General features: G+C 68.6%; 84 protein-coding genes (1 of these 84 running past the window's edge). 38 read left to right on the top strand and 46 right to left on the bottom strand.

Going from position 1 to position 92,425, the window contains the following annotated elements; all coding sequences use genetic code 11:
* From CBR61_RS16550 to CBR61_RS16530, 5 genes are all read right to left on the bottom strand, one after another.
* Positions 1–219: transposase (locus CBR61_RS16550; RefSeq protein WP_172836025.1), on the bottom strand; the 219-nt coding region annotated here is incomplete at its 3' end.
* Between the two features lie 183 nt (positions 220–402).
* Positions 403–1,824 carry an efflux transporter outer membrane subunit gene (locus tag CBR61_RS16545; protein ID WP_088915351.1) on the bottom strand — a complete coding sequence of 474 codons (1,422 nt, stop codon included), beginning with the start codon at positions 1,822–1,824 and terminating at the stop codon, positions 403–405.
* Positions 1,825–1,828: 4 nt separating this feature from the next.
* Positions 1,829–2,815, bottom strand: coding sequence for an efflux RND transporter periplasmic adaptor subunit (locus CBR61_RS16540; protein ID WP_088915350.1), 987 nt, complete (start codon positions 2,813–2,815; stop codon positions 1,829–1,831).
* 33 nt (positions 2,816–2,848) lie between these two features.
* Positions 2,849–3,580 (bottom strand): ABC transporter ATP-binding protein, encoded by a 732-nt coding sequence (locus CBR61_RS16535; RefSeq protein ID WP_088915698.1) that lies wholly within the window; start codon positions 3,578–3,580, stop codon positions 2,849–2,851.
* 14 nt (positions 3,581–3,594) lie between these two features.
* A complete protein-coding gene (locus tag CBR61_RS16530) occupies positions 3,595–4,731 on the bottom strand; it encodes an ABC transporter permease (RefSeq protein ID WP_088915349.1) in 1,137 nt (378 codons plus the stop codon).
* 94 nt (positions 4,732–4,825) lie between these two features.
* Here CBR61_RS16530 and CBR61_RS16525 point away from each other — a divergent pair, with 94 nt between their 5' ends.
* Positions 4,826–5,488 (top strand): TetR/AcrR family transcriptional regulator, encoded by a 663-nt coding sequence (locus tag CBR61_RS16525; RefSeq protein WP_088915348.1) that lies wholly within the window; start codon positions 4,826–4,828, stop codon positions 5,486–5,488.
* A 108-nt stretch (positions 5,489–5,596) separates the two neighbouring features.
* Positions 5,597–7,555 (top strand): ATP-dependent zinc metalloprotease FtsH, encoded by a 1,959-nt coding sequence (ftsH, locus tag CBR61_RS16520; protein WP_088915347.1) that lies wholly within the window; start codon positions 5,597–5,599, stop codon positions 7,553–7,555.
* 67 nt (positions 7,556–7,622) lie between these two features.
* Here ftsH and CBR61_RS16515 read toward each other — a convergent pair whose 3' ends face one another.
* From CBR61_RS16515 to CBR61_RS16500, 4 genes are all read right to left on the bottom strand, one after another.
* On the bottom strand, positions 7,623–8,672 hold the full coding sequence (locus CBR61_RS16515) for a DUF3667 domain-containing protein (protein WP_088915697.1): 1,050 nt from the start codon (positions 8,670–8,672) through the stop codon (positions 7,623–7,625).
* Between the two features lie 61 nt (positions 8,673–8,733).
* A complete protein-coding gene (locus tag CBR61_RS16510) occupies positions 8,734–9,465 on the bottom strand; it encodes a ParA family protein (RefSeq protein WP_088915346.1) in 732 nt (243 codons plus the stop codon).
* 184 nt (positions 9,466–9,649) lie between these two features.
* Positions 9,650–9,994 (bottom strand): DNA-directed RNA polymerase subunit omega, encoded by a 345-nt coding sequence (rpoZ, locus tag CBR61_RS16505; RefSeq protein WP_073976062.1) that lies wholly within the window; start codon positions 9,992–9,994, stop codon positions 9,650–9,652.
* A gap of 107 nt (positions 9,995–10,101) precedes the next feature.
* Entirely contained in the window at positions 10,102–10,800 is a 699-nt protein-coding gene (locus tag CBR61_RS16500) for a Crp/Fnr family transcriptional regulator (protein WP_088915345.1), read from the bottom strand.
* 112 nt (positions 10,801–10,912) lie between these two features.
* On the opposite strand from CBR61_RS16500, the gene CBR61_RS16495 reads away from it, so the two are divergent.
* Complete coding sequence (locus CBR61_RS16495) at positions 10,913–12,622, top strand: amidohydrolase (protein ID WP_199797445.1); 1,710 nt, start codon at positions 10,913–10,915, stop codon at positions 12,620–12,622.
* A gap of 19 nt (positions 12,623–12,641) precedes the next feature.
* On the opposite strand, the gene CBR61_RS16490 is transcribed toward CBR61_RS16495, so the two are convergent.
* The gene (locus tag CBR61_RS16490) at positions 12,642–13,304 is read right to left on the bottom strand and encodes a hypothetical protein (RefSeq protein ID WP_157696650.1); all 663 of its coding nucleotides are present in this window, start codon (positions 13,302–13,304) and stop codon (positions 12,642–12,644) included.
* Positions 13,305–13,540: 236 nt separating this feature from the next.
* Between CBR61_RS16490 and chrA the strand changes: the two genes are divergently transcribed.
* Positions 13,541–14,893, top strand: a complete 1,353-nt coding sequence (chrA, locus tag CBR61_RS16485; RefSeq protein ID WP_088915343.1) for a chromate efflux transporter — start codon at positions 13,541–13,543, stop codon at positions 14,891–14,893.
* A gap of 73 nt (positions 14,894–14,966) precedes the next feature.
* Positions 14,967–16,172, top strand: coding sequence for a phospholipase D-like domain-containing protein (locus CBR61_RS16480; RefSeq protein WP_088915342.1), 1,206 nt, complete (start codon positions 14,967–14,969; stop codon positions 16,170–16,172).
* A 15-nt stretch (positions 16,173–16,187) separates the two neighbouring features.
* On the opposite strand, the gene CBR61_RS16475 is transcribed toward CBR61_RS16480, so the two are convergent.
* Positions 16,188–16,889: an HPP family protein gene (locus CBR61_RS16475; RefSeq protein WP_088915341.1), complete on the bottom strand. Its 702-nt coding sequence runs from the start codon at positions 16,887–16,889 to the stop codon at positions 16,188–16,190.
* 16 nt (positions 16,890–16,905) lie between these two features.
* Entirely contained in the window at positions 16,906–18,426 is a 1,521-nt protein-coding gene (locus CBR61_RS16470; protein ID WP_172835990.1) for a replicative DNA helicase, read from the bottom strand.
* 137 nt (positions 18,427–18,563) lie between these two features.
* On the opposite strand from CBR61_RS16470, the gene CBR61_RS16465 reads away from it, so the two are divergent.
* From CBR61_RS16465 to CBR61_RS16455, 3 genes are all read left to right on the top strand, one after another.
* A complete protein-coding gene (locus CBR61_RS16465; RefSeq protein ID WP_233996778.1) occupies positions 18,564–19,097 on the top strand; it encodes a UPF0262 family protein in 534 nt (177 codons plus the stop codon).
* 17 nt (positions 19,098–19,114) lie between these two features.
* Positions 19,115–19,828, top strand: a complete 714-nt coding sequence (locus tag CBR61_RS16460) for a glycoside hydrolase family 25 protein (RefSeq protein ID WP_088915340.1) — start codon at positions 19,115–19,117, stop codon at positions 19,826–19,828.
* Positions 19,829–19,945: 117 nt separating this feature from the next.
* Positions 19,946–20,368: a cytidine deaminase gene (locus CBR61_RS16455; protein WP_088915339.1), complete on the top strand. Its 423-nt coding sequence runs from the start codon at positions 19,946–19,948 to the stop codon at positions 20,366–20,368.
* Between the two features lie 10 nt (positions 20,369–20,378).
* Here the strand turns inward: CBR61_RS16455 and CBR61_RS16450 are convergent, their stop codons facing one another.
* Both CBR61_RS16450 and CBR61_RS16445 read right to left on the bottom strand, forming a co-directional pair.
* Positions 20,379–21,518, bottom strand: a complete 1,140-nt coding sequence (locus CBR61_RS16450; RefSeq protein WP_088915338.1) for a M14 family metallopeptidase — start codon at positions 21,516–21,518, stop codon at positions 20,379–20,381.
* Positions 21,515–22,153: a hypothetical protein gene (locus CBR61_RS16445; RefSeq protein ID WP_088915337.1), complete on the bottom strand. Its 639-nt coding sequence runs from the start codon at positions 22,151–22,153 to the stop codon at positions 21,515–21,517. The genes CBR61_RS16450 and CBR61_RS16445 overlap by 4 nt, the downstream gene beginning before the upstream one ends.
* A gap of 119 nt (positions 22,154–22,272) precedes the next feature.
* Here CBR61_RS16445 and galE point away from each other — a divergent pair, with 119 nt between their 5' ends.
* From galE to CBR61_RS16430, 3 genes are all read left to right on the top strand, one after another.
* Positions 22,273–23,280 carry a UDP-glucose 4-epimerase GalE gene (galE, locus tag CBR61_RS16440; RefSeq protein ID WP_420705672.1) on the top strand — a complete coding sequence of 336 codons (1,008 nt, stop codon included), beginning with the start codon at positions 22,273–22,275 and terminating at the stop codon, positions 23,278–23,280.
* 106 nt (positions 23,281–23,386) lie between these two features.
* A complete protein-coding gene (ykgO, locus tag CBR61_RS16435; protein ID WP_017666014.1) occupies positions 23,387–23,512 on the top strand; it encodes a type B 50S ribosomal protein L36 in 126 nt (41 codons plus the stop codon).
* Between the two features lie 92 nt (positions 23,513–23,604).
* The gene (locus CBR61_RS16430; protein WP_088915336.1) at positions 23,605–24,207 is read left to right on the top strand and encodes an HAD-IA family hydrolase; all 603 of its coding nucleotides are present in this window, start codon (positions 23,605–23,607) and stop codon (positions 24,205–24,207) included.
* A 122-nt stretch (positions 24,208–24,329) separates the two neighbouring features.
* On the opposite strand, the gene CBR61_RS16425 is transcribed toward CBR61_RS16430, so the two are convergent.
* Positions 24,330–24,674, bottom strand: a complete 345-nt coding sequence (locus CBR61_RS16425) for a CC_3452 family protein (protein ID WP_088915335.1) — start codon at positions 24,672–24,674, stop codon at positions 24,330–24,332.
* Between the two features lie 208 nt (positions 24,675–24,882).
* On the opposite strand from CBR61_RS16425, the gene CBR61_RS16420 reads away from it, so the two are divergent.
* Both CBR61_RS16420 and recQ read left to right on the top strand, forming a co-directional pair.
* Positions 24,883–25,434: a winged helix-turn-helix transcriptional regulator gene (locus CBR61_RS16420; protein ID WP_088915334.1), complete on the top strand. Its 552-nt coding sequence runs from the start codon at positions 24,883–24,885 to the stop codon at positions 25,432–25,434.
* Between the two features lie 80 nt (positions 25,435–25,514).
* Positions 25,515–27,317, top strand: a complete 1,803-nt coding sequence (recQ, locus tag CBR61_RS16415; RefSeq protein WP_088915333.1) for a DNA helicase RecQ — start codon at positions 25,515–25,517, stop codon at positions 27,315–27,317.
* On the opposite strand, the gene CBR61_RS16410 is transcribed toward recQ, so the two are convergent.
* A complete protein-coding gene (locus tag CBR61_RS16410) occupies positions 27,283–28,149 on the bottom strand; it encodes a hypothetical protein (RefSeq protein WP_233996777.1) in 867 nt (288 codons plus the stop codon). The genes recQ and CBR61_RS16410 overlap by 35 nt on opposite strands.
* Before the next feature lie 703 nt (positions 28,150–28,852).
* Between CBR61_RS16410 and CBR61_RS16405 the strand changes: the two genes are divergently transcribed.
* From CBR61_RS16405 to yihA, 7 genes are all read left to right on the top strand, one after another.
* Positions 28,853–30,793 (top strand): putative bifunctional diguanylate cyclase/phosphodiesterase, encoded by a 1,941-nt coding sequence (locus CBR61_RS16405; protein ID WP_172835989.1) that lies wholly within the window; start codon positions 28,853–28,855, stop codon positions 30,791–30,793.
* A gap of 314 nt (positions 30,794–31,107) precedes the next feature.
* On the top strand, positions 31,108–32,139 hold the full coding sequence (locus tag CBR61_RS17070; protein WP_199797444.1) for a hypothetical protein: 1,032 nt from the start codon (positions 31,108–31,110) through the stop codon (positions 32,137–32,139).
* 72 nt (positions 32,140–32,211) lie between these two features.
* Positions 32,212–32,346 carry a 50S ribosomal protein L34 gene (rpmH, locus tag CBR61_RS16395; protein WP_026092078.1) on the top strand — a complete coding sequence of 45 codons (135 nt, stop codon included), beginning with the start codon at positions 32,212–32,214 and terminating at the stop codon, positions 32,344–32,346.
* Between the two features lie 161 nt (positions 32,347–32,507).
* On the top strand, positions 32,508–32,885 hold the full coding sequence (rnpA, locus tag CBR61_RS16390; protein ID WP_088915691.1) for a ribonuclease P protein component: 378 nt from the start codon (positions 32,508–32,510) through the stop codon (positions 32,883–32,885).
* The gene (gene yidD, locus CBR61_RS16385) at positions 32,882–33,091 is read left to right on the top strand and encodes a membrane protein insertion efficiency factor YidD (protein ID WP_088915331.1); all 210 of its coding nucleotides are present in this window, start codon (positions 32,882–32,884) and stop codon (positions 33,089–33,091) included. Before rnpA ends, yidD begins: the two co-directional genes overlap by 4 nt.
* Positions 33,092–33,154: 63 nt before the next feature.
* A complete protein-coding gene (gene yidC, locus CBR61_RS16380) occupies positions 33,155–34,909 on the top strand; it encodes a membrane protein insertase YidC (protein ID WP_088915330.1) in 1,755 nt (584 codons plus the stop codon).
* A 4-nt stretch (positions 34,910–34,913) separates the two neighbouring features.
* On the top strand, positions 34,914–35,594 hold the full coding sequence (gene yihA, locus CBR61_RS16375) for a ribosome biogenesis GTP-binding protein YihA/YsxC (RefSeq protein ID WP_088915329.1): 681 nt from the start codon (positions 34,914–34,916) through the stop codon (positions 35,592–35,594).
* On the opposite strand, the gene CBR61_RS16370 is transcribed toward yihA, so the two are convergent.
* The 5 genes from CBR61_RS16370 to CBR61_RS16350 all read right to left on the bottom strand — a co-directional run bounded on the left by CBR61_RS16370 (position 35,560) and on the right by CBR61_RS16350 (position 44,804).
* On the bottom strand, positions 35,560–38,157 hold the full coding sequence (locus CBR61_RS16370) for a hypothetical protein (protein WP_088915328.1): 2,598 nt from the start codon (positions 38,155–38,157) through the stop codon (positions 35,560–35,562). The genes yihA and CBR61_RS16370 overlap by 35 nt on opposite strands.
* A gap of 89 nt (positions 38,158–38,246) precedes the next feature.
* Positions 38,247–39,422 (bottom strand): M14 family metallopeptidase, encoded by a 1,176-nt coding sequence (locus CBR61_RS16365; protein WP_088915327.1) that lies wholly within the window; start codon positions 39,420–39,422, stop codon positions 38,247–38,249.
* Positions 39,423–39,436: 14 nt separating this feature from the next.
* On the bottom strand, positions 39,437–42,493 hold the full coding sequence (locus CBR61_RS16360) for a TonB-dependent receptor domain-containing protein (protein WP_088915326.1): 3,057 nt from the start codon (positions 42,491–42,493) through the stop codon (positions 39,437–39,439).
* 2 nt (positions 42,494–42,495) lie between these two features.
* The gene (locus CBR61_RS16355; protein WP_088915325.1) at positions 42,496–43,437 is read right to left on the bottom strand and encodes an alpha/beta hydrolase; all 942 of its coding nucleotides are present in this window, start codon (positions 43,435–43,437) and stop codon (positions 42,496–42,498) included.
* The gene (locus CBR61_RS16350; RefSeq protein WP_172836023.1) at positions 43,434–44,804 is read right to left on the bottom strand and encodes a dicarboxylate/amino acid:cation symporter; all 1,371 of its coding nucleotides are present in this window, start codon (positions 44,802–44,804) and stop codon (positions 43,434–43,436) included. Before CBR61_RS16350 ends, CBR61_RS16355 begins: the two co-directional genes overlap by 4 nt.
* A gap of 238 nt (positions 44,805–45,042) precedes the next feature.
* Here CBR61_RS16350 and CBR61_RS16345 point away from each other — a divergent pair, with 238 nt between their 5' ends.
* The 3 genes from CBR61_RS16345 to CBR61_RS16335 are packed head-to-tail and all read left to right on the top strand — an operon-like array spanning position 45,043 to position 48,969.
* Positions 45,043–46,716 carry a sensor histidine kinase gene (locus CBR61_RS16345; protein WP_172835988.1) on the top strand — a complete coding sequence of 558 codons (1,674 nt, stop codon included), beginning with the start codon at positions 45,043–45,045 and terminating at the stop codon, positions 46,714–46,716.
* Positions 46,713–48,041 carry a sigma-54-dependent transcriptional regulator gene (locus CBR61_RS16340; RefSeq protein ID WP_088915322.1) on the top strand — a complete coding sequence of 443 codons (1,329 nt, stop codon included), beginning with the start codon at positions 46,713–46,715 and terminating at the stop codon, positions 48,039–48,041. The genes CBR61_RS16345 and CBR61_RS16340 overlap by 4 nt, the downstream gene beginning before the upstream one ends.
* A gap of 16 nt (positions 48,042–48,057) precedes the next feature.
* A complete protein-coding gene (locus CBR61_RS16335) occupies positions 48,058–48,969 on the top strand; it encodes an alpha/beta hydrolase (protein ID WP_088915321.1) in 912 nt (303 codons plus the stop codon).
* Here the strand turns inward: CBR61_RS16335 and CBR61_RS16330 are convergent.
* The 6 genes from CBR61_RS16330 to CBR61_RS16305 form a co-directional block, all read right to left on the bottom strand.
* Positions 48,950–50,890 carry a CshA/CshB family fibrillar adhesin-related protein gene (locus CBR61_RS16330; protein WP_157696649.1) on the bottom strand — a complete coding sequence of 647 codons (1,941 nt, stop codon included), beginning with the start codon at positions 50,888–50,890 and terminating at the stop codon, positions 48,950–48,952. The genes CBR61_RS16335 and CBR61_RS16330 overlap by 20 nt on opposite strands.
* Complete coding sequence (locus CBR61_RS16325) at positions 50,887–56,025, bottom strand: hypothetical protein (RefSeq protein WP_233996776.1); 5,139 nt, start codon at positions 56,023–56,025, stop codon at positions 50,887–50,889. Before CBR61_RS16325 ends, CBR61_RS16330 begins: the two co-directional genes overlap by 4 nt.
* Positions 56,026–56,073: 48 nt before the next feature.
* The gene (locus CBR61_RS16320) at positions 56,074–57,126 is read right to left on the bottom strand and encodes a DUF11 domain-containing protein (RefSeq protein WP_088915319.1); all 1,053 of its coding nucleotides are present in this window, start codon (positions 57,124–57,126) and stop codon (positions 56,074–56,076) included.
* A 71-nt stretch (positions 57,127–57,197) separates the two neighbouring features.
* Entirely contained in the window at positions 57,198–57,686 is a 489-nt protein-coding gene (locus CBR61_RS16315; protein WP_088915689.1) for a hypothetical protein, read from the bottom strand.
* Between the two features lie 26 nt (positions 57,687–57,712).
* Positions 57,713–58,708, bottom strand: a complete 996-nt coding sequence (locus CBR61_RS16310) for a hypothetical protein (protein ID WP_088915318.1) — start codon at positions 58,706–58,708, stop codon at positions 57,713–57,715.
* A gap of 86 nt (positions 58,709–58,794) precedes the next feature.
* Positions 58,795–59,214 (bottom strand): VOC family protein, encoded by a 420-nt coding sequence (locus tag CBR61_RS16305; RefSeq protein WP_088915317.1) that lies wholly within the window; start codon positions 59,212–59,214, stop codon positions 58,795–58,797.
* A 110-nt stretch (positions 59,215–59,324) separates the two neighbouring features.
* Between CBR61_RS16305 and CBR61_RS16300 the strand changes: the two genes are divergently transcribed.
* Positions 59,325–59,987, top strand: a complete 663-nt coding sequence (locus CBR61_RS16300) for a glutathione S-transferase family protein (RefSeq protein ID WP_088915316.1) — start codon at positions 59,325–59,327, stop codon at positions 59,985–59,987.
* A gap of 7 nt (positions 59,988–59,994) precedes the next feature.
* Here CBR61_RS16300 and CBR61_RS16295 read toward each other — a convergent pair whose 3' ends face one another.
* Together CBR61_RS16295 and CBR61_RS16290 are read right to left on the bottom strand one after the other, a co-directional pair.
* On the bottom strand, positions 59,995–60,618 hold the full coding sequence (locus tag CBR61_RS16295) for a LysE family translocator (protein WP_088915315.1): 624 nt from the start codon (positions 60,616–60,618) through the stop codon (positions 59,995–59,997).
* Positions 60,615–61,082 carry a cupin domain-containing protein gene (locus CBR61_RS16290; RefSeq protein WP_088915314.1) on the bottom strand — a complete coding sequence of 156 codons (468 nt, stop codon included), beginning with the start codon at positions 61,080–61,082 and terminating at the stop codon, positions 60,615–60,617. Before CBR61_RS16290 ends, CBR61_RS16295 begins: the two co-directional genes overlap by 4 nt.
* A gap of 29 nt (positions 61,083–61,111) precedes the next feature.
* On the opposite strand from CBR61_RS16290, the gene dapE reads away from it, so the two are divergent.
* The 4 genes from dapE to CBR61_RS16270 are packed head-to-tail and all read left to right on the top strand — an operon-like array spanning position 61,112 to position 65,418.
* Entirely contained in the window at positions 61,112–62,266 is a 1,155-nt protein-coding gene (gene dapE / locus CBR61_RS16285; RefSeq protein ID WP_088915313.1) for a succinyl-diaminopimelate desuccinylase, read from the top strand.
* Positions 62,267–62,270: 4 nt separating this feature from the next.
* The gene (locus CBR61_RS16280) at positions 62,271–63,506 is read left to right on the top strand and encodes a dicarboxylate/amino acid:cation symporter (RefSeq protein ID WP_088915312.1); all 1,236 of its coding nucleotides are present in this window, start codon (positions 62,271–62,273) and stop codon (positions 63,504–63,506) included.
* Positions 63,507–63,556: 50 nt separating this feature from the next.
* On the top strand, positions 63,557–64,885 hold the full coding sequence (locus CBR61_RS16275; RefSeq protein WP_088915311.1) for a dicarboxylate/amino acid:cation symporter: 1,329 nt from the start codon (positions 63,557–63,559) through the stop codon (positions 64,883–64,885).
* A gap of 11 nt (positions 64,886–64,896) precedes the next feature.
* Complete coding sequence (locus tag CBR61_RS16270) at positions 64,897–65,418, top strand: DUF1643 domain-containing protein (protein WP_088915310.1); 522 nt, start codon at positions 64,897–64,899, stop codon at positions 65,416–65,418.
* Between the two features lie 13 nt (positions 65,419–65,431).
* Here CBR61_RS16270 and CBR61_RS16265 read toward each other — a convergent pair whose 3' ends face one another.
* The 4 genes from CBR61_RS16265 to dapB form a co-directional block, all read right to left on the bottom strand.
* Positions 65,432–65,854: a hypothetical protein gene (locus CBR61_RS16265; protein WP_088915309.1), complete on the bottom strand. Its 423-nt coding sequence runs from the start codon at positions 65,852–65,854 to the stop codon at positions 65,432–65,434.
* 56 nt (positions 65,855–65,910) lie between these two features.
* Entirely contained in the window at positions 65,911–66,585 is a 675-nt protein-coding gene (gene nth / locus CBR61_RS16260) for an endonuclease III (protein ID WP_088915688.1), read from the bottom strand.
* Positions 66,582–67,775 carry a M48 family metalloprotease gene (locus CBR61_RS16255; RefSeq protein ID WP_233996775.1) on the bottom strand — a complete coding sequence of 398 codons (1,194 nt, stop codon included), beginning with the start codon at positions 67,773–67,775 and terminating at the stop codon, positions 66,582–66,584. The genes nth and CBR61_RS16255 overlap by 4 nt, the downstream gene beginning before the upstream one ends.
* Before the next feature lie 69 nt (positions 67,776–67,844).
* A complete protein-coding gene (gene dapB / locus CBR61_RS16250; RefSeq protein WP_088915308.1) occupies positions 67,845–68,579 on the bottom strand; it encodes a 4-hydroxy-tetrahydrodipicolinate reductase in 735 nt (244 codons plus the stop codon).
* Between the two features lie 35 nt (positions 68,580–68,614).
* Between dapB and CBR61_RS16245 the strand changes: the two genes are divergently transcribed.
* The gene (locus CBR61_RS16245) at positions 68,615–69,325 is read left to right on the top strand and encodes an NAD-dependent deacylase (protein WP_088915307.1); all 711 of its coding nucleotides are present in this window, start codon (positions 68,615–68,617) and stop codon (positions 69,323–69,325) included.
* On the opposite strand, the gene CBR61_RS16240 is transcribed toward CBR61_RS16245, so the two are convergent.
* The 6 genes from CBR61_RS16240 to mutM all read right to left on the bottom strand — a co-directional run bounded on the left by CBR61_RS16240 (position 69,306) and on the right by mutM (position 74,202).
* On the bottom strand, positions 69,306–69,656 hold the full coding sequence (locus CBR61_RS16240; protein WP_157696648.1) for a hypothetical protein: 351 nt from the start codon (positions 69,654–69,656) through the stop codon (positions 69,306–69,308). The two genes, CBR61_RS16245 and CBR61_RS16240, sit on opposite strands and share 20 nt — an antisense overlap.
* Before the next feature lie 98 nt (positions 69,657–69,754).
* Complete coding sequence (locus CBR61_RS16235; protein WP_172835987.1) at positions 69,755–70,534, bottom strand: HesA/MoeB/ThiF family protein; 780 nt, start codon at positions 70,532–70,534, stop codon at positions 69,755–69,757.
* On the bottom strand, positions 70,531–70,950 hold the full coding sequence (locus CBR61_RS16230; protein ID WP_088915305.1) for a DUF983 domain-containing protein: 420 nt from the start codon (positions 70,948–70,950) through the stop codon (positions 70,531–70,533). Before CBR61_RS16230 ends, CBR61_RS16235 begins: the two co-directional genes overlap by 4 nt.
* 97 nt (positions 70,951–71,047) lie before the next feature.
* Positions 71,048–72,451 carry a chromosomal replication initiator protein DnaA gene (dnaA, locus tag CBR61_RS16225; protein ID WP_088915685.1) on the bottom strand — a complete coding sequence of 468 codons (1,404 nt, stop codon included), beginning with the start codon at positions 72,449–72,451 and terminating at the stop codon, positions 71,048–71,050.
* Between the two features lie 523 nt (positions 72,452–72,974).
* Positions 72,975–73,235 carry a 30S ribosomal protein S20 gene (gene rpsT, locus CBR61_RS16220; RefSeq protein ID WP_088915304.1) on the bottom strand — a complete coding sequence of 87 codons (261 nt, stop codon included), beginning with the start codon at positions 73,233–73,235 and terminating at the stop codon, positions 72,975–72,977.
* 151 nt (positions 73,236–73,386) lie between these two features.
* Positions 73,387–74,202, bottom strand: coding sequence for a bifunctional DNA-formamidopyrimidine glycosylase/DNA-(apurinic or apyrimidinic site) lyase (gene mutM / locus CBR61_RS16215; protein ID WP_088915303.1), 816 nt, complete (start codon positions 74,200–74,202; stop codon positions 73,387–73,389).
* 57 nt (positions 74,203–74,259) lie between these two features.
* Between mutM and CBR61_RS16210 the strand changes: the two genes are divergently transcribed.
* From CBR61_RS16210 to dut, 5 genes are all read left to right on the top strand, one after another.
* A complete protein-coding gene (locus tag CBR61_RS16210) occupies positions 74,260–75,015 on the top strand; it encodes a class I SAM-dependent methyltransferase (protein WP_088915302.1) in 756 nt (251 codons plus the stop codon).
* A gap of 4 nt (positions 75,016–75,019) precedes the next feature.
* Complete coding sequence (ubiB, locus tag CBR61_RS16205; protein ID WP_088915301.1) at positions 75,020–76,576, top strand: 2-polyprenylphenol 6-hydroxylase; 1,557 nt, start codon at positions 75,020–75,022, stop codon at positions 76,574–76,576.
* Positions 76,573–77,715 (top strand): hypothetical protein, encoded by a 1,143-nt coding sequence (locus CBR61_RS16200; protein ID WP_157696647.1) that lies wholly within the window; start codon positions 76,573–76,575, stop codon positions 77,713–77,715. The genes ubiB and CBR61_RS16200 overlap by 4 nt, the downstream gene beginning before the upstream one ends.
* A 72-nt stretch (positions 77,716–77,787) precedes the next feature.
* Positions 77,788–79,470 (top strand): bifunctional phosphopantothenoylcysteine decarboxylase/phosphopantothenate synthase, encoded by a 1,683-nt coding sequence (locus CBR61_RS16195; RefSeq protein ID WP_088915684.1) that lies wholly within the window; start codon positions 77,788–77,790, stop codon positions 79,468–79,470.
* Positions 79,467–79,919, top strand: coding sequence for a dUTP diphosphatase (dut, locus tag CBR61_RS16190; RefSeq protein ID WP_088915299.1), 453 nt, complete (start codon positions 79,467–79,469; stop codon positions 79,917–79,919). The genes CBR61_RS16195 and dut overlap by 4 nt, the downstream gene beginning before the upstream one ends.
* Before the next feature lie 119 nt (positions 79,920–80,038).
* Here the strand turns inward: dut and CBR61_RS16185 are convergent, their stop codons facing one another.
* The 4 genes from CBR61_RS16185 to secB all read right to left on the bottom strand — a co-directional run bounded on the left by CBR61_RS16185 (position 80,039) and on the right by secB (position 84,130).
* Complete coding sequence (locus CBR61_RS16185; protein ID WP_088915298.1) at positions 80,039–80,713, bottom strand: DUF4136 domain-containing protein; 675 nt, start codon at positions 80,711–80,713, stop codon at positions 80,039–80,041.
* 132 nt (positions 80,714–80,845) lie between these two features.
* Entirely contained in the window at positions 80,846–81,865 is a 1,020-nt protein-coding gene (gene trpS / locus CBR61_RS16180) for a tryptophan--tRNA ligase (protein WP_088915297.1), read from the bottom strand.
* A gap of 16 nt (positions 81,866–81,881) precedes the next feature.
* Positions 81,882–83,447, bottom strand: coding sequence for a murein biosynthesis integral membrane protein MurJ (murJ, locus tag CBR61_RS16175; RefSeq protein WP_088915296.1), 1,566 nt, complete (start codon positions 83,445–83,447; stop codon positions 81,882–81,884).
* Between the two features lie 137 nt (positions 83,448–83,584).
* The gene (gene secB / locus CBR61_RS16170) at positions 83,585–84,130 is read right to left on the bottom strand and encodes a protein-export chaperone SecB (protein ID WP_088915295.1); all 546 of its coding nucleotides are present in this window, start codon (positions 84,128–84,130) and stop codon (positions 83,585–83,587) included.
* 263 nt (positions 84,131–84,393) lie between these two features.
* Here secB and CBR61_RS16165 point away from each other — a divergent pair, with 263 nt between their 5' ends.
* The 3 genes from CBR61_RS16165 to CBR61_RS16155 are packed head-to-tail and all read left to right on the top strand — an operon-like array spanning position 84,394 to position 86,906.
* Entirely contained in the window at positions 84,394–85,044 is a 651-nt protein-coding gene (locus CBR61_RS16165) for a Tim44/TimA family putative adaptor protein (RefSeq protein ID WP_267890701.1), read from the top strand.
* 51 nt (positions 85,045–85,095) lie between these two features.
* The gene (locus CBR61_RS16160) at positions 85,096–86,283 is read left to right on the top strand and encodes a murein transglycosylase A (RefSeq protein WP_088915294.1); all 1,188 of its coding nucleotides are present in this window, start codon (positions 85,096–85,098) and stop codon (positions 86,281–86,283) included.
* Positions 86,280–86,906, top strand: coding sequence for a Smr/MutS family protein (locus tag CBR61_RS16155; RefSeq protein ID WP_088915293.1), 627 nt, complete (start codon positions 86,280–86,282; stop codon positions 86,904–86,906). Before CBR61_RS16160 ends, CBR61_RS16155 begins: the two co-directional genes overlap by 4 nt.
* A 23-nt stretch (positions 86,907–86,929) precedes the next feature.
* Here CBR61_RS16155 and CBR61_RS16150 read toward each other — a convergent pair whose 3' ends face one another.
* From CBR61_RS16150 to CBR61_RS16140, 3 genes are all read right to left on the bottom strand, one after another.
* Positions 86,930–89,524, bottom strand: a complete 2,595-nt coding sequence (locus CBR61_RS16150) for a hypothetical protein (RefSeq protein ID WP_088915292.1) — start codon at positions 89,522–89,524, stop codon at positions 86,930–86,932.
* A gap of 27 nt (positions 89,525–89,551) precedes the next feature.
* Entirely contained in the window at positions 89,552–90,373 is an 822-nt protein-coding gene (locus tag CBR61_RS16145) for a molecular chaperone (protein ID WP_088915291.1), read from the bottom strand.
* Between the two features lie 107 nt (positions 90,374–90,480).
* A complete protein-coding gene (locus CBR61_RS16140; RefSeq protein ID WP_088915290.1) occupies positions 90,481–90,972 on the bottom strand; it encodes a DUF4402 domain-containing protein in 492 nt (163 codons plus the stop codon).
* Between the two features lie 281 nt (positions 90,973–91,253).
* Between CBR61_RS16140 and CBR61_RS16135 the strand changes: the two genes are divergently transcribed.
* A protein-coding gene (locus CBR61_RS16135; protein ID WP_088915289.1) for a PAS domain S-box protein crosses the window boundary here: on the top strand, positions 91,254–92,425 show its beginning. It continues 1,303 nt past the right edge of the window; the window shows 1,172 of its 2,475 coding nt (coding positions 1–1,172); it begins with the start codon at positions 91,254–91,256; its stop codon lies beyond the right edge, outside the window.

The following is a 92,425-nucleotide window of genomic DNA, read 5'->3' as shown; positions in this document are numbered from 1 at the left end:
AATGCCCATGCAATAGCCGATGATCAGCATCCGGATCATCAGCTCGGGATCGACCGAGGGCCGACCGGTCGCACTATAGAAAGGCCGCAAATGTTCGCGAATGCCCGACAGGTCAACGAACCGGTCGATCGAGCGCAGCAGGTGATCCGCCGGCACATGCCGTTCCAGGTTGAAGCTGTAGAACAGCGCCTCCTGCGCCACCGTCCGCTCGCCCATCATCCCGACATCTCCGCTTGCCTGCAGAGACATAGAATCAATACTTTAGCGCCATTGCAAGGCCGAGTTTCTCAACACAATCGGCTCAAGACCTGTCGCAGAATACGTAAACTGGGAATGACCGCTAAGTCCCAGAACCAGACCCAGCGATAGCGAATCGCCGCTACGCAGGAAACGCGCCGCGTCTCAGGCGGCGGATACGACCTCCAGCACCTCACCACCCAGCGCCTGCCACAGCACGATCCGCGCCCGCGCCGCCCGGCCCAGCGCCGCCGCAGCGCGTTCGCCGCTGGCGTCGGCGGCGCGGCGTGCTTCGAGCACTTCGAGGAAGCTTGCGAGCCCTGCGCGGTAGCGGGTTTCGGCGAGGCTTGCGGCGCGTGCGAGCTGGTCGCGTTCGTCGACCGAAAGCCGCGCCTCGGCATCGGCGGCGGTGAGTGTGCCATAGGCCGCCTCGGCATCTCCCAGTGCGGTGAACACCGCTCCGCGATAGGCGGCGAAGGCGGCGCGCTTGTCGCCTGCGGCCGCGTCGATCCCGGCGCCCACCCGCCCGAAGTCGAGCAGCGGGCCTGCGATTCCGCCGGAGAGGGTGCCGACGATTGAGTCGTCGAAGAAGTCTTGCGGGCGGAACGACAGCAGCCCGATCACCCCTGACAGCGTGATGCGCGGGAAGCGCGCACGGGCGGCGGCGGCGAGGTCGGCGTCGGCGGCAGCGAGGTTCGCGGCGGCCGCGGCGACATCGGGCCGGTTGGCGAGTAGTTCGGAGGGCAGGGCGGCGGGTGCGGAAGCGAGGGCCAGCGCAGGGGCGGGGGCGGCCAGCGCGGCACGCACCGTGTCGGCATCCTGCGCGGTGAGCGTCACCAGTCGGCCGACCAGCCGTGCCCGCTCGCTCTCCAGCGCGGCGAGGCGCACAGCCGAGGAGCTGGCGGTCGCATCGGCGCGCACGCGGTCGAAGCCGGGGGCGATACCGGCGTCCTCGCGCGTCTTCGCAAGGGCGGCAAGCTGGCGCGCGGCGGCGGCATCGGCCTTGATCGCCACGGCGCGCGCGTCGAGCGTGCGCCAGTCGGTGATGCTCGCGGCGATCTCGGCGAGCAGGGCGAGGCGCACGCCCTGCGCCTGCGCGGAGGCGGCGTCGATCCGGGCGAGGGCAGCACGTTCCTCGGCCTTGAGCTGGCCGAACAGGTCGATGTCCCAGGTGGCGTTGATGTTCGCCCCGTAGGAGGTCTGCTCGCGCGGGATGAAGCCCTGCTGGCCGGCCTGGCCGAACTGCGCCGGGTTGATCCGGTTGCGGGTGACGCTTGTGTCGGCGGTGATGTTGGGCAGGCGTTCGGCCCCGGCGCGGCGCGCGCCGGCACGGGCGGTGTCGATCCGGGCGAGCGCCTCGGCAAGGCTCGGGCCCTCGGCGATGGCCGCCTGCGAGAGCGTCTGCCACGCCGGGTCGTCCTGCGGCAGTAGCGCGGCAAGCTCGGCCCCGGCCCCCGCTTCGGGGCGGAAGAAGAAGGCGGGCGGCAGCTCGGGGGTCGGGGTGGCGATCTCCGGCGCGGGCTGGAGCGCGCAGGCCGCAAGGGCCAGCGGCAGAAGCGCGGCGGCGAGGCGCGGGGCGCGGCGCATGGGCTCAGCCCTCCGACTTGGCGGCCGCGCCGGCCTTGGCGGGGATGAAGGCGTCGATCTGCTGGCCGACGCGGAAGGCGTCCGAGGGCGGCAGGGCATAGATCAGCTGGAGCACCCGCACATCGACGCGTTCGGCGGCGGAGTTGGTGAGCGAACGCTTGGGCACCACCTGCGGCTCGGCGCGCACGAAGGTGGCCTTGACGTGCATCTCGGCCGCGCCGCGCGGGGAGATGACGGCGGGCTGGCCGAGCGCCACGCGGGCGATCTCGTTCTCGTCGATGTCGACACGCACGTGGAGCGGGTTGGTCTCGCCCATCTGGATGAAGGGGGCGCTGTTGCCCCCGCCCTGGGTGGAGACGAACTCGCCCGAGCGGATGTTCACCGCGAGGATCTCGCCTGCGATCGGCGCGCGCACGGTGAGGCGCTCGATCTCGGTGCGCGCGGCGGCGGCGGCGGCCTCGGCGCTGGCGAGGCGCGCGCGGGCGAGGCCGAGGCGACTGGTCGCGGCGGCTTCCTCGCCTTCGGCGCGGATCACTTCCGAGCGGCTGACGGCGGCGGGATCGGCGAGGTTGCGGTAGAGATCGAGCTGCTGGCGCGCAGTCCTTTGCGCGGCGCCCGCCTCGGCGATCGAGGCGCGCGCCTCGCGGATCGCGGCTTCGGCCTGGTCGAGGCTCGCGCGGGCGGCGCGGGCATCGACGGTGAACAGCACCTCGCCCTTCGCGACCCGGTCGCCCGGGCGCACCCGCACCTCGGTGACGAGGCCCGAGAGGGCCGAGCCGATGTCGATCACCTCGCTCGCCGGCTCGACGATCCCCGCGCCTGCCACGCGCGGTTTCCCGGCGAGGTCGCCGACCGCCTTGGGCGGCTGTTCGGCCGGCTCGGCGGTCGAGCGGTCAGGCAGGCCGACGAGGATGATCCATGCGGCGACGGCGAGGCCGATCAGCGCGAGGGCCGGGAGGATCTGGCGGGCGAAGCTTAGGTTGCGGAACATTGCGGCCTCGGCAGGTTCGGGAGGGATGGGGTGTCAGTGGTCATCGGGCATCTCGGTCCCGTCATGGGTGATGCGCCCGTCTTCCAGCACGATGATGCGGTCGGCGAGATCGAAGATGCGGTTGTCGTGGGTGACGATGATGCAGGCACGGTCAGGCGAGACGGCGACCTCGCGCAGCAGGTCCATCACGCGCCGCCCCGATGAGGCGTCGAGCGCCGCGGTCGGCTCGTCACACACCACGAGGCGCGGCTCGTGCACCAGCGCGCGGGCGATGGCGACGCGCTGCTGCTGCCCGCCCGAAAGCTGGCGCGGAAGCTTGTCGGCCTGGTTGCCGATGTTGAGCTTCTCGAGCAGCACCTTGGCCCGCTCGCGCGCCTCGTCGATCGGGACCCCTTGCGCGATCAGCGGCACGGCGGCGTTGGCAGCGGCGTCGATCGAGGGGATGAGGTTGTATTGCTGGAAGATGAAGCCGATGTTCTTGAGGCGGAAATTGACCAGCTCGGTGTCGGTCAGCTTGTAGATGTCGGTGCCGAACACCTTCACCTCGCCCTCGGTCGGCCAGAGGATCCCGCACATGATCGAGATCAGCGTCGTCTTGCCCGACCCGCTCTCGCCCACGACATAGGTGAGCTCGCCCGGGCGGATGTCGGTGTCGATGCCGTGGAGCACGCGGATGGTGGTCTGCCCGGCCTCGAAGTCGCGGGTGATGCCGCGCGCGCAGATCGCCGCCTCGGCATCGCAGCCGGGAGTTCGGGCCGTGTCCATGATGCCTGCCTCGCTCACCGGAACACTGCCGCCGGTTCGGTCCTGAGCACGCTGCGGATCGCCACGAAGCCGGTGATGGCAAGGATCACCACCACCGCGACAAGGCTGATCAGCGGGATCTGCCAGGGAATGTAGAAACCCTTGAAGAAGGGGTTGGAGCCGAAGCCCTTGATGAAGGCGACCGTGCCGACCACGCCGAGCCCGTAGCCGATGGAGCCGACCATCCCGGCCTGCGCCGCGACCATCTGCATGATCTTGCTGTTGGTCACGCCGATCGCCTTCAGCGCGCCGAACTGCTTGATGTTGTCGCGCAGGAACAGGCTGAAGGTCAGGCCCACGATCGCCACCCCGACGACGAAGCCGAGGAACACGGTGATCCCGAAATTGATCGGGATGCCGGTGTTCTCGATGATGAAGTCGACCCCGGCGCGGGCCAGTTCGGCGCGGGTCTCGGCCTTGAGGCCGGTTTCCCGCTCGATCCGCGCCGCGACGCCTTCGGGGGTCTCGCCCGCGCGGATGCCGACCAGCACGAAGGACAGGCGGTTGCGGGTGCCGGGGACGAAATTGAGCGCGCTCGAATAGCGGGTGTAGAGCGTGACCTGGCTGGTGAAGGAGGGGATCGCGTCAGCGATGCCGCGGATGATCGCGCGCTGGTCGTTCAGCTCGAGCCGCTCGCCCAGCGGGCTCGCCCCGTTCGAGAACAGGCGGTCGACGCCGACATCGTCGATCACGACCGTATCGGGGGCGAAGAACACCGACTTGTCACCCACCGCCATACGCTTGGGCAGACCGATCAGCGTCGCATCATCGACCCCAATCACCGTAACGCCCTCGAGGTCGCCTTCGGCAGTGCGGACATTGGCAACCGCGCGCAGGTGCGGCACCGCCCATTCCACGCCCGGCACCGAACGCACCTTATCGAGCGCGGTCGAGGGCATGGCGTAGCTGACGTCGGTGGTGCGGCTGACCGGGTCCATCACCCAAACCTGCGCCTCGGGCGCGTTGTAGACCCCGCTCGCCCCGCGTTCGACGAGGTTCACGAAGATCGTCATCTGCTGGGTGATGAGCAGGGTCGAAAAACCGATGCCGAACAACAGCCCGTAGAACTTCTGGGCATCCCCGGTGAGCATCCTGATTGCGATCCAGAGCACGTGGGCGGAACCTTTGTCTTCAGTCGGGGTTGCGCGAGGGAGAGACTCGCTGCATTATTGAACGGTCGCGTTTAACTGAACGGAGCCGTTCATTTTGTCAATCGGGCATTCGGCCAGTCCTGAAAAAAAACCTGTCGTCCGAAAGGCCGGAAGGCCGCTCAATGCCGCCAAGCGCGCCGCGATCGTCAATGCAGCCGCGCACCACTTCTTTCATCACGGCTTCGCCGCTACCGCGATCGAGCAGGTCGCTGCCGATGCCGGGGTCTCCAAGGTCACGATCTACAACCAGTTCGGCGACAAGCGTGCCCTCTTCGCCGCGGCGGTCGAATGCGAATGCGAGAAGATGCGCGGGCACTTCTCCATCGAAGCCATGCCGCAGGGGACCATCGCCGAGCGCCTGACCGCGATCGGGGAAGCGATCTTCGCCTTCCTCTCGCGGCCCGAGATGATCCGTTTCGAACGCCGCATCGCGGCCGAGACGGAGGCCGAACCGGCGCTCGGCCTCGCCTTTCTGCAAGCCGGGCCTTGGCGCATGAAGGAAGGCTTCGCCGCCTGGCTCGCTCACGCCGCAGCAGAAGGCGAACTCGCCATCGCCGATCCGATGCTGGCGGCCGAACAATTCGTCGCGATGGTCAAGGGCATGGGCGACCTCGAGCGCCGGTTTGGTGCCGTCCCGACTCCTGCCGAACGCGACGGGCGCATTGCGGGCGCAGTCGAGGTGTTCCTCGCTGCGTATGGCACTGCGCCAGATCGATAATCTGCATCACCCTGTTCGAAAGATGCGAGCATTGGCGCCCGCGCGCATTATCTTGTCATTCACCGCTTGCGTCCTACATTGCGTAGCTGACGAAAGGAATCTGCCGCTATGAGCCAGCCCAATGATCCCCAGCCGCAAGGCGATGGCCCCAACCCCTGGGTCAAGCAGCTGATGATCTGGGGCGGGATCTTCCTTGCCCTGCTGCTGGTGGTTACGATGTTCAGCAATGCCGGCCAGACGGCCGGCACCGGCATCCGCTATTCCGACTTCCGCGCGGCGGTGGCCGAGGGCGAAGTGCAGGACGTGCAGATGGGCGAGGAGCTCATCACCGGCACGCTCAAGAACGGGGAGACCTTCAGCACCGTCCCCGTGCCGAACGATGTCGAGATCACCAAGCTGATGGAAGACAACGGCGTGCGCTTCACCGGCAAGCAGCGCGAAGGGCAGAACGTGTTCCTGTTCATCCTGCTCAATTCGCTGCCATTCATCCTGATCCTCGGGATCGCCTTCTTCGCCCTTCGGCAGATGCAGAAGGGCGGCGGCGGCGGCGCGATGGGCTTCGGCAAGTCCAAGGCCAAGATGCTGACCGAGCGTTCGGGCCGCGTGACGTTTGACGATGTCGCCGGCATCGACGAGGCGCGCGAGGAGCTGCAGGAGATCGTCGAGTTCCTGCGCGATCCGCAGCGTTTCTCCAAGCTCGGCGGCCAGATTCCCAAGGGCGCGCTGCTGGTCGGCTCGCCCGGCACCGGCAAGACCCTGCTCGCCCGCGCCATCGCGGGTGAGGCGGGCGTGCCGTTCTTCACCATTTCGGGCTCGGACTTCGTCGAGATGTTCGTGGGCGTCGGTGCGAGCCGCGTGCGCGACATGTTCGAACAGGCCAAGAAGAACGCGCCCTGCATCGTCTTCATCGACGAAATCGACGCGGTTGGACGGTCCCGCGGCCACGGCCTCGGCAATTCCAACGACGAGCGCGAGCAGACCCTCAACCAGCTGCTGGTCGAGATGGACGGCTTCGAGGCGAACGAGGGCATCATCATCATCGCCGCGACAAACCGTCCCGATGTGCTCGATCCGGCGCTGCTGCGTCCGGGCCGCTTCGACCGCCAAGTCGTGGTCCCGGTGCCCGACATCGACGGGCGCGAGAAGATCCTCGGCGTGCACATGAAGAAGGTGCCGCTCGCCCCCGACGTGAACCCCCGCGTGATCGCGCGCGGCACCCCGGGCTTCTCGGGTGCTGATCTTGCCAACCTCGTCAACGAAGCCGCGCTGCTAGCCGCGCGCCGCAACAAGCGGCTGGTGGCGATGCAGGAGTTCGAGGACGCCAAGGACAAGGTCATGATGGGCGCCGAGCGGCGCTCCATGGTGATGACCGACGACGAGAAGAAGATGACCGCCTATCACGAGGCCGGCCACGCGATCGTCTCGGTGCACGAGGCGGCCTCCGATCCGATCCACAAGGCGACGATCATCCCGCGCGGCCGGGCCCTTGGCATGGTGATGCGCCTGCCGGAGCGCGACTCCTATTCCTACCACCGCGACAAAATGCATGCGAACCTCTCGGTCGCGATGGGCGGGCGCGTGGCGGAGGAGATCATCTTCGGTCATGACAAGGTGTCCTCTGGCGCCTCGTCGGACATCCAGTATGCGACCAGCCTAGCGCGCAATATGGTGACCCAGTGGGGCATGTCCGAAAAGCTGGGCCCCCTGCAATACGAGGAGCAGTCCGAAGGCTATCTCGGGATGGGCGCGGCGCAGCGGACCTTCCGTTCGGGCTCGACCAACGAGCTCATCGACAACGAGATCAAGGGCCTCGTCGAAGGCGCCCACAAGCGGGCTACCGACATTCTCACCACCCATGAAGACCAGCTCCACCTGCTCGCCCAGGCGCTGCTCGAATACGAGACGCTGACCGGCGAGGAGATCAACACGCTGCTCGAGAACGGCCGGATCGACCGTCCCGACACGCCGCGCGGTCCTTCGGTGACGGCGCCGGTCCGCGGCTCGGCGATCCCCAAGGCGGGCAAGCGTTTTGGCGGCAAGAGCGACGAGGCGCCGCAGGGCGCCTGATCACCCCTCCAGCCTATCACCCAAAGGGGCGTCCGGAGCGATCCGGGCGCCCCTTTGCCTTTGCGGCTCAGAAGGCGCCCAGCACGCCGAGAATCAGCAGGAATAGCGCCAGCACGATCTGTGTGCAGAACAGCAGGACGAAGAAGCGCCACAGCGCCGAAAAGCGGGACAGGCCATAGGCATATCGCAGCTGCTTGTAGAGGTGCAGCGGCGCGGCGAACATGAACAGCATCGCGGCCCAGCTCCCTCCGTCGGGGATCGTGCTGAGGATCGACATGACGATGAACAGCAGCGACATGAAGCTCAGCGAATAGGTCACGAAGATCGCGTGATCATAGGCCTTGAACTGCCGCCGCCAGGCGAACATCAGCCACAGGAAGGGGATCGACAGCGGGATCAGCAGCCAGCTGAACTTGTAGCCGTTGGTCTGGAGCTTGTAGAGCATCAGCCCCGGGTTCTTCTTCCACTTCTCGATCAGCACCTTGTCGAGCCACGTGCTGCCGGTGTTGATGGTCATCCGGCCGCCCGTCGGCGTCTGGGCCATGCCCTTGTCGAGCACGAGGTTAAGACCCTTCAGTTCGTCGTCGATCTCGGCGCGGCGCGGGTTGCCGGCGGGGAGCGAGGTGCGCTCCTTCTCGAGCGCGGCGATCTGTTCGCGCAGCTCTTCGCGGAAGGGGTTGCCCTCGTCCGAGGTCAAGGCCTCGACCGGCAGATCGGTCGGTGCGGAGATGCCCACCATCTGGAACACCGCGAACATCGCGAAGACGGTGAAAAGGAACATCGCCATCGGGCTGACGAACTTCGCCCGCTCGCCCGCTATGTAGCGGCGGGTCAGCTCGCCCGGCTTGAAGGCGAGCAGCGGCAGGGTCTCCCACAGCTTGCCGTCGAGGTGCAGGACGCCGTGCATGATGTCGTGCCCGATCGCGGCGAGGCTGCGGTGGAGATGCGCCTTCTGCCCGCATTGGGGGCAGAAATGGCCGGAGAACACCGTCTTGCAGTTCGCGCAGGTGACGGGCCCTGCCGGGTGCGCCGCCGCCTCGCCGGCGCCCGGTTCCACGGCGCGCGACATCAGCCCGCCCTCGATCACCGTGCCGATACCCTCGCCAAGTCCGTTCATCGCGCGCACCCCTTCGGCCCCGATGCGGCGGATATAAGCGCAAATTCCGCCGGCGGAAAAGCTACTTGCTGGCGAGCTTGCGCTCGATCGCGGTCCACAGCTGGGCGATGGCGCGCGCCGCGGGCGAACGCGGGGCGAAGGCGCCGACCGGGCGGCGCTCGACCGCGCATTGCTCGACCGCGCTCGCCAGCGGGATCGCGGGCCACTTGGGGTTCGCCTCCCGTGCGGCCTTGTGGAGCGAGCGGCGCAGATCGAGCATCGAGAGCACGGGGAGGATCGGCGGGTGCCCCTTGCCTTGGCCCCGCACCTCCTCGACCACCACCTCGAAGGCGCGGGCCGAGAGCGGGGAGGGTGGCAGGGGGACGATCACGAGGTCGGCCGCGCGGATGATCTGGGCGGAGAGTTCGTTCAGCACCGGCGGGCAATCGAAGATGATCCGGTCATAGGTCTTCGCCAGCCCCTCGGTCAGCTTCGCTAGCCGCTTCTTCTTGCCCATTCGGTCGAGCTGGCGGTCGAGCGCGCGGATGCTCTCGTCCGCCGGGAGCAGGTGGAGGCCGGTGTAGTCGGTGTGCCGGATCAGCCGGGCAGGGGCGCTCCCATCGGCGAAGATGCTGTCGGCACTGCGTTTTTTCCTCGGATCGACCCCGAGCAGGAAGCCGGATCCGTTGGACGCGTCGAGATCCCACAGCAGGGTCTTGCGGCGCGAGACGCTCGCCGCGACCCACGCGAGATTGACCGCAAGTGTCGTCTTCCCGACCCCGCCCTTCACGCTGTAGACCGCGATCGAAGCCATGCGCCCCCGCCAACCCGGATGTGACCGTTTGATTACAGCAACAAGGGATAGCGCGCGGGCGCGCCGTGGCAAGACCCGCGCAGGATGGTCACGAAACGGTCAAAAGATGGGCGCGACAGGCCCACGACCTGCCAACGACCATGCAACGCCCTGCCGATGCAGAGGCGCCGCATCGCGGCAATGATCAGCCGTCGTAATCGCCGCCGAGCGACGAGGTGCGCGCGGGCGCCGAGGCGGTGATGCGCAGCGCTTCGGCCGACTGGCTGAGCGAGCCGATCTCGTCGGCCTCGTCCTCGTCGTCGGGGAGGATCTTCTGGAGGCCCGTCACCAGCGATTCGTGCAGGGCGGCAGGCGTGATGGTCTGCTCGGCGATCTCGCGCAGCGCCACGACCGGGTTCTTGTCGCGATCGCGATCGATGGTCAGCTCGCTCCCGCCCGAAATCTCGCGCGCACGCTGCGCGGCGAGCAGCACGAGGTCGAAGCGGTTGGGAACCTTGTCGACGCAATCTTCAACGGTAACGCGTGCCATGAGCGGGCCTTGTGCAAGAATCGCAAAAAGTCGGGGAGCGCGCCAGCTAGGGTGCGGGGGGCGCGAAGTCAAGGAAAAGGGCGGCAGGCGGGGGCGGCCGATTCCGCTCAGTCCTCGCCATAGGCGAAGGCGGCTAGGGCATCGCGGTCGGTCACGCGGATGCGGTTGTAGCCGCTCTCCAGCCAGCCCGCCGCGCGGAAATCGCGCAGCGCATTGTTGGCGAGATTGCGCGAGACATTGGCCATTTCGGCGAGTTGCGCCTGCGTCACCCGCACGCCCTGCGGGCCGACCCGCGCTTCCTCGGCTGGGGGAGTGGCGATGCGCAGGATGACAGCCGCCACCCGGCGCGCGGAAAAGGGGATCAGCAATTCGGTAGCGACTTGGCTGGCAACGTCGTGACCGAACATCGCCAGCGCGCCGATATGTTTCGGCGTATCGGGAAATCGTGCCGCCATCTGGTCTATCGCAGCGCCCGAAACCCTGACGAGGCGCGAGGACTCGGCGGCGCGGAACTCCATCGTGCGTCCGCCGCTCCGCAGCAGGGGGCCGACCCCGAACCAGGTGCCGGGGTGCATGATGTTGATGAGCCGCGGGGCGAGGTGCGGCGGCCCGATGGTGATCGCCATGGTGCCGCTGATCAGGCCGTAGAGACACCGGCCTTCGTCGCCGTCGCGATAGAGCATCTCGCCGCGCGGCACCTTGAAGTGTTTTGCGCGCGCCATCCATGCGCTGCGAAAGTCGGCCGGCAGGCGCGACAGCCAGCCCGCTTCGTGCAGCACCTGATCCGAAAAAGCCGTTTCTGCCATGTCCCCCGCCTCGGGCCTGATCTCACGACCTCGACTAGAAATTTGTCATGAATTGGGCAAACTCACCCTGAGCCTGCTGGTAACCCCGGTGCAGATCAACAGGGGGATGATCATGCGCACACGTTTTCTTGTTTCGGCAGGTCTGGCTGCGGGTCTGGCGGGCTGTTCGGCGCTCGGTGGGGGCGAGGACGGGGCCGATCTCATCATCCACGGCGGCCCGATCCTGACGATGGAGGGCGAGGCGCCCGCCTATGCCGAGGCGGTGGTGGTGGACGAGGGCAAGATCGTCTTCGTCGGCGGCAAGACCGAGGCGATGCAGATGAAGGCCGACGGGACCGAGGTGAAGGATCTCGGCGGCAAGTTGCTGATGCCCGGCTTCATCGACCCGCACAGCCACTTCATCGACTCGCTGGTGCTGGGCGACCGCATCAATGTCTCGGCCCCGCCTGCCGGCCCCGCCAAGGATGCCGAGGCGATCATCGCCGAACTCAAGAAGGGGGCCGCCGCCAAGGGCCTTAAGCCGGGCGAGCTGCTGCTCGGCTACGGCTATGACGAGAACCTGATGCCCGGCGGCAAGGTGCTCGACCGCGACATGCTCGATGCCGCCTTTCCCGATAATCCCGTCGGGATCGTCCACGTCTCGATGCACGGGGCGGTGATGAATTCCAGGGCGATGGAGAAGTTCGGCTATACCGACGGGATGCCCACGCCCGAAGGCGGGGTGATCCTGCGCAAGGCGGACGGGAAATCGCTTCAAGGTCTCGTGATGGAGACCGCCTATATCCCGATGATCACCAAGCTGCCGATCCCGACCGAGGTCGACGAGGTCGAGGCCGCGCGCAAGGGCCAGATGATCTATGCCGCCGCCGGCGTCACCACGGCGCAGGAAGGCGCGACCCACATCGCCCCGCTCGCCCAGCTCAAGCGGATCGCGGCGAAGGAGGGCTTCTTCATCGATGTCGTCGCCTATCCCTTCGTCACCGATCTCGAGGCGATCGTGAAGGACAATCCGCCCGAGACCTTCGGCAGCTACAACAACCGCTTCAAGATCGGCGGGTGCAAGATCACCGCCGACGGATCGCCCCAGGGGCGCACCGCGTGGTTCAAGACGCCCTATCGCCAGGGCGGCCCCGCGGGCGAGGCGGACTATACCGGCGGCCCCGGCATCCCGCCCGATCTGATGAAGAAGTGGGTGCAGTATTGTTACGACAATGATCTGCAGGTGATGGTCCACGCCAATGGCGATGCGGCGATCGACTTCATGCTCGAGCTGCACCGCGGGGCGGCGGGCGATGATCCGGCGAAGGACCGGCGCACAGTCTGCATCCACTGCCAGTTCATCCGCCCGGACCAGCTCGCCGAATTCGCCAAGCTCAACCTGATCCCGGCGCTGTTCACGGATCACACCTTCTTCTTCGGCGATACCCACGTCGCCAACCGCGGGATCGCGCAGGCGAGCTTCATCAGCCCGATGAAGGCCGCGATGGCGGCGGGGCTGAAGCCCACCAACCACACCGATGCCTTCGTGGTGCCGGTGAGCCAGACGCTGACGGTGTGGACCGCGGTGAACCGTCCGCGCCGCTCGGGCGGCACGCTGGGGGAAGACCAGCGCATCACGCCCTATCAGGCGCTCCAGGCGATCACGGTGAACGCGGCCTACCAGTACCGCGAGGAAGTCACGAAGGGCAGCCTCGCCCGCGGCAAGCTCGCCGACATGGTAATTCTCTCGGCCGATCCCAACGCGGTCGACCCCATGGCGATCAGGGATATCGAGGTGATCGAGACGATCAAGGAAGGCCGGACGATCTACCGGCGGCCCTGATCGGGCGCGGGGGCGGGACCTATTCCGTCCCCACCACCCTGACCTGTGCCGGATCGGTGACGCGCAGCCACATCTGGTAGCGGCCGTGGCCGTTGCGCTGTCCGGTGTCCCAGTCGATGTTCTCGATGAAGCGCAGCCCGACCTCGCCGTCGACGATCAGGGTCTTGCCGATGAAGCGCCGGGTCATTCGTCCGGTCGAGGGGGCGGCGGGTTTGCCCTGCGGGGCGGTGCCGGGCGGGTTCATCAGGCCATCGAGCGCCTCGGGCGTGATGGCAAGGACGAGCACGCCGTAGTCGCCGAAAAGACGCTCCGAGCCGAGGTAGAACAGCGTCTCGTCCTTCGGCAGGAAGCGGTTGCGCGGGCCGGCGCCGCTGCGCACCTCGAAGATGAAGCGCCCGCGCGCGGTCTCGCCCAAGCCGGCCCCGTAGGCTGCCGCCGCCGCTTCGGCGGGGGTGAGGCAGGGGGTCCCGCGGCATTCGGCCAGCTCCTCGCGCATGCGGAGCAACGGCCGCTCGATCACGGCGAGTTCCCTGAGGCGCCGCTGCAACGACCATCGGTGACCGGCATCGAAATAGGGCAGGACCGCTTCGGGAATGGCGGGCGCTGCGGGCGCCGGGGACGGGAGCGGCGTGGAAGCGGCGAGACAGAGCCAGAAAAGCGCGGCGGTCAGAGGCTTTTGCACGGCGGCGTCCTTGGGGGGCGGGGTCAGGTAAGTGGCTGCAACATATGCCGTTTGTCCCAGCGCGGCAAGCATCGGCGGCGCTGCCTTGCCCGCTCTTGCTCCGCACCCGCCCGCCCGCTAACACTGTGCTCACGGGGTCCAGCAACCTCCCGTCAAGGCCGAGAAAAGCTCAAGCGTTGCCTCGTCATCCCCTCGCCTTGCGGCTATCCGCAGGGCGGGCCAATTTCGAGGTAGGCATGGCTGAACCGGACCTATCGACTGCTGCATCGGGAGCGGATGCGACCGCTCCCGCCCCTTCGTTCCCCGAACTTGTCTCCGCCTTCACCCGCATCGGGTTCCTGAGCTTCGGCGGGCCTGCCGGGCAGATCGCGCTGATGCACCGCGAACTCGTCGAGGAGCGCGGCTGGATCGGCGAGGAGGATTTCCTCCACGCGCTCAATTTCTGCCACCTGCTCCCCGGCCCCGAGGCGCAGCAGCTGGCGACATGGATCGGCTGGCGGCTGCATGGCTGGCGCGGAGGGCTGGCAGCGGGGCTGCTGTTCGTGATCCCGGGGGGGCTGGTGATCCTTGCCCTCTCGGTGCTTTACGCGCTGGCCGCGAACCTCGGCTGGGTGGCGGCGCTGTTCCTCGGGGTGAAGGCGGCGGTGCTGGCGATCGTGGTGCAGGCGCTGCTCAGGATCGCGGGGCGGGCGCTCGACACCGGGGTGAAGCGCGCGCTGGCGGCGGGGGCCTTTGCGGGGCTGTTCCTGTTCGACCTGCCCTTCCCGGGGATCGTGCTGGGGGCGCTGGCGATCGGCATGACGGCAGGGGCGGGGCGGCCGAACTGGCTGGCGCTGAAGCCCGGCGGCCCCGCGCCGACCACGCTCCCCGCCCGCCCTTGGCGCAGCACCCTGCTCGCGGTGCTGGTGTGGGGCGCAATCTGGGCCGCGCCGATGGCGATGATCGCGCTCACGCTCGGGCAGGGGCACGTGCTGTGGCAAATCGGTGCCTTCTTCTCGCAGCTCGCCATCGTCACCTTCGGCGGCGCCTATGCCGTCCTCGCCTTCGTGGCGCAGGAGGCGGTGCAGGGCTTCGGCTGGCTGCGGCCGGGCGAGATGGCCGACGGGCTGGGCCTCGCCGAGACGACGCCCGGGCCGCTGATCCTCGTCACGCAGTTCGTCGGCTACCTCGCCGCCTTCCGCGCGCCCGAACCCTTCACGCCGCTGGTGGCGGGGCTGATCGGGGCCGGGCTGACGACCTGGGTGACCTTCGCGCCGTGCTTCCTGTGGATCTTCGCCTTCGCCCCGTGGATCGACCGGCTGGGGCAGGCGGTCTGGCTGAAGGGCGGGCTGGCGGCGGTAACGGCGGCGGTCGTCGGCGTGATCGCCAACCTCACCGCGTGGTTCGCGCTCCACGTGCTGTTCGCCCGCGTCGGGGAGGCGGAGATCGGGCCGATCAGGGTGAGCTGGCCCGACCCTGCCAGCCTCGATTGGCGCGCGGCACTGCTGGCGCTGCTCGCCGCGGCGCTTGCATTCGGGGCGAAGTGGCCGGTGCCGCGATTGCTCGCCGTCTGTGCCGCCGGGGGGCTGGCGTTTGGCCTCGCGGCCTAGCGCCCCCGCAGGCATCGCCCAGTTCGTCGCGCGGGCCTGTCGCCCCGCCCCGGTTTCGCGCTAGTCCGCCCCGATGGCCACCGCACCCGCCGAATCGTCCGCATCGCACTCGCCCGGGGGCGCGCCGGACTATTGCGACATGGACCCCTTCCGCGTCGCCGCGGCGGGGCACGACTTTACCTTCTACCCCCACGGGCAGGACCGGCTGCACGCCCTTGTCGAGCAGATCGACGGTGCGCAGGAAAGCCTCCGGATCTTCTACTACCTGTTCGACAGCGACGTGTCGGGCACGAAGGTGCGCGACGCGCTGGTCGCGGCGGCGCGGCGCGGGGTGGAGGTCGATCTCGTGGTCGACGCCTTCGGCAATGATGCGGGCGCGGATTTCTTCGCCCCGCTGACAGAGGCGGGCGGGCGCTTCGCGGTGTTCTCGCCCAAGTGGGGCACGCGCTACCTGGTCCGCAACCACCAGAAGTTCACCATCGCCGACGGTGTGCGCGTGATGACCGGCGGGGCCAATGTCTCCGACCACTACTTCGCCATCCCCGCCGAGAACGGCTGGTGCGACCTGTCGGTGCTGATCGAGGGGCCGGTGGTCGAACAGTTCACCCGCTGGTTCGCCCTGCTCAGAAGCTGGGTCGACAACGAGAAGCTCGGGCGCACGCGCCAGCTAAGGCGGTTGCGCGACATCGTCAGGCATTGGGACGGCGGCGACGGGCCGGTGCGGCTGCTGGTCGGCGGTCCGCTGGTGCGGCGCGGGCACTGGGCGTGGTGCCTGAGGCAGGACCTCGTGAAGGCGCACAGGCTCGACACGGTCTCGGCCTATTTCTCCCCGCCGCGCAGCTTCCGCCGCCTTTTCACCCGGATCGCGCGGCGCGGCAGCGCGCGGATGATCATGGCCGGCAAGTCCGACATTGCCGCCGCGATCGACATGGCGCGACTGCACTACGGCAAGCTGCTGCGCGCGGGCGTGAGGGTGTTCGAATTCGGGATCTGCAAGCTCCACATGAAGCTGCTGGTGGTGGACGATGCGAGCTATGTCGGCAGCGCCAATCTCGACAAGCGGTCCTTCCGCATCAATGTCGAGCTCATGGTGCGGATCGAGGATGCCGGGCTGGCGGCCGAGATGCGCAAGCTGATCGACCACATGGAGCAGTCGAGCGAGGCGATCACCCCCGCTTGGTACGTGCGGCACTCGACCTTTCTCAACCGGATGCGCTGGCGGCTGGCCTATTGGCTGAACCTTGCAGATTACCGCATCAGCCGGGCGGGGACGCGCTGAGGCCGCCGCGCTCTCTCACCGCACTTTGCCCCGCTCCGCCACCCGTTCGTTCACGGCGCGGAAGAAGGCGTCGAGATCGTCGATGTCGATATCGAGCACCTCATCCCAGTCCGCCAGCGTCGCGGCGATGTCCTCGCGGGTGTGGACCGGGCGTTCCTCGGCCGGCGGGGGCGGGGCTGCGGGGACGATGACGTGCGGCCAGCGGTGTCCGGTCGCGTTGTTGTAGACCCACCCTGCCGCCGCCAGCGTGAGCACGTTGGCGGCGATCGGGCCGAGATGGACAAGGTTCCAGCCCTCCGGCCCGGCGGCGCCGAGCGCGCATAGCAGGGCGCAGGCACCGCCGGGCGGATGGAGGCAGCGCGCAAGGCTCATCGCTGCGATGGCGAGGCCGACCGCAAGGCTCGCGGCGATCAGCGGGTCGCCGAGCAGCATTCCCAGTGTCAGCCCGATGGTTGCCGAAAGCAAGTTCCCGATGACAACCGAGCGCGGCTGCGCGAGCGGGCTTGCCGGAACCGCGAAGACCAGCACCGCCGACGCGCCGAGCGGGGCGACAAGCCAGGGAAGCCTCGACCCCTCGCTGCCGAGCAAGGCCGCCGTCGCCAGCCCCGCCACGGCAATCGCCAGCCCCGCACCCAGCGAGCCTCGGAGCCATCCCAGCGGGCCGAGCACACGCTGCGGGAGCAGCGAGGCGGCGTGCCTCCAACCTGTGCCGATCACGAAGTCCCCTGTGCCGCTATTCGTAGCCGTAGTCCGAATAGTCCTTGAAGTTGGGCGAGGTGAACTTGGTAATGTCGCTCTGGAAGTGGAGCGGCACGTTGCCGGTCGAGCCGTGGCGCTGTTTCGCCACGATCAGCGTCGCGCGGCCCACCAGCCCTTCGAACTTCTCCTCCCACTGGCGATACTTTTCCTGCACGTCCGGCGGCGAGGAGGCGTCGGGCGTGTCGGGCTTGACCAGCAGGTGGTAGTAATCGCCGCGGAAGATGAACCACACCATGTCCGCGTCCTGCTCGATCGAGCCGGATTCGCGCAGGTCGGAGAGCTGCGGGCGCTTGTCCTCGCGGCTTTCGACCGCGCGGCTGAGCTGCGACAGGGCGATCACCGGGACCTGCAATTCCTTCGCCAGCGTCTTGAGGCCCCGGCTGATCTCGGAAATCTCGTTCACGCGGTTGTCGTTCGCCCGGCCCGAGCCTTGGAGCAGCTGGAGATAGTCGACGATGATGAGGCCGATGTCGTGCCGCCGCTTCATCCGCCGCGCGCGGGTGCGCAGGGCGGCGATGGTGAGCGCGGGCGTATCGTCGATATAGAGCGGCAGTTCCGCAAGCCGCTGGCTGGCATAGGAGAGCTTCTGGAAATCCTCGCGGGTGAGTTTACCGCTGCGCAGCGCCTCGGAGGAGATCTCGGCCTGCTCGGCAAGGATGCGGGTCGCCAGCTGGTCGCTGCTCATTTCGAGGCTGAAGAAGGCGACCGGCGCGCCGTAGTTGAACTCGCCGCCCTCGCGCTGCCAGGTGAGGTGGGCCTCGGCGCAGTTGAAGGCGATGTTGGTGGCAAGCGAGGTCTTGCCCATCCCCGGGCGCCCGGCGAGGATCACGAGGTCGGAATTGTGGAGGCCGCTGGTCTTCTGGTCGATCGTCGCAAGGCCCGTGGTCTTGCCCGACAGGCCGCCGCCCGAATTCATCGCGGCTTCCGCCATCTTGATCGCGGTCATCGCGGCTTCGCGGAAGGTCGCCGCCTCGCGGCCCGTGCTCGCTCCCTCGGCGACCTTGAACAGGTCTGCCTCGGCCTGCGCGATGCGGTCCATCGGCGAGGTGTCCTCGGAAGTGTCGAGCGCGCCTTCGACCAGACCCCGGCCGACGCTCACCAGCTCGCGCAGCAGGGCGAGATCGTAGATCTGCTGGGCGAGTTCGCGCGGCACCAGCAGCCCTGCGCCGCTGGCGGTGAGCTGGGCGAGATAGCTCGTGCCGCCCAGCTCCTTCAGCGCCTCGTCCGCCTCGAAGAAGGGGCGCAGGGTCACGGGAGAGGCGGTGGCGTTGCGCTCGATCAGGGTCAGCACGCGGTCATAGATGCGCGCGTGGAGCGGCTCGAAGAAATGCTCGGGCCGGATCGGCACCTGCAGCTCCTCGAGCACGCGGTTGTCGATCAGCACCGCCCCGAGAAACGCGGCCTCGGCGTCGAGATTGGCGGGGAGCTTCTTCACCGGCAGGTCGCCGCCCTCGGCGGTCGGCTTGATGGGGGTGACTTTTTCGGGTGTGGCCATGTGGCGCCTGATGCGCGCCGCAGCCGCGCGGGGCAAGGCTCAAGGTCGGCGATATTTATTTCGCACGCTGTGGATAGTGGGGAGAGCGTGCTGAAGTGCTTGAAGTCGCCCCCTTCGATCTGCGAAGGCACGTCGTCATGGCCGACACGCCGCCCGATTCCCTGCCTCCCTCCCTCGCGCCCGGCGGTGCGGGGGCGCAGCGCATTGCCCAGGTGACGCTCGACGAGGCGACGATCCTGTGGCGCAACGCCGATGTCGAGCAGGAACGCCGCGTGGCGATCTACGACCTGATTGAGGAAAACACCTTCAAGCCGGTCCGCAGCGCCGAGCGCGGGGCGAGCGGGCCCTATCACCTGCACCTGTCGGTCACTGACGGGCGGCTCGCGATGGACATCAAGGACACCAGCGACCAGCTGATGGAAACTCTGATGATCGGCATGGCCCGTTTCCGCCGCCCGATCCGCGAATACTTCGCGATCTGTGACAGCTATTACCAGGCGATCCGTAAGGCGACCCCGGCCGAGATCGAGACGATCGACATGGCGCGCCGCGGCATCCACAACAACGCCGCCGAACTGCTGCTCGAGCGGCTTGAAGGCAAGGTCGAGACCGATTTCGCCACCGCAAGGCGGCTGTTCACGCTGATCTGCGTGCTGCACATCAAGGGTTGAAGGGGCGGACAAGGGGCATGGGCAAAAGGGGCAGGTCGCGCGCCAGGGGCGCGCCGCGCCGCTGGCTGTGGCGGCTCGTCGCGCTGGCGGTGCTGTTTGCGCTCGCCTTTGCCGCCTGGCTGTGGTGGGACATGCGCAGCTGGCGCCCGGACGAAGCCCTCTATCCCGAACAGGGCGCGCTCGTCACCCCAGGCGGGGCACCGGTGCGGTTCGAGACGCTCAAGGCGCTCGGCGCGCGCTTCGTCTATATCCCGTTGCCCAGCACAGCGGGCGCCGGCGGCTTCACCGATGCCTTTCGCAGCGCCCGCGCAGCCGGCCTGAAGGTTGGTGTGCTGCTCGGCTTCGACCCCTGCTTTCCCGCCGATGCCCAGAGCAATGTCTTCGCCCAGAGCGTGCCGCGCGATGCCGAGCTGCTGCCGCCCGCGATCGGGCTCGAGCGGCTGGCCGACGGCTGCGCCTCCAAGGTCAGCGATGCGGCGGTAGAGAGCGAACTCATCACTCTCATCAACCAGATCGAGATGCACACCGGCAGGCCTGTGATCCTCAAGCTCTCCCCCGCCTTCCAGGAGCGCCACCGCACCGCGACCACACTGGCGCGCGACCTGTGGCTGGCACGCGACCGCGCGCGGCCGGACTATGCGAGGCGGCCGTGGCTGCTATGGAGCGCCAACAGCGCGCGCGTGACCGAGGCGAGTGATGCGCCGGTTGAATGGGTGGTGGTGGAGAAGTAGCGGGCCAGGCTTGCTCTCCGTTCGCCCTGAGCTTGTCGAAGGGCCGTTTTTCCTCTTTTCTGAGGCCTCCAAAGAAGGTGCGGTGCTTCGACGAGCTCAGCACGAACGGAGTTTTCGATGCTGGATAACGACGCCGAAAAAGCCCTGATCGCCGCCGCCTTCGCTGCAGCCGAACAGGCCTATGCGCCCTATTCGGACTATCCCGTGGGTGCAGCGCTACTTTTCGCGGACGGGGCGGTGATCACCGGCTGCAACATCGAGAACGCAAGCTACGGCCTCTCGCTTTGCGCCGAGACGGTCGCGGTCGCCAAGGCGCTCGGCGAAGGTCGGCGCGGCGGGCTGGCGGCAGTGGCCGTGGTGGGCCTAAAGGCCGATGCCGAGCCGATCACCCCCTGCGGGCGCTGCCGGCAAGTGCTGAACGAGGTGGCCGCGCTCGGGGCGACCGATCCGCTGGTGCTGTGCGTCAGCAAGGACGACGTGCGGCGGGTGACGCTCTCCGCGCTGCTGCCGCACGCCTTCGGGCCGGGGCATCTGGCCTAGACAAAGGGGCCTAGGCGTCGCGCCCCTCGAGCCACTCCACCAGCGCAGCGAGGCATTCGCGCCCCAGCAGCTTGCAGCGTTCCGGGGACCAGCCCTGTTCGGGCTCGGGAAAGTCGGCCAGGTCCTTGTAGGGCATCTCCAGCGTCATCGCGACCGCGCCGAAGCGTTCGGCGAGCTGGTTCGTGCTCATGGAGAGGTTGGCCTTGCCCGGCGCGGCCTTGGGGTAGCCGAGCTTCGTCTGGAAATCGGGCGTGCGGCGGTCGAGGATGCGCTGGTAGCGATAGAAGCCCTCGCCCTGTTCATCCTTCCACGAGGGGATGCCCTCGAACCCGGCGAGGAACACCGCCGGGATCGCCTCGTCGGCATGGATGTCCATCGCGAAGTCGACGCCGGTCTGGTCCATGCGGTTGCGGATCGCGAGCACTTCCGGCGAGCGTTCGGGCGTGGGATCGGCCCATTCGCGGTTAAGATTGGTGCCAACCGTATTGGTTCGTAGATGCCCTCGCCGCGAACCATCGGGGTTGCAATTGGGCACGAGGTGCAACCGGCACTTCTTGCGCAGCGCACGCGCCACCGGGTCGGCAGGGTCGGTCAGGCACTCGAGCGCGCCCTCCATCCACCACTCCGCCTGCGTCTCGCCCGGATGCTGGCGGGCATAGAGCCACACCTGCGTGTCGCCCTCGCCCATTTCGAGGCAATCGACCGGCTGGCCGTCGAGCGTGGTGCCGAGCCGGACGTAATCGACCCCACCGGACGAGGCCGCCTCGGCGATCAGGTCGTGGTGACGCTCCATTGAATAGGGCGCGAAATAGGCGACCCAGAACACCCCGCCCGCAGGCAGGTACCGCACGGTCAGCGTGCCGCCTTCCTCGTTCTGGTCATAGGTCGATGCAGCGCGTGCCCAGTAGGCGCGGTTTTCCGAGACGCAGGCGTCGTAGTCGGGCCAGCCGCCCGGATAGGCGCTGGCGTTGAGGCCGGTAAGCTTGAGCACCACTTCCTCGCCCGCCGGTGCGCTGACGCGGAAGTGGAACCACTGGAAGAAGTCCGAGGCATTGTCGCGGCGGATCGCGAGGCGGGCGGTGGCGCCCTCGACGCCCAGCACGTCGATATTGCCGCTGTCGAACCCGGCGTCGATGAAAAGTGAGGTCATTTGGTTCCTTGAAGCTTCTTGGCGTCGATCGTCACTGTCTCGCCATTGCCACCCGGAAAGCCCCGGAACAACCCGGCGGCGAGCGTGCGGGCACTGGTTTCGACCTGCGAATAGGGCGACTTCACGCCGGTTTCCATCTGCGCGCGGCCTTCCCACAGGGTGGTGCCGGCGGCAGTGCCGATCCGCACCTCAAGCGTGGTGGTGGCCGCCGGCCCCTCGCGCCCGCCGCCGAGGTTGATCCCGACACCCATGCCGAGCCCCGAACCGAAGCTGCCGGCGGTGCCGCCGACCCCGACATTGACCGGACCGCGCCGGTCGACCGGGGCGGCGGCGATGGGCTGGCGGCTGGTGCGGATCGCCGCGACCTGCGCCGCCGGCGCACCTTCGGCGACGACGGTGTAGCCGAGCCGCGCGAGCTCGACGCCGATGGCGGCGGCAAAGGCGCGGCGGGCGGCCTCGTTGCTCACTTCCTCGGGAAAGGTCGGCGCGATCGTCCCCTGACCGAGCCCGGCGGGCGAGGGGGCGACGAAGCGGGTCACCTCGACCGGCCCGGTATAGGGTGTGGTGGCGCAGCCCGGCAGCGCCAGCGCGGCGGCGGCGACGGCAATCGGGGCGAAATGGCGGTATGGCAACATGGCGCAGGTTCCTTTCGTGGCGCTGCGACTATAGGACGCGCCTTGCCACGTGCACAGGCTGCTATGTGTGTGCGCGAGGTTGAGAAATATTAAGCGGATTGCGTGATAGGGGCGGCGCCATGATGTCTGACAGCAAACCATCCGTGCTCGTCACCGGCGGGGCGGGCTATATCGGCAGCCACGCGGTGCTGGCGCTGGTCGACGGGGGCTGGCCAGTGGCAGTGATCGACAACCTTTCGACCGGCTTCCGCTTCGCCATCCCCGAGGGCGTGCCGCTCTATGAGGGCGATATCGCCGACGCCGACCTGCTGGCGCGGATCTTCGCGGAACAGGGCACGGGCGCGATCATGCACTTCGCCGGCTCGATCGTGGTGCCCGAAAGCGTCGCCGATCCGCTCAAGTATTACCACAACAACACCGCCAAGAGCCGCGCGCTGATCGCGGCGGCCGTCGAGGCCGGAGTGCCCCACTTCATTTTTTCCTCGACCGCGGCGACTTACGGCATTCCCGATGTCGCCGCCGTGTCCGAGGACACGCCGCAGCGGCCGATCAATCCCTACGGCTGGTCCAAGCTGATGACCGAGCAGATGCTCGCCGATGTTGCTGCAGCCCATCCGCTCAACTTCGGCGTGCTGCGCTATTTCAACGTCGCAGGCGCGGACCCGCAGGCGAGGAGCGGCCAATCGACCGCGGGCGCGACGCATCTCATCAAGGTCGCGATCGAGGCGGCGCTGGGCAAGCGCGAATCGGTTAGCGTGTTGGGCACCGACTACGCGACGCCCGACGGCACCGGGGTGCGCGACTATATCCACGTCAGCGATCTCGCCGCCGCCCACGTGCTGACGCTGGAGGCGCTGATCGCCGAGCCATCGCGCTCGCTGACCATGAACTGCGGCTATGGCCGGGGCTTCTCGGTCAACGAGGTGCTCGACGCGGTCGACCGGGTGACGAATCGCAAGCTCGACCGCCGGATTGAGGGGCGGCGCGCGGGCGATCCCGATTCGCTGATTTCCGATCCCTCGCGGCTCAAGGCGACCCTCGGCTGGGAGCCCCGACACGTCGATCTCGACACGATCATCGCCCATGCGCTCGCCTGGGAGCGCAAATTGTCCGATTTGCGGGGCTGATCGCGCCAGACTCGCATTGACGCGTGCTCGCGGCGCGGCTAACGACACGCTTCGATTTCCGCGCGTCGGAGCATTTCCGGCGCGCTTCACTTTTGGAACAAGCGCCATGAAGATCGTCAACAGCCTCAAGTCGCTGAAGGGCCGTCACCGCGACAACCGCGTGATCCGTCGTCGCGGCCGGACCTACGTCATCAACAAGACCGATCGCCGCTTCAAGGCCCGCCAGGGCTGATTTGGCGCAGGCGCCCGGCATGGGCGGCTGATGGATACGGCGGCCCGCCTCCTCACCGGAGTGCGGGCCGCGAGCGTTTGGGGGCGGGCCTGGTGAGAAAAGCGGTTGTGTTCGACATTGGCCGGGTGCTGTTCCACTGGCAGCTCGGCGCGCTGTTCGAAAAGCTGATCGACCATCCGGAGGAGCTCGACTGGTTCCTTGCCAACGTGGTCACCGAGGAATGGCATTTCGAGCATGACGCCGGCCGCCCGCTCGCCGAGATGGTGCCCGAGCGGATTGCGCTCTACCCGCAATACGAGGCGCAGATCCGCGCCTATGCCACCCGCTTCAACGAGACCGTGCCGGGGCCGGTGGAGGGCTCGCACGAACTGGTCGCGCGGTTGGCGGCGGCGGGCGTGCCGCTCTACTGCCTGACGAATTTCGGCGACGAGTTCTGGCAGATGTTCCGCCCGACTCAGCCGGTGTTCGATCACTTCGCGGACATCATCGTCTCGGGGGTGGAGAAGGTCGCCAAGCCCGATGCGCGGATCTACGAGATCATGGAGGCCCGCAGCGGGCGGACGGGCGCCGCGCTGTTCTTCACCGACGACAACCCCGCCAATGTCGCCGCCGCCCGGGCGCGGGGGTGGGATGCGCATATCTTCACCGATGCGGCGAGCCTCGAGGCGCAGCTGGTCGCGGCAGGTCTGCTCTAGGGGCGGCATAAAAAATCCCCCGGCCGCGCGCTGTGGGGTCAGCGGGCGCCGGGGGCTGTGGAGCTCCGTCCGGTTGGAGAGGGGGAGGACCGGACGGAGAGGGACTTCGCGTCAGACTGCAATCAGCCGTTGCACTTCGCCAGTTCCTCGGCGGTGATGTCCTGGCCATCAACCTTGAAGGTGGCGATCTCGCCGAACTTGCGGTTCAGGCCGCGGCATACACGCAGCGGGCGGGCGGTGGTCTTGTTGGCGACGCAGGTCGCGTCCTTGCACGCCCAGGCGACGCCATCGGCGACCGCGCGCGTCTCGCTCGCCGGGGCGGCGAGGGTGGCGCTGTAATAAGGGGCGCCGGCGGCGTTCAGAGGCGCGCCGCTGGTGGCGACGCCGAAGCTCGCGCCGGTGTAGACCAGCGCCGAGAGCAGGATGGCGAGCTTGCCGGAGCGGGGGAGGGAGAAGGTGTTCGTCATCGGGGTATCCTTTGCCTTGTCGTTTGTCGGGGCACCGGCCCCATGGTCTCTGTCACCGCATTTTGCAACGCAACATTTCGATTCGAAACCAGTTGCTATTCGCTACCTATGGCATTAGGTTGTGAGTTGCAACTGAAAACTGAAATTTTTTTGTGTGGCCTGCAAAATCGGTTACACACAGCCCCGGAAGGGGAAGGGACACGAGATTATGGGTGAGCTGAGAGAACCGCTGCGCGAACTGATCGAATGCGGGCTGCCGCAGGCGCTAGAGGTGATGGGCGAGCGCTGGTCCTTCATGATCCTGCGCGCGAGCTTCAACGGTCTCAAGCACTTCGAGGAATTCCTGAGCGAACTCGGCATCGCCCGCAACATTCTCTCCAACCGCCTCGCCAAGCTGGTCGAACACGGTATCCTCAAGCGCGAGCCCTGCGCCGACGATCGCCGCAAGATCGAATACCGCCTGACCGAAAAGGGCTTCGATCTGCTCCCGGCGATGCTGGCGCTGCGCCAGTGGGGCCAGAAATACGGCAGCGACCAGGTGGTCGAGGATCCGGTGCTGGTCGACGAGCGCGACCGTCTGCCGATCGGCCCGGTTTCGATCCTCGCCCATGACGGGCGGATACTCGGGCACCAGGACCTGTGGCTGACCCGCCCCGCCGACCTCGGCAAGCGCGCCGACGGCACCATCGCCACCCGCGGGACCGACCTCGCCAAGGGCGATGTGGTAGATCTTGCGGCGAAGAAGGCATCCGTCCGCTAAGCTGCGGACTGTCGACAATCCGTCGATACCGCAGGCCCTGTGGGTGCCCTTGGGCCGCCGCATAGGCTAGGGCGGCGGCCATGAGTGCGGTCGTCCCTCCCGAATGTCACGACATCCTCCACCGTACCTTCGGCTATCCCGCCTTCCGCGGGCAGCAGGAGGCTGTGATTGCACGGGTGATGGCAGGCACGCACACGCTTGCCCTGATGCCGACGGGCGCGGGCAAGAGCCTGTGCTACCAGGTTCCCGCCCTCGCGCGGGCGGGCACGGCGGTAGTGATCTCGCCCCTGATCGCGCTGATGCACGACCAGATCCGCTCGGCCCGGGCGGCGGGCATCCGCGCCGCCTCGATGACCTCGGCGGATTCGGACAATGCGGCGACCGCCGAAGCCTTCCGCTCGGGCGAGCTCAACCTGCTCTATGTTGCCCCCGAACGTGCCTCGACGCCGGGGTTCCAGGCGATGCTCAAACGCGCGCCGATCGCCCTGTTCGCCATCGACGAGGCGCATTGCGTGTCCGAATGGGGCCACGACTTCCGCCCCGATTACCGGATGCTGCGCCCGGTGCTCGACCGCTTCCCGGACGTGCCCCGCCTCGCGCTCACCGCCACCGCCGACCGCACGACGCGGGCGGACATTCTCAAGCAGCTCGGCATCCCGGACGAGGGCCTGATCGTCGCCGGCTTCGACCGGCCTAACATTCGCTACGCCATCACGCCCCGCGACAACGGCCCGCGCCAGATCGCCGACCTGCTCCAGCGGCTCGAAGGGGCGGGGATCGTCTATGCCCCCTCGCGCAAGCAGGCCGAGGAACTCGCGGCCGCCATCACTCGCGCCGGTCGCGCGGCATCCTTCTATCACGCCGGGTTGGAGCCGGACCGGCGCGCAAGGGTGCAGGCCGAGTTCGTCGCCTCCGAGGACATGGTGATGGTCGCCACCATCGCCTTCGGCATGGGCATCGACAAGCCCGACGTGCGTTTCGTGATTCACGCCGGGCTCCCAAAGTCGATTGAGGCCTATTACCAGGAAACCGGCCGCGCCGGGCGCGACGGCGATCCGGCCGAGGCACACCTGTTCTGGGGCGTCTCCGATTTCGCCCGCGCGCGGCAATGGCTGGCCGAGGTCGAGCCCGAGCGCCTGCCTGCCGAACAGGCGCGCCTGGGCGCGCTCGCCGCGCTGGTCGAGGCGCCGACCTGCCGCCGCGCGATCCTGCTCAGGTACTTCGGCGAGCATCCGGGCGAGCATTGCGGCAATTGCGACAACTGCCTGGAAACGCCCAGAGTGATCGACGCGGGCGAGCTGGCGCGGAAGCTCCTTTCGGCGGTCTATCGCACCGGCCAGAGCTTCGGCATCGGCCATGTCGAGAAGGTGCTGACCGGACAGAGCGACGGGCGCATCGCCTCCCGCGGGCATAACCGGCTCTCGGTGTTCGGCATCGTCAGCCCTCAGGAGGCCCCGCTGCTTCGCCCGCTCGCCCGGGCGATGGTGGCGCGGGGTATCCTCAACGCGACCGAGCACGGCGGCCTCGCATTGGGGCTGGAGGCAAGGCCCGTGCTGAAAGGCGAGGCAGGCGTCACCATCACCGAACCCCCGCCCAGGCGCGAACGCCGCAGCCGCCGGGCACGCGCGGGCGCAGCGGGCGATGCGCCCAACCCCGTCGGCAACCCACTGTTCGAGGCCCTACGCGCCAAGCGCAAGGCGCTTGCATCCGAGCATGGCCTCCCGGCCTATGTCATCTTCCATGATTCGGTGCTGCGCGACATGGCACTGCAATGCCCCGAGACGCTGGCGGAGCTCGGTACCATTCCCGGCGTGGGGGCGAAGAAGCTTGAGACATGGGGGTCGGATTTCATTGCCGTGGTGCGGGAGCACCTGAAGGGCTAGGGCGTCCCCGCCGCACCGAATAGTCGATCCGGATCCGCACCCAGCTGCCAAATTGCTCGCGCCCGCCGATCCGTGCCGGACGCACTCGGAACTGCCACGCGGCCGCCATTACCGCCCGGCCGATCTGCGAGCCCTGCGGGCTCTCGCCGAGCAGCACGCAGTCCTCGACATAGTAGCCCGTGACCGTCTTGCAGGCGATCAGCGCAGCGCCGGGCCCGTTGGCAGTGGAGAGATAGCCCGCCAGCTCCGAATCGGTCGGCTCGCGATACCAGCGCGCGGCGTAGAGCGGCTCGCCGTTGGGCGCGGTGCCGACCCGCTCGCTGTCGCCCGCGGTGCGCGGGTTGCCGGTGTCGGCGGGGCCCGCAGCCGCACCGGGCCTGATCCGCGCGCCAATCTTGGGACGGGTTGGCTGTTCGGCCGGGGCCGAGGGCGAAGGCGCAGGCTGAGGCGGCGCGGGCGGCTGGGGTGATGCCGGTGGCCGATCCAGCGCCAGCGGGGAGGGACGCAGCGGCTGTGGGAGCGGCTCGGGGGGGGGCGCCTGTTCCTCCTGCGGGGTATCCGCCTCACTCGCATTTGCGGCTTCCGGCGTGGGCGCGGGCGGCGCGGCGAATTCGATCGCGGTCAGCGTGTCCTTGCCTTCGCCGTCGTCGACTCTTCCCATCTGCACACCAAGCGTCAGCAGCATGAGCAGTAGCAGCGCCTCAAGCGCGACCGCGATTGCAAGGCTCGCCAGCCGCCGTCGCCGCACCGCCTTGCGACAGGCGGCGACCAGAGAGGCAAGCTTGCACGGCTGGTCTGCCGCCGTTGACGAAGGATTTTCGAAACTCGCCACTGCGCCCTTGTCGGGCCGAGAGAGAACGGCCCTTAGCTGTCCTTAACGCGTCTTGAGCTGGCATGATAGCTGTATGCAATTGGTTGCGGTCGACTTCCTGCGCTGCCGGGAGCTCACAAATACTGCGCTGAACCTCAAGCATGTCGGTGTAGCTTCGGTCGCCCCGCCGGTCGCCACTGCTCACATTTTCGTGGTGCACGACTGACAAAAGCTCTGAGCAGGTATCTTTTGAGATCCTGTGCTCTCCTCGCTGCGAAGGTTAGGCGGTACTCGTTCACGAACTCTCCGCGGCCGTATGTCATTGGAAGATAACATTCTTCTTCGTGCCCGCCTTGCCAGGCCGGGCGTGAGCCTGCTCGTCGAACTTCAGCGCGCGGTCCCAGGGACCTTACGCCACGACAGAGGGAGCCGAAATGACCATGACCAAGCCGCAGCACCTGGTGTTCGGGCGGGGGCTCTGGCAATTCATCTGCCCGCCGTTCTGTCGGCGCTTGAAGAGACCGGAGTGCGAAGTGCGCATTGCGCATTGCGCTATAGCGGTGCCACTTTGCGCCTGAGCCAGGAATCCCCAAGGCGGGCCGGGGGTCACGTTCGCCCGGGCAAATGATTGTTTTTCATGAATCTAGGAACCCGCACTTGCTAGGCTACCCCGAGGATGTGGCTTAACAATTCCTCGACCGTATTCATGTATTGGGCTTGGGTCATGTGGGTCCACGGCCTCCTTTTCCCGGCACAGAGTTCATCCGAGCAGCTGGAGCAAATCCGCGAGATTTTCGATAATCTTCGCAAGCAAATACCTCTCCTTTACGCAGCGGCGATCGTAAATCTTATCGGCATGCACGTCGCTATTGGCGGTGCAGAACTGAAGCTAATTTCTCCCATAACCGTACTGTCCGCCGTGCTGCTCTGGCGAGCTTTCTTCTGGGCCTTCGTGCAGAAGCCGACCGAGGACTTGCTCAAGGCCCGGACCGAGTTGCTGCAGGTTGCCGCCTTCACCGTTCTGTTGTGTACGGGCTTCTCAATCTGGGCGCAGTTCCTGATAACCGCCTATCCTGAACTGGCGCTCAGCGTCGTCTTTTTCAGCCTGCTTGCAGCCTTGGGTGCCGCATACGGACTTAGTAGCTTCCCCCGGGCAGCCGTTGTACCGCTGACTTTGCTTGGGATGCCAGTCGCCGTTCGTCTTCTGTTTCTGGGAGATGGCTTGACGAAGGCGATGGGGTTCAGCCTTCTGCTTGTCATATTGCTATTTATGCGCCTGCTTCAGACCCATAGCAAGGCGCTCACAGACCTGATCAGCAGTCGCATGGCAGCCGCGCGAGAACACAATCGCGCGATCTCTGCCGAGGTCGCAGCCATCAAGCGTGCAGACGCAGACGATCTGACAGGTGTCGCCAATCGTGCGAAGCTGATCCGCGACATAGGGAGGGACATGATTCAGGGGCCCGCGACAGGCGGTGGCAGCGTTGTGGCAATCTGCGACCTAGATGGCTTCAAACGTGCCAACGACGTGTTTGGTCATGCCGCAGGTGACGCGCTCCTCATCGCATTCGGGCAACGCTTGGCGGAAGAATTCTCAGGTGCAGCAACGGTCGCCAGGATGGGGGGGGACGAGTTCGCGGTTTTCTGGCGAGATGGTCTCTCGACAGCAGAGCTTTTTGCAGCCGGAGACCGGATCTGCGAGCTTGCTGCACAACCAGTCGAATGGAATGGAAAAAAGCTGACTGTCGGGACGTCTTGCGGGATAACTGAAGCCGGGCCCTACGCGAATAGCGTGCAGGAATTTCTCCGGCAGGCCGACACGGCCCTCTACATGGCAAAGGCATCCGGCCGCGGCCGCTGGCAATTCTATGACGAAATTGCATTCTCGATTGACAAGCGCAGGGCCAAGCTTGAGCTCCTGCTCCTCAGCGAAGAAGCTTTCAGCGAGCTATACGTAGATTTCCAGCCCATCTACGAGGTCAGTTCTGGCAACCTTGTCTATCTTGAGGCGCTGGCGAGGTGGCACAGCATGCAGCTTGGATCGGTAAGTCCCGGGGAGTTCATCTCTCTGGCGGAGAACTTAGGGAAGATTGAGGCCATAAATGAAGCCATTCTCGAAAAGGCGCTGACAAACGCTTGCGGCTGGCCGCCCGGTGTGCGCCTATCGTTCAACCTGAGCGCAGCCCAGATAAGTCGTGGAGGCACCGCGGAGCGAATCCTCGCAACGCTTGCGAAACATCGGGTGTCCCCGAACCTTATGCTTTTCGAAGTTACCGAATCCGCGGTGCTGGCTGACATGCGCACAGCCAAGCAGGAGCTGGAAATCCTTCGCCACGCCGGTTGCCTCGTCGCTCTCGACGATTTCGGCGCGGGCCATGCTTCGGTTGCGTATCTGCGGCACCTTGTATTCGATGTTGTAAAGCTCGACGGCTCGCTCACCAAGGACATTGAGACCTGCACGAGGTCCCGCCAAGTCCTGCTCGGACTCGTCAATCTTTGTCACGCGGCCGGCGCGTTGTGCGTGGCCGAGCACATCGAAACCGCGGGGCAACTTGATTTGGTCAGGACCATGGGCTGTGACCTTGCCCAAGGTTTCCATCTCTCGCGGCCGATCGAGCCCGATCACATCGAGGGCCTTTGGCGACGACAGTCTTTGTCACGCTAGCACCCCTTGTCAGTTGGTCTTGGACCATGACTTGCCATCATTCCGGTGAGCGACGGCATGGGCTGCTGCAGCGAACGAGCAACTGGCGCGGGCGCGCGTTGAAAGCCGGTTGCAGTCCGCAGTAATCGCCTGCGCACACGACGACGTCATCCTTTTTCCCGCCGCGTTCACGCGGCTTGCAAGCAGGCGTATCGCGCCGAGCGGATGGCTGGTGCCTAACCGCGACTTTCCGTCTGCCTCCGCTCGTACGCTTAGGCATTTCTCAAACATAGATGTTGGCAAATTCGGAACGAGACCGGAGCGAGAACATTTGCATGTTCCGTCTCGTTGCCCTCTCGCTCGCTTCACTGGCGCTTTTGTTGCCTGGAACACCGGCACTCGCCGACCCCGGAGCACGCGTCATTGAGCGCGTGTCGTGGGTCGAGGAATGGGACGCGGGACGCGGTGAGTGGGTCAGAGTCGATGATGGCTCGGAAGCCGGCGACTCCGGCGACGCCGCCCCTGCTCAGACCTTACCCACCACGTCTGTCACCCGCATGGGCGACGTCACCGTCACACAGACCATTATCGAGCAGCCAATGCGCTTCATCGTCCGCTCTCGCGCTGACGCGCGCGGCGCCGGGATGGCTGCTTATGGCCCATTCCGTGTGCTCGATGCGCGCCGCGCGGCGCTGGTCGGTTCGACCGACGCCAATAGCCCGCATGCCTTTGCGGCGATGATGGCTGACCATCCGAGCCTCGAAGTGCTCGAATTCACCGATGCCCCGGGCACCAGCAACGACATTGCAAATCTCCGCGTCGGCCGCGCGATCCGCGCCGCGGGCCTTGCCACCCACGTGCCCGCGGGCGGATCGGCGCGCTCGGGCGCGGTCGAGCTTTTCCTCGCCGGCACGACGCGCAGCATCGATCCCGGCGCCCTCTTCGCGGTTCATGCCTGGCGCGACGCGTTGGGCCGCGAGCCTGCCGATTTCGCACCCGACGCGCCGGAGAACCGGCTCTATCTTGACTATTATACTGACATGGGCATGAGCATCGATCAGGCTCGCGCCTTCTACGCCATGACCAACTCGGTTCCGCACACTCGTGCCCTGTGGCTCGGGGGCGACGAGATGGCGCGTTGGATCGCCCCTGACCAGGAAATGCGCGATCGAACCCCAGCCTCTCGCGACTTAGTGGGTGCATTGCACGGCCCGCTGCGTCTTGCGCTCGGGCGCTCGGCTGCAGCGGTCGCGGAAGGGCTGCTGGCCCGGTTGCGCGCGCCGGTCCCGCTCATCGAGGCCGCTCCGCGACTGGCCTATGCTGATCTCGGCGCGGCTGTGCTTGACTCGGGCGCTGCTTTCCCATAACCGCCGCGCCTGTTCTTGGCACGCTGCAACGCGGCCCCGGTCTCTTGCGCCGGTCAGCTTTTCGAGGATGATATGAAGCGTACCTTCCAGCCCAGCAATCTCGTGCGCGCCCGTCGCCACGGTTTCTTCGCCCGCAAGGCCACCCCGGGCGGTCAGAAAGTGCTTCGCGCCCGCCGCGCTCGCGGCCGCAAGAAGCTCTGCGCCTAATCCTTTCCGTACCCGCCTGCGCGGGTGCGATTACCTCGCTCGTGCGGCCTGAAGGTCGTATTGCGGCGGGCGGGCGCCCAAGAACACTGGCGTCCTTGCGGGCTCCCTCTGGGGGCCCGTTGATTTTTGCCGCCCTCCCTCATTACTTTATGGGCGACCCCATGATCTCGGTCCTGACCAAGCGCGGCGATTTCCTTGCTGCCAACGCCGGCACCCGCAATGCGCGCGCCGGTTTCGTGCTGCTGACCCGCCCCAACGGGGGACAGGGCATCCGGTACGGCATCACGGTCACCAAGAAGATCGGCAACGCGGTCGTACGCAATCGCATGAAGCGGCGGTTTCGCGAATTGCTGCGCGCCGCGCTGCCGGTGAAGGGGCTCGCGAATCACGATCACGTGCTGATCGGCCGCGCCGGCGGGGTCGAGCGGGATTTCCACCGCATGGCAGATGAACTTGCTCAGGCGCTCGAACGCGCCCGCGAAGGCAAGGGCGATCCGGCGGGCGGTCGTCGGCCCAGACGCGGGGACCGGCGCAAATGAAGCAGGTTCTCATCCTTGTTGCGCGCGCGTGGCAACTCGGACCCTCGCGGATCCTGCCGCCCACCTGCCGCTATGCGCCCTCCTGCAGCGAATACGCGATCCAGGCGATCGGCAAGTATGGTGCGTTCAAGGGTGGATGGATGGCGTTCAAGCGGCTAATGCGCTGCCACCCTTGGGGCGGGCACGGTCACGATCCCGTGCCCTAGGGCTTTAAACGGGACCGTTCTATCCCCATAACACACCTGTCGTCGCATAACCGGGGCTCACACTTGGACAATCGCAATCTTCTGCTCGCCGTCGTGCTTTCGGGTCTGCTCATTCTCGGGTGGGACGTGGGCATGCGCTATTTCTATCCCGAGGCGGCGATCTCCTCGCAGGCGACGCCGACCGATGCCTCGACCGGCGAATCCGCTGCCGCCGCACCCGCGCCCGCTGCCGCTGGCAATCTCGGCGTCGAGGCGGCGGCCCGCAAGGTCGATCTGAAGACAGCGCTTTCCGGCGGAAACCGCGTCGCGATCGACACCCCGCGCATCGCCGGCTCGATCAACCTGATCGGCGCGCGGATCGACGACGTGGTGCTCAAGGACTACCGCGAGAGCGTGAAGCAGGATGCGGGCCCCGTGCGCCTCTTCGCGCCTGAAGGCACGCCGGGGCAGTATTTCGCCGAATTCGGCTTCGTCAGCGGCGGGCAGCGCCTGCCCTCCAGCGTCGTCTGGACCGCCGACGGCGACCGGTTGACCCCGACCACGCCCGTCACCCTGTCCCGCACCGATGCGAACGGCGTGATCTACCGCGTGCGCTTCGCGGTCGACGAGGACTACATGATCACCGCCACCCAATCCGTCAGCAATGGGGGCGCGGGCGCGGCGGTGGTGCAGCCCTTCGCGCTGATCAAGCGCACCAGCACCAATGCCACCCTTGACCAGTATGTCTCGCACTCCGGCCCCGTCGGCGTGTTCGGCGGCACCCTGTGGGACCCGCATTCCTACGAGGAACTTGCCGAACTGGGCGGCGAAAGCCCCGAAGGCGCGCCCGATTGGCTCGGCTTCACCGACCAGTACTGGCTCGGCGCGCTGGTACCTGGTGACGGCAAGGGCAACGTCAGGGTCGACGATGCCGGCTTCCGGGCGCTCGGCAACAACCTGTTCCGCACCGACCTGCTCTACGGTGCCGTCACCGTGCCCGCCGGCGGCAGCGTGACGCAGGAAACCCGGCTCTATGCCGGGGCCAAGGACAGCCAGATCCTCGACAAGTACGAGGACGCCGGCATCACTTATTTCGGCAAGGCGATCAGCTGGGGCTGGTTCGAGATCGTCGAGAAGCCGATCCTGTGGCTGCTGCGCACCCTCAATGGCCTCGTCGGCAATTTCGGGGTGGCGATCATCCTGCTCACCGTCATCATCCGCGGGCTGATGTTCCCGATCGCGCAGAAGCAGTTCGCTTCGATGGCGCAGATGAAGGCCGTGCAGCCGAAGATGAAGGAGATCCAGGAGCGCTTCAAGGACGACAAGCAGCGCCAGCAGCAGGAGATCATGAAGCTCTACAAGGACGAGAAGGTCAATCCGCTCGCCGGCTGCCTGCCGATGCTGATCCAGATCCCGATCTTCTTCGCGCTCTACAAGGTGCTGGTGCTGGCGATCGAGATGCGCCACGAGCCCTTCATCCTGTGGATCAGGGATCTCTCGGTCCCCGATCCGGCGCATATCCTGAACCTCTTCGGCCTCCTGCCTTTCGCGATCCCCGAGGCGAGCTTCCTCGCCATCGGCCCACTCGCGGTGCTGCTGGGGATCACGATGTGGCTGACCTTCAAGCTCAACCCTGCGGCGATGGACCCGGTGCAGCAGCAGATGTTCGCGATCATGCCGTGGATCCTGATGTTCGTGATGGCGCCCTTCGCGGCCGGGTTGCTGCTCTACTGGGTGACCTCGAACGTCCTCACGCTGGCGCAGCAAAGCTATCTCTACTCGAAGCACCCGCAACTGAAGGCGGCGAACGCGACGGCGGAGAAGGCGGCAAAGGGGTAGCCTGATGAGCGATCCCGACGATCAGGCGGAGCGTGAGGAAGCCGCTTCCAAGCTCTTTTCCGGGCCGGTCGATTTCCTGCGCTCCGCGCCGCAGCTCCAGTTCCTGCCCGATCCGGTGGTGCCGGAGATCGCCTTCTGCGGGCGCTCAAACGTCGGCAAGTCCTCGCTGCTCAACGCGCTGACGGGGCGGAAGGCCATCGCCCGCGCCTCGGTGACGCCGGGGCGAACGCAGGAGCTCAATTTCTTCGATGTCGGCAGGCCGGAGGAGGAAGGCGCCCTGCCGCTGTTCCGGCTGGTCGACATGCCCGGCTACGGCTTCGCCAAGGCGCCGGTGAAGGTGGTCGAGAAGTGGAAGGCGCTGGTGAACAGCTACCTGCGCGGGCGGCAGGTTCTGGCCCGCACGCTGGTGCTGGTCGACAGCCGCCATGGCCTCAAGGAGGTCGACCGGACGATGATGACGATGCTGGATCAGGCCGCGGTCGGATATCGGATCGTCCTCACCAAGACCGACAAGATCAAGGCGAGCGAGCTCGCCGCGGTCGCCGAGAAGACCGCCGCCGAAGCGAAGAAGCACGTCGCCGCGCACCCCCAGATCCACCTCACCAGCAGCGAGAAGGGCATGGGCATCGCGGCCCTGCGCGCCGCAGTCGTCACCGACGCGCTGGGCGAGGGGTGGATGGGGTAGCCGGACCGCCATAGCTGCGCACGGCGTCGAACCCCGGCACCACGAATCCCATCCGCGGCGTCGGGCTCTGAGCAAGCCGGTAGGGCTCAAGGTCGTGCGCGAGCTTCACCAGCGTGCCTCCCTCGACCCCGCGCCCGCCCGCGAAGGCCGCCCGGAACACTGCCACCAGCGCGAAGAAATCGCGTGTGTCTCGATCAATGCCGAGCGCACCGGCATTCCCGACGACCCCCATCCCGTCGAACGACATGCCGAACCCGAGCAGCGCCGCGCGCTCGTCCGATTCCACCGCCTGCCGGTAGAGATCGATGATGGTCCCCCCGATTGCGGTGTTTGCGATGACCGGATGCAGGAGCCAGCGGTTCACGCCCTCGAGCCGCGTCGGCACCGCGATCATCACCATCGGCCGGTCGTCCGCCGCGACGGCCAGCGCGGCGCGCACAACGGCAGGATCGATCGTGCGCTCCGGGATCAGGCGCCCGCCGCTCTCCCCCGCCCGAAGCCGGATGCCGGCCGGGGAAAGCTGCCACGCGAGGCTGCGCACCCGGTATTCTCCCTCGCCCGGTGCCCCGGAGACGCTGACGCCGCGGATCAGCGCCGTGTCGACCTCCGACACCGGCGCGTCCATGGCCGCGGCGACCTCTGCGGCGGTCAGTGCCAGCCCGAAAATCGACAGCCCCCGCGGCTTGACCCGCGGGGCGCGCCCGCGCGCTGCCTTGCCGAGCACGCTAGTCCGCGCCAGCTCAGGCGCGCGCGGCAGGCCCTTGCCGGCGGCCGCGATCCCAAGGGCGGTCGGCAGGGTCATCGCCGTGCCGGGCAGCACGTCGTCGAACTGCGCCACCAGCGGCACGCCTGCCTGCCAGTTCGGCTGGGCCAGCACCGCGTTCACCGCCTTCGCCTCGCGCGCGTCGGGCAGAGCGGCAATCACCGGGCGGCGCGCGAGGATCCGGCCGAGGAAGGCATTGCGCCGCCGGTCGCTCTCGTCGAGCAGCCCCGCCACCTCCACCGCATCGCCGCGCCGCAGCAGCTTTTCGAGCCCGCCGCCCTGAACCCGCCGCAGCGCCGTCGCCAGCGGCCGGCCCGCGGTGATATCGTTGAGGAAGCTGGTGAAGCGGATCTGGACGATCTGCTCAAAGCCCTTCTGCAAGCCCTTGCGCCCTGCGCGAACCCCCTCGGCCTCGAACACCGCCGCGCCGCCCGGCCCGGGGATCGTCGCGCCGATTGCGAGCGCGAACTGGTCGCCGAGCGCGATGGTGGCGAAGGTGCCGATCCGGGCGGGCCGGTTGAACGCCGCGAGGCTGGCCTTCAGCTTCTCGCGGAAGCCCGGCACGCTGCCCGCCGCCTTGCGCAGCGCCTGCTCCAGCCGCTGCACCGCCGCCGCCCGCAACGCGCCCGGTGCCGCCTCGTGCCGGCGCATCTCGTCCAGCACCGCGCGTCCCGGATCGCTTGCCGGCACGTCATCGAGGGCGAAAGCCCGGGTGCCGCCGGCGGGATCGGCGGCATAGCTGCGGACCACGGCATCGCGGGCGACCATCGAATCGAAGGCGTTGTCGAGCGCCCGGGTGTCGCTGTCCGGCAGCAGCGCCCGGTCGGTCAGCCGCGCCGATGCCCGCAGCCAGGCACCGTCATCGGCGAGGGCCTCGAGAAACTGCTCGGCTGCGAGGCGGTAATCGGGATCGTCCGGCGCGGCTGGCTGGGGCGCCGCCGCTGCAAGCCGGCCGAGTTGGGGGCCGCTCGCGGCAAGCTCGCGCGCGATGCGCAGGCCTGCCAGCGTGTCAATCGCCGGTTCGACAAGCCCGCTGCGCAGCGGCGGCGCCGCGGTCCCGAGCAAGAGGATGCAGGTCGTCGCGGTGGCGATCTTGCCGAGCCGCTTGGTGCTGTTCTTGCCGAGATCGACCAGGCCCTCGCTGAACAGCAGCCGCATCAGGCGGGCGCGGACCCCGTCGACGCCGAGCGGCAGGGTCTGCTTGCTCAGGTCGATGCGGCGCACGAGATCGCAATAGCGCAGCCGGTGCGCCTGCCGCCGCCGGTCGTTGTCCGGCCCATCGGCGACGGTGTTGGCGATGCGCGCGCGCAGTTCCCGCATCTCCTCGCTGTCGGGCAGCGGTTCGAGTTCGCCGCTGCGCGACTTCACGGCGAGCGCGCGAAGCTGGCGCAGGTAATCGACCGCAAGCGTCTCGCGGTAGCTGGCGAGGGTCAGCGCCCACAGGATCGCGAAGGCCCCCGCGATGCCCAGCCAGAACAGGATCTGTCCCAGCGTGCTGCTGGCGGCCTTGGCCCAGTCGCGCGTGACGAGCGCCGCGGTCTGGACATCGGAAAGCACCCCGAGCGTGGTTGCCGGCGCCAGCCATTGCAGCGCGAGGAACCCGGCCGCCGCCGCGCCGAAGCTCAGCGCCGCGATGCGCAGGAAATCCCCAGCGGTCTGCAAAGCCGCGATCGTGGCGGCCCGTGCGACCTTCTCGCGCGCGGACTGCGCCAGCCAGCGGGTCTCCACCTGCGGCAGCAGCCCGGCATTCACGATCATGTGCAGCACCGCGACCAACGCGAGCCCGCCCCAGAAGTTCATCGCGAATGCCCTGTATCCGGCCCCGTCCCCGTCAGCGACCTAGCAACATCCGCAAGCCTGTTCCGGTTCCCGCGCTGCGGGCGATGCGATCAGTCATCCAGCGCCCCCAGTGCCCCCACCATCGCCTCTGCTAGCGCCCGCGCGGCTGCGCGGGTGGCGGCGCGGTCGGTGTTGTCGCCGACCTCGTAGGTGTAGGCGGGAATGGCGTAGGCGGCGTGGAACCAGTTCTTGGCCGTGCCGCTGCCCGGGTTCGCGTTGCGCGGCTCAAGCGTGAAGGCATAGCCGGGAAAGGCCTGATCCTTCCCCCCGAGCCATGCGCGCAGGAACCGCATCTGGGCCGGGCTCGCCTCCTCGTCGCCCTGCACGTAGAACAGGTTGCGACCCGTCGAGTGGAAGTCGACCATCAGCACCGGACGCACGGCGGCGGGCAGGGCATCGAGCCACGTCTTCACGGCGCGGGTCTCGGGCTGGGTGAAGGGGCCCCAGTCGCGGTTGAGATCGACCGCGCCGCGGTTCGCGCGCCAGTGGCCGCGGGCGACGCCATCGGGGTTGAGCATCGGCACCACCAGCACCTGCACATCGCCCAAATCGCCCGCGCGCGCCGCGAGCGCATCGACGAAGGCCTCCATCGCGATGGCCCCGGTCACCTCGGGCGGGTGCTGCCGGCCGAGCAGGATGACGAGCCGCGGCGCATCCGCGCGGCCGAGGCGGATCGCCTCGATGGGCCGCCTGTCATGCGAAGTGCCGAGCGTGAACACCCGCGCCCCGCTCGCCTTGCTCCACTTGGCGAGGTTGTCCGAGGCATCTTCGGGTGTGACCACCTCCTGCGCGGCGACAAGCCCCTTGCCGGAGGGCAGGCGCAGCACGGCCTCGCTGCCGTCGGTGGCGGTCTCGACCGGCACCTCGGCCCACTCCCCCGCCGCCCCGCGCAGCTTTGGCGCATAGCGGTGTCGGCCCTCGAGATAGCGCAGCGTGACCGTCACCGGCGCATCGCCTGCTGCCTCGTAGCGGAAGGCATACCACGGGCTAGGGTTGATCGGGGGCGCGTGTTCGGGGCTCACCAGCAGGGTGAAGGCGCGCTCGCCCGTGATCGCACAGGCGAGTGGCGGGGCGCCGTCGAAATCGAAGGCGAGGGTGACCGAGGGCGTGCGGCATGCCGCCCCCGGCACCGGAAGCGCGATCCCCGCTGACGGGGGCGGCGCCGAAACGCACGCCCCCGCCAGCAGGGCGAGGCCGGCCCATGCGTGTCGGATGTCGATGCCCATGGGCCGGAGGCCTATCAGAAGTTCTTGCGGATTTCGAACCGGACCACCCGCCCGCGCGGCGAGTGCAGCTGGCTGAGGAAGCCATAGGTCTCGTCGGCCAGCGGCGGATCCTTGTCGAACAGGTTGTTCACCCCCACCCGCAGCCGGGTGCCATCGAGCGGACCATCGGTGTCGTCGATGGTGAAGGTGAAGGCGGTGTTGATCGTCAGCATGTCGTTGACGCGCCAGAAATTGGCGTTGGGATCGTCCGACACGATCGGTACGTCGCGGCTGACGCTGGTGTTCCACACCTCGCCGACATACTGGGCGAAGATTGATAGGTCGATCGGACCGCTGCCCCAGTTCATCGAGCCGCTGAAGCGCCACTTGGGCCGTCCGTCGAGCTCGAGCAGCTGGCCCAGCCCCTCGACCCGCACCTCGGGCGGCAGCGTGCCGGCGGCGACCGCGTCGAGCAGCGTCTGTCCGTCCGCGCCCGCCGACTGGACGAAGCCGTTGAGCCGCGCCGCGTTGAAGCGCAGGCGGAACTTGCCGAGGCCGAAATCGGGGACGTTGTAGGCAAGCCCGAAGTCCCAGCCCTTCGACACGCGGCTGTCGAGGTTGATGTAGGGGTCGAGCACCTGGATGATGTCGCCCGCAGCCGCAAGGCCCGTGCCGGCGTAGAGCGCGATCTGCTCCGCCGTCGGCGCCGAGCGGATCACGGCGGGGTTGCTGCTGCCGGTGAGGCGCAGCAGCAGGTCGAGCGCGATGGCGTTATCGTCGCCGAAGGTGCCGACCAGCCCGGTCTGCTTCACGCGCCAGTAATCCGCGGTCAGCGTCAGGCCGGGAATGAACTTCGGTTCGAGCACGACGCCGAGGTTGATGCTCTCGCTGTCCTCCGGCTCGAGCTGGTCGGTGCCCGACCGGAAGCTGATGACGCCTTCACCCGGACAAAGGCCGAGGTTGGCGAGCTGTCCCTTGAGGACCTGCGCCTGGCACCGCACGAAATCGTCGCGGGTGTTGGAGCGGGTGGTGCCTTCGTCGTTGACCTGCACGAGGTTGGGGGCGCGGAAGCCCTGCGACCATGCGCCGCGCAGCATCACGCCGGGCACCACGCTCCACGACGCGGCGGCGCGCGGGACGATGGCGGTCTGGTCGATGTCGCGGAAGTGCTCCATGCGTCCCGCGAGCTGGAGGTTGAGCGAGTTGATCAGGGGGATGTCCATGCCCTCGCTCACCAGCGGCACAAAGGTTTCGGCGAAGGCCGACCACACCTCGCGCGCGCCGCTGGTGTCGGGCGAGGCGCTGGTGCCGGCCACGTCGCTGCCGTCGCGCACGCCCGGGATGACGCTGTCGGTCCAGGTGATCGTGCCGTCGATGCGCGGGTCGCGGTTATCGAAGAAGGTCTCGCGCCGCCACTCGATCCCGGCCGCGATCCCGACATCGCCGCCGGGCAGGCTGAGCAGGCTGCTGTTGCTGACCTTGAAGTCGGCCAGCGCAAGGCTGGTGCCGCCCTTGCGGAAGACGCTGATGCGGAACGGATCGATGCTGCTTGCCGGGTTCGGCGTGCAATCGCCATTGGCCGGATCATCGATGCAGCCGCCGTTGAAGGGGTTGTAGGCGTCCGGCGTCGAGCGGTTGACGGCTTGCTGGAACAGGGTGAGCGAGACGCGGTTGCCTTCGAGGTCGGTCGACCGCGCTTCGGAGTAGACGAAGCCGGTGTCGAAGTCCCATGCTCCGAAATTGCCCTTGAGGCCGGCGACGAGGCGGTAGGAGTTCTTGTCGACGTCGACCGTGCGGTTGCCCGCATCGACGAATCGGTAACGCTCCATGATGAGGTCCGCGCCGGCAGCGGGGATGGTGGTGCCGGGGCGGCGGTTCGGGTTGGGCACGCCGCCGGGGAAGGTCACCGGGCCGAAGGGGTTCCAGTAGGCATTGCGCGAGATCCCCACCGGCACGGCGCTGAGGATCGCCGCGGGGGTGATGTTGCGGCTGCTTTCCGAGCGGTAGAAGGTGCCCTCGAAATAGCCTTCGATGTTGTTGCTGAACTCGTAGTTCAGCAGCAGGGCGGCGTTGTAGCGGGTCTTCTCGCTGATCAGCGTGGTGCCGAAGGCGCGGTTGTAGCGCACGTCCACAGCCGGGGTCTCGCCGTTGCGGGCGCACAAGCCGTTGCCGAGATCGAAGCGGCAGCCGGTCTGGGTGCTTGGCTGGATGTAGAAATCATCGTCGCGGATCGGCGTCTGGTTGTTGTTCGTGATCTGGAGGTCGAACTGGCCGAAGGGGCCGAAGGTGTTGCGGTTGTTGAACTGCGTGTCGCCCTCGAAATCGGTGCCGACCAGCAGCGGGCGCTTGTCGTCATCGGCGGAATAGGCCCGCGCCGAGGCGGGGGTCGCGTTCTCGTGGAAATAGCTGCCATAGACCGTCAGGTTGGCCCTGCCATCGGCGAAGTCGAAGCCGTAGCCGCCGTTGAGCTGCGTCGCATAGGCATTGGTGCCGTCCGACAGGCGGTACTCGCCCTCGATGAAGCCGCCCTTGCGGTTGCCGCGCAGCACGGTGTTGACCACGCCCGCGACGGCATCCGCGCCATAGATCGCCGAGGCGCCGTCGCGCAGCACTTCCAGCCGCCGGACGCTGCCGGGCGCGATCTCGTTGGTGTCGGGGCTGACCACCGGCACCAGCAGCTCGGTCTGGAAGCCGGGGTTGAGCACCATGCGACGCCCGTTGATCAGCAGCAGGGTGTTGCCCGTGCCGAGATCGCGCAGGTTGATCGAGGCCGCATCGCCCCGCGCGTTGTTCGAGGTGACGTCGTTCTGCTCGTTGAAGGCCACGCCGCCCGCCTGCGGGATGGCGCGGAACAGCTCGTCGCCCGATGTCGCCGCCACGTTCTGGATGTCGATCTCGTCGACCACGGTGACGGGCAGAACGTCGTTGATCTTGGCGCCCTGGATCTGGGTGCCGGTGACGATGATCTCGCGCGAGACATCCTCTTCGGGCGCAGGCGGGGGCGGCGCAGCCTCCTGTGCGTGCGCGGCGGTGGCGGCGATCAGGCTGCCGCTGCACATAAGGACGAGCCTGCTCATAAGCTTGGTGGACATGGTCATTCTCCCCGTTTTTCGATGATCTGAAGTGATTGCGCCCAGTGCGCGAACAGGCCGGGCCACTGGCTGATGACCTGTTCGGGCTTGCCCAGACCCCAGCCGTGGCCGCCGTCGCGGAAAAGGTGGAGCTCCGCGCTCGCCCCGGCGGCGACGAGGGTCTGGAACAGGAGGATGCCGTGCCCTGGCGGCGTGGTGGGGTCGTCGGCGGAAGCGAAGATGATCGTGGGCGGCGCGTCCTTGCCCGCCCAGGTATCCAGCGACCACAGCGCCTCGGCCTTCTCGGTGGCCTTCTCGCCCACGATCTCGCGCCGGGTGCGGGTGGTGCCGTAGGGCTTGCGCAGGGTGACGACCGGGAACAGCAGCACCGCAAAGTCGGGCCGGGCCGAGACCGCCTCGTAGGCATCCCTGCCCGCATAGAGCGCGCGGGCCGGCTGGTAGGCGGTGAAGCCGGCAAGGTGCCCGCCGGCCGAGAAGCCCATGATCCCGATCTTCGCCGGATCAATCCCGAACTCGCCCGCGCGGGTGCGGATGATCTTCATTGCCCGCTGCGCGTCCATGAACGGCGCGCTCGCTTCCCAGCCGTCGTTCGGCAGGCGGTAGATTAGCTCGAAGACCGTGAAGCCCTGCGCGGCCAGCCATTCGGCGGCAGGGGTGCTTTCCTTCTTGAGCTGGATGCGGAAATAGCCGCCCCCGCCCGCCACCAGCACGGCGGCGCCGTTGGGATTTGCCGGGCGATAGACCCGCATCCGGGGGACCGCGACGTTCGACACCGCGCCGAGGCCTGCGCCCTCGGTGCCTATCTTCTCCGGCCCCTCGACCTGGCCCGCGCCGGGCATGGAAGCGGGCCAGAGGCGGATTTCCTCGGGCGCGGCGGCGAGCGGCGGGGCCGGCGTCAGCAGCGCCAGCGCGGCGGCGAGCAGGGTGAGCAGGCGGCGGATCACGGCTGCTTCTCCAGCACCTTGGCGATTTCCTCGCTCACGGGACCGCTGCGTTCGTGGCGTTCGATGTCCTCCGGTTCGAGCGGCAGGGGTGCGCCCGCCATCGCCGCCGCCAGCCGGTCGGTGTCGAGCGCGCCTTCCCACCGCGCCACGACGATGGTCGCCACCGCGTTGCCGATGAAGTTGGTGAGCGCGCGGCATTCGGACATGAAGCGGTCGATCCCGAGGATCAGCGCCATCCCCGCGACCGGTACCCCAGGCACCACCGATAGGGTCGCGGCAAGGATCACGAAGCCCGATCCGGTCACGCCTGCCGCGCCCTTGGAACTGATCATGGCGACCAGGACGAGGGTGAGCTGCTCGGCCAGCGAGAGTTCCACCCCCACGGCCTGCGCGATGAACAGCGCGGCCAGCGTCATGTAGATGTTGGTGCCGTCGAGGTTGAAGGAGTAGCCGGTCGGCACCACCAGCCCCACCACCGCCTTGCGGCAGCCGGCCATCTCCATCTTCTCCATCAGGCTCGGCAGCGCGGCCTCGGAGGAGGAGGTGCCGAGCACCAGCAGCAGTTCCTCGCGCAGGTAGCGGATCAGCGCGAAGATAGAGAAGCCGTTCGCCCAGCCCACCAGCCCCAGCACCACCAGGACGAACAGGAGCGAGGTCAGGTAGAAGGTCGCCACCAGCGCCGCGAGGTTGGCGAGGCTGCCGATGCCGAACTCGCCGATGGTGAAGGCCATCGCCCCGAAGGCGCCGATCGGCGCGAGCTTCATCAGCATGTGGACGAGCTTGAACACCACCTCGCCGAAGGAGGCGAGCACGTCGGTGACGAGGTCGCTCGCGGGCCGGGTGGCGGCGATCGCGACCCCGGCGAGGATCGCGACAAGCAGCACCTGCAGGATCTGCCCGTCGGTGACCGCGCTGAACAGGGTGTCGGGGATGATGCCGAGCAGGAAGCCGGTGATGGTGGTCGCCTCGGCCTTGTCGGCATAGTCGGCGACGGCGGCGGTATCGAGGCTGGCGGGATCGATGCCCAGCCCCTCGCCGGGGCGCACCACGTTGGCGACGACAAGGCCGATCACCAGCGCAAGGGTCGAGAAGGTGAGGAAGTAGGCGAAGGCCTTGCCCGCGACCGAGCCCACCGCCTTCAGATCGCGCATCCCGGCGATTCCGGTCGCCACGGTGACGAAGATCACCGGCGCGATGATCATCTTCACGAGCTTGATGAAGGCATCGCCCAGAGGCTTGAGCGCCGCGCCGAACTCGGGCGCCAGATGCCCCACCAGCGCCCCCAGCGCGATCGCCGCCAGCACCTGCACATAAAGCAGGCGGTAGAACGGCCTGCGTACGGCAGGCGCGGCCGTGTCCGGCATCATCGATGCTTGCAAACCCATGCCTCGCAGCTTCCCCTAGGGAATTCCTCTTCCGCCATGCAGGATCGGGCGAAGCGGCGACGGCTGCAAGCTGCATGCAGCGAGAATGACGGTCCATGCAAATCAGCGTGTTAGATGGGGGCTGCGGAGATATTTTCCGGATTTCCGCACAAAATCCTTGCTGATTATGCGGAAATCCGCACAACCCTGTGCTGAGGCACAGGTCGGGAAAGGCGCGCGGGTGCAAGGAAGGCTGGGGCGCTGGTATCTGGCGAGCATCGCGGCTGCCGCGGTGCTGCTGCTGGCGGCGCTCGCCATGCTTGGCCTCGACCGGGCGATGCGGGTGCAGGCGCTTGCCGAGACGCGCGCGGCCGCCGACGGACAGGCGGCGATCCTTGCCGCGGGGCTGGAAAGCGAGCTCAACAAGTTCACCCTCGTCCCGCGCGTGTTGGCAGGCGATCCGGACGTGGCCGACCTGCTCGCCGGCAATGGCGCGCAGCGCGATCTCCTAAACCGGCGCCTCGCTGCGCTGGCGCGGCAGACGCGGGCAGCGGCGATCTACCTGATCGACGCGGAGGGCATAACGCTGGCGGCGAGCAACTGGGACCAGCCCGACAGCTTCATCGGCTCGAACTACCGCTTCCGCGACTATTTCACCGGGGCGCTGCGCGACGGCACGGAAACGGAATTCGCCCTCGGCACCGTCAGCCGCCGCCCGGGCCTTTATCTCGCCGAACGGGTCGGCCCGGCCGGAGCGCCCCTCGGTGTGGTCGCGGTCAAGGTCGAGTTCGACAGCCTCGAGGCGAAGTGGCGACAGGCCGAGGACGGGGTGTTCGTGACCGACGCGGGCGGTATCGTGCTGCTCGCCAGCAATCCCGACTGGCGGTTCCGCGTGGCGGCGGGGGACTCGGCGCCGCGCGATCCGGCACGCGACGCGATGCGCTATGGCGTCGCGCGGCCGCAACCGCTCGAACTGCCCGGCGCCGTTGCGGGCGGCCGAGAGGCGGTGCGGATGATCGAGAAGATCCAGCCGATCGCGCCCGCTGGCTGGGAACTGCACCTGCTCGCCGACCCTTCCGCGCGGCTTTCGGTCGCCGTTGCCAACGGGCGGCTCGCGGGGGTGAGCGCGCTCGGCCTGCTCGCGCTCGCGTGTGTCGGCGCGGTCTTGTGGCGGCGTCAGCGCCAGGCGCGCGCCGCGGCCGAGATCGAGGCCCAGACCGCCACCTTGCGCGAGCAGCTGCGCCAGGCCAACCGGCTGGCGACGCTCGGCCAGATCACGGCGGGGCTCGGCCACGAGATCCGCCAGCCGCTCGCCGCGATGCGGGTCTATGCCGAAACCGGCGAGCGCCTGCTCGCCGCCGGACGCACCGCCGAGGCCGAGGACAACTTCGCCCGGATCGCGGGGCTTGCCGGCAGGATCGGGGAGATAACCGAGGAACAGCTCCACTTCAGCCGCCGCTCGGCCGAGGAGCCGCGCGACATCCGCCTCGCCGAGGTCATCGACGGCTCGCTGCTGCTGCTGCGCGACCAGTTCCGCCAGCAGGGCATCGCCCTTGCGCTCCCGCCCGCCGAGGCGGCGGCGGTGACGGTGCGCGCCCGCCACGTCCAGCTCGAACAGGTGCTCGTCAACCTGCTCCAGAACGCGGTGCAGGCCTGCGGCGAAGGGGGCCGGATCGCGCTCGACATCGGGGCGGGCGAGGGCGGCATGGTGCGGCTCGGGGTCAGCGACAACGGGCCCGGGGTGCCGCCCGAACTGCACGACACGCTGTTCCAGCCCTTCGTGACCTCCAAGGCGCAAGGCATCGGCCTCGGCCTCGCGATCGCGCAGGACATCATGCGCCAGCTCGGCGGTGACCTGCTGCACGAGGACACACCCTCAGGTGCACGCTTCGTCATGGTGATGCCGGCAGCATGAGCAGCGCGCCCGCCTCCGCCGCTCCGCTGCTCCAGGTCGCGCTGGTAGAGGACGATCCGGCGCTGCGCGATGCGACCTTGCAGGCGCTCATGCTCGAGGGGGCCGAGGTCGCCGCCTTTCCCGATGCCCGCGCGGCGCTCGGCTGGCTGACGGCGGATTATCCGGGCGTGGTGGTGAGCGACGTGCGGATGCCGGGGATGGACGGCATCGCCTTCTTCGCCGCCCTGCGCGAGATCGACCCCGACCTGCCGGTGATCCTCGTCACCGGACATGGCGACATCGCCATGGCGGTCGAGGCGATGAAGAACGGGGCCGCGGATTTCCTCACCAAGCCCTATGCCTCGGCCGACCTGATCCGCGCGGTGCGCTCCGCCGCGATGCGCCGCGCGCTGGCGCTCGAGAACCGGCGGCTGCGCGAGGAAGCGGGACGGGGCGCCGATGGGGCTATCCCCGGCAGCTCGCCTGCCGCCGAACGGCTGCGCGCGGTGATCGAGGGCGTGGCCCGGTCCGAGATCGACGTGGTGCTGAGCGGCCCCCACGGCACCGGCAAGAGCCACGCCGCGCGTCTGATTCACGACCTCGGCCCGCGCCGGGGGCGGCCATTCGTCACTGTCGATGCCGGGGTCCTGGCGCATGAGGATGCCGAGCTGCTGCTGTTCGGGCGCGACCCCGCCGCAGGTGGCGCGGGCCTTTCGCGCACGGGCCTCGTCGAGCGCGCCGATGGCGGGACGCTGTTCCTCGACGGGATCGCCGCGGCAGGCAGCGCGCTGGCGGCGCGGCTGCTGGCGCTGGTCGAGACGCGGCAGGTCTTCCCGATCGGCGCCGCCCAGCCGCGGCGGCTCAATCTCAGGATCATCGTCGCCCGTTCCGACGAGGCGGCGGAGGCCCGCGATCCGCTGTGGCACCGGCTGGGGGCCGTGCAGATCGCCTTTCCTCCGCTCGGCGAGCGGCGCGAGGACGTGGCCGAGCTGTTCCGCCTGTTCACCGCCCGCCACGCGCGCGAACTCGGCCTTGCGGTGCCCGCGATCGGGGAGGCGCAATGGCGGCACGTGCTGGCCCATGACTGGCCGGGCAACCTCCACGAGCTGTCCGCCTATGCCCGCGCCTTCGTGCTGGGCCTGACCGAGGCGGGGGTCGCGTCCCCCTTGCCGGGCGAGCGGTCGCTGGCCGAGATCGTCGCCGATTTCGAGCGCACCGTGCTGGAGGATGCCCTGCGCCGCTGCCGCGGGGATGTCGCGCAATTGCAGGCGATGCTGCGCACGCCGCGCAAGACCATCTACGACAAGCTCGCCAAACACGACCTCAAGCCGTCACGCTTCCGCTAGAGGGAAGGACACAAGCATGCGCCGCGCCGCCCTCGTCGCCCTGATCCTCGCATTGGCGACGATCCTCGGCCTCGCCGCCCCCGGCCCCGCCGCCGCCGCTCCGCCCGAGCCGCGCGGGCGGTTCGTCTTCACCGGCTGGGAGGGGCCGCCGCTGCCCGTGTGGTACCAGCTTCCCGACAGCGCCGGGCCGGACATGCCGGTGGTGGTCGTGATGCACGGCGTCAATCGCGACGCGGACCGCTACCGCGACGAATGGGCCCCGCTCGCGCAGCGGTACGGCTTCATCCTCGTGGTACCCGAGTTCTCCCGCGCCGACTTTCCGGGATCGCTCGGCTACAACACCGGATACTTCGCCGCCGCCGACGGCACCCTGCGCCCGCGTACGCTGTGGTCCTTCGCAGCGATCGAGCCGCTGTTCGACGATGTGCGCGCCCGCTTCGCCACGCGGGCTCCCCGCTACACGCTCTATGGCCATTCGGCGGGAGCGCAGTTCGTCCACCGCTTCGTGCTGTTCATGCCGGAAGCGCGGATCGAGCAGGCGATTGCGGCCAATGGCGGGTGGTACACCATGCCCGATGCCGCGACGGGTTTTCCCTATGGCATTGGCGGAGCGCCAGTCCCGGCCGGGGTGCTGGCGGCGGCGCTCGGCAAGCCGCTCACCGTGCTGCTGGGGACCGCCGACATCGACACCGCCGATCCCGACCTGCGCACCACGCTCGAGGCCAGCCGGCAGGGCCCGCACCGCTTCGCGCGCGGGCAGAGCTTCTTCGCCGAGGGTCGCGCGGCGGCGGAGCGGGCGGGGCTGCCGTTCGGCTGGCGGATGGAGTTCGTCCCCGGCGTCGGCCATTCCAACGGCCGCATGGCCAGCGCCGCCGCGCGCCTGATTGCCGCGCGGGCGGGGACTGCGGCTATTGCAGCTGTGCCCTGAAGCGGATCGTGAAGCTGGGCTGCACGGTGCCGCTCGTTGCGGCCGCCATCCGGCCCCCGGGGATGATCCGGATGCCGCGTACGTTGGTATCGAAGGTGCCGACGGGATTGTAGGTATAAGGCGCGGCTCCGCCCTGCGCTGAGGAGAAGCGAACCATCGATCCCGCGTTGAAGGTCGATAGACCGCTTGCAGTGGGCCCGTTGGCGAAAGTCACCGGCGTTCCGGTCGCGAAGGCCATCTGCGGAGGCATGATGTCGAGCAGCACGATGGACGCATTGTCCGGGCGACCGGAGCCGACATTCCTCACGGTGATGGCATATTCGACGATCGCGCCCGGGATCAGCTTGGGGTTGCTGTTGCCATTGACGGGATCGGAGATCACCGTGCTGGTCTTTTCTATCACCAGCACCGCCACGGCACGGCGAGTGTTGGTGATGGTGCAAGTAATCGTGTCCCCGAGCTGCGGGATGATCGTTCCGCCCACGGCCGTCGGCAAGGCGGTGGCCGAGCCGGTGAAGCTGTTGGTGCAGGCCATCGTCGCGGTGTAGTTGCCGAGGTTGGCGGTGCCGGCCGCGATTTCGTCGAGAGTGTAGGCGGTGCCGCTCACCAGCTGGACGAGATCGGTGTCCCCGTTGTTTACCGTCGTGTTCGAGCCAGTGGTGGTGGTCTGCGCTACGATGGTTTCGCCTTCGCGCACACGGACGGTGAATTGGTCGCCGGTAAAGCGGCGCCCATCGATCCCCATCTGCTTTCTGAGCTGCACCCGTGGGTGCGCGCCGTTGGTGAACGTGCACACCAGCGCCTCGCCGAACTGGAGCTGGCCGAGACTGGCGCTGGTCGCCGCGAGGTTGTTGGGCAGGCCCGCGCGGGTCGGGCCAGCGATGTTCGAGCAGGTCAGGCTCGCGCTGTATTGCGCCAGCGAGCTGACGCTGCCGCTCGCCATGCTCTCGCGCACGGTGATCGGTACCCCGGCGGCCATCGTGACTGTCGGCGCGAGAAAAGGTCCGCTGCCGGTGCTGGTGGTGACCCCGCTGGAAAGCACCGCGTTGTTGGCGGTCGAGACGATCTCGAACCGGAACTGGTCGGCGGCATTGGCGCGCGGACCGGTGATGCGCTTTTCGAGTCTGATCGAGGCGAAGCGCACCGCGAACATCACCCCCTGAAGACCGCCCGCCTGGGTCTCGACCGTCACCGTGCTCGGGCTGTTGCTAGACAGGATATGCGCGCCGACCGTGCCCGGTGCACCGGTGATGGTGACATTGGAGGTGCCCACCCCACTGATAAGGGGAATCGTGCTGCCGCTGATCGGAGGCGCGATGTCGAGCACCTGCCAAGCGCCGCCATTGGTGCCGAGCCGGAGGGCCTCACCGTCGTTCGAGGATTCCCCGTCCGCCACGACAAAGGCGAAGACCGAGGCAGCCGCGCCGGTTGGAGGGGTGATGGAGATTCCCGAAATTGTGACCAATCGCGTTCCCGCGCTCGCGGTGTAGAGCACCGGGCGCCCGGGGATGCCGATGAACGAGGTGTTACCGACCGAGGATCCGCTCCACGAGGGCGCGGCGACGGTGTTGTAGGCGGTCCCGCTGCCACCCGTGACCCTGAGGTTGAAGCGCAGCACTGAACCGTCCGTGAGGGTGAAGGTCATGTTCTGGCCCGAGGCGGAGCGGGCGGTGCTGTCGTTGTACTGGGCAAGGTCGAGCCAGCAATAGGTCTGCCAGCTGGACGGCGCAGTGCCCTGCGAGGCGGCCGTGCCGCAACTCTGGGCATGGGCCGCGGGGCTCCACATCAGCCCGACAACAAGCAGGCACAGCGCCATCAGCTTGCGCAGCAGGGGCGGCAGACGGTTCATCCCTTCCGCATAGGAAAGCATGGTAAACAGGCGGTTAGCAAACCGCTCCCGCGGGCGGGCGGTGCGGTTCATCGCCCCAGCCCCAGGACATCGAGGCTCGATGCGTCGAACTTCATGCGCACCGCCGCGAACACGCCCTTGTCGGTGTTGCGTGCCGGGCCGAAATCGCCGTCGCGGAAGCCTTCTATATTGTAGCCGAGGGTGACGAGCATCCCCTGCGCGGGCACCACGCCGATGGTCGGGCCGTAGGCGAAGCTCGTCACCTCGTCGTCTAGGCTGCTACGCACCGTGGTGCTGGCGCCGATCTCGATGCGCTCGCCGATCCCGATCCGCGCATCGCCCCCGACCAGCACCGAGGTACCTTCGAAATCGCTCCCCTCGAAGCGGTCGAGATTGTGCCGCGCGCCGAGGAAAAGCGCGAAGTCGTGGCGGCACACCTCGGCGCCGTTGATATGCTCGCGCGGGCTGAAGTTGCCCGAGAGGCTGGCAATAAGACGGCGCGTGGCGGCATTGCCGTCGACCACCAGCGCGGTCCGGCCGGCACCGCCCGCGCCGCCGATCTCGCCCGCCACCGCGCCGGTGATCCGGTCGGAGCGGAATTCGATCCGCCCGAGCATGGCGAGCGGCGAGGCATCGGGGCGGTGGGCGAAGGCAATGCTGGCATCGAGGATTTCCGCGGCGGCGCCGTTGGCGGCGTCCGAACGCGTCCAGGTGATGCCCGAGCCGACGAGGCTGCCCTCGCCGAGCTGGCGGATCGCGCCCAGCAGCGCGCCCTTGCGGTCGGCGGTCTCGCCGTCGCGCACTTCGCCGCGCGCGGTGATGCTCCAGCGGTCCTTGCGCCACGCCGCGCCGAAGGTGAGCGCGGTGAAGTCCTCGAACAGCAGTCCGCCGGTGATCTGCCCGCCGCTCGCCGCCGGCTGGGCTGGGTTGACGAGGTCGCCCGCGTCCGGCGCGCCGCCCAAGGTGCGGTTGCCGTCGAGCGTGGCGTCGATCGTCAGTTCGGGGCTGATCTGGAGCGTCTGCGACAGGCCGAAGGCGGCGAAGCTGCGGGTGCCGTTCTCGCCGATGCTCTCCTCGCCCAGCGTGGTGGTGACCTGCCCACCCTGCCACGGCGCGACCTCGATGCCGCCGCGCAGCTGGCGGGCGTTGAGGTTCTTGCCGTCGGCGATCTCGTAGGTGCCCACCAGCCGCACGTCCTGCGTGATCGCATAGCGCAACCCCAGCCGGTGGCGCGCGGGCAGATCGAGGCTCTCGGCCTCATCGAGCGCGATCGCGGTCCCGGCCGAAAGCTCGAGCCGGTTGCCCATCAGGCGCTGGGTGGCGCCGGCTTCGAGCATGGTCGAGGTGGCGGTGCTGCCGTCGGTCAGGCGGTCGTCGAAGCGGGTGATGCCGAGCCGCAAGTCGGTGCTCTGGCGGGTGAACATCACCTGCCCCTGCGCCGCGCGGCGGCGGGCGGCGTCGGTCAGGCTGTCGTCCTGCCACAGGCTGCCGACGAGGCTGAGCTCCTCGCTCAGCAGCACGCGCCCGTCGACGCCGATCTTGCGGCGTCCGCGTTCGACGGCGTTCTGCTGGCCGATGCCGTATTCGGCGTCGACCTGGCGGGCATAGGCGATGAGGTCGAGCTTGCCGGTCTGGTGCTGGACTTCCGCGAGCCAGCCGGTGGCGAGATCGCCCTCGCGGCGGCTGAGCGCGATCTCGGCGCGCACCTCGGTGTTCTCGCCGACCCGGGCGAGCAGGTCGAGCGCGCCGATATCGGTGCGGCGGGCGACACCGCCCGGCCCTTCGAGCCCTGCGTCGGTGAGCGCGGTCGCGCCGATCCGGACGCTGCCGCCCTCGCTGGTCCAGTCGGCGCGCACCCCGGCGTTCATCTCCGCCTCGCCCGCACCGTCGGTCTCGAACTCTATGACGATGAACTGCGGGTTGAGGTTCTCGTCGCGGCTCAGCACAGGAGCGGCAAAGCGGATCGTCCCGGCGAGCAGGTCGATGTCGTAATCGGTGAAGCGGGTGAGGACGTGGCTCGACACGATCTGTTCGGGCCGGAAACGGTCGCGCACTTCCAGCGTTACGCGCTCGGAATTGGCGAGGATGCGGCGGCTGGCGAGGCTGAAGGGGCCGGAGATGCCCTGGCCCTGGATCTCCTGGCGCTGGAAGCGGCTGGCGATCTCGGCGGCAAAGCCCTGCGCCTTGACCGCGCCGAACCGCGCCTCGGCCTTCACGCCCGTCGCGGTGCGGTTGTAGTTGGCGAGGCGGGTCTGGTTGAAGGCGGTCTGGAAATCGCCGTAGAGCGCGTAGAAGGTCGCTGTCTCGATGCGCACGTAGAGCTTCTCGCGGCTGGCGGCATCGAACTGGCGGGCCGAGGCGTCGCCGAAGACGGTATAGTAGGCGGCCGGATCGATCGCGCCGAGCGCCGGGCTGTCCTCGCGCTGGCGGGCGCTGTCATAGGCGAGGGTGAGGAGATATTCCCCCAGCACCCGCCCCTTGGCATAGAGCGCAACCCGCGCGTCGTCGCCCAGATCGCTGTCGAACTGGCCGGCCCGCTCCATGTTGTCGGCCACCGAACGCGCGCCGAGCGTGCCTTCGGCAAGGCCGATGACGGTCCATTCGATGTCGCCCGGCTCGATCCAAGCCTCCAGCTCCTGGCGACGGGTGATCTCGCCGTCGGCGAAGGCGAAGTCGAGCCTGAGCGAGCCGCTGACCATGGTCGGCGCGAGTTCGATCCGTGCGATCCCCTCGCTGCCCTCGACCACCCAGCGGGCCGCCATCGGGGCGGTGCCGGTCAGCTGGTTGAGCTGCTGGCGGTCGATCTGTTCGGCGCTCTGGTAGGGGGCGTTGAGCGTGAAGTTGCCCGACAGGCCCTCGCGCAGCGGGCGGTTGTTGCGGTCGAGCACACGGATCGCCACCACCGGACGGGTGCGGCCATCGGCGACGAGGTTCGAAAGCTCGGGCAGGAATTCGACGCGGGCCGGGGCGCGGGTGAAGAACACCTCGCGGGTGAAGGTCTTGGAGACCTCGCCGAAGGAATTGACGATGCGCGCCTCGAGCACGGTGCGGTCGGTCGGCAGCTGCACCCCGCGCCACTGGCTGATCGCCCACTTGCCACGTTCCGGGTTCTGGGTGCCGTCGAAGGCAAGCGGATCGACCGGCTTGCCGTCGACCAGCAGCTGCACGGTCTGGCCGCGGCGGTGGCGCACGACCACGCGGATCGCAGGCGCGCGGGGGTTGGCGTCGATGGCGGGTGCGATGAAGCCGTCCTCGCCATCGCCAAGCGCCATCATGTCGGCGACGTCGAGCTTGGGCTCGGTGGCGGGGGCCGTCTCGGCCCCGGCCTCGGGTTCAGGTTCGCCCTTGGCTTCGGCGGGGGCGGCGAGCGGGGCGAGCGCGCCCTCGGGCAGGACGGCGTGGAAATCGGCGACGACCAGGCTGCCGCCCTGGCCGATCGCGAAGCGCGAGATCGCGCTGCCGGCGTTGCGGGTCGAGCGGGTGCAGTCGACGAAGCGGCCGCCCTCGGGCAGGGTCATGGGGGCGACCTGCACCACGTGGGTGCCGGGCACGACGCCCTCGAAGTAGTAACGGCCATCGGCATCGGTGATCGCGAAGCTGCCGTCTTCCAGCATCACCCGCACACCGGCGATCCCGCGGCGCTCTGCCTCGGGCAGGGTGCAGCTGCCGGCCATGACGCGGCCGATGATGGTCATGCGGTCGGCGATCCCGTCGCGCACAAGATCGATCGCCGCGCTCGCCCGCGCATCGCGGCCCAGTGTGTCGCGGGCGAGGGCTTCATTGACCACGCGGCCCGGAGGTGCATCGGGGCGCACGCTCATGGCGTAGGTGACCCGCGCCGAGGTGCCGCCGGGCAGATCGCCGAGCGTAATCGTCAGCACCCGACCGTCAGGGGCGACGGTGACCGCCTGCGGTGCGGGCGCGCCGTTCACGCGGATCGAATCCGGCCGCAGCCTCAGCCAGCGCGACGGGGTGTCGGTGACGCTCACTCCGCGCCGCACGCGATCGGGATCGGTGTTGGCGATGGTGACGGTGTAGAACACCACGTCGCCCGGCGCCGCACGGGTGCGCGAGGCGGTCTTGGTCATGGCGAGTGCGAGCGCCGGACGATCGACCGGCACGTCGACTTCGTAGGGCGCGGGATCATCGAGCACGAAAACGTCGCCGAAGGATCCGGCGCGGATAAGATAGGGGCGCCCATTGGGGCGGGTGACGCGGGCCAGCGCCTCGCGCGTGGCGGCGGAGGGCGCGGTGTAGGGTGCCGGCGGCTCGATCACCAGTCGATAGCGTCCGGCGTTGGTGAGCGGGAACCAGAACTCGCCCGGCCCCATCGGCACGGTGCGGCCCGCACCGTCGGTGACCGCCTGGCCCGAGACCATGCTCGAGGGCCAGGGAGTGACGCCGTCCTCGGCGAACACGGTGGCAGGGGCACCGGTCGCGGCGTTGACGAGGGCGATGCGCGCGCCGTCGACCGGCGCGCCGGTCTCGCTGTCGAAGACCACGCCGAAGGGGTCGATCAGCACGTCCACCTCGGCCGAGACCATGTTGGCTTCGGTGCCGGGCTGCATCGCGGCGATGGTGATGCGGGTGTTCTCGCCCACGCTGAGGCGGCAGTCTTCCTGCGCCAGCGGCGGGGGGATGCGCAGCGTGTCGATCACGCCGGCGAAGACGCCGCTGTCGGGCGCGGTCTCGAACACCGTCATGGTCTCGTGGTCGCCCTCCGGTGTGGTAAGCACGACGGAGAGGCTGTCGATCGCGGTGCGGTCGCGGTTGGCGGCGGCGGCGACGATCTCGAAGAACAGGGGTTCGCCGCCGCGCAGGCGGTCGGCGGGCGTGACGCTGGCGCTGGCCACCGCGGTGGCCGCAGCGGAGGAGGGCGAGGTGCCGGCCGTCGCGTTGGCGCGCAGCCGCGCCGCCGGGCCGCTGGTGAGGCCGCACTGCGGCGGGCGGTAGACGAGCTCGGCGCCCGCTCCCTTGACCCGGCGGAACACGCGGATCGCGGGCGGGGCGGGGGGAGCCGCGGGAAGCGCGGCGACATCGAAGCGCACCGGGTTGCTCGACACCCTTTTGCGGGCGCCGTCAGCCTCCCAGGTGGCCTCGGCGATATTGGTCACGGTGCGCACGGTCTGGCCGTCGCCCGTCTGGGCGTGAACCCCCTCCTGCGGCACGCCGAGAGGCAGAAGCGCTGCGAGCAGAATCGCTGCCACGCGCCGCAAGGAGGGGGAAACACGCAAGACCTAAGTCCGGATCGAGGATCAGTCGATCGTGACCAGGAAGTAGAGCGAGCGGGTCTGGCCGGCAGCGACGTCGCTGAGGCTGCCCGACACGCGGTCTTCACCATTGGCGCCGCCGCCTGCGGTGAAGGTGCCGCCCGCGATCCCGTTGGTGCAGCTCGCATCGCCGTTGATGCGGATCGAGCCGTTCACGAAGGACACGTCGGTCGGCAGGTCGTCGGTCAGGACCACGTCGGTCGCGGTGGCCGCACCCGAGGCGTTGGCCACGGTGATGCAGTATTCCACCGTCGCACCCGGGATCGCCTTGGGATTGTTGGTCCCGTTGACCGTGTCGCTCACCACGCGGCTCGACTTGAGCAGGGTGACGACCGCGCCCGACACGGCATAGCGGCCGGTGTCGGAGAAGGCGCCGTCGCGCGCCACGTCGGTATCGCCCTGGCCGTCGAACAGCACGGTGTCGATGCCCGCGGTGTTGCTCGCGGATTCGACCAGCTCGGCGCCCAGCGCGCCGACGCCGCCGGCCGCATGGGCATTGGCGGTGAGGGTCACGTCGAAGGTGTTGCCGTTGACCGCGTTGAGGCCGATGTCGGCGAGCACGATGACTGCCACGGTGACGCCGTTCGCAGCCGAACCGACTTCATCAAGGTAGGTGATCGAACCGGCTTCGAATTCCGCCTGGCTCAGCACGCGGTTGCCGTCGGTGTCGCGGAAGACACGGAAGTTGCCAATATTGTTGGCGTTGCCGGCGTTGAGCGCCGCTGACAGGGCAAGGTCGACGCTGCTGTTCGACAAGTTGGTCACGTCGAAGGCGATCGCGCGGTTGGTCTGGCCCGGCCCGACGCTGGTGTCGGCGGTGCCGGCATAGGTCACGTTCACGTTCACGCGCTGGTCGACGGTGAAGCTGTCGCTCGCCGTCTGGGCGTTCTGGGTCACGCCGTTGACGTTGAAGCTGACGCTGACTTCGTTGGTGATGGTGGATCCCGCGCTGGTCCCTTGGGCCAACGCAGGGGCGCTGGTCATCGCGACGAGCGCAAACGCGCTCACCGCACCCAGCAACTGCTTGGTGGTCTTCATAGGTCTGGTCCCGAGTGTTGGTCCTGCGTCAATGATTCCGCCCGCAAGACGTGGCGGTCATCTCCCGCCGGTCAGCGGATGATGGCTGGATAGGTGAGCCTGCCTGAGGCGCCGGGCGCAATGCTCGCCAGCACCCAGCGGACGTGGGTCACGTCCTCGTAGGTCGCAGGACGGGTTGCGCCGTCCGGATTGGTGACAGTAAGCGCGCCGAGTACGCCCCAGGTCTTGCCCCCGTCGACCGAAAGCACCAGCGCCGGATCGGCGTCGGGCGCGAGCCGCACTGCGGCTGGTAGGGGGTTGGTCACGGTGAAGTTGGTCACCGCCTCGGCGCCCTTGTTGGCATAGTCAGTGCCGAACACCAGCCGGTCGCCGGGCACGATGTTGGTCGGCTCAACCAGTTCGGTGCGCTCCTTGCCCTCGGCGTCGGTGGTGATCTTCACCGCTTTGACGTCGCCGGCGAGGGTGACGGGGATGGCATTCTGCGCGGCGAGCGGCAGGGCGGGCAGGGGGAAGGCCGAAGCGGCAGCGGCGGCAATCATGATCTTGGAAAGCGACTTCATGGCTGGAACCTTGTTCTGGCTGTTTTTCACTTATCGATGCTGACGTTGAAAGTGATTGCGCGGGCAGTGCCGGCGGCGGTGGTGCCGAGATCGACCCTGATCCCGTCCGCGTCGGAGGCGGTGCCGGCATCGCCGTCGGTGCCGTCGGTGAGCGCGGCCGCGTCGAGCGTGAGCGAGCCCGGGATGTAGGTGGTGCCGTCGGGAATGGCGTCGGTGACGACAAGGCTCGCGACCGATCCGGTCCCCCCCACCCGCGCCTCGATGGTGAAGGTAGCGATCGCGCCGGGAACGGCGCTGGTGCCGCCGAAGGGATCGCGCAGGGTGACCGATTTGCGAAGCTCAACCCCCGCGACCGCGTTGATGAGCGCGCCGCGCGCGGTCGCAGCGGCACCGGTGGTGCCGAGGATCGCGTCCCCGCCGTCCACGCCCGCGCCGGCGAAGACCGTACCGGGCGTGCCGGTGCCGGTGACGGCCTCGGCGCGAAGATCGACATTGCTCCGCTGGCCGTCGGTCGCGGTCTGCGGCACGGTGGCGAGCACGAAGACCGTCGGCCGCGCATCGGCGGCGAGCACGGCGGTCGTCTGCGGCTGGGCAAGGATCTCGTCAACGCCTTCCTCGTAGGTGCCGTTGCCGTTGCTATCGATTGCAATCGCACGAAACGTGAGATCGAAGTCGTTGCCCGCGACGGCCATGTTGGCGGCGAGGCGGAAGGCCTCGGGTCCATTTCCCTGGTTGGTGAGCTCGAAGGTCAGCACCGCGTCCCCCGGACGCGTGGTGAGCGGCCCCGGGTCGAGCGAGGTGAGCGTCACGTCGAGCAGTTCGTCGACGCGGACCGTGACGGTGTTCGAGTTGACGCTGCGCTGAACGCCCCCCTCGTCATAACTGGCGACCGCGGTGTTGCGGATCAGCGTTCCGGCGGTCACGCCCCCGGCGTGCGCAGGGGCAGGCGCGAGCGCACCGGCCAGCATGGCAGGGACGAGGATCGTGGCTAATGAGGCGTAAAGGCGAGCATGGGTGTTCATGCCCCGGGGAACTACGGAAAAATAGTTACCGGGCCGTTAGCCATCGGATGATATTCAGTATGGCGCACCCCCTCCTTTCGGACTGGTCAAGTGGCGAACAAGTTAGCCTGATCGGCAAAGGCCTTGAACTCAAGCGCATTGCCGGAAGGGTCACGCAGGAACATCGTCGCCTGTTCGCCGGGCTGACCCCGGAAGCGGATGGTCGGCTCGATCACGAAGGTGCAGCCGCCCGTGCGCAGACGTTCGGCGAGCGCCTCCCAGTCCGCCATTTCGAGGACCAGCCCGAAATGCGGCACCGGCACGCCGTGCCCGTCGACATGGTTCGACGCCCGGTCACCCGCCTGCCCCGGCGCGAGGTGGGCGACGATCTGGTGACCGTGGAAATCGAAATCGACCCACTCGTCCGACGAGCGCCCCTCGGCGCAGCCCATCACCTCCCCGTAGAAGCGCCGCGCCTCGGCGAGATCGTCGACGGGAAAGGCGAGGTGGAAGGGGGGCAGGGTCATGGGCGGGCTCCTCGATTCCTGCCTGCGTTAGACCGTTCAGCCTCGACAGGGGAAGTCTGAATTCCTAGGGGAGCCGCTCAACCGTTCTCGCAAGGTGGAGCAGACGGCCCATGAAACTCATCATCGGCAACAAGAACTATTCGAGCTGGTCCCTGCGCGGCTGGCTCGCGGTCAAGCAGTCGGGCCTCTCCTTCGAGGAACTGACCGTGCCGATCATGGGCGAGGAGTGGGACCGGCTGAAGCAGGACATGGGCGAGGTCCAGCCCTCCAGCGGCAAGGTGCCGATCCTGTGGGACGGCGATTCCGTGGTGTGGGACAGCCTCGCGATCATGGAATACTGCGCCGACAAGGTCGGGCGCGAGCGGTTCTGGCCCAAGGACGAGCCCGCGCGCGCGATGGCCCGGGCGATGGTGGCCGAGATGCATTCGGGCTACCTCAGCTTGCGCCGCGAACTGCCGATGAACATCCGCCGCCGGGTGGAACTGCCGGGCCTGTCAGACGCGACCCGCCACGATATCGTGCGCATCCTCGGTCTGTGGGCGGAAGCCCGCGCGCGCCACGGCCGCGCGGGGCCCTACCTGTTCGGAACCTTCGGCGCCGCGGACATCTTCTATGCGCCGGTGGTCACGCGCTTCGTCACCTACGGCATCGGCGTCCCCGGCTTCGCACAGGCCTACATGGAAGCGATCACCGAGCATGAATGGATGCGCGAGTGGACGGGCGCGGCCGAGGAAGAGGAATGGGTGATCGAGCAGTTCGAGATGGTGCGCTGATCCCCGGCTAGGCGAAAGCCTTGGTCAGGAACCACGCCGCCACGCCCAGCATCGCCAGCGCCAGCACCCGCCGCACGATCCGCGCGCGGCTCTCCGCCATGAGCGCCACGCGGGCGTGCTCGGCAGCGAGCACCAGCGCGCCGTGGATCGCAGTGGCTATCCCGACGCTCACCGCCCCCAGCACCAGTCCCTGCTCCATGGTCGGCCGCCCGTCCGCGACGAATTGCGGCATCACGGTGATGAGGAACAGGGCCGACTTGGGGTTGAGCACATTGATCGCGAACCCCGCGAGGGCGTGACGTTCCCCGCTCCGGCGCGGGGTGGCGGTGGGCGAGCTTTCGCCCGCATCGCGCCATGCCTCGAGTGCCAGCCACACCATCATCGCCGCCGCCAGCACCGAAACCGCCGTGGTCAGCGCCGGGCCCTGCGCCAGGATCAGGCTCGCCGCGATGACGCTGAGCGCGGCGTTGACCGCAAGCCCGAGCGCCACGCCGGCAACCGCCTTCAGCCCCGCGCCGCGCCCCTCGGACAGGGTCAGCGTCACCAGCCACGCCATGTTGGGCCCGGGCGTGACCTCGACCAGCAGCACGGCAAGGGCGAAGCCCGCCCAGTCGACCAGAGGGTCGATCACGGTACGCGGCGCGCGTCGTAGCGGGTGCCGTCCTTGCGGGCGTAGCCATCGGCGTCGAACACCATGTCGATGTCGGGATATTCCCCGCTGTCGGAGGCCTTGTCGCCGGCGCTTATCGCGACGAAGACGCAGGGCGCCCCGGAGCGGTTGTGGAGGCAGTGCCCGTTCGCCTTGCCGGCCGGAAAGGCGAGCACGTCGCCCGGGCCGACGGACGTTTCGCCGGCATCGTCGATCAGCACCGCATGGCCTTCGAGGATCACCACCAGTTCGTCCTGCCCGCGGTGCCAGTGGCGCTGCGAGGAAAAGGCGCCGGGCAGAAGGGTGACGTGGCTCGCGCCCATCAGGCCGAACCCGGCCGCAGGCGCAAGGCGGCGATACCACCGCCCCTCGACCGCCGCATCGAAGGGCGGCGGGTAGCCGGTGGCATTGGTCAGGGGGATCGCGGCAAGATCGAGCTTGGGCATCGGAGGCAACTCCTGCTAGGCCCGTCAAGATGCTCGACACGCTCGATATTGCCAAGCGCCTGATCGCCGCGCCTTCCGTCACCCCCGCCACCGGGGCGGTGTTCGCCGAACTCGAGGCGATGCTAGTGCCGCTGGGCTTTGCCGTCCACCGTTTCAGGCGGGGGGATGGCCCGGAAGGGTCCGACGAGGCGCCGGTGGAGAACCTCTTCGCCCTGCGCACCGGACCCGAAGGCTCGCGCCATTTCGCCTTTGCTGGGCATCTCGACGTGGTGCCGCCGGGTGAGGGATGGGCCTCCGATCCCTTCGAGCCGCAGGTGCGCGGCGAGCTGCTCCACGGGCGCGGCGCGGTCGACATGAAGGGCGCGATCGCGGCGATGGTCGCCGCCGTCGCCGAGGTGCCGCAGGACGCCGGCACGATCAGCTTTATCATCACCGGCGACGAGGAAGGCCCGGCGCTCCACGGCACGCGGGCGCTGATCGATCACATGGAGGCCGCCGGGCACCGCCCCGACCTCTGCCTTGTCGGCGAGCCGACCTCGGTCCACCGGCTCGGCGACATGGTCAAGATCGGGCGGCGCGGCTCGGTCAACATCTTCATCGATGCGGAAGGCACGCAGGGCCACGTCGCCTATCCCCACCTCGCCGACAATCCGTTGCCCCGGCTGGTCGCGATCCTCGCCGAACTCGACGCCCTGACGCTCGACACCGGGACGAAGTGGTTCCAGCCGAGCAACCTCGAGATCACCGACATCAACGTGGGCAACCGCGCGCACAACGTCATTCCCGCGGCCGGCCACGCGCGCATCTCGATCCGCTTCAACGACCTGCACACCGGCAAGAGCCTGTCCGACCGCGTCTGCGCCATCGCCGAGAAGCACGGCGGCAAGGCGCGGCCCATCATCTCGGGCGAGCCCTTCCTGACTGAGCCGGGCGCCTTTTCGTCCCTGGTGAGCGCGGCGGTCGAGGCCGAGACCGGGGTGGTGCCGGAACTTTCCACCACCGGCGGAACTTCCGATGCGCGCTTCCTGCGCAGCGTGTGCCCGGTGATCGAATTCGGCCTGTGCAACGCGACCATGCACAAGCGCGACGAGGCGGTGGCGATCCCCGATCTCGCCGTGCTCGCTCGCATCTACGCCCGCATCGCCCGCGCGGCGCTGGCGCTGGGCGAGGAGTTGAAGGAGTAACGTCGTGTCGGTCTGGTTTCGGGTTCCCCTGTGGCAGCGGGTTATAGCTGCCCTGATCCTCGGCATCATCGCCGGGCGGTTGTGGGGACCCGGAGCCGAGAGCATCAAGATCATCGGCGATGTCTTCATCGCCTTCATCAAGATGCTGGTGGTGCCGCTGATCTTCTTCAGCCTCGTCGCAGGCGTCGCCAGCATCGGCGACCTGAGAAAGCTTGGCGCGGTCGGCTGGCGGGCGATGCTGCTGTTCGTGGTGACCGGACAGATCTCGGTGTGGCTGGGCCTGGGGCTGGGCACCGTGATCGGACCGGGCGTGGGGGTCGACACCTCCAGCATCGACATGGGCGCAGCCCCTCCGCCCAACGAGACGACATGGCGCGACATGGTGCTGGGCATGATCCCGCAGAGCCCCGTCCAGGTCATGGCCGACGTCAACGTGCTGCCGCTGATCGTCTTCTCGCTCTTGATCGGGATCGGCATCCTGATGGCCAAGGAGGACGGCGCGCCGGTGCTGCGGATCTTCGAGAGCGGCTCTGTGGTGATGCAGAAGGTCACCATGATCGTGATGGAGCTCACCCCCTTCGGCGTCTTCGCGTTGATGGCCTGGGTGGCGGGCACGCTCGGCTTCGATGCGCTGGCGGCGCTCGGCAAGCTGGTGTTCCTCAACTACCTCGGCTGCGCGCTGATCATCGTCCTGGTCTATGGCGGGATGATCAAGCTGGTGGCGCGCCAGCAGGTCACGGGCTTCTTCCGCGGCATCGTCGATGCGATGGCGGTGAGCTACTCCACCGCCAGTTCCAACGCCACCCTGCCGGTGACGCTGCGCTGCGCCGAGCGCAATCTCGGCGTCTCGAGTTCGGTCGCGAGCTTCGTCGTGAGCCTCGGCGCGACGATCAACATGAACGGCACAGCCATGTATCTCGGTTTGGCGACGCTGTTCGGCGCGCAGATCTTCGGGGTGGATCTGAGCTGGGCCGACTACGGCATGATCGCGCTGCTGGGCACGCTCGGGGCGGTCGGCGCGGCGGGGATCCCGGGGGCGGGGCTGATCATGATGGCGCTGGTGTTCGGCGCAGTCGACGTGCCGCTCGAGACCATCGCCTTCGTCGCTGGGGTCGACCGCATCATGGACATGATGCGCACCACCACCAACGTCACCGGCGATGCCGCCGTGGCCGTAACAGTGGCCAGCCTCACGGGCGAGATTGACAGGGCAGAGCTGGTCAGCGCAGACGACATCTGAGCAGGCGTCCGGTCGGATTGCGCGCTGCGATTCAACGGAAACGGGCAGAAATGGACCGCAAGCTCACGCTCTACATCCTCGTCGGCATGGTGCTCGGCGTGATCGTCGGCCAGGTGCTCAACCAGACGATCGATCCGGCGGTGATCAAGGAATCGATCGCGCCGTGGTTCAAGCTGCTCAGCGACATCTTTCTCAACCTCATCAAGATGCTGGTCGCACCGCTGGTGCTCTCGACCATCGTCGTCGGCATCGCCCACATGGGCGACAGCGCGGCGCTCGGCCGCATCGGCGTGCGGGCGCTGACCTGGTTCATCACCGCCAGCCTTGTGTCGATCGGCCTGGGCCTCGTGCTGGTCAACATCTTCCAGCCCGGCGTCGGCGCGCCGATCCCCGATGTGGCCGCCGCGACTGCCGCAGTTGGCGAGGTCAAGGAGCTGAAGGCGACCGACTTCATCCTCTCGATCTTCCCCAAGAACGCGGTCGAGGCGCTGGCGACCAACAACATCCTGCAGATCCTCGTCTTCTCGATCTTCGCCGGGGTCGCGCTGTCGGCCATCGGCGAGCGCGGGCAGGCGTTAGTCAAGGGCGCGGATGCGCTCGCCGAGATGATGCTTCAGGTCACCGGCTACGTGATGCGCTATGCGCCGGTCGCGGTGTTCGGCGCGCTCGCCAACGTCGTCGCGGCGAGCGGGCTGGCGATCCTCGGCACCTATCTCACCCTGCTGCTGGAATTCTACTTCTCGCTGGTGCTGCTGTGGGTGATCCTCCTCGGCGCGGGGGCGCTGTTCCTCGGCGCGCGGACGTGGACGCTGATCCGCTACATCCGCCAGCCGCTGATGATTGCCTTCTCGACCGCCTCCTCCGAGGCCGCGCTGCCCAAGCTGTTCGAGCAGCTCGACCGCTTCGGGGTGCCGCGCCGCATCTCGGGCTTCATGCTGCCGCTGGGCTACTCGTTCAATCTCGACGGCTCGATGATGTACATGAGCTTCGCGACGATCTTCATCGCGCAGGCCTATGGCATCGACCTCAGCATCGGCACGCAGATCATGATCCTGCTGACGCTGATGATCTCGTCCAAGGGCATCGCCGCCGTGCCGCGCGCGAGTCTCGTGGTCATCACCGGCACGCTGGCCATGTTCGGGCTTCCCGTGGAGGGCGTGGCGATCATCCTCGCCATCGACCAGTTCCTCGACATGGGTCGGACCGCCACCAACGTGGTCGGCAACGCCGTGGCGACGGCGGTCATCACCAAGTGGGAGGGGATGCTCGAGGTCGAGGAGCCCGACTATGTCGAGCACCCCCACGCCCCGGCCCACACCGCCGCCGACGGCCGGGCGGGGCTGGAGCTCGACCCGAGCAATTTCGAGGAAGGGCGCTAGGCGCGCGCTCGGTGGCCGAGCGGCGCTGGCCGACCCGTCATCCGGGGCCCGCGGTCTGTTCGCCCTGCGAGCGCTACCGCTACCGTCTGGAACGGATCATCGGGCCGGGCCCCTCGCTCGCGGTCGTGATGATCAACCCCTCGCGCGCCACCGCCGACCTCGACGATCCGACCATCGACCGGGTGCAGACGATATGCCGACGACTGGGCTACGGCCGCGCGATGATCGGCAACCTCTTCGCCTGGCGCACGCCCGATGTGGCGGAGCTGGCGCGGGTGCCCGATCCGGTGGGTCCGGACAATGATACACACCTTGCTGCGATTACGCGCGAGGCGGACGCGATCTGCGTCGCATGGGGTGCGCCCGGCAAGCTGCCCTGTTCCCATGCCAACCGCTGGCGCGCGGTTGCCGACCTTCTCGAGGCCGCGGGCAAGCCGGTCCTCTGCCTGACGCATCTGAAAAGCGGCCATCCGCGCCATCCGCAGATCCTGATCCACGAGACGCCCCTGCCGCTCTGGCAGCGCCCCGCCTGACGCCGTCCCGGCTCTATTCCTTCGCCCGCTTCACATATTCCACCGGCACGAAATCGCCGAGGCTGCATCCCCCGCCGCGCTGCACCACGCCGCCGATGTTCTGGATCGAATAGACGATCTGCTGGCGGCACAGCTGGTTGATCGAGGTCTCGTAACTGATCGCGCGGTCCATGCCGAGGCCCGGGCAACGCTGGGCAAGGATGTTGCGATAGACCTTGCCGCCCTGCATCTCGAAATCGATCACCTGGTCCGAACGCACAACCGTGTTGCGGACCTGCGCGCGGTCGATGCAGTTCTGGCCTTCGCCAAGCACCGTCGCCTCGGGCGCTGCGGCGATGGCGGCGGCGGAGCGGGCGGCGACGGTCTCGGGATCGGCGGGGGCACAGGCCGCCGCGAGCAGCGGCAGCGGGGCGAGGGCGAGGAAGCGCAGGTTCATGGCATGTCTCTCCGTCGGTTGCCGCGGCATCATGGCACGGGCCCTTGTACCCTGCCTTAATCCATGCCGCCATCCGCCGCCGCGCGGCCCTTTGGCGGCTCGGTCACCTTCTTGCGGAACGAGCAAAGGTCCTCGACCTTGCAGTGCCAGCATTCGGGACTGCGCGCCTTGCAGACATAGCGCCCGTGGAGGATCAGCCAGTGATGCGCGTGGAGGCGAAAGGGCTGGGGGACGCGCTTCTCCAGCTTGGCCTCGACGTGATCGGGGGTCTTGCCCTTGGCGAGCCCGGTGCGGTTGCCGACCCGGAAGATGTGAGTGTCGACCGCGAAGGTCTCCTGCCCGAACCAGCAGTTGAGCACGACATTGGCGGTCTTGCGCCCCACGCCCGGCAGGCGCACCAGATCCTCGCGCGTCGCCGGCACCTCGCCGCCATACTCGTCGACCAGCAGCTGCGACAGGGCGATGACGTTCTTCGCCTTGGAGTTGAACAGGCCGATGGTCTTGATGTGCTCCCGCAGCCCCTTCTCGCCGAGATCGAGCATCTGCTGCGGTGTCTCGACCTTGGCGAACAGCGCGCGGGTCGCCTTGTTCACCCCCACGTCGGTCGCCTGCGCCGAGAGGGCAACAGCCACCACCAGCTGATAGGCATTGCCATATTCCAGCTCGGTCTGCGGCGAGGGATTGTCCTCGGCGAGGCGGCGGAAGAACTCGAAGATCTGGTCGCGGGTCATGGCTGCGCCGGTGCCGCCGGTCCCGCGGGGGCGGGGTGCGCCGCCTTCCACTCCATCGCCATGAGCGCGCGCTTCTCGACCGAGGGGTGGGTGTAGAAAAGCACCTCCTCGAGCGGCGAGGGGCGCGGGTAGCGGTATTCGGCGGTCTTCACCAGCGCGCTGGCGAGCGCGTCGGGCTCGTTCACCGTCCGGAGCGAATAGAGGTCGGCCTCGGTCTCGCCGATCCGGGTCAGCGTGTTGGTGAGCGGGGTGACGAGCAGCCCCAGCACCGACCCCACCACGGCGAAGACCGGCAGGCCGCGCGGCTCGTCGAGCCGTGCGTCGCTCCCCAGGAGGCGCGCGGTGGGCGCGAACAGGCGGTCTAGCAGGAAGAAGAACACCATCGCCAGCAGGGGGAAGATCACCGCATAGCGCCACACGTGGCCGAGCTTGTAATGCCCCGCCTCGTGCCCGGTCACCGCGCGCACCTCGGCAAGGCTCGCCTCCTTCAGGGCGACATCGGCAATCGCGATCCGGGCCGAGGGGCCGATCCCCGAGACGTTGGCGGTGAAGCGGTCGGACTGGCGCGATCCGTCATACATGAAGATGCGGTCGTGCGGGATGCCGACATCGTCGGCGATCCGTTCGAGCGCGGTGCGCACCTCGCCCGGCGGCACGGGCTGGTAGTCGTTGAACAGCGGTTCGATCAGCGGCGGGCCGGCCAGCAGGCCGAGCAGGGTCATCACCCCGGCAAGCCCCCCGCTCCAGAGCCACCAGCGGCGGCCGGCCTTGCGGATCAGGGCATAGACCCCCACGAGAAACAGCCCGACCAGCACAACGCTGATCGCCTCGCCGATCGCCTGCTGGCCGAGGAAATCGCCGAGCGGCTGGCTGGAGAGGCCATAGGCGCGCTCGCGGTGCCAGTCGCTGTAGATCGTCCAGGGCAGGGCGAGGACAGCCGAAATCAGCAGGAAGGCCGCGCTGACGGCATAGGTCGCCCAGAAGCGCGCCGGGTTGGCGAAGCGAGCGGCGATGCGGTCGAGCAGGCGCAGGCGCACCATCACGAAGGCGACCACCACCGATACCACCACGCCCCACAGCAGCATCCAGTGGTTGCCGGTGGTGTAGGCCTGGGCCTTGGCCAGCGCCTCGACCCCGAGACTGTCGACCATCCGCGCGGCGGCCTGCGCGGGCGTGAGGGTGGCGGACATGATGGTGGCTCCCCGTTTTCGTCTTGTGTGTTATTCAGGTAATACGGTGGTGCGACAGAGGGTCAAGCCTCACAGCCCCAGCACGTCGTTCATGGTGTAGCGCCCTGCGCCCTGGCGGGTGAGCCACTCCGCCGCCTTCACCGCGCCGCGGGCGAAGATCATGCGGTTCTCCGCCGAGTGCGACAGCACGAGGCGCTCCTCGGGGCCGGCGAAGATCACCGAATGCTCGCCCGCCACCGTGCCGCCGCGCAGGGTGGCAAAGCCGATCGCGCCTTCTGCCCGCGCGCCGGTCATGCCGTGGCGGCCGCTCTCCATGTTGTCGCCGAGAACGATCCCGCGCACGCCGGCCGCTGCCTCGCCCAGCAGCTTGGCCGTGCCCGAGGGTGCGTCGACCTTCATGCGGTGGTGCATCTCCAGCACTTCGATGTCCCACTCCGGCCCGAGCTTGGCGGCGGCCTCGCGCACCAGATGCGCCATCAGCGTGACGCCGAGCGAGAAATTGCCCGATTGCAGCACCGGCACCGCCCGCGCGGCCTCGGCGAGCATCACGAAATGCGCCTCCCCGAGCCCGGTGGTGCCGACGAGGATCGGCTTGCCCGCGACCTTCGCCGCGCCGAGATTGGCGGCGAGGGCATCCGGCGCGGAGAAATCCACCAGCACGTCGCAGTGCCCCGCGTGCGGCCCGATGCTGCCCCCGGCGTCCACGCCCACGCACATCGCGTGCCCCGCCTGCGCGATCGCCGCCTCGAGCGCCTGCCCCATCCGGCCCTTGTGTCCGATCACCCCGAATTGCAGCTGTGCCATTGCGTGCCTCTATGCCCCATGCTTTGAATGGCCTCATGGCAGAGATTGAACGCATCGTCATCCTCACCGGCGCCGGCATTTCCGCCGAAAGCGGGATCGACACCTTCCGCGCGGCAGGGGGCCTGTGGGAGCAGCACCGGATCGAGGATGTCGCCACGCCCGAGGGTTTCGCGCGCGACCCGCGCCTCGTGCTCGGCTTCTACGACATGCGCCGCGCGGCCTTGGCGCAGGTCGAACCCAATCCCGCCCACGCGGCGCTGGCGCGGCTGGAGCGCGACTTCGCGGGCGAGCTGCTGCTCGTCACCCAGAACGTCAACGACCTCCACGAACGCGGCGGCAGCGCGCGGGTGCTGCACATGCACGGCGAATTGAAGAGCGCACTGTGCACCGCCTGCGGGACGCGCTCGCGCTGGGAGGTGCCGATGATCGACCGCCCGCCGTGCCCCGTCTGCCATGCGCCGATGCTGCGGCCCGATGTCGTCTGGTTCGGCGAGATGCCCTACGAGATGGGCCGGATCTACCGGGCGCTCGAGACCTGCGACCTTTTCGTGAGCATCGGCACCTCGGGCGCTGTCTATCCGGCGGCGGGCTTCGTGCAGGAAGCGCGGGTGAACGGCGCGCGCACGCTCGAACTCAATCTCGAGCCGAGCGAGGGATCGCGCCTGTTCCACGAGACCCGCCTCGGCCCAGCAAGCGCGCTCGTCCCCGAATGGGTGGACGAGGTGCTCAGTTCCGCGGGGGGTTAGGCGTCGGCGGGTTGGCCCCGCGTTCCTCGCTCCAGGTGCGGCCCGAGTCGGTCGAGCCGGTGATGTTCCCGTCGCGCGCGGACTCCGACGGCGCGGCGGGGCGCGGGGCGGGGCGGGAATCGCCGTGGTGCGAGACGGTCGGGTCGATGTCCCCCGGGGTGCCGCCCAGATCCGCGCGCGGATCCTCGTGGCGCTGGCGCTCGGCGACGGCGGCATCCTCGTGGTGATCCTGCGCCTTGCGGGCGCGCATCCACGAGACCAGTCCGATCACCAGTCCCGCGCCGAGCGTGAACAGCGCGAGGAACATGACCGCATCGAAATCGAAGTTCATGGGGAGGCCTCCTTGCTTGACAGGGAGGGCGACCGGGAGCGGTGCGACGATGTTCCGCGCGCAGGGGCGTTTCCGTGCCGCGCCGTGGCGCGCGCGCGTCAGGCCGAGGAGGCGGCGCCGCAAGCGCGGCAGGCGGGGTCCTTGCCGATGCGGATCGTGCGCATCGCGGGGGCGAGGCCGTCGAGGATATGGAGCCTGCCCCATTGCGGCGCGCCGAGGGTGCTCACCCCCGCCAGCAGCACCTTGATCGCCTGCATCGCCGCGAAGGTGCCCGCCCAGCCGGCCATCGCGCCGAGCATCCCGTCGTCGGCGCAGGTGTCGCAGTCCTCGGCGTCGAAGGCATCGCCGACGAAGCAGCGGTAGCAGGGCTCGCCCGGAAGGTTTCCGGCGAAGGCCCCGACCTGCCCCTGGAACCGCCCCACGGCGGCCGAGAGCAGCGGGATGCCGGCCGCCACGCAGGCGTCGGAAACCGCGAGGCGAGTGGCGAAATTGTCCGTGCCGTCGAGCACGAGGTCGGCGCCCGCGATCAGCGCCGCGGCGTTCTCCGGCGTGATCCGCGCGTCGGACACGTCGACGGCAAGCGCGTCGTCGAAATTGGCGAGCCAGCGCCGCGCCGAGACCGCCTTGCCGTAGCCGACGTCGCGGGTGGTGAAGATCGTCTGGCGCTGGAGGTTCGAGACATCGACCACGTCGTCGTCGACCAGCGCCAGCCGCCCGATCCCGCTCGCCGCGAGATACTGGAGGGCGGGAGAGCCGATCCCGCCGAGGCCGATCACCGCGACCTTGGCCTCCGCCAGCCGCACCTGCCCCGCGCCGCCCACCTCGGGCAGGACGATGTGGCGCGCAAAGCGGTCAAGACGTGCCGATGACAGGGTCATGACCGGTCATCCACCTTGCGACGCTCCTGCGTGAAAGCGCCGATGCCGTGCCACCACAGGAAGGCGATCACCGCGCCCTTGGTCGGCTGGAGCATGGCCAGCAGCATTGCGACGGAAACAGGCAGGAGGATGGCGAGGGTCAGCCACGCCGACACCCCGCCCGCGATCATCGCGATCACCACCGGCGCGAGCAGGTGGCCGACCACGAAGATGCCGATATAGGCCGGGAAGTCGTCGGCCTGCTGGACCGACCAGTCCTGCCGGCAATGGCCGCAGCGTTCGACCGGCTTCAGCCACTTCCTGAACAGCGCCGCTTCGCCGCAGCGCGGGCAGGTGCCCTTCGCGCCGCGCAGGAGGGCGGGAATCCAGCCTTCGGGCAGGCTGACAAGTTCGGGGGAAAGGCGCTGATGCGGCATGGACAGGCTGTTTACAGCCTGTGCACCGCCTGTCGACAGGCCTGTGGATGGGCCTGTCTACAAGACGGTGCAAAGCTTGCGGAGATTATGTGCGAATTCAGCTTTCGAGCTGGCGCAGCAGGCTGCGCACGTCGCCGTCCATGTCGGCGTCGCGCTGGCGCAGGTCCTCGATCAGCCGCACCGCGTGGATCACGGTCGAGTGATCGCGCCCGCCGAACTTGCGTCCGATCTCGGGATAGCTCCTCGGGGTCAGCACCTTCGAGAGATACATCGCCACCTGCCGCGGGCGCACCACCGCGCGGGCGCGGCGCTTGCTGCTCATTTCCGCACGGTCGATGCGGTAGAACTGGCAGACCGTGCGCTGGATCTCGTCGATCGTGATCCGGCGGCGATTGGCCGAGAGGATGTCGGTCAGCTGTTCTTCCGCCAGCTGGAGCGACACGTCCTGCCCGGTCAGCTGGGCATAGGCGATCAGCTTGTTGAGTCCGCCGACCAGCTCGCGCACGTTGCGGGTGATGGTGCGGGCTAGGAAATCGACCACGTCTTCCGGCACGCCCAGAGGCGCGAAGCGGGCGAGCTTGGAAACGAGGATCTTCTTGCGCAGCTCGATGTCGGCGGGCTGGATGTCGGCGACGAGGCCCATCGACAGGCGCGAGAGCAGGCGCGGCTCGACCCCGTCCAGCGCCTGGGGCGCGCGGTCGGCGGCGAAGACCAGCCGCTTGCCTTCGGCGAGCAGCGCGTCGATCGTGTAGAGCAGCTCTTCCTGCGCGCTCGCCTTGCCGATGATGAACTGGATGTCGTCCACCAGCAGCAGGTCGAAGCTGCGCAGCCGTGCCTTGAATTCGAGCGTCTGGCTCGACTTCAGCGCCTGTACGAATTCGACCATGAAACGCTCGGCCGAGCAGTAGAAGATGCGCGCGCGCGGGTGGACCTGCAGGTAGCCGTGGCCGATCGCGTGGAGCAGGTGGGTCTTGCCCTGCCCGGTCGCCGCCTTGAGGTAGAGCGGCGAGAACTGCGGTTGCTCCAATGCGGCCATGCGCTGCGCCGCATTGCAGGCGAGGATGTTGGCCTCGCCGGTAACGAAGGCGGCGAAGGTCAGCGAGGGATCGAGTCCGACCGAGGAGGTGAAGGTCGCATCGCCGAGGCTGCCGGCGGCCATCGCGATCGCGCTCGCGCCGTCATTGGCGGGGCGGCGGCCGTCGTCGAGGCGCAGGTCGGGCAGCTGGCGGCGGCCCGGGTTGACCATGATGTTGACCTTGCGCACTTCGCTGCGCGCGATGCTCCAGGCGAGCTGGAGCCGGTCGTGGAAGCGGTCGCGCACCCAGTTGGCCGAGAATTCGGTCGGCAGGTATAGATCGAGCGTCCCGCAGTCGCGGTTGAGCGCGCCCAGCTGGATCGGCTTGATCCACTGGCTGTGCAGCTGGTGCCCGAGATCCTTGCGCAGCCCCTGACTGATATCGGCCCAGTCGGCAGCGAGATTAACAGCTTCGGCGTCTTCCATCAGATGTTCGTCGGCCTGGCGGCCAGCGGCGCGCGCCTTGTCAGTCCTGTGCACAAGCTCATCCCCAATTCACGCATCGCCTGCAGGACCGCCCCGGATCCGACAGACTCAATTTAACCCCATTGCGACAGGCAATGCCTTTCCCTCCCCCGGAATCGCAATTCCGAAGAACCCCCCTGTCGGCCAGTTTGTTAAAGCACCCGGACTGTCCCGCGCCGGGTGGAGTTCATGTAAAGAACGCATCGTGCCGGAGCGCAAGCGCGAGTTTTTAAAAAAAGTGAAATAATCCTGTTGACTCGCCTCTACCCCGCAGACTTGCGTTGAACCGCCTGTTTTTCTTGGAAAATCCGAAATTCCGACACGCGAATCGCGGTGAATCCTGACATTTGTGCGGGAAAGGGTTGTCGCATTTGTCGCAATAGAAAAGGGCTGCGCTCGATGAGCGCAGCCCTTTGCCGATTTGAGGCCTGTCGGACCCGTGTTCACCCCTAGAGCGGGGCTAACGGAATCGCGGCGAATCGAATCAGAGCGTGGCGACCCGGCGGGTCAGGCGCGACATCTTGCGCGCCACGGTGTTCTTGTGGAGTACACCGCGGGCGACGCCGCGGGCCATTTCCGGCTGGGCCGCCTTGAGCGCAGCAGCGGCCGCTTCCTTGTCGCCGGCTTCGCAGGCGGCTTCGACCTTCTTGATGAAGCTGCGGATGCGGCTCACGCGCGCGCCGTTGATGGCGGCGCGGTTGGCGTTGCGGCGGATGCGCTTCTTGGCTTGCGGCGTATTGGCCATATTCGTGTCTGTCTCGCGTTTGGTTCAGGCCGCCACAAGCGGCTGAAAGGAAATCCGTGGGTGTGCTCGAAGGGGGCGAGCAGACTCATGGTCCGACCGCCGGAAAGCGGCGCACATAGTCAGAAGTGCCCCTGAGGTCAACGATTCTCGCCTACTTCTGGCAGACGGGGCAATACCACGTGCTGCGGCCCCCTTGCGCGATGCGCTGGATCACGCCGCCGTGGTCCCTGCGGCAGGCCTCGCCCTCGCGGCCGTAGACATCGAAGCTGCTGGCGAAGTAGCCCAGCTCGCCGTCAGGCCGGGCATAGTCGCGCAAGGTCGAGCCGCCGTCGCGGATCGAGGCCTCGAGCACGGCGACAATCGCCGGCACAAGGCGCGCCAGCTGCGGCCCCGTCACCTTGCCCGCGGGCTTGGTTGGCCGGATGCCGGCGCGCCACAGCGCCTCGCACACATATATGTTGCCGAGCCCCGCCACGATCCGCTGGTCGAGCAGGCACAGCTTGATCGACTGGGTCTTGCCCCTGAGCGCCGCCTTGAGGTGGGCTGCCGTCAGCCCCGGGCCGAGCGGCTCCGGCCCGAGCGCGGCGAATTGCGGCCAGGCCGCGAGCGTCTCGGTGCCCACCAGATCGACCGAGCCGAAGCGGCGCGGATCGCACAGGGCGAAGCGGTGCGAGGCGGTTTCCAGCAGCAGGTGATCGTGGGTGTCGGCGGTCTCGGGGTCGATCCGCCAGCGCCCGCTCATGCCGAGGTGGAAGATCATCGTCGCCCCGCGGTCGAGATGCATGAGGCCGTATTTCGCCCGCCGCGAGAGCGAGGTCACCGTGGCCCCCGTCATCACCTGCACGAGATCGGCGGGGAAGGGGCGCCTGAGGTCGGCGCGGTTGAGCTGGACGCGCGTGATCCGCTCGCCTTCAAGGAACCGCGCGAGGCCGCGGACGGTAGTTTCGACTTCGGGAAGTTCGGGCATTTGCGCTTCCCTCTATCACCCTTTGCCTTGGCGGCAATTCCTTCTAGGGAACCGGGCATGAGCGACAACACCGACGAAACCGTCTCCTTCGGCTACCAGCAGGTCACCCCCCAGGAAAAGACCCGCAAGGTCGGCGAGGTCTTCTCCAGCGTCGCGCGCAAGTACGACATCATGAACGACGCGATGTCGGGCGGGATGCACCGGCTGTGGAAGGACCGCTTCGTCAGGCGCGTAAAGCCGCAGCCGGGCGAGCAGATCCTCGACATGGCAGGCGGCACAGGCGACATCGCCTTCCGCATGGCGGCCCGCGGCGCGCACATCACGGTCGCCGACATCAACCAGGACATGCTCGACGTCGGCGCCGAGCGAGCGATGGAGCGGGGCTTTTCGGAAGAGGACGGCAGCCTCGTCTTCACCTGCCAGAACGCCGAGGAAGTCTCCTTCGCATCGAACAGCTTCGATGCCTACACCATCGCCTTCGGCATCCGGAACGTCACCCACATCGACAAGGCGCTGGCCGAGGCCCTGCGCGTGCTGCGCCCGGGAGGGCGGTTTTTCTGCCTCGAATTCTCGACCGTCGAATGGTCGGGGCTGAAGGAGGCCTACGACCTCTATTCCGAACACCTGTTGCCGCGCATGGGGCAGGCGATCGCCGGCGACGCGGATTCCTACCGCTACCTCGCCGAATCGATCCGCAAGTTCCCGCCGATGCCGGCCTTCGAGGCGATGATCCGCAAGGCGGGCTTCGCCAACACCAAGGTGGAGCCGATCATGGGCGGGCTGGTGGCGATCCATTCGGGGTGGAAGATCTGATCCGGTGACCTCCTCCCTCGTCCACCTTTCCCGCCTCGCCCGCTGGGGCGTGACGCTCGCGCGCCGCCGCGCGCTGGTGGGGATCGAGAATGATCCCAACGCGCCTGTCGCGGTGCGCCAGTTCGTGCGCCTCGCCCGCCTCGCGACGCTGACCGGCAAGCGCGGCAAGCCCGATTACGCGGGCGCCTTCCGCGCCATCGGCCCGGCGGCGATCAAGCTCGGGCAATCGCTGGCTACCCGCCCCGACCTCGTCGGCGAGGAGGCGGCGAACAATCTCCTGAGCTTGCAGGATTCGCTCCCGCCGGTGCCCTTCGCGCAGATCAGGGCGGCGATCGAATCGAGCTTCGGCCAGCCGCTCGAGAAGCTGTTCAGCGAAATCGATCCCGAGCCGGTTGGCGCGGCCTCCATCGCTCAGGTCCATAGGGGCGTCACCACCGACGGGCGCAAGGTCGCGGTCAAGGTGCTGCGCCCCGGCATCCGCGAGAAATTCGCCCGCGACATCCAGACCTATGAATGGGCCGCCGCCCATGTCGAGGCGATGGGCGGGGAGGCCGCCCGCCTGCGCCCGCGGCTCACCATCGCCAACTTCAAGCGCTGGACCAATTCGGAACTCGACCTCAGGCGCGAGGCCGCCTCTGCCAGCGAACTCGCCGAGCAGATGGCGGGCGTCCCCGGCTACCGCATCCCGGCGATCGACTGGGACCGCACCAACGGGCGGGTGATGACGGTCGAGTGGATCGACGGGATCAAGATCAGCCGCGTCGACGAGCTGCGCGCGCGCGGCCACGATCTGGCGGCGATCTCGGAACGGCTGGTGATCAGCTTCCTGACGCAGGCGATCAGCGCGGGCTTCTTCCACGCCGACATGCACCAGGGCAACCTGTTCATCGAGGACGATGGCACCATCGTCGCGATCGACTTCGGGATCATGGGCCGCATCGACCGCCGCGCGCGCCAGTGGCTCGCGGAGATCCTCTACGGGCTGACCACGGGCAATTACCAGCGCGTCGCCGAGATCCATTTCGAGGCGCAATACGTGCCTTCCTACCACTCGGTCGGCGAATTCGCGACCGCGCTGCGCGCCGTGGGCGAGCCGATGCGCGGCAAGCCGGTCAAGGAACTGAGCGTCGGCCAGATGCTCGACGGGCTGTTCGCGATCACCCGCGATTTCGACATGCAGACCCAGCCGCACCTGCTGCTGTTGCAGAAGACGATGGTGATGGTCGAAGGCATCGCCACCCAGCTCAATCCCGACATCAACATGTGGGACACCGCCGCGCCCTATGTGCGCGAGTGGATCCGCGACGAGCTGGGGCCGGAGGCGGCGCTCGCCGACCGGCTCAAGCAGGACACCGAGACCTTGCTGCGCCTTCCGGGCCTGATCCGGCGCGTCGAGGAGATGTTCCCGCCCAAGGGCGGCGCGCCCGAACCGCCGCCGCTGCCCGAGATCGTGCTGATCACCGACAGGCGCGAGGGGCGGGGCTGGCTCGGCTATGCCCTGACCGCGCTCGCCGGGGCGGGCGCGGTGTGGGGAGCGATGGCGCTCGGCTGGATCGGATGATCGCGCGCTCCGGCTGGTCGGGCCGGTGGGATGCGGTTGGCCGGCCTTTCCTTCATCTGCCCCGCGGGGCGGCTGTGCTGGTGCTGGCGTTGCTGGCAGCGGCGATGGCGTGGAGCGCCGTCGCGAGCCTTCCAGCCGGGCGTATTGCGCCTGCGCCGACAGTCGCCGCCCCTAAGACCGCAGCCCTCACCGCGACTGCGCCCGAACCCCGCCGCGCCGGGGGCGACATGGCACTCTATGCCCGCATCGCCGCGCGGGTGGCGGCGGGCGAGGGCTACTACGCCGCCGCGACCGCCGAGCATCGGGCGAGCGGCTATCCCACCCGCCCCTTCGTCGCGGTGCGCCTGCCGCCGCTGGCGATCGTGCAGGCCGCGATCGGCGCGGACGGTGTACGCTGGCTGGCGCTCGCACTGACGGCGGCGGCGATCGCGGCGCTGTGGCGGCGCGCCGTCCCCCTCGGCACGCTTCCCGAGCGGCTCGCTGCGAGCATCCTTCTCGCGCTCGGCGGCGCGGCGGCGGCATCGCCGGTGGCGGGGTATGATCACGATTTTGTCGCCGGGCTGCTGCTGACCTTCGCGCTGCTCGCCTGGCGCCCGGACCGCTGGTGGCCCGCGCTCGGCGCCGCCGCCGCGGCGCTCGCGGTGCGCGAGCTGGCGGTGCCCTTCGTGCTGCTGTGGCTGGCCTTCGCCTGCGCCGCGGGCCGCCGGCGCGAGGCGCTCGCGCTGCTGGCGCTGCTCGGCGTCTTCGGGCTCGGCATGTGGCTCCATTTTCTGGGGGTGGACGCCGCGCGCCTGCCGGGCGACCTTGCCTCGCAGGGCTGGAACGCGCGCGCCGGGTTCGGCCTGCCGCTCGCCGCGCTGGGCGAGCTGACCGGGCTCAGGTTCCTCCCGCCGAAGCTCGCCGCGCCGCTGGCGATCCTGCCGCTCGCGGGCTGGGCGGGGCTGGGCGGGCGCCTCGGCCTGTTCGCCACCCTGTGGTTCGCAGGGGTAGCCACGATGATGGCCCTGTTCGCGCGGCCTGCGAATTACTACTGGATTGAACTCGCCTTGCCCGCCTATGCGCTCGGCCTCGCCTTTGCCCCGCGCGCGGTCGGTGAGCTTTTGCGGCGGGCGGCGGGCGTTTCGGCAAGGCAAACTTAACCAAGCTTTGCGATGGGTAAGGCTTGCACTATGTCTGAAACCCGAGGGCGAGGCGCGAAAGGCGAAGGCGAGATGAGCGAGGCGGCAGCGGCAGCGGGTCATTCCCCACGCATCCTGCTGGTCGTGGGCGGCGGCATCGCGGCCTACAAGGCCTGCGAGCTGGTGCGCCTGATCCGCAAGGGCGGGGGCGAGGTGACCTGCGTCGTCACCAAGGGCGGGCAGCAGTTCGTCACCCCCATGTCGCTGGCCGCCCTGTCCGAGAACCAGGTCTATACCAGCCTCTTCGACCTGAAGAACGAGGCGGAGATGGGTCATATCCAGCTCTCGCGCGAAGCCGATCTGGTGGTGGTCTGCCCGGCGACGGCCGATCTGCTCGCCAAGATGGCCGCCGGGATCGCCGACGATCTCGCCACCACGCTGATCCTCGCCACCGACAAGCCTGTGATGGCGGTCCCCGCCATGAACGTGCGGATGTGGGAGCACGAGGCGACCCAGCGCAATATCGGCCTGCTCAAGGCCGCCGGGGTCGAGGTGCTGCACCCCGACAAGGGCCCGATGGCCTGCGGGGAGTTCGGCTATGGCCGCCTGCCCGAGCCCGAGGCGATCTGGCGCGAGATCGCCGCGCGGCTCGGCATCGCCGTGCCCGAGGCGCAGCCCCAGCGGGCCGCGCTGCCCGTCGAGGCGCTCGAGCCCGAGGAAGGGGAGGAAGACGGCAGCGCCGCGCTGCCCGAGGGCATTCTCGGCGGGATGCTGTCGCGGATCATTCCGCGCTCCACCGCCAAGCGCACCCATGACGAGATCGAGGCCGAATACGAGGATCTGCCCGAGTACATCCCCGAGGACTTCCTGGCCGAAGGCTTCGAGGACTTCCCCCCCGAGGAACCCGCGCCCGAGTTCAAGCCCGATTTCGGCGGCCCGCTGCTCGCCAAGAAGGGCAAGGCCGGCGCCGCCCCGCCGATGGATGCGGGCGCGCTCAATCACCTGATCGATCCGCGCAAGGCGCCCCCAGCACCCCAGGCGCCCGAGGTGCCCGAGGAAATCGAGGCCGATCTCGGCGAGGTGCCCGAGGGCGAGGACTTCGGCCTTTCGGCGGGCCACCGGCCGCTTCACGGTCGCCACGTTCTCGTCACCGCCGGGCCGACCTGGGAGGCGATCGATCCGGTGCGGTACATCGCCAACCGGTCGAGCGGGAAGCAGGGCTTCGCCATTGCAGCCGCCGCCGCCGCGCTGGGCGCGCGGGTGACGCTGGTGGCCGGGCCGGTTGCCCTCAAGACCCCCGCAGGCGTGAGCCGCGTCGATGTCGAGAGCGCGCGCGACATGGCCGAGGCGGTCAAGCGCGCGCTTCCCGCCGATGTCGCGGTGATGGTCGCCGCGGTCGCTGACTGGCGGCCCAAGGAATATCGCGGCACCAAGATGAAGAAGCGCGGCGATGCGCCGCCCGCGCTGATGCTGACCGAGAACCCCGACATCCTCACCAATGTCGCGGGCGCGCCGCGACGGCCCGAACTGGTGATCGGCTTTGCCGCCGAGACCGACGACGTGCTCGACAACGCCAAGGCCAAGCGCAAGCGCAAGGGTGCGGACTGGATCGTGGCGAACGACGTCAGCGGGGACGTGATGGGCGGCGACATGAACCGCGTCACCATCGTCAGCGGCACCGGGATCGAGACGCTCGAGGAGATGCCCAAGGCTGCGGTGGCGATGGCGCTGGTCGAACGGATCGCGGCGGCGCTGCACGCCGAGGCGGCGGAATGAGCGTTCGGGTCGAGGTCAAGCGCCTGCCACACGGCGCCGGCCTGCCGCTTCCCGCCTATGCCACCGATGGCGCGGCAGGCATGGATGTTGTGAGCGCCGAGGACGTGACCATCGCCCCGGGCGCGCGCCATGCGGTCGCCACCGGCCTCGCGCTGGCAATCCCCCAAGGGTACGAGATCCAGGTCCGCCCGCGCTCGGGCCTCGCGCTGAAGCACGGTATCACCGTGCCCAACACCCCCGGCACGATCGACAGCGATTACCGGGGCGAGTTGAAGGTGATCCTGATCAACCTCGGGTCCGAACCCTTCGTAATCGTCCGGGGCGACCGTGTCGCCCAGCTGGTCCTCGCCCCCGTGGTGCAGGCGGCGTGGGACGAGGTCGCGGAACTGGACGCGACGGAGCGGGGCGAGGGCGGCTTCGGTTCGACCGGGGGGCACGCGAAGCTCTGAACCTTGCGGTCGTGCTGGCGCATGGCCACCGGGACGGCACCCAACAAAAAAGGCGGCGCGATCCCCTGCGCCGCCTTCTTTTTCCCGTCCAAGGGTCTGTTGCGTTCCGCCTTACACCATCAATTGGTGGGGCGCACGGTCTTTTCGTTGTCGTCGCGAATCGTAATTCGCACCGTCTCGCCCGAATTGCCCGGGAAGTCGGTGAACAGCGCGTCCACGAGGTTGGGCACGAGGCGCGGCAGGCGGTTCGAGCGCGACACGGCCTCAGCCTTGCCCTCGAACAGGCGCTGGCCGTCGACGCGGCGGTCGATCTTCAGGTCGATGGCGCTGGTATAGATCGTGTAGCTGCGCACGTTCGGGCCGCCGAAGAACGGGTCGTTGAAGCCGAAGCCCCAGCCGCCGCCCCAGCCGCCCCAGCCACCCCACGGTCCCCAGGGGCCGCCGGCGAAGCCTGCGCCGTTAAGATCGGTGCGCACCCGCTCGCGCCCGCCGTCCACGCGGTAGTCGAGCCGCACCAGCATGTCGGCGGTCTCCGGCGAGGAGGCGCGGGTGTAGCCGAGCTGCGTCATCTCGGCTGCGACGGTGTTGGCATAGGTCGCGAATTCGAGCCCGCCGGCGTTCTTCGGGTCTTCCGGCACCACGGCGAAGGTCTGGCCCGCCGGCGCGGGCAGCGGCACGGCGAAGCGCGACACGTCCGCCTTGAACGGCGTGGAGCAGGCCGTCGCCCCGATGGCCAGCGCCACAGGCAGGGCAAGGCGGGTCAGGGACTTCATCGACATCATGGTACGCAACATGGCACAACCCTCGTTCTCAGGCCATTGCATTGCCGGCAATGACCGTTGTGCGCGATATCATATCCCGTGGGAATGAACGTCAATTGAATATTGGCCGCGCGCCCGCGTCGCTTCGTCGCAAGGGTGCAGCAATCAGTGCCGCACCAGCCCCAGCGCCCGGTAGGCTGCATCGAGCGTCGGCGTGCCGCGCTCGCGCGCCTTGGCAGCGCCGCGGGCGAGGATCGCATCGAGCGTCTCGTGGTCGTCCTTCAGCGCCACGAAGCGGTCCCGGATCGGTCCGAGCTTCGCCGCCAGCAGATCGGCGAGCGCGGGTTTGAAGGCGCCGAAGCCCTGCCCGCCGTATTGCGCCAGCACCTCGGCCTGCGACTGCTCGGCGAGCGCGGCATAGATGCCCACCAGATTGCGCGCCTCGGGCCGCCCCTCGAGGCCCGCCTCCTCCCAGGGGAGCGGCTCGGGATCGGTCTTCGCCTTCTTCACCTTCTGCGCCATCGTGTCGGCATCGTCCGACAGGTTGATGCGGCTCATGTCGGACGGGTCCGACTTCGACATCTTGGCGCTGCCGTCGCGCAGGGACATGATCCGCGCGGCCTCCGCCGGAATGATCGGATCGGGCAGGGTGAAGATCGGCGCGTCTTCGGTGCCGAAGTCGTTGTTGAACTTCTGCGCGATGTCGCGGGCGAGCTCGAGATGCTGCTTTTGGTCCTCGCCCACGGGCACATGCGTCGCTTGGTAGAGCAGCACGTCGGCGGCCTGTAGCACCGGGTAGGTGAACAGAGCCACGGATTGACCCTCGCGGTTCTTGCCGGCCTTGTCCTTCCACTGGGTCATGCGGTTCAGCCAACCCATCCGGGCCGTGCCGTTGAGCAGCCATTGCAGCTCGGGGTGCTGCGGCACCTGCGCCTGGTTGAACAGGATCGCCTTGTCCGGATCGAGCCCGCAGGCGACCAGCGTCGCCACCAGTTCGAGCGTCGAGGACCGCAGCTCGGCCGGATCGTGCGGCATCGACAGGGCGTGGAGATCGGCGATGAAGATCAGGCACTCGCCGCCCGCCGCGTGGGCATCGTCCTGCAGCTTCACGTAATTGCGGATCGCGCCCAGGTAGTTGCCGAGATGGGGCTTGCCGGTGGGCTGGATGCCGGAGACGACGCGCATGGTGTTTCCCGAAAGGTTAGCTCTGGCGGCGCATTAGGCGCTGGACCGTGGCCTTGTCGAGAACTCCCAGCAGCACCGTCGCCGCACCGTAGCTCACGAGGCTGGTGCCGAGGATCGCTCCCACCGCCGCAAGACGCAGCGTGAACGGCCCGTCGAGCCACGGGGTGATGGCCTGCATCAGCGCCCACAGGGCGGCGCCCATCGCCGCTGCGGCCAGCGCGATCCGGCCGATCCGGCCAAGCACCCGCGCGGGCAGGCGGAAATAGCCGCGCCGGGCCAGCACCGTACCCAGCAGCGCGATGTTGACCCACGCGCCCAGCGCCCCTGCCAGCGCGAGGCCGACCACGCCGAACATCGGCACCAGCAGGAAATTGAGCGCGACCGTCACCACCAGCGAGGCAGCGGCGGTGTAGACCGGGGTGCGGGTGTCCTTGCGGGCGAAGAAGTTGGGGGTCAGCACCTTGACCAGCACATAGGCAGGCAGCCCGACCACCAGCGCCGAGGTCACCATCCCGGTCAGCCTCGCGTCCTCGGCGGTGAAGGCCTGTCCCTCCATGAAGGCCTTCACGAAGGCGAAGCCGGTGATGAACAGTGCGACCGCGCAGGGCAGGGTGAGAAGCATCGCGAGTTCGATCGCGTTGGCCTGGAGGCGCACCGCCTCCTCGTCCTCGCTCTGCGCGATGTAGCGCGACAGGGCCGGAAGCACCGCCGTGCCGAGCGCGATCCCTATCACGCCCAGCGGCAGCTGGTTCCAGCGGTCGGCCATCGCCATGTAGGTCAGGCTCCCGTCGGGCAGCCCGCGGATGAAGGCGAGGTCGATGAAGCGGCTGATCTGGTAGACCCCTGCGCCGAAGACGGCGGGCACGATCAGCACACCCATCTCCTTGACGCCGGCGGTCACGCGCGGCGCGGCGCGCGGGATGCGGAAGCCTGCGCGGCGCATGAACCAGTAGAGCCAGAGCAGTTGCAGCAGCCCGCTCACCGAGACCGCGATGGCAAGGCCCACGCCCGTCATGGCGCGGGTCGTCTCGCCGGCGGGCTGGAGCGCGCCCCAAACCAGCGCGGTCAACAGGCAGATGTTGAGCAGGATCGGCGCAGCGGCCGCCGCCGCGAAGCGCGACAGCGAATTGAGGATCGCCGCGACCAGCGTCGCGAGGCTCATGAACATCAGGTAGGGAAAGGCGATCCGGCCCATCGTCACGGCCAGATCGAACATCGCCGCATCGCCGCGCAGGTCCTCGTTGGCGAAGGCCCACAGCACCCAGGGCATCGCCAGCATCATCAAGGCGCCGAACACCACCAGGATCGGCAGCAGCACCGCCAGCACCTCGCCCGCGAAGCGCCTCGCCGCGTTCTCGTCCTCGGCCATCTGGCGGTTGAAGAGCGGGACGAAGGCGCTGGCGAAGGCGCCCTCGGCGAAGAGGCGCCGGAACAGGTTGGGCAGCTGGAAGGCGAGCTGCCAGGCGTCCGCCGCCCCGCCCGCGCCCAGCACCCGCGCAAGCAGGATGTCGCGGGCGAAGCCGAACAGGCGGCTCACCAGCGTGAGCCCGCCGATCGTGCCGACGTTCTTCAGAAGGCTCATGGGGGTGCCGAACCCTGCCAGTTACCGTTCGTGCTGAGCCTGTCGAAGCACTGTTCTTCTTCTTTCCGCAGATTGGATCAAAAGAAAGGACAGCCCTTCGACATGCTCAGGGCGAACGGGAAAAGGGTGATCGGCGATCAGGCGTTGCCCGTCACCGGCTTGATCGGCTCGCCGCCCGCGGCCTCCTCGGCGCGGCGCGCGGCGAGCTGCTGGGCGTAGAGGCCGTTGAAGTCGACCGGATCGACCATCAGCGGCGGGAAACCGGCATCGCGCACCGCATCGGCCACCACGCGGCGGGCGAAGGGGAACAGCAGGCGCGGCGCCTCGGCATAGAGGAAGGCGTGGGCCTGGTCCTCGGGCACGTTGCGCATCCCCACAAGGCCGCAATAGGCGAGCTCGACGATATACATCGTCCCGCGCTGCGAGGCGGCGGTCAGCACCAGCTTGAGCGTCACTTCGTGGAGGTCGGCGGCCTTGGGCTCGGCGCCGATGTTGAACTGCACGTCGATCTGCGGCGGCTCGGGCCACTGGAACACGTCGGGTGCGGCCGGGTTCTCGACCGAAAGGTCCTTCACGTACTGGGTGATGATCCCCACCGCCGGGCCGGTGTCGGCGCCGTTCGGCTGGGGGCCTTCGCCCGCGGTGGCATCGAGATTGGTGAGCACGCCTTCTTCTTCGGCCATGATGGAACTGGTCTTTCGCAACGGATGAAAAGGGGGGCGCGCGGCACGCGTGCCGGTGCGCCCTCGAACGGCCATGCGCCTAGCAGGGGCGCGGGGCCGCCGCAACTGCGGCCGATGCCGCCGGGGCTTTCGGCCCGAGTGGCAACCTATCGGGCGTTGGCGAATTGTAATCAGACCCCATTTAAGGCAGGGTGGCTCGTCCATGGGCAAGGACGTGCCGTAGCTCGACCCTGTGCCCTGATTGAAGATCGGAAATCCCTGCCGTGCTCGAAATCGTTCTCCTCGCCATGGTCGCCGCCTTCCTCGGCCTGCGCCTCTATTCCGTCCTCGGCCGCCGTGCCGAGCAGGAGGAGGAGCCCGCGGTGCAGCGCTTCGAATCGGACGACAAGCCGGCGATCCGCCCGGCCGCCGTGCCCGCGCCCGTGCCGGCGCCGCGCGCGCCCGAGCTCGAAGGAGTGATGCCCGCAGTCGAGCGCGCCCTGCGCGAGATCGCCGCCGCCGACGGCCGCTTCAACCTCGCCCAGTTCCTCGAAGGCGCGCGCGGTGCCTATCGCATGATTCTTGAAGCCTTCTGGAAAGGCGACCGGGAGACCCTGCGCGAGCTGTGCGACGATGATGTCTATGCCGGTTTCATCGCCGCGATCGATGCGCGCGAGGCGGCGGGCGAGACGATGGACAACACCCTCATCCGGATCGAGGAAGTGCGCATCCACTCGGCCGCGCTCGATGGCCGCATGGCGCGCATCGCGCTGCTGTTCGTCGCCGACATCGCTGCCGTCACCCGCGACAGCGCAGGCAACGTGATCGCCGGATCGCTCGACGACGCGATCGAGAGCCGCGATGTCTGGACCTTCTCGCGCAACGTCTCGGCGCGCGATCCCAACTGGCTGCTCGACGAGACCGACGAGGGTTGATCGAGAGTTGATCGGCGGGCCGCGAAGGCCCTTCGCAAGGAGAGTTTGGCGATGCGCGGGGTTCTGGCTCTGGCCGTGATGCTGGCGCTGGGGGCTTGCGGGCGGGTGGTGCCGCAGGGCACCGTGCCGCCGCCTGCCGTGACCGCGCCCGTGGCCCCGTTGGCCGCCAATGCCGTGCTTGCCGGCGTGGCGCTCGGCCCGGCCTTCGCCGCGCTTGTCGTGGCGGATGCCGACGCGCGCGGGGCGCTCGCCGGCTTCATCGAATCCTGCCCGCGTCTCCTCGCCCGCGAGGATGCGAGCGGTCTCACCCGTCCCGACGACTGGCGCGGCGCCTGCGAGCGTGCGCGCTCGGCTTCGCCTTCCCGGGCGCGGGAGTTCTTCGCGGCGGAATTCTCCCCCGTGCAGATTGGCGACGGCAAGGCCTTCGCCACGGGGTATTTCGAGCCCGAGATCGCCGGCAGCCGCACCCGCCGCCCCGGTTTCGAGGTGCCGGTCTATGCCATGCCCTCCGATCTCGTGCGAGGATGGCCCGACGATGTGAAGCCCTCCGAACGCACCGGCCGCCCGCCGCTCGGGCGCTATGACGAGCGGGGCCGCTTCGTGCTCTATCACGACCGTGCGGCGATCGAGGACGGGGCGCTCGCAGGCAAGGCGCGGGTGATCGCGTGGGCCGCCGATCCTGTGGAGTTCTTCTTCCTCCAGATCCAGGGCTCCGGGCGGCTGATCACCCCCGAGGGCGAGGTGATCCGCATCGGCTATGCGGGACAGAACGGGCGTGAGTATGTCGGCATCGGCGGCGTGATGCGCGAGCGCGGTCTGCTGGGGAGCGGGCCGGGGCAGTATTCCGGGTCGATGCAGGGGATCATGGCCTATATACGCGAGAATCCGCGCGAGGGCCGCGATCTCATGCGCCTCAACAAGAGCTGGATCTTCTTCCAGGAGCTGACCGGCGACGGGCCGCTTGGCGCGCTCGGCGTGCCGGTGCGGCGCGAGGCCTCGGTGGCGGCGGACCCGGCCTTCGTGCCGCTGGGCGCGCCGGTGTGGCTCGATCTCGACCGGCGCGAGGCCAATGGCCTGTGGATCGCGCAAGACACCGGCGGGGCGATCAAGGGCGCCAACCGCTTCGACACCTTCTGGGGCGCGGGCGAGGACGCGCGCCGGATCGCGGGCGGCATGAGCGGGCGCGGGCGCGCTTATGTGCTGCTGCCCAAGGCCGCCGCCGCGCGGCTCGCCCGATGATGCGGACGCCGCGGGGGCTGACGACCGGCGAACAGGCGGCCTGGGCGCACCTCGCCGCGAGCGTGAAGCCGCTGCCGGGGAAGAAGCGCCCCGCTCCTCCCCGGAACGGAGAGGGGGACCAACCGAAGGTTGGTGGAGGGGCAAGCAAGGCCGCCGCCCCCGCTCCTCCCGGCAAGTTCGTCAAACCTGCGAAGCCCTCCTCCAAGGCCCCTTCCGCCAAGCCTCGCCCGCCCCTCCACCATGCTGCGCATGGTCCCCCTCCCCTGAAGGGGGAGGATCAGAAGGGCCTCGATTCACATTGGGACCGGCGGGTGAAGGCGGGGCGGCTCGAGCCCGACCTGACGCTCGACCTCCACGGTCATACGCTCGATACCGCCTATGACCGGGTGATGAGCGCGCTCGACCAGGCGCGGGCGATGAACGCGCGGGTGGTGCTGGTGGTGGCGGGGCGCGAGCGCCCGGTCGATCCCGCCGACCGCATGGCGCGCCGCGGGGCGATCCGCGCCAAGCTGCTCGACTGGCTCGCCGCCAGCCGCCACGCCGAAGCAATCGCGGCGGTGCGCCGCGCGCATATCAGGCATGGCGGCGACGGCGCGCTCTATCTCGTGCTGAAGCGGCGCTAGCCCCCTTCCGGGCAGGCGGAGCCTCAGCGCGGCTTCGCGGCTGGGATCAGCAGGCGGGTCCGCGCATCGGGGACCTCGCGGGACACCGTCAGCGGGCTGCCCACCTGCCCCGCCGCCTCGGCCCGAAAGGTGCCGAAGGCCAGCCCCTCGAACAGCACATAGCCGTCGAAATCGGTGACCGCCCGCGCCGCCTCGCCACCTTGTGCGTCGCGCAGGATCACCGGCACACCCGAACGCGGGGTGCGCTCGTCTCCGGCGACCAGCAGCACCTGCACCTCGATGCTCCCCGTGGGACGCAGGCCAATGGGCACATGGCGCACTTCCCCGGGGCGCAGGGTGATGCGGTCACCGGCCCGGGCGGGGCGCAAGGTGAAGTCGGAAAGGCTCGCCATCTGCACCTCGAGATCGGTCGCGGGTCCCGGCGCGATGCCGCCAATCAGTACGCGCCCTGCGGCGTCGGTCGCCTCGCGCCGCAACGCCGCGCCGACGATGAAACGGCCCTCTGCGACCCCGGCCTCGGCGGGATCGCGGGTGCCGTCGCCGTCCTCGTCGACGAACAGCTCGGCCATGATCGCCCCTGACCGGGTGATGCCTGCAGGCGCGGTGCGCCAGCGATCGGGGCCGCGGAACAGGCCGAGGGTGAGGCCGATCCCCGCCCGCCAGCCGTCCCCCTCGCGCCCTGCCGAGGCGCTGAGGCCGAGGGGGCCGAAGGTTCGCGCAAAGGTCACCCCGCCGCCGATCCGGCCGCTCTGCGCCTCCCAATCGAGATCGAGCGCGACATTGCCCTGCGCCCCCAGCCGCCGTGCGGCGGAGAGGCTGGCCCCGTCCACTCGCCATCCCGCCCGGTCCGAGGCGGTGACGCCGCTCCTGAGGCGCCAGTCGCCGTGCCTTGCGGTGAGACCCAAGGCGGCGGTGCCGATCCACGGGGTCGTCCCCTCGCGCACCGCGCCGAGCGCAAGGTTCGCCTGCCAGTCGGCCATCGGCAGCACCGCCCGCGTGGCGATGATTTCGCGCTGCCCGCCGCGCCGCAGCGCACCGGACTGGAAGCGCGCTTGCCAGGGAAGGCTCAGCCGTCCCAGCCCGATACGGCCCTGCCCCGCGAGGGTCATGACGCTCGCGAATTCACGCACCAGCGGGGGAAGGCCGGGGCTGTCGTCGGTGCCGTGACGGGCGAGGTCGACAGTCAGGTCCTGCGCCCCGAACCGCCGCGCCAGCCGGATCGCCCCGCCGAGCCCTCCCGCACGGTCGCGCGCGCCGGTCACCGCCCACAGCCCGCCGCCCAGCGCGCCGTTGAGACCGAGCGCCACGGCGGGCTTGCCCTCCAGTCCTGCGCGCAGATCCAGCCGCGCGGTGACATCGGGGGTCATTCCCCAGTCGAGGCTGGCGAAGGCGGTCGGCCCGGCGGGCTCTCCAGCGAGCGTCTCGCCGATCAGCGGGCGCCCGCCGTCGACCACCCCGAAGCTGAAGCCGACCTCGTTCTCGGGGTTCATCTCGGTGCCGACCAGCCGGGTGAAGACCTGCTCGTCGGTCTCGCCATTGGGGCCGTAGAGGCGCACCGCCCAGCGGTTCTCCCCGATCCGCACCGGGATGTCGCCGAACAGCCATTGTCCGGCCGCGTCAGGGGTGCGGGTGACGGCGACGAGGCGTTCCTCATGCCACAGCTCGGCCTCCCAGCCTGCGGGGAGAGGGCCGGACAGGGTGATGGTGTCGACGAGATCGGCTCGCCACGGCGCGCGCGAGGAGATCACCAGCCCGCGGCCCGAAAGGGCGTCGGCGATCAGCGGCTGGGCCGGGGCGGCGATGTCGCCAAGCGCGATGCTGCGCGCGCCCAGCGGGCCGAGCAGGTCGGGCGTGTCGCGCGCCTCGGTGAAGGCGAGCCCGGCGGTGATCCGGCCGTCGCCGCCCAGCGCGACGCTCGCGCGGCCTGCCATGCCGAACAGGGCACCGCTCGCCAGCAGGCTGGCCGAAAGCTGGCGGCCCTGCGGCGCGATCCCCGCGCCAGCGCCAAAATCGGCGCTCCACAACTCGGCGCGGCGGTCGGGGCGGGGGAGCAGCGGGAAGGCGGGGCGCAGGGTCTCGGGCCGCAGCCGCGCCTGCCGTTCCTCGCGCGCAAGGCGCATCAGCACCGGCAGGGCCGCGGTGGGCGCGATCACGAGGCATTGGCTTACCGTGTCGTGGGTGAGCGAGAGGGGGAGATGGGTGGGCACACCGGCGAGCGGCAGGCAATCGCCGGAGGGGCTAGGGAGCAGGGCGGCGGCCGGGATGGTGACGCTGCGGCGCGGCTCGGGAAGGGTGAGGGCGATGCCTTCGCCCGTCTCGTCGTGCGCCAGCTCGAGCGCCTCCAGCAGCGGGAGGATTGCGACGCAGGCGCCGCCCCCGGCCCCGAGATCGTGGAGCGGGATGGCGTCAGCGATCAGCCTGCCATCAGCAAAAAGGGCTGGAAGGGCGAGCCCGTCAGAGGCCGGACCGGCGCGCTCGGCGGCGGGGTCGCTGCCGAATAGCCGATCGAACAGGCCGTCTTCCTGCGCCCGAACCGGGGCAGCGCCTGCGCCGAGCAGTCCGGCTGCGCACAGCAGCAGGGACAGCCAGTGCAGCGGCCTGAACGTTCGGCGGGACATGGGTGAAGACCGGGCCGGGTCATGGGCTCAAAGCGCCGCGGTGAGGCTGGCGAGCAGCTTGCCCGCACTGGCCGGATCGCCGGCGTCGGTGGAGGTGTAGTCGATCCGCACCCGCTTGCCTGCCAGCTGGCTGCGCACCTCGGATGGAAGCGGCACGATCACCTCGCGGCTCGTGTTGGGGGTGTAGATCGCGACGCCCCGCACCAGCCACGCGGGTTCCTTCGCGCCTTCGGGCGTAAAGCTGACATCGCCATAGGTCGAGCGCGTGCCGGAGCGGGTCAGGCGGACGACGAGCTGGTCGGGCGCCTCGTCGCGCAGCGCGGCGCTGTCCATCGTGACGCTGGCCTCGAGCGCGCCGACGCGCAGGATGACGGGGATGGTGATCGAGCGGATCGCGACGAGTTCGATCGACAGGCTGTTGTCGGCCGGACCCTCGCCCGCAACGCTCGCCGTGCCCGCACTGACGGGGGCGGACATCAGGCGCAGGTGCGAGCGGTATTCGCCCGGGGCGAGATCGCCGGGGGCGCTCGCCATGATGCGCACCACCTGGCGCGCGCCGGGTTCGAGCACCAGCTGGCGCGGGGAGTAGCGCAGCTTGTCGTCGGCGAAGGCCTCGCCCTCCTGCGCGGCGGGGGCGTCCTCGAGACTGCCGTCCGCCAGCATCCGGCGGTTCTCGATGCCGATGCGGAAGGCGGCGGTTTCGGTGCCCTTGTTGACGAGCACGAGTTCGGACGAGCGCGCCTCGGGGGTCAGCACCACGCGGGTGGGGGCGACCAGCAGTTCGGCGGCGGCGGGCACGGGAGCGGCAAGCGCCGCGGCAAGCGCGGCGGCGAAAGACAGGCGGAGCATGGGGGACGACCTCGGGATGGCAGGGGTGGTCTTGGGCATGGCGCGGGGGGGAAACGGGACCGTGCGGGGGAAAATGCGCGGTCCCGTCCCCCCTGCCACGGAGGGCTTTACTGGTATTCCACCGCGACGGTGAAGCTACCGGTGTACTTGCCCGCTTCCTGGCGCACGCCGACATCGAGCGTGCCGCCGACGGTGAAGCTGTCTTCGCCCTTGAGGAGCTGGCCGTTGGCCTTCGAGCCGGTGAAGTCCGCGACGCGCATCGCTGTGCCGTTCTCGTTGACGATCTTGATCTCCTTGGGGAGCGAGATGGTGTAGAAGGCGTCGGCCTCGCCGGTCACCGCGAAGGCGGCGGCGGTGTGGTCGGCGGTCAGGCAGGTCAGCGCCGGGCCGCACTTGCGGCTGCCGTCGGCGGCGACGGTGACGATGTCGGCGACGCTGGTCGAGGGCGCGATGGTGCCGAAGTACAGATCGGTCACGTTGCTGATCTCGAGCGGGGCGATGATCTTGGCACCGGCGCCGGCATCGGCCGACTGGGCCTGGGCCGAGGTGGCGGCGGCGAGCGAGGCGAGCACGACGGCTCCGGCAAACAGCTTGTTCATGTCATTGGTCCTTCTTGGTCTGGTCAAGTCCAGCGGCAGGAGCGCCGTGGCTGACCTCTGGATGGCGGACCGGCGCGGGACTGTCGTGATCGCGCAAGGCTAATCCGGGGCGCGAAAGGGTTGAGGCCGGCTAACGCGTGGATAACGGCCAGCCCGCAGGGACAGGGTCACCTATACGAAAGGATAAGTTTTCTCCCTTATGGCCGGATTGCGCGGGCGACGCGCGAGAACCACCCGGGGCTCCTGTTTTACGCGACCTTCCTGACGGACTGCACGACACCATGCTCGAGCCCGATTTCACTTTTCCGCCGATCCCGCATGACGAGCCCGAGCGCCTCGCCGCGCTGCACCGGCTGGCGGTGCTCGACACCCCGCCCGAGCCCGAGCTCGATGTCATCACCCGGCTGGCCGCCGACCGCTTCGACACCGCGATCGCGCTCGTCAGCTTGGTCGACGAGGGCCGGCAGTGGTTCAAGTCGCGCCACGGGCTGGAGGCGTCCGAAACCTGCCGCCGCGAAAGCTTCTGCGGGCACACGATTGCCGGCAGCGGCGTGATGGTGGTGCCCGATGCCTCCGAGGATCCGCGCTTCAGGCGCAACCCGCTGGTCACCGGGGCGCCGCATATCCGCTTCTATGCAGGCGCGCCGCTGGTGCTTGCCGACGGGCACCAGATCGGCACGCTGTGCGTGATCGACCCGACCCCGCGCGAGGGCTTTTCGGCGCGCGAGGCGGACATTCTCCAGCTGATGGCGCGGCAGGTGGTGGCACTGCTCGAGGGGCAGCAGGCCCGGCAAGAGCGGCGCATCGCCCAACTGATCGCCGAGACCACCACCGATGCCTTCGTGTGCACCGATGCCCATAGCCGCATCATCCTGTGGAACCGTGCCGCAGAGGCGATGTTCGGCTGGAGCGCGGAGGAAGCGCTCGGCCAGAGCCTCGACCTGATCATCCCGCGCCAGCACCGCAAGGACCATCACGCCGGGGTCGCGCGGCTGCGAGCGCGCGCGCCGGCGAAGCTGGTCGGCCAGACGGTCGAGGTGCCCGCGCTGTGCAAGGCGGGGCACGAGTTTCCTGTCGAACTGTCGCTCGCGATGTGGCCCGAGGAGAGCGGCGTGGACGCGGGCCCGGCAGGTTTCGCCGCGATCATCCGCGACATCTCGGCCCGCAAGCTCGCCGAGGCCGAACGGGTCGCGACCGAGGCCCGGCTCGCCCGCCAGGTCGCCGCGATCGAGGCTTCGGACGACGGCATTGCCCTGACCGATGCCGAAGGGCGCTTCATCTTCATGAACCGCGCCCATGCGACGATGTTCGGCTATCCCGATCCCGATGTGCTGGTGGGCGAACCGTGGAGTGCGCTCTATGCCCCGGAAGAGGCGCAGCGCATCAACGACGAGGCCATGCCGCTGCTGTTCGCCCACGGCCAGTGGCGTGGCGAGACCCAGGGACGCAGGGC

It is taken from the genome of Porphyrobacter sp. CACIAM 03H1, assembly GCF_002215495.1.
Classification (GTDB): domain Bacteria; phylum Pseudomonadota; class Alphaproteobacteria; order Sphingomonadales; family Sphingomonadaceae; genus Erythrobacter.
The sequence above is the reverse complement of the archived record's forward strand: the minus strand, read 5'-3'. Positions and strand labels throughout refer to the sequence as shown.

Bases quoted from the DNA above. Each gene is read 5' to 3' on its own strand.
- CBR61_RS16545 (WP_088915351.1), bottom strand. From the start codon at position 1,824: ATGCGCCGCGCCCCGCGCCTCGCCGCCGCGCTTCTGCCGCTGGCCCTT.
- CBR61_RS16540 (WP_088915350.1), bottom strand. From the start codon at position 2,815: ATGTTCCGCAACCTAAGCTTCGCCCGCCAGATCCTCCCGGCCCTCGCG.
- CBR61_RS16535 (WP_088915698.1), bottom strand. From the start codon at position 3,580: ATGGACACGGCCCGAACTCCCGGCTGCGATGCCGAGGCGGCGATCTGC.
- ftsH (WP_088915347.1), top strand. From the start codon at position 5,597: ATGAGCCAGCCCAATGATCCCCAGCCGCAAGGCGATGGCCCCAACCCC.
- CBR61_RS16515 (WP_088915697.1), bottom strand. From the start codon at position 8,672: ATGAACGGACTTGGCGAGGGTATCGGCACGGTGATCGAGGGCGGGCTG.
- CBR61_RS16510 (WP_088915346.1), bottom strand. From the start codon at position 9,465: ATGGCTTCGATCGCGGTCTACAGCGTGAAGGGCGGGGTCGGGAAGACG.
- rpoZ (WP_073976062.1), bottom strand. From the start codon at position 9,994: ATGGCACGCGTTACCGTTGAAGATTGCGTCGACAAGGTTCCCAACCGC.
- CBR61_RS16500 (WP_088915345.1), bottom strand. From the start codon at position 10,800: ATGGCAGAAACGGCTTTTTCGGATCAGGTGCTGCACGAAGCGGGCTGG.
- CBR61_RS16495 (WP_199797445.1), top strand. From the start codon at position 10,913: ATGCGCACACGTTTTCTTGTTTCGGCAGGTCTGGCTGCGGGTCTGGCG.
- chrA (WP_088915343.1), top strand. From the start codon at position 13,541: ATGGCTGAACCGGACCTATCGACTGCTGCATCGGGAGCGGATGCGACC.
- CBR61_RS16480 (WP_088915342.1), top strand. From the start codon at position 14,967: ATGGCCACCGCACCCGCCGAATCGTCCGCATCGCACTCGCCCGGGGGC.
- CBR61_RS16470 (WP_172835990.1), bottom strand. From the start codon at position 18,426: ATGGCCACACCCGAAAAAGTCACCCCCATCAAGCCGACCGCCGAGGGC.
- CBR61_RS16465 (WP_233996778.1), top strand. From the start codon at position 18,564: ATGGCCGACACGCCGCCCGATTCCCTGCCTCCCTCCCTCGCGCCCGGC.
- CBR61_RS16460 (WP_088915340.1), top strand. From the start codon at position 19,115: ATGGGCAAAAGGGGCAGGTCGCGCGCCAGGGGCGCGCCGCGCCGCTGG.
- CBR61_RS16455 (WP_088915339.1), top strand. From the start codon at position 19,946: ATGCTGGATAACGACGCCGAAAAAGCCCTGATCGCCGCCGCCTTCGCT.
- CBR61_RS16450 (WP_088915338.1), bottom strand. From the start codon at position 21,518: ATGACCTCACTTTTCATCGACGCCGGGTTCGACAGCGGCAATATCGAC.
- CBR61_RS16445 (WP_088915337.1), bottom strand. From the start codon at position 22,153: ATGTTGCCATACCGCCATTTCGCCCCGATTGCCGTCGCCGCCGCCGCG.
- galE (WP_420705672.1), top strand. From the start codon at position 22,273: ATGATGTCTGACAGCAAACCATCCGTGCTCGTCACCGGCGGGGCGGGC.
- ykgO (WP_017666014.1), top strand. From the start codon at position 23,387: ATGAAGATCGTCAACAGCCTCAAGTCGCTGAAGGGCCGTCACCGCGAC.
- CBR61_RS16425 (WP_088915335.1), bottom strand. From the start codon at position 24,674: ATGACGAACACCTTCTCCCTCCCCCGCTCCGGCAAGCTCGCCATCCTG.
- CBR61_RS16420 (WP_088915334.1), top strand. From the start codon at position 24,883: ATGGGTGAGCTGAGAGAACCGCTGCGCGAACTGATCGAATGCGGGCTG.
- recQ (WP_088915333.1), top strand. From the start codon at position 25,515: ATGAGTGCGGTCGTCCCTCCCGAATGTCACGACATCCTCCACCGTACC.
- CBR61_RS16405 (WP_172835989.1), top strand. From the start codon at position 28,853: ATGTGGGTCCACGGCCTCCTTTTCCCGGCACAGAGTTCATCCGAGCAG.
- CBR61_RS17070 (WP_199797444.1), top strand. From the start codon at position 31,108: ATGTTCCGTCTCGTTGCCCTCTCGCTCGCTTCACTGGCGCTTTTGTTG.
- rpmH (WP_026092078.1), top strand. From the start codon at position 32,212: ATGAAGCGTACCTTCCAGCCCAGCAATCTCGTGCGCGCCCGTCGCCAC.
- rnpA (WP_088915691.1), top strand. From the start codon at position 32,508: ATGATCTCGGTCCTGACCAAGCGCGGCGATTTCCTTGCTGCCAACGCC.
- yidD (WP_088915331.1), top strand. From the start codon at position 32,882: ATGAAGCAGGTTCTCATCCTTGTTGCGCGCGCGTGGCAACTCGGACCC.
- yihA (WP_088915329.1), top strand. From the start codon at position 34,914: ATGAGCGATCCCGACGATCAGGCGGAGCGTGAGGAAGCCGCTTCCAAG.
- CBR61_RS16370 (WP_088915328.1), bottom strand. From the start codon at position 38,157: ATGAACTTCTGGGGCGGGCTCGCGTTGGTCGCGGTGCTGCACATGATC.
- CBR61_RS16365 (WP_088915327.1), bottom strand. From the start codon at position 39,422: ATGGGCATCGACATCCGACACGCATGGGCCGGCCTCGCCCTGCTGGCG.
- CBR61_RS16360 (WP_088915326.1), bottom strand. From the start codon at position 42,493: ATGTCCACCAAGCTTATGAGCAGGCTCGTCCTTATGTGCAGCGGCAGC.
- CBR61_RS16350 (WP_172836023.1), bottom strand. From the start codon at position 44,804: ATGATGCCGGACACGGCCGCGCCTGCCGTACGCAGGCCGTTCTACCGC.
- CBR61_RS16340 (WP_088915322.1), top strand. From the start codon at position 46,713: ATGAGCAGCGCGCCCGCCTCCGCCGCTCCGCTGCTCCAGGTCGCGCTG.
- CBR61_RS16335 (WP_088915321.1), top strand. From the start codon at position 48,058: ATGCGCCGCGCCGCCCTCGTCGCCCTGATCCTCGCATTGGCGACGATC.
- CBR61_RS16330 (WP_157696649.1), bottom strand. From the start codon at position 50,890: ATGAACCGCACCGCCCGCCCGCGGGAGCGGTTTGCTAACCGCCTGTTT.
- CBR61_RS16320 (WP_088915319.1), bottom strand. From the start codon at position 57,126: ATGAAGACCACCAAGCAGTTGCTGGGTGCGGTGAGCGCGTTTGCGCTC.
- CBR61_RS16315 (WP_088915689.1), bottom strand. From the start codon at position 57,686: ATGAAGTCGCTTTCCAAGATCATGATTGCCGCCGCTGCCGCTTCGGCC.
- CBR61_RS16310 (WP_088915318.1), bottom strand. From the start codon at position 58,708: ATGAACACCCATGCTCGCCTTTACGCCTCATTAGCCACGATCCTCGTC.
- CBR61_RS16305 (WP_088915317.1), bottom strand. From the start codon at position 59,214: ATGACCCTGCCCCCCTTCCACCTCGCCTTTCCCGTCGACGATCTCGCC.
- CBR61_RS16300 (WP_088915316.1), top strand. From the start codon at position 59,325: ATGAAACTCATCATCGGCAACAAGAACTATTCGAGCTGGTCCCTGCGC.
- CBR61_RS16290 (WP_088915314.1), bottom strand. From the start codon at position 61,082: ATGCCCAAGCTCGATCTTGCCGCGATCCCCCTGACCAATGCCACCGGC.
- dapE (WP_088915313.1), top strand. From the start codon at position 61,112: ATGCTCGACACGCTCGATATTGCCAAGCGCCTGATCGCCGCGCCTTCC.
- CBR61_RS16275 (WP_088915311.1), top strand. From the start codon at position 63,557: ATGGACCGCAAGCTCACGCTCTACATCCTCGTCGGCATGGTGCTCGGC.
- CBR61_RS16265 (WP_088915309.1), bottom strand. From the start codon at position 65,854: ATGAACCTGCGCTTCCTCGCCCTCGCCCCGCTGCCGCTGCTCGCGGCG.
- nth (WP_088915688.1), bottom strand. From the start codon at position 66,585: ATGACCCGCGACCAGATCTTCGAGTTCTTCCGCCGCCTCGCCGAGGAC.
- CBR61_RS16255 (WP_233996775.1), bottom strand. From the start codon at position 67,775: ATGTCCGCCACCCTCACGCCCGCGCAGGCCGCCGCGCGGATGGTCGAC.
- dapB (WP_088915308.1), bottom strand. From the start codon at position 68,579: ATGGCACAGCTGCAATTCGGGGTGATCGGACACAAGGGCCGGATGGGG.
- CBR61_RS16245 (WP_088915307.1), top strand. From the start codon at position 68,615: ATGGCAGAGATTGAACGCATCGTCATCCTCACCGGCGCCGGCATTTCC.
- CBR61_RS16240 (WP_157696648.1), bottom strand. From the start codon at position 69,656: ATGAACTTCGATTTCGATGCGGTCATGTTCCTCGCGCTGTTCACGCTC.
- CBR61_RS16235 (WP_172835987.1), bottom strand. From the start codon at position 70,534: ATGACCCTGTCATCGGCACGTCTTGACCGCTTTGCGCGCCACATCGTC.
- CBR61_RS16230 (WP_088915305.1), bottom strand. From the start codon at position 70,950: ATGCCGCATCAGCGCCTTTCCCCCGAACTTGTCAGCCTGCCCGAAGGC.
- dnaA (WP_088915685.1), bottom strand. From the start codon at position 72,451: ATGGAAGACGCCGAAGCTGTTAATCTCGCTGCCGACTGGGCCGATATC.
- rpsT (WP_088915304.1), bottom strand. From the start codon at position 73,235: ATGGCCAATACGCCGCAAGCCAAGAAGCGCATCCGCCGCAACGCCAAC.
- mutM (WP_088915303.1), bottom strand. From the start codon at position 74,202: ATGCCCGAACTTCCCGAAGTCGAAACTACCGTCCGCGGCCTCGCGCGG.
- CBR61_RS16210 (WP_088915302.1), top strand. From the start codon at position 74,260: ATGAGCGACAACACCGACGAAACCGTCTCCTTCGGCTACCAGCAGGTC.
- CBR61_RS16200 (WP_157696647.1), top strand. From the start codon at position 76,573: ATGATCGCGCGCTCCGGCTGGTCGGGCCGGTGGGATGCGGTTGGCCGG.
- CBR61_RS16195 (WP_088915684.1), top strand. From the start codon at position 77,788: ATGAGCGAGGCGGCAGCGGCAGCGGGTCATTCCCCACGCATCCTGCTG.
- dut (WP_088915299.1), top strand. From the start codon at position 79,467: ATGAGCGTTCGGGTCGAGGTCAAGCGCCTGCCACACGGCGCCGGCCTG.
- CBR61_RS16185 (WP_088915298.1), bottom strand. From the start codon at position 80,713: ATGTTGCGTACCATGATGTCGATGAAGTCCCTGACCCGCCTTGCCCTG.
- trpS (WP_088915297.1), bottom strand. From the start codon at position 81,865: ATGCGCGTCGTCTCCGGCATCCAGCCCACCGGCAAGCCCCATCTCGGC.
- murJ (WP_088915296.1), bottom strand. From the start codon at position 83,447: ATGAGCCTTCTGAAGAACGTCGGCACGATCGGCGGGCTCACGCTGGTG.
- secB (WP_088915295.1), bottom strand. From the start codon at position 84,130: ATGGCCGAAGAAGAAGGCGTGCTCACCAATCTCGATGCCACCGCGGGC.
- CBR61_RS16160 (WP_088915294.1), top strand. From the start codon at position 85,096: ATGCGCGGGGTTCTGGCTCTGGCCGTGATGCTGGCGCTGGGGGCTTGC.
- CBR61_RS16155 (WP_088915293.1), top strand. From the start codon at position 86,280: ATGATGCGGACGCCGCGGGGGCTGACGACCGGCGAACAGGCGGCCTGG.
- CBR61_RS16150 (WP_088915292.1), bottom strand. From the start codon at position 89,524: ATGTCCCGCCGAACGTTCAGGCCGCTGCACTGGCTGTCCCTGCTGCTG.
- CBR61_RS16145 (WP_088915291.1), bottom strand. From the start codon at position 90,373: ATGCTCCGCCTGTCTTTCGCCGCCGCGCTTGCCGCGGCGCTTGCCGCT.
- CBR61_RS16140 (WP_088915290.1), bottom strand. From the start codon at position 90,972: ATGAACAAGCTGTTTGCCGGAGCCGTCGTGCTCGCCTCGCTCGCCGCC.